At 64.3% G+C, this 110,735-nt stretch carries 116 protein-coding genes, 1 tRNA gene, 1 pseudogene and 1 riboswitch (1 of these 119 running past the window's edge); of the genes and pseudogenes, 71 read left to right on the top strand and 47 right to left on the bottom strand.

Annotated elements, in window-relative coordinates:
• The 3 genes from VGM71_RS03665 to VGM71_RS03655 form a co-directional block, all read right to left on the bottom strand.
• Positions 1 to 934, bottom strand: the 5' portion of a protein-coding gene (locus VGM71_RS03665) for a glycoside hydrolase family 2 protein (RefSeq protein WP_331542457.1). Its footprint begins 905 nt before the window's first position; 934 of the gene's 1,839 nt are visible here — the first part of the coding sequence; it begins with the start codon at positions 932 to 934; its stop codon lies beyond the left edge, outside the window.
• A gap of 3 nt (positions 935 to 937) precedes the next feature.
• Positions 938 to 3,307, bottom strand: a complete 2,370-nt coding sequence (locus VGM71_RS03660; RefSeq protein ID WP_331542456.1) for a GH92 family glycosyl hydrolase — start codon at positions 3,305 to 3,307, stop codon at positions 938 to 940.
• 65 nt (positions 3,308 to 3,372) lie between these two features.
• Positions 3,373 to 6,546, bottom strand: coding sequence for a TonB-dependent receptor (locus VGM71_RS03655; protein WP_331542455.1), 3,174 nt, complete (start codon positions 6,544 to 6,546; stop codon positions 3,373 to 3,375).
• Between the two features lie 598 nt (positions 6,547 to 7,144).
• Between VGM71_RS03655 and VGM71_RS03650 the strand changes: the two genes are divergently transcribed.
• Complete coding sequence (locus VGM71_RS03650) at positions 7,145 to 7,435, top strand: hypothetical protein (RefSeq protein WP_331542454.1); 291 nt, start codon at positions 7,145 to 7,147, stop codon at positions 7,433 to 7,435.
• Between the two features lie 124 nt (positions 7,436 to 7,559).
• On the opposite strand, the gene VGM71_RS03645 is transcribed toward VGM71_RS03650, so the two are convergent.
• Positions 7,560 to 8,585, bottom strand: coding sequence for an isoaspartyl peptidase/L-asparaginase family protein (locus VGM71_RS03645; RefSeq protein WP_414675084.1), 1,026 nt, complete (start codon positions 8,583 to 8,585; stop codon positions 7,560 to 7,562).
• Positions 8,586 to 8,747: 162 nt separating this feature from the next.
• Positions 8,748 to 9,254 (bottom strand): annotated as a pseudogene (locus tag VGM71_RS03640) (cyanophycinase); the annotation flags it as partial.
• Positions 9,255 to 9,680: 426 nt separating this feature from the next.
• Here VGM71_RS03640 and VGM71_RS03635 point away from each other — a divergent pair.
• The 5 genes from VGM71_RS03635 to VGM71_RS03615 all read left to right on the top strand — a co-directional run bounded on the left by VGM71_RS03635 (position 9,681) and on the right by VGM71_RS03615 (position 18,709).
• Complete coding sequence (locus VGM71_RS03635) at positions 9,681 to 10,265, top strand: sigma-70 family RNA polymerase sigma factor (RefSeq protein WP_331542453.1); 585 nt, start codon at positions 9,681 to 9,683, stop codon at positions 10,263 to 10,265.
• Positions 10,243 to 11,277, top strand: a complete 1,035-nt coding sequence (locus tag VGM71_RS03630) for a FecR family protein (RefSeq protein ID WP_331542452.1) — start codon at positions 10,243 to 10,245, stop codon at positions 11,275 to 11,277. Before VGM71_RS03635 ends, VGM71_RS03630 begins: the two co-directional genes overlap by 23 nt.
• Before the next feature lie 89 nt (positions 11,278 to 11,366).
• The gene (locus tag VGM71_RS03625; protein WP_331542451.1) at positions 11,367 to 14,447 is read left to right on the top strand and encodes a TonB-dependent receptor; all 3,081 of its coding nucleotides are present in this window, start codon (positions 11,367 to 11,369) and stop codon (positions 14,445 to 14,447) included.
• On the top strand, positions 14,440 to 16,455 hold the full coding sequence (locus VGM71_RS03620; RefSeq protein WP_331542450.1) for a S9 family peptidase: 2,016 nt from the start codon (positions 14,440 to 14,442) through the stop codon (positions 16,453 to 16,455). The genes VGM71_RS03625 and VGM71_RS03620 overlap by 8 nt, the downstream gene beginning before the upstream one ends.
• A gap of 139 nt (positions 16,456 to 16,594) precedes the next feature.
• Positions 16,595 to 18,709 carry a copper-translocating P-type ATPase gene (locus VGM71_RS03615; RefSeq protein WP_331542530.1) on the top strand — a complete coding sequence of 705 codons (2,115 nt, stop codon included), beginning with the start codon at positions 16,595 to 16,597 and terminating at the stop codon, positions 18,707 to 18,709.
• Here VGM71_RS03615 and VGM71_RS03610 read toward each other — a convergent pair.
• The 4 genes from VGM71_RS03610 to gcvP all read right to left on the bottom strand — a co-directional run bounded on the left by VGM71_RS03610 (position 18,706) and on the right by gcvP (position 25,720).
• Complete coding sequence (locus tag VGM71_RS03610) at positions 18,706 to 21,111, bottom strand: GH92 family glycosyl hydrolase (RefSeq protein ID WP_331542449.1); 2,406 nt, start codon at positions 21,109 to 21,111, stop codon at positions 18,706 to 18,708. The two genes, VGM71_RS03615 and VGM71_RS03610, sit on opposite strands and share 4 nt — an antisense overlap.
• An 86-nt stretch (positions 21,112 to 21,197) precedes the next feature.
• Positions 21,198 to 22,073: a bestrophin family protein gene (locus tag VGM71_RS03605; RefSeq protein ID WP_331542448.1), complete on the bottom strand. Its 876-nt coding sequence runs from the start codon at positions 22,071 to 22,073 to the stop codon at positions 21,198 to 21,200.
• Positions 22,070 to 22,735: a carbonic anhydrase gene (locus VGM71_RS03600; RefSeq protein WP_331542447.1), complete on the bottom strand. Its 666-nt coding sequence runs from the start codon at positions 22,733 to 22,735 to the stop codon at positions 22,070 to 22,072. The genes VGM71_RS03605 and VGM71_RS03600 overlap by 4 nt, the downstream gene beginning before the upstream one ends.
• Before the next feature lie 120 nt (positions 22,736 to 22,855).
• Positions 22,856 to 25,720 carry an aminomethyl-transferring glycine dehydrogenase gene (gene gcvP / locus VGM71_RS03595; protein ID WP_414675083.1) on the bottom strand — a complete coding sequence of 955 codons (2,865 nt, stop codon included), beginning with the start codon at positions 25,718 to 25,720 and terminating at the stop codon, positions 22,856 to 22,858.
• Positions 25,721 to 25,763: 43 nt separating this feature from the next.
• A riboswitch (glycine riboswitch) is annotated at positions 25,764 to 25,858 on the bottom strand.
• Positions 25,859 to 26,238: 380 nt separating this feature from the next.
• Here gcvP and VGM71_RS03590 point away from each other — a divergent pair.
• Positions 26,239 to 28,215 (top strand): RICIN domain-containing protein, encoded by a 1,977-nt coding sequence (locus tag VGM71_RS03590; protein ID WP_331542445.1) that lies wholly within the window; start codon positions 26,239 to 26,241, stop codon positions 28,213 to 28,215.
• A 127-nt stretch (positions 28,216 to 28,342) separates the two neighbouring features.
• A complete protein-coding gene (locus VGM71_RS03585; RefSeq protein ID WP_331542444.1) occupies positions 28,343 to 28,576 on the top strand; it encodes a hypothetical protein in 234 nt (77 codons plus the stop codon).
• A 53-nt stretch (positions 28,577 to 28,629) separates the two neighbouring features.
• Here the strand turns inward: VGM71_RS03585 and VGM71_RS03580 are convergent, their stop codons facing one another.
• Positions 28,630 to 28,989 (bottom strand): hypothetical protein, encoded by a 360-nt coding sequence (locus VGM71_RS03580; protein WP_331542443.1) that lies wholly within the window; start codon positions 28,987 to 28,989, stop codon positions 28,630 to 28,632.
• Positions 28,990 to 29,018: 29 nt separating this feature from the next.
• Positions 29,019 to 30,119 carry an acyltransferase gene (locus VGM71_RS03575; RefSeq protein WP_331542442.1) on the bottom strand — a complete coding sequence of 367 codons (1,101 nt, stop codon included), beginning with the start codon at positions 30,117 to 30,119 and terminating at the stop codon, positions 29,019 to 29,021.
• Positions 30,120 to 30,419: 300 nt separating this feature from the next.
• Here VGM71_RS03575 and VGM71_RS03570 point away from each other — a divergent pair, with 300 nt between their 5' ends.
• Positions 30,420 to 31,382, top strand: a complete 963-nt coding sequence (locus VGM71_RS03570; RefSeq protein WP_331542441.1) for a site-specific integrase — start codon at positions 30,420 to 30,422, stop codon at positions 31,380 to 31,382.
• 170 nt (positions 31,383 to 31,552) lie between these two features.
• Here the strand turns inward: VGM71_RS03570 and VGM71_RS03565 are convergent, their stop codons facing one another.
• From VGM71_RS03565 to VGM71_RS03485, 17 genes are all read right to left on the bottom strand, one after another.
• Positions 31,553 to 31,816, bottom strand: coding sequence for a hypothetical protein (locus tag VGM71_RS03565; RefSeq protein WP_331542440.1), 264 nt, complete (start codon positions 31,814 to 31,816; stop codon positions 31,553 to 31,555).
• Positions 31,816 to 32,442, bottom strand: coding sequence for a hypothetical protein (locus VGM71_RS03560; protein WP_331542439.1), 627 nt, complete (start codon positions 32,440 to 32,442; stop codon positions 31,816 to 31,818). Before VGM71_RS03560 ends, VGM71_RS03565 begins: the two co-directional genes overlap by 1 nt.
• Positions 32,439 to 32,639, bottom strand: a complete 201-nt coding sequence (locus VGM71_RS03555) for a hypothetical protein (RefSeq protein ID WP_331542438.1) — start codon at positions 32,637 to 32,639, stop codon at positions 32,439 to 32,441. Before VGM71_RS03555 ends, VGM71_RS03560 begins: the two co-directional genes overlap by 4 nt.
• A 225-nt stretch (positions 32,640 to 32,864) precedes the next feature.
• The gene (locus VGM71_RS03550; protein WP_331542437.1) at positions 32,865 to 33,866 is read right to left on the bottom strand and encodes a hypothetical protein; all 1,002 of its coding nucleotides are present in this window, start codon (positions 33,864 to 33,866) and stop codon (positions 32,865 to 32,867) included.
• Positions 33,863 to 34,045 (bottom strand): hypothetical protein, encoded by a 183-nt coding sequence (locus VGM71_RS03545; protein ID WP_331542436.1) that lies wholly within the window; start codon positions 34,043 to 34,045, stop codon positions 33,863 to 33,865. Before VGM71_RS03545 ends, VGM71_RS03550 begins: the two co-directional genes overlap by 4 nt.
• A complete protein-coding gene (locus VGM71_RS03540) occupies positions 34,042 to 36,576 on the bottom strand; it encodes a DNA methyltransferase (protein ID WP_331542435.1) in 2,535 nt (844 codons plus the stop codon). Before VGM71_RS03540 ends, VGM71_RS03545 begins: the two co-directional genes overlap by 4 nt.
• Positions 36,573 to 38,411: a DNA cytosine methyltransferase gene (locus VGM71_RS03535; RefSeq protein WP_331542434.1), complete on the bottom strand. Its 1,839-nt coding sequence runs from the start codon at positions 38,409 to 38,411 to the stop codon at positions 36,573 to 36,575. The genes VGM71_RS03540 and VGM71_RS03535 overlap by 4 nt, the downstream gene beginning before the upstream one ends.
• Positions 38,404 to 38,610 carry a hypothetical protein gene (locus VGM71_RS03530; RefSeq protein WP_331542433.1) on the bottom strand — a complete coding sequence of 69 codons (207 nt, stop codon included), beginning with the start codon at positions 38,608 to 38,610 and terminating at the stop codon, positions 38,404 to 38,406. Before VGM71_RS03530 ends, VGM71_RS03535 begins: the two co-directional genes overlap by 8 nt.
• A 7-nt stretch (positions 38,611 to 38,617) precedes the next feature.
• Entirely contained in the window at positions 38,618 to 39,466 is an 849-nt protein-coding gene (locus VGM71_RS03525; RefSeq protein WP_331542432.1) for a hypothetical protein, read from the bottom strand.
• 45 nt (positions 39,467 to 39,511) lie between these two features.
• Complete coding sequence (locus VGM71_RS03520) at positions 39,512 to 41,260, bottom strand: YqaJ viral recombinase family protein (protein ID WP_331542431.1); 1,749 nt, start codon at positions 41,258 to 41,260, stop codon at positions 39,512 to 39,514.
• Positions 41,257 to 42,027 carry a hypothetical protein gene (locus VGM71_RS03515; RefSeq protein WP_331542430.1) on the bottom strand — a complete coding sequence of 257 codons (771 nt, stop codon included), beginning with the start codon at positions 42,025 to 42,027 and terminating at the stop codon, positions 41,257 to 41,259. The genes VGM71_RS03520 and VGM71_RS03515 overlap by 4 nt, the downstream gene beginning before the upstream one ends.
• 184 nt (positions 42,028 to 42,211) lie before the next feature.
• The gene (locus tag VGM71_RS03510; RefSeq protein ID WP_331542429.1) at positions 42,212 to 42,478 is read right to left on the bottom strand and encodes a KTSC domain-containing protein; all 267 of its coding nucleotides are present in this window, start codon (positions 42,476 to 42,478) and stop codon (positions 42,212 to 42,214) included.
• 338 nt (positions 42,479 to 42,816) lie between these two features.
• Positions 42,817 to 42,966: a hypothetical protein gene (locus tag VGM71_RS03505; protein WP_331542428.1), complete on the bottom strand. Its 150-nt coding sequence runs from the start codon at positions 42,964 to 42,966 to the stop codon at positions 42,817 to 42,819.
• Positions 42,963 to 43,184, bottom strand: coding sequence for a hypothetical protein (locus VGM71_RS03500; protein WP_331542427.1), 222 nt, complete (start codon positions 43,182 to 43,184; stop codon positions 42,963 to 42,965). The genes VGM71_RS03505 and VGM71_RS03500 overlap by 4 nt, the downstream gene beginning before the upstream one ends.
• On the bottom strand, positions 43,181 to 43,339 hold the full coding sequence (locus VGM71_RS03495; RefSeq protein WP_331542426.1) for a hypothetical protein: 159 nt from the start codon (positions 43,337 to 43,339) through the stop codon (positions 43,181 to 43,183). The genes VGM71_RS03500 and VGM71_RS03495 overlap by 4 nt, the downstream gene beginning before the upstream one ends.
• Complete coding sequence (locus VGM71_RS03490; RefSeq protein ID WP_331542425.1) at positions 43,336 to 43,644, bottom strand: hypothetical protein; 309 nt, start codon at positions 43,642 to 43,644, stop codon at positions 43,336 to 43,338. Before VGM71_RS03490 ends, VGM71_RS03495 begins: the two co-directional genes overlap by 4 nt.
• Positions 43,645 to 43,711: 67 nt before the next feature.
• Positions 43,712 to 44,026, bottom strand: a complete 315-nt coding sequence (locus VGM71_RS03485) for a hypothetical protein (protein WP_331542424.1) — start codon at positions 44,024 to 44,026, stop codon at positions 43,712 to 43,714.
• Positions 44,027 to 44,196: 170 nt separating this feature from the next.
• On the opposite strand from VGM71_RS03485, the gene VGM71_RS03480 reads away from it, so the two are divergent.
• Complete coding sequence (locus VGM71_RS03480) at positions 44,197 to 44,427, top strand: hypothetical protein (RefSeq protein WP_331542422.1); 231 nt, start codon at positions 44,197 to 44,199, stop codon at positions 44,425 to 44,427.
• A 52-nt stretch (positions 44,428 to 44,479) separates the two neighbouring features.
• On the opposite strand, the gene VGM71_RS03475 is transcribed toward VGM71_RS03480, so the two are convergent.
• Together VGM71_RS03475 and VGM71_RS03470 are read right to left on the bottom strand one after the other, a co-directional pair.
• Entirely contained in the window at positions 44,480 to 45,079 is a 600-nt protein-coding gene (locus tag VGM71_RS03475; protein ID WP_331542421.1) for an OB-fold protein, read from the bottom strand.
• Positions 45,080 to 45,120: 41 nt separating this feature from the next.
• Positions 45,121 to 45,828 (bottom strand): XRE family transcriptional regulator, encoded by a 708-nt coding sequence (locus VGM71_RS03470; RefSeq protein ID WP_331542420.1) that lies wholly within the window; start codon positions 45,826 to 45,828, stop codon positions 45,121 to 45,123.
• Positions 45,829 to 45,866: 38 nt separating this feature from the next.
• Here VGM71_RS03470 and VGM71_RS03465 point away from each other — a divergent pair, with 38 nt between their 5' ends.
• The 45 genes from VGM71_RS03465 to VGM71_RS03245 all read left to right on the top strand — a co-directional run bounded on the left by VGM71_RS03465 (position 45,867) and on the right by VGM71_RS03245 (position 75,173).
• Positions 45,867 to 46,088: a Cro/CI family transcriptional regulator gene (locus VGM71_RS03465; protein ID WP_331542419.1), complete on the top strand. Its 222-nt coding sequence runs from the start codon at positions 45,867 to 45,869 to the stop codon at positions 46,086 to 46,088.
• A 70-nt stretch (positions 46,089 to 46,158) separates the two neighbouring features.
• Entirely contained in the window at positions 46,159 to 46,641 is a 483-nt protein-coding gene (locus VGM71_RS03460; protein WP_331542418.1) for a phage regulatory CII family protein, read from the top strand.
• Position 46,642: 1 nt separating this feature from the next.
• Positions 46,643 to 46,978 carry a winged helix-turn-helix domain-containing protein gene (locus VGM71_RS03455; protein ID WP_331542417.1) on the top strand — a complete coding sequence of 112 codons (336 nt, stop codon included), beginning with the start codon at positions 46,643 to 46,645 and terminating at the stop codon, positions 46,976 to 46,978.
• Entirely contained in the window at positions 46,975 to 47,841 is an 867-nt protein-coding gene (locus tag VGM71_RS03450) for a hypothetical protein (protein WP_331542415.1), read from the top strand. The genes VGM71_RS03455 and VGM71_RS03450 overlap by 4 nt, the downstream gene beginning before the upstream one ends.
• Positions 47,798 to 48,145 (top strand): hypothetical protein, encoded by a 348-nt coding sequence (locus VGM71_RS03445; RefSeq protein WP_331542413.1) that lies wholly within the window; start codon positions 47,798 to 47,800, stop codon positions 48,143 to 48,145. The genes VGM71_RS03450 and VGM71_RS03445 overlap by 44 nt, the downstream gene beginning before the upstream one ends.
• On the top strand, positions 48,145 to 48,495 hold the full coding sequence (locus VGM71_RS03440) for a helix-turn-helix domain-containing protein (protein ID WP_331542412.1): 351 nt from the start codon (positions 48,145 to 48,147) through the stop codon (positions 48,493 to 48,495). Before VGM71_RS03445 ends, VGM71_RS03440 begins: the two co-directional genes overlap by 1 nt.
• Positions 48,492 to 48,938, top strand: a complete 447-nt coding sequence (locus VGM71_RS03435; RefSeq protein WP_331542411.1) for a hypothetical protein — start codon at positions 48,492 to 48,494, stop codon at positions 48,936 to 48,938. Before VGM71_RS03440 ends, VGM71_RS03435 begins: the two co-directional genes overlap by 4 nt.
• A complete protein-coding gene (locus VGM71_RS03430; protein WP_331542410.1) occupies positions 48,935 to 49,414 on the top strand; it encodes a nuclease domain-containing protein in 480 nt (159 codons plus the stop codon). The genes VGM71_RS03435 and VGM71_RS03430 overlap by 4 nt, the downstream gene beginning before the upstream one ends.
• Positions 49,411 to 49,722: a hypothetical protein gene (locus VGM71_RS03425; protein WP_331542409.1), complete on the top strand. Its 312-nt coding sequence runs from the start codon at positions 49,411 to 49,413 to the stop codon at positions 49,720 to 49,722. Before VGM71_RS03430 ends, VGM71_RS03425 begins: the two co-directional genes overlap by 4 nt.
• A 446-nt stretch (positions 49,723 to 50,168) precedes the next feature.
• Entirely contained in the window at positions 50,169 to 50,672 is a 504-nt protein-coding gene (locus VGM71_RS03420) for a hypothetical protein (RefSeq protein ID WP_331542408.1), read from the top strand.
• A complete protein-coding gene (locus VGM71_RS03415; RefSeq protein ID WP_331542407.1) occupies positions 50,669 to 51,193 on the top strand; it encodes a GIY-YIG nuclease family protein in 525 nt (174 codons plus the stop codon). The genes VGM71_RS03420 and VGM71_RS03415 overlap by 4 nt, the downstream gene beginning before the upstream one ends.
• Positions 51,194 to 51,334: 141 nt before the next feature.
• Entirely contained in the window at positions 51,335 to 51,961 is a 627-nt protein-coding gene (locus VGM71_RS03410; RefSeq protein WP_331542406.1) for a glycoside hydrolase family 108 protein, read from the top strand.
• The gene (locus VGM71_RS03405) at positions 51,961 to 52,299 is read left to right on the top strand and encodes a phage holin family protein (protein ID WP_331542405.1); all 339 of its coding nucleotides are present in this window, start codon (positions 51,961 to 51,963) and stop codon (positions 52,297 to 52,299) included. The genes VGM71_RS03410 and VGM71_RS03405 overlap by 1 nt, the downstream gene beginning before the upstream one ends.
• A complete protein-coding gene (locus VGM71_RS03400) occupies positions 52,280 to 52,774 on the top strand; it encodes a hypothetical protein (protein ID WP_331542404.1) in 495 nt (164 codons plus the stop codon). The genes VGM71_RS03405 and VGM71_RS03400 overlap by 20 nt, the downstream gene beginning before the upstream one ends.
• On the top strand, positions 52,692 to 52,961 hold the full coding sequence (locus tag VGM71_RS03395; protein ID WP_331542403.1) for a hypothetical protein: 270 nt from the start codon (positions 52,692 to 52,694) through the stop codon (positions 52,959 to 52,961). Before VGM71_RS03400 ends, VGM71_RS03395 begins: the two co-directional genes overlap by 83 nt.
• A gap of 45 nt (positions 52,962 to 53,006) precedes the next feature.
• Positions 53,007 to 53,195 (top strand): YodC family protein, encoded by a 189-nt coding sequence (locus tag VGM71_RS03390; protein ID WP_331542401.1) that lies wholly within the window; start codon positions 53,007 to 53,009, stop codon positions 53,193 to 53,195.
• Between the two features lie 213 nt (positions 53,196 to 53,408).
• On the top strand, positions 53,409 to 53,885 hold the full coding sequence (locus tag VGM71_RS03385) for a GIY-YIG nuclease family protein (RefSeq protein ID WP_331542400.1): 477 nt from the start codon (positions 53,409 to 53,411) through the stop codon (positions 53,883 to 53,885).
• Entirely contained in the window at positions 53,882 to 54,511 is a 630-nt protein-coding gene (locus VGM71_RS03380) for a hypothetical protein (RefSeq protein ID WP_331542399.1), read from the top strand. Before VGM71_RS03385 ends, VGM71_RS03380 begins: the two co-directional genes overlap by 4 nt.
• The gene (gene terL, locus VGM71_RS03375) at positions 54,462 to 56,042 is read left to right on the top strand and encodes a phage terminase large subunit (RefSeq protein ID WP_331542398.1); all 1,581 of its coding nucleotides are present in this window, start codon (positions 54,462 to 54,464) and stop codon (positions 56,040 to 56,042) included. Before VGM71_RS03380 ends, terL begins: the two co-directional genes overlap by 50 nt.
• On the top strand, positions 56,039 to 57,466 hold the full coding sequence (locus VGM71_RS03370) for an anti-CBASS protein Acb1 family protein (RefSeq protein WP_331542397.1): 1,428 nt from the start codon (positions 56,039 to 56,041) through the stop codon (positions 57,464 to 57,466). The genes terL and VGM71_RS03370 overlap by 4 nt, the downstream gene beginning before the upstream one ends.
• Positions 57,390 to 58,229, top strand: coding sequence for a phage minor head protein (locus VGM71_RS03365; protein WP_331542396.1), 840 nt, complete (start codon positions 57,390 to 57,392; stop codon positions 58,227 to 58,229). Before VGM71_RS03370 ends, VGM71_RS03365 begins: the two co-directional genes overlap by 77 nt.
• Positions 58,226 to 59,419: a DUF2213 domain-containing protein gene (locus VGM71_RS03360; protein ID WP_331542395.1), complete on the top strand. Its 1,194-nt coding sequence runs from the start codon at positions 58,226 to 58,228 to the stop codon at positions 59,417 to 59,419. Before VGM71_RS03365 ends, VGM71_RS03360 begins: the two co-directional genes overlap by 4 nt.
• Positions 59,420 to 59,431: 12 nt before the next feature.
• A complete protein-coding gene (locus tag VGM71_RS03355) occupies positions 59,432 to 59,914 on the top strand; it encodes a structural cement protein Gp24 (RefSeq protein WP_331542394.1) in 483 nt (160 codons plus the stop codon).
• 12 nt (positions 59,915 to 59,926) lie between these two features.
• Positions 59,927 to 60,910 (top strand): DUF2184 domain-containing protein, encoded by a 984-nt coding sequence (locus VGM71_RS03350; RefSeq protein WP_331542393.1) that lies wholly within the window; start codon positions 59,927 to 59,929, stop codon positions 60,908 to 60,910.
• A 63-nt stretch (positions 60,911 to 60,973) separates the two neighbouring features.
• The gene (locus VGM71_RS03345; RefSeq protein WP_331542392.1) at positions 60,974 to 61,216 is read left to right on the top strand and encodes a hypothetical protein; all 243 of its coding nucleotides are present in this window, start codon (positions 60,974 to 60,976) and stop codon (positions 61,214 to 61,216) included.
• Between the two features lie 2 nt (positions 61,217 to 61,218).
• Positions 61,219 to 61,593 carry a DUF4054 domain-containing protein gene (locus VGM71_RS03340; RefSeq protein ID WP_331542391.1) on the top strand — a complete coding sequence of 125 codons (375 nt, stop codon included), beginning with the start codon at positions 61,219 to 61,221 and terminating at the stop codon, positions 61,591 to 61,593.
• A complete protein-coding gene (locus VGM71_RS03335) occupies positions 61,590 to 62,066 on the top strand; it encodes a hypothetical protein (protein ID WP_331542390.1) in 477 nt (158 codons plus the stop codon). The genes VGM71_RS03340 and VGM71_RS03335 overlap by 4 nt, the downstream gene beginning before the upstream one ends.
• Positions 62,059 to 62,427, top strand: coding sequence for a hypothetical protein (locus tag VGM71_RS03330; RefSeq protein ID WP_331542388.1), 369 nt, complete (start codon positions 62,059 to 62,061; stop codon positions 62,425 to 62,427). The genes VGM71_RS03335 and VGM71_RS03330 overlap by 8 nt, the downstream gene beginning before the upstream one ends.
• Entirely contained in the window at positions 62,381 to 62,890 is a 510-nt protein-coding gene (locus tag VGM71_RS03325) for a phage neck terminator protein (protein ID WP_331542387.1), read from the top strand. Before VGM71_RS03330 ends, VGM71_RS03325 begins: the two co-directional genes overlap by 47 nt.
• On the top strand, positions 62,890 to 64,386 hold the full coding sequence (locus VGM71_RS03320) for a DUF3383 domain-containing protein (RefSeq protein WP_331542385.1): 1,497 nt from the start codon (positions 62,890 to 62,892) through the stop codon (positions 64,384 to 64,386). The genes VGM71_RS03325 and VGM71_RS03320 overlap by 1 nt, the downstream gene beginning before the upstream one ends.
• A 10-nt stretch (positions 64,387 to 64,396) precedes the next feature.
• Entirely contained in the window at positions 64,397 to 64,831 is a 435-nt protein-coding gene (locus VGM71_RS03315) for a phage structural protein (RefSeq protein WP_331542384.1), read from the top strand.
• A complete protein-coding gene (locus tag VGM71_RS03310) occupies positions 64,831 to 65,244 on the top strand; it encodes a phage tail assembly chaperone (protein WP_331542383.1) in 414 nt (137 codons plus the stop codon). Before VGM71_RS03315 ends, VGM71_RS03310 begins: the two co-directional genes overlap by 1 nt.
• Positions 65,245 to 65,285: 41 nt before the next feature.
• Entirely contained in the window at positions 65,286 to 65,420 is a 135-nt protein-coding gene (locus tag VGM71_RS03305; protein ID WP_331542382.1) for a hypothetical protein, read from the top strand.
• Entirely contained in the window at positions 65,407 to 67,209 is a 1,803-nt protein-coding gene (locus VGM71_RS03300) for a hypothetical protein (RefSeq protein ID WP_331542381.1), read from the top strand. The genes VGM71_RS03305 and VGM71_RS03300 overlap by 14 nt, the downstream gene beginning before the upstream one ends.
• Before the next feature lies 1 nt (position 67,210).
• Entirely contained in the window at positions 67,211 to 67,981 is a 771-nt protein-coding gene (locus tag VGM71_RS03295) for a phage baseplate protein (protein ID WP_331542380.1), read from the top strand.
• The gene (locus tag VGM71_RS03290; RefSeq protein WP_331542379.1) at positions 67,981 to 68,298 is read left to right on the top strand and encodes a phage baseplate plug family protein; all 318 of its coding nucleotides are present in this window, start codon (positions 67,981 to 67,983) and stop codon (positions 68,296 to 68,298) included. Before VGM71_RS03295 ends, VGM71_RS03290 begins: the two co-directional genes overlap by 1 nt.
• Positions 68,295 to 69,128 (top strand): phage protein, encoded by an 834-nt coding sequence (locus tag VGM71_RS03285; protein WP_414675082.1) that lies wholly within the window; start codon positions 68,295 to 68,297, stop codon positions 69,126 to 69,128. Before VGM71_RS03290 ends, VGM71_RS03285 begins: the two co-directional genes overlap by 4 nt.
• 19 nt (positions 69,129 to 69,147) lie before the next feature.
• Positions 69,148 to 69,762: a Gp138 family membrane-puncturing spike protein gene (locus VGM71_RS03280; RefSeq protein WP_414675081.1), complete on the top strand. Its 615-nt coding sequence runs from the start codon at positions 69,148 to 69,150 to the stop codon at positions 69,760 to 69,762.
• Positions 69,759 to 70,112: a hypothetical protein gene (locus VGM71_RS03275; protein ID WP_331542376.1), complete on the top strand. Its 354-nt coding sequence runs from the start codon at positions 69,759 to 69,761 to the stop codon at positions 70,110 to 70,112. Before VGM71_RS03280 ends, VGM71_RS03275 begins: the two co-directional genes overlap by 4 nt.
• Before the next feature lie 53 nt (positions 70,113 to 70,165).
• A complete protein-coding gene (locus tag VGM71_RS03270) occupies positions 70,166 to 71,260 on the top strand; it encodes a baseplate J/gp47 family protein (RefSeq protein WP_331542375.1) in 1,095 nt (364 codons plus the stop codon).
• A complete protein-coding gene (locus VGM71_RS03265) occupies positions 71,257 to 71,910 on the top strand; it encodes a DUF2612 domain-containing protein (protein WP_331542374.1) in 654 nt (217 codons plus the stop codon). Before VGM71_RS03270 ends, VGM71_RS03265 begins: the two co-directional genes overlap by 4 nt.
• On the top strand, positions 71,907 to 72,926 hold the full coding sequence (locus VGM71_RS03260) for a hypothetical protein (RefSeq protein ID WP_331542373.1): 1,020 nt from the start codon (positions 71,907 to 71,909) through the stop codon (positions 72,924 to 72,926). The genes VGM71_RS03265 and VGM71_RS03260 overlap by 4 nt, the downstream gene beginning before the upstream one ends.
• Positions 72,926 to 73,345, top strand: coding sequence for a tail fiber assembly protein (locus VGM71_RS03255; RefSeq protein ID WP_331542372.1), 420 nt, complete (start codon positions 72,926 to 72,928; stop codon positions 73,343 to 73,345). The genes VGM71_RS03260 and VGM71_RS03255 overlap by 1 nt, the downstream gene beginning before the upstream one ends.
• 57 nt (positions 73,346 to 73,402) lie before the next feature.
• Positions 73,403 to 74,590, top strand: a complete 1,188-nt coding sequence (locus VGM71_RS03250; RefSeq protein ID WP_331542371.1) for an acyltransferase — start codon at positions 73,403 to 73,405, stop codon at positions 74,588 to 74,590.
• Between the two features lie 145 nt (positions 74,591 to 74,735).
• A complete protein-coding gene (locus VGM71_RS03245; RefSeq protein ID WP_331542370.1) occupies positions 74,736 to 75,173 on the top strand; it encodes a hypothetical protein in 438 nt (145 codons plus the stop codon).
• Between the two features lie 315 nt (positions 75,174 to 75,488).
• Here VGM71_RS03245 and VGM71_RS03240 read toward each other — a convergent pair.
• Positions 75,489 to 75,573: transfer RNA gene (locus VGM71_RS03240), tRNA-Leu, on the bottom strand.
• A 123-nt stretch (positions 75,574 to 75,696) separates the two neighbouring features.
• Between VGM71_RS03240 and rnr the strand changes: the two genes are divergently transcribed.
• The 4 genes from rnr to sugE are packed head-to-tail and all read left to right on the top strand — an operon-like array spanning position 75,697 to position 79,673.
• Positions 75,697 to 78,324, top strand: coding sequence for a ribonuclease R (gene rnr, locus VGM71_RS03235; protein WP_414675080.1), 2,628 nt, complete (start codon positions 75,697 to 75,699; stop codon positions 78,322 to 78,324).
• The gene (rlmB, locus tag VGM71_RS03230; RefSeq protein ID WP_331542369.1) at positions 78,321 to 79,067 is read left to right on the top strand and encodes a 23S rRNA (guanosine(2251)-2'-O)-methyltransferase RlmB; all 747 of its coding nucleotides are present in this window, start codon (positions 78,321 to 78,323) and stop codon (positions 79,065 to 79,067) included. The genes rnr and rlmB overlap by 4 nt, the downstream gene beginning before the upstream one ends.
• The gene (locus VGM71_RS03225; RefSeq protein ID WP_331542368.1) at positions 79,064 to 79,339 is read left to right on the top strand and encodes a CBU_0592 family membrane protein; all 276 of its coding nucleotides are present in this window, start codon (positions 79,064 to 79,066) and stop codon (positions 79,337 to 79,339) included. The genes rlmB and VGM71_RS03225 overlap by 4 nt, the downstream gene beginning before the upstream one ends.
• Positions 79,340 to 79,352: 13 nt before the next feature.
• Positions 79,353 to 79,673 carry a quaternary ammonium compound efflux SMR transporter SugE gene (gene sugE, locus VGM71_RS03220; RefSeq protein WP_331542367.1) on the top strand — a complete coding sequence of 107 codons (321 nt, stop codon included), beginning with the start codon at positions 79,353 to 79,355 and terminating at the stop codon, positions 79,671 to 79,673.
• 110 nt (positions 79,674 to 79,783) lie between these two features.
• Here sugE and phoU read toward each other — a convergent pair whose 3' ends face one another.
• From phoU to rnt, 6 genes are all read right to left on the bottom strand, one after another.
• Positions 79,784 to 80,497 carry a phosphate signaling complex protein PhoU gene (gene phoU, locus VGM71_RS03215; protein ID WP_331542365.1) on the bottom strand — a complete coding sequence of 238 codons (714 nt, stop codon included), beginning with the start codon at positions 80,495 to 80,497 and terminating at the stop codon, positions 79,784 to 79,786.
• A 24-nt stretch (positions 80,498 to 80,521) separates the two neighbouring features.
• Complete coding sequence (gene pstB / locus VGM71_RS03210) at positions 80,522 to 81,265, bottom strand: phosphate ABC transporter ATP-binding protein PstB (protein WP_331542528.1); 744 nt, start codon at positions 81,263 to 81,265, stop codon at positions 80,522 to 80,524.
• 82 nt (positions 81,266 to 81,347) lie between these two features.
• Complete coding sequence (pstA, locus tag VGM71_RS03205) at positions 81,348 to 82,214, bottom strand: phosphate ABC transporter permease PstA (RefSeq protein WP_331542364.1); 867 nt, start codon at positions 82,212 to 82,214, stop codon at positions 81,348 to 81,350.
• Entirely contained in the window at positions 82,214 to 83,230 is a 1,017-nt protein-coding gene (gene pstC / locus VGM71_RS03200; RefSeq protein ID WP_331542363.1) for a phosphate ABC transporter permease subunit PstC, read from the bottom strand. Before pstC ends, pstA begins: the two co-directional genes overlap by 1 nt.
• A gap of 120 nt (positions 83,231 to 83,350) precedes the next feature.
• Complete coding sequence (gene pstS / locus VGM71_RS03195; RefSeq protein WP_414675079.1) at positions 83,351 to 84,367, bottom strand: phosphate ABC transporter substrate-binding protein PstS; 1,017 nt, start codon at positions 84,365 to 84,367, stop codon at positions 83,351 to 83,353.
• A 147-nt stretch (positions 84,368 to 84,514) separates the two neighbouring features.
• A complete protein-coding gene (gene rnt, locus VGM71_RS03190) occupies positions 84,515 to 85,174 on the bottom strand; it encodes a ribonuclease T (RefSeq protein WP_331542362.1) in 660 nt (219 codons plus the stop codon).
• Positions 85,175 to 85,383: 209 nt separating this feature from the next.
• On the opposite strand from rnt, the gene VGM71_RS03185 reads away from it, so the two are divergent.
• The 4 genes from VGM71_RS03185 (at position 85,384) to VGM71_RS03170 (ending at position 89,741) form a co-directional block, all read left to right on the top strand.
• On the top strand, positions 85,384 to 86,769 hold the full coding sequence (locus VGM71_RS03185; protein ID WP_331542361.1) for a carbohydrate porin: 1,386 nt from the start codon (positions 85,384 to 85,386) through the stop codon (positions 86,767 to 86,769).
• A 259-nt stretch (positions 86,770 to 87,028) separates the two neighbouring features.
• Entirely contained in the window at positions 87,029 to 87,394 is a 366-nt protein-coding gene (locus tag VGM71_RS03180) for a hypothetical protein (RefSeq protein WP_331542360.1), read from the top strand.
• Positions 87,395 to 87,524: 130 nt separating this feature from the next.
• The gene (locus tag VGM71_RS03175; protein WP_331542359.1) at positions 87,525 to 88,214 is read left to right on the top strand and encodes a carbonic anhydrase; all 690 of its coding nucleotides are present in this window, start codon (positions 87,525 to 87,527) and stop codon (positions 88,212 to 88,214) included.
• Between the two features lie 9 nt (positions 88,215 to 88,223).
• Complete coding sequence (locus VGM71_RS03170; RefSeq protein ID WP_331542358.1) at positions 88,224 to 89,741, top strand: SulP family inorganic anion transporter; 1,518 nt, start codon at positions 88,224 to 88,226, stop codon at positions 89,739 to 89,741.
• Between the two features lie 38 nt (positions 89,742 to 89,779).
• Here VGM71_RS03170 and nth read toward each other — a convergent pair whose 3' ends face one another.
• From nth to VGM71_RS03150, 4 genes are all read right to left on the bottom strand, one after another.
• Positions 89,780 to 90,391 carry an endonuclease III gene (nth, locus tag VGM71_RS03165; protein WP_331542526.1) on the bottom strand — a complete coding sequence of 204 codons (612 nt, stop codon included), beginning with the start codon at positions 90,389 to 90,391 and terminating at the stop codon, positions 89,780 to 89,782.
• A 20-nt stretch (positions 90,392 to 90,411) separates the two neighbouring features.
• Positions 90,412 to 91,020, bottom strand: coding sequence for an RnfABCDGE type electron transport complex subunit B (locus tag VGM71_RS03160; protein ID WP_331542356.1), 609 nt, complete (start codon positions 91,018 to 91,020; stop codon positions 90,412 to 90,414).
• 24 nt (positions 91,021 to 91,044) lie between these two features.
• Complete coding sequence (metG, locus tag VGM71_RS03155) at positions 91,045 to 93,144, bottom strand: methionine--tRNA ligase (RefSeq protein ID WP_331542355.1); 2,100 nt, start codon at positions 93,142 to 93,144, stop codon at positions 91,045 to 91,047.
• 98 nt (positions 93,145 to 93,242) lie between these two features.
• Positions 93,243 to 93,689: a DUF2147 domain-containing protein gene (locus VGM71_RS03150; RefSeq protein WP_331542354.1), complete on the bottom strand. Its 447-nt coding sequence runs from the start codon at positions 93,687 to 93,689 to the stop codon at positions 93,243 to 93,245.
• Between the two features lie 250 nt (positions 93,690 to 93,939).
• Between VGM71_RS03150 and apbC the strand changes: the two genes are divergently transcribed.
• The 3 genes from apbC (at position 93,940) to VGM71_RS03135 (ending at position 96,283) form a co-directional block, all read left to right on the top strand.
• Positions 93,940 to 95,025, top strand: coding sequence for an iron-sulfur cluster carrier protein ApbC (apbC, locus tag VGM71_RS03145; protein WP_331542353.1), 1,086 nt, complete (start codon positions 93,940 to 93,942; stop codon positions 95,023 to 95,025).
• A gap of 69 nt (positions 95,026 to 95,094) precedes the next feature.
• Positions 95,095 to 95,661, top strand: a complete 567-nt coding sequence (dcd, locus tag VGM71_RS03140) for a dCTP deaminase (RefSeq protein ID WP_331542352.1) — start codon at positions 95,095 to 95,097, stop codon at positions 95,659 to 95,661.
• A gap of 130 nt (positions 95,662 to 95,791) precedes the next feature.
• A complete protein-coding gene (locus tag VGM71_RS03135; RefSeq protein WP_331542350.1) occupies positions 95,792 to 96,283 on the top strand; it encodes a hypothetical protein in 492 nt (163 codons plus the stop codon).
• 183 nt (positions 96,284 to 96,466) lie between these two features.
• Here VGM71_RS03135 and VGM71_RS03130 read toward each other — a convergent pair whose 3' ends face one another.
• Entirely contained in the window at positions 96,467 to 96,880 is a 414-nt protein-coding gene (locus VGM71_RS03130; protein WP_331542347.1) for an HIT family protein, read from the bottom strand.
• 1 nt (position 96,881) lies between these two features.
• Positions 96,882 to 97,562, bottom strand: a complete 681-nt coding sequence (locus tag VGM71_RS03125) for a dienelactone hydrolase family protein (RefSeq protein WP_331542346.1) — start codon at positions 97,560 to 97,562, stop codon at positions 96,882 to 96,884.
• A 138-nt stretch (positions 97,563 to 97,700) separates the two neighbouring features.
• Here VGM71_RS03125 and rimO point away from each other — a divergent pair, with 138 nt between their 5' ends.
• A complete protein-coding gene (gene rimO, locus VGM71_RS03120) occupies positions 97,701 to 99,023 on the top strand; it encodes a 30S ribosomal protein S12 methylthiotransferase RimO (protein WP_331542345.1) in 1,323 nt (440 codons plus the stop codon).
• Between the two features lie 4 nt (positions 99,024 to 99,027).
• Entirely contained in the window at positions 99,028 to 99,837 is an 810-nt protein-coding gene (locus VGM71_RS03115) for a DUF3025 domain-containing protein (RefSeq protein WP_331542344.1), read from the top strand.
• Here VGM71_RS03115 and VGM71_RS03110 read toward each other — a convergent pair.
• The gene (locus VGM71_RS03110) at positions 99,810 to 100,445 is read right to left on the bottom strand and encodes a response regulator (protein ID WP_331542343.1); all 636 of its coding nucleotides are present in this window, start codon (positions 100,443 to 100,445) and stop codon (positions 99,810 to 99,812) included. The genes VGM71_RS03115 and VGM71_RS03110 overlap by 28 nt on opposite strands.
• Before the next feature lie 84 nt (positions 100,446 to 100,529).
• Here VGM71_RS03110 and VGM71_RS03105 point away from each other — a divergent pair, with 84 nt between their 5' ends.
• Positions 100,530 to 104,063, top strand: a complete 3,534-nt coding sequence (locus VGM71_RS03105) for an ATP-binding protein (RefSeq protein ID WP_331542342.1) — start codon at positions 100,530 to 100,532, stop codon at positions 104,061 to 104,063.
• A 16-nt stretch (positions 104,064 to 104,079) separates the two neighbouring features.
• On the opposite strand, the gene greB is transcribed toward VGM71_RS03105, so the two are convergent.
• The 3 genes from greB to VGM71_RS03090 are packed head-to-tail and all read right to left on the bottom strand — an operon-like array spanning position 104,080 to position 107,338.
• A complete protein-coding gene (gene greB / locus VGM71_RS03100) occupies positions 104,080 to 104,580 on the bottom strand; it encodes a transcription elongation factor GreB (RefSeq protein ID WP_331542341.1) in 501 nt (166 codons plus the stop codon).
• The gene (locus VGM71_RS03095; protein ID WP_331542340.1) at positions 104,577 to 105,839 is read right to left on the bottom strand and encodes a hypothetical protein; all 1,263 of its coding nucleotides are present in this window, start codon (positions 105,837 to 105,839) and stop codon (positions 104,577 to 104,579) included. The genes greB and VGM71_RS03095 overlap by 4 nt, the downstream gene beginning before the upstream one ends.
• A gap of 2 nt (positions 105,840 to 105,841) precedes the next feature.
• Complete coding sequence (locus VGM71_RS03090) at positions 105,842 to 107,338, bottom strand: helicase HerA-like domain-containing protein (RefSeq protein WP_331542338.1); 1,497 nt, start codon at positions 107,336 to 107,338, stop codon at positions 105,842 to 105,844.
• 149 nt (positions 107,339 to 107,487) lie between these two features.
• Between VGM71_RS03090 and VGM71_RS03085 the strand changes: the two genes are divergently transcribed.
• The gene (locus VGM71_RS03085; protein WP_331542337.1) at positions 107,488 to 109,014 is read left to right on the top strand and encodes a transglycosylase SLT domain-containing protein; all 1,527 of its coding nucleotides are present in this window, start codon (positions 107,488 to 107,490) and stop codon (positions 109,012 to 109,014) included.
• 143 nt (positions 109,015 to 109,157) lie between these two features.
• Positions 109,158 to 110,465 (top strand): hypothetical protein, encoded by a 1,308-nt coding sequence (locus VGM71_RS03080; protein WP_331542336.1) that lies wholly within the window; start codon positions 109,158 to 109,160, stop codon positions 110,463 to 110,465.
• The last annotated feature ends 270 nt before the right edge of the window (positions 110,466 to 110,735 follow it).

Below are 110,735 nucleotides of genomic sequence, written 5' to 3'. Positions count from 1 at the left end.
TGGTGACATCGTCGTGCTGCTCGCCCTGCGTAAGCGTGGCCTTGAAGGTGTAAAGGAAAGGATCTTCCGGACTCCACAGGTGCGGTTGCGCGATGGGCAGGCGCATCGGTTTGCCCGTCGATCCGCTCACTTGGCCTGCTGGCTTGCCGTCGGCATAGGCGGTGACATGCAGCGTGCCGTTCATGCTGTCGCCCTGCAGTTTCGCTGTCACCGTGAAGGCGTCCAGGCTGCGCGCCGGCGTGAAGTCCAGTTGCGCCAGGCTGGCAGCCGGCACCGGCTCCACCCATACCGACTGCCAGATGCCCGAGGCCGCGGTATAGAAGATCCCTTCGGGCTTCAGCCGTTGCTTGCCCACCATCACGTTGGCGCCGTCAACGGGTGCATGCACGGCGACGACGATTTCCTGCGGGCCGCCCGCGCGAAGCGCCGGCGTGATATCCGCACCGAAGGACGTGTAGCCGCCCGTGTGCTTCGCCACCTGCCTGCCGTTTACATACACCGTGGCGTCCTGCGCAACCGCTCCGAAGTTCAGGCGAACGTGCTGCCCATGCGCGGTGAAATCGGCGGGAACATCCACCATCCGGCGGTAAAACATGAAGTCCGAATGCTTCTGCACGCCGGAGAGCACCGATTCGACCGGATACGGCACCAGCACCTTGTCCTTCAGCGTCTTGCCGAAGGGTGGCGTGTGTTGCCCGTCACTCGCTGCGTACTGCCATAGCCCGTTAAGGCTCATCCACTTGGGATGTTCCAGCGAAGGACGGGCGAGTTGCGGCCGCGGGTACTCGGGCAAGGCGTTGCCCGGCGACACCTCGGTGGTCCATGGCGTTGCCAGGGGCGCCGTTTTGCCGTTCCAGAGGGTCGCCTCGTCCGTCGCGGCCATCGCCATGGGGACGAAGGCGATGGCCGCAACCGTGCGGGTCCAGACTTTCATTCGTTACTTACCCTCGGACATGGAAGCGGGCGCGTCGTGCGGATCCGCACCCCAGCTCTTGTTCGGCTCAGGCCCCATCGTGAGCACCAGGGTGGCGCCGTTCGCGATATCGGCATGGCTGAACCATGGCTTCGTCCACGGTTTGCCGTTGAGCGTGGCGGACTGGATGTACATGTTCCGCTCCGAATTGTTCTTCGCGACGATCTCGAAGACCTTGCCGTTGCCCATGCTCAGGCGCACGCGGTCGAAGATCGGGCTGCCGATGATGTAGTCGGGGGTGGAAGGATCGACTGGGTAAAAGCCCATGGCGCTGAGCACGTACCAGGATGAGGTCGAGCCCTGGTCGTCCATGCCGGGGTAACCATAGCCGGTGGCATCGCTGCCATACAGATCGGTAAGGATGCGACGCGTGAGTGCCTGGGTTTTCCAGGGCTGGCCGCCCCATGCATACAGGTACGCCGCCTGCTGGTCCGGCTGGTTGCCCTGCACGTATTGGCCGATCAGGCCCGTGCAGTCGCGACAGACACCCTTAGCCGTATACGGCGTGGAGAAGAAGGTATCGAGCTTGGCGTTGAACGCGTCGCGGCCGCCGAGCAGGGTCATCAGGCCTTGCACGTCATGCGGCACCAGCCACAGCGTGGACCAGCCCGAGCCTTCCTTCATCATGAAGTTGTAATAGGGTTCACCCGGATCGAACGGCGCGATCCATTTGCCGTCGTCGGTGCGGCCGCGGAAGAAGCCCACCGAAGGATCGAACACGTTGCGGTAGTTGGCGGCACGGCGCATGAACATCTCGGCGTCGTCGTTCTTGCCGAGCCGGCGGGCGACGTCGGCGAGCGCATGGTCGTCCCAGGCGTATTCGAGCGTGGTGGCGACGCCTGCCTTGCCGCCTGCATACGGCGGGCTGGGATTGCGGTCGGGCACGATGTCGGAGATCCAGCCCTGCTTGTCGTATTCGGCCAGGTAACCGCGCGGTCCCTTGGGATCAGTGGCGTTCTTGCGCAAGTATTCGTATGCCGCGGCGTAGTCGAAATCGATACCGCGCTGCCAGGCGCCGTCATAGAGGAACACCGCGTGATCGCCGTGGAATGAGGTATTCATGTAGCCGCGCTCGCGCGCGCGATCCAGTTCGGAGCGCATGATGTCCTGCACGACTTTTGGTTCGAGCAGCATCAACAGCGTGATCTGGTTGCGCCCCGTGTCCCAGAAGGGCACCGGTCCGTAATGATCGTAGTCGGCGACCTTGTCGTTACCCGCGGAATCCGTGTAGTGCTCGCCCTTGCGGGCGATCATGCGCGGACTGGCGAAGGAGTGGTACAGCGTCGAGTAGAACAGGGCGCGCTGCTTAGGCGTGCCTCCCGTTACCTCGACGCGGTCGAACAGTTCCGCCCACTTCGCGCGCGCCTTGGCATGTACACGATCCAAGTCCGCGTCGCTGTCCTGCGCGCGAAGCCTCTGGTCGGCTTCCTCGGCGCTATGGCCGTGGGCGACGCGCATCACCACCTGGTCGCCAGCCTTCGTATCGAAGGTGACATAGGCGCCGGCGTAACCGCCCGAAACCTTGCGGCGGCCCGCCTGCACGTCGGTATGTCCCAGTCCTTCGCCTTTGTTGGTCACATCGGCGTTGAAGGTGCCGAAGCTGGCGAAGGGACGCGAGAACTCGGCAACGAAATAGGGGCCGTCGGTATCCCTGTCCCTGCGGCCTGACGTGGCGACGCCGCGAAGGGTATGGTCGTCCACCACCTCCATGTCACCGCCCGCGCGGCGCAGGTTGACCACCACATTGGAGCGGTGGCTTGCCGGGAAGGTAAAGCGCATCAGGCTCGTCCACTGCGTCGCCGTCAGCTCCGCCTTGGTGTGGAAAGTGGCGAGGTCGACCGCGTAGTAACCGGGCGAGGCCTTTTCGGTGGCCTTGTCGTAGTACGAGGTCATGTAGTCCGGCGGCACGGTCCAGTCGCCTACCACGGGCATGACCATGGGCGCGCCGCGGGCGCCATAGGTGGAGCCGCCGGCGGTGAAGCCGATCATGGCCGGACGGCGATAGTCATAGGCCACGGGAACGCCCGTGGCGAAGCCGAGGTCGGCATTGATGTTGACCGGCGCCGCTTCGGTCGCGCTCTGCGGCAGACTGGCGCCCGGCGTGGTCATGCCGGTATAGAGCGCCTCGCCCTGCGGGGGGGAGTTGCCGATCAGGACCTGCCGGTCCAGTGGCGCGGTACCGACCAACGGGTTGGCGAGGTCGAGGCTCGACTTCGCGGCGGTGGCCGGCTTGCCGGTCGCGGCATGGCCTGCGTAAATGGTTCCCATCCCAAGAAGGACGAGAGCCGATATCAGTGAGGCACGGCGGGGAAGGCGTGCGGCGGGGGAGGTCATGAGCTCTTCCTTCTGCATGTGAAACGAAGACGGGGCCGGGCGATGTGCCCGGCCCCGTCGTTTGTTTACTTGTTGCTTTCACCGCCGAACTTGTAGGTTACGCCCACGTAGTACTGGCGGCCCGGATACAGCAGCTGGACCAGTCGTGCGCGCGTATCGCCACCCAGGTAGGTGTGCGGCGTCGCCTTGTTGAAGTTGATGATCGACGCGGTGACCATGAAGTGCTTGTTGAACTCGTAGTCGCCGTTCAGATCGATCTGGTGATACGGCTGCGCGTAGATCGGCAGACCCGCGGCCAGACCTTCCATCGTGCGACCCGTCCAGTTGTCGCTGGCACGCAGCAACAGGCCGTTCTTTTCATAGAACAGCGAGACGTTTGCCGCGTACTTCGCGCTACCGATCAGCTCGGCCTTGCCTACCTGCGTATCGCCCAGGGACACCGCGGTTTCATTGGTGTGGTTGAGCGTGTAGTTGGCTATGTAGCCGAATCCCGAATCCCAGGTGTGCTGCGCATAGATTTCAATGCCCTTCGACGTGCCGGAGCGGCCGTTGGCATTGGTGCTGTACTGCTGGAAGTTCGTCTGGGTACCGCCCACGTTCACGTCGGTGTCGTTGACGGTGACCGGCACGACGAAGTTCTTCACCTTCTTCTGGAACAGATCGATACCGACGACGCCGTGGGCCGCGTAGTACCACTCACCGGCAAGATCGAACTGGGTAGCCGTGAAGGGCTTCAGCTCGGCGTTCGCGCCGGAACCGTACCAACCCGGCAACGGAGCGCCGAACTGCTTGCGATCGTTGTAGTAGTCCTGCGTGTTGTTTGTCAGCTGGCCCAGCTGGGCCAGGTCGGTGTAGTTGGCGCGGGCCATTGCCTGCGAGCCGGCAGCACGCAGGATGAAGTCATCTGCGATCGTCCAGGCGATGTTGAAGCTCGGCAGGAACTTGTTGTAGCGCTTGTTGGTCGTCGAATTGTTGAAGCTTTCGACCACCGCGACGTCGGTTGGCAGGTACTGGAAGTCGCCGGCGGCGCACCTGCCTCCACCGGCATTCACGCCAGAAGCGGGGCAGATCAGGATGTTGCCCGCCGGGTCGTGGTAGTACACCGCGTTGTTGGTGGTGACCTGGTTGGCGACGGTGAGGTCCTGCTTCGTGGTGACGAAGCGCAGGCCGACGTTACCGCGCAGGGTGCCCGTGTCGAAGTTCGCCTGCACATAGGCAGCCGCAACCTTCTCGTCGATCGACGACTTGTTCTGCGGCTTCTTGTAGATCCGCCGGTCGTAGGTCTCGTTCAGATGGTTGTAGTACGCCGGGTAGTTGATCGCAGGGAAGATGCTGTCGCCGTACGCATGGTTCACGCCTTCCAGGTAATTCGGCAGCAGGAAGCCGGGAGGAAGCTGACCTGCGTAAGGATCGCAGGTTTGGAACCGATCGTTGGTGCCATTGCAGTACCAGCGCACTTCGTTGCTTTGCTGCTCCGCGTTCGCATCGGTGTACTTCGCGCCAAACTGCAGCGACTGCATCCATGAGGAATCGAATGCCCAGGTGAAGTCGGCCTGCCCGAAGTTCTGCGAATTACGGGTGTTTACCATGTTCGAGCCCGTTGAACCCAGGTCGACCTGGCCAGCGCCGGCCAGCATGTTCGGCAGGACAGAGGGGGCGGCAGCGATGCCTGGCTTGCCGCTGAGATTCCACGCGGCGCCGGAGCTGCCGTTTACCCACTGTCCATTCACGAAATTACGCGGCTTGGCCGCCATGCCCAGTTCGATCGAGGGGCCGCCCTTCGCCCAGGTCCGGCCGACATTGAACGAGCCGCTCAGGTCGCCGCCGTTATCCCATTCGCCTTCCAGGTTGAGGGTCTGCGAGGTGGCCTTCTCGACGGAGTAGTTGCCATTGAGCCACGGGATTTCCGTGGAGCACACGTCCACCGCCTGGCGGCTCGCGCCCGTGGCGGGGTTTACCGCGGAGTTGCAACCGACACCGGCGGGCGGCAGCACGTAGTTCGCACCCGTGACGATGGTGCCGGACTTGTCGAAGGTAAGACCGTTGGGCGCAAGCAGGCGGCCGTTCTGGTCCGCGTAGTTGGTGTTGTTCGGGAGGCCCCACTCGGGAACTTCGAGCGTGTTGGTGATCTGGGTCTGCTGGCGTTCGAACCGGAAATAGTTACCGGTGAGCAGGAAGTGCTCGCTCGGCTTGAACTGCATCGTTGCCTGGGCGCCCTTGGTCTTCAGCGTCAGGTCGTTGCGGCTCGTGGCGAACTGCTGCGGCATCCAGAAGCCGTTGGAGACGTTCCCGGCCTGGTCGACGACACCATTGCCCCACAGGTCGATATTGTTGTTGACCGCGGAGTTGTACGGGTTGCCGTGGATATTCACCGGAGCCTGGGTGCAGGTCGCGTGGTCCTTGCAGGCGTCCGACCACCAGTGCCAGCTCGAAGCATCCGCCTGGTAGGTGGTCGCCTGGCGCTTCTGGTACGCGCCGGCGACGAGGACGCCGAACGTTTCATCCTTGTTCTTCCACGACCACAGCGCCGCGCCCTGCGGTTCCGTCTTCGCACTGGTATCGGAGCTCGCGGCGGTGCCGGTGATGAAGCCTTCGTTCGCCTCCATCTCGAGCGGACGGCGCGTGCGCAGGTCGACGTTGCCGCCGATGCCGCCTTCGTCCAGACGGGCTTCAAGGCTCTTGTAGAGCTTGATGTCCGAGAACATGTTCGCCGGGAACAGCGTGTAGTTGAACGAACGTGTCAGGCCCGCCGAGGTATCGGCCGAGGCGACGTAGTTGCCATTCAACTCGGTATAGGTCAGTTCGGGCGCGAGGCCACGGATGCTCACCGTCTTGCCTTCGCCCGATTCACGACTGATGACCACGCCTGGAACATGCGCGAGCGCGTCTGCGATGTTCTTCGCGGGGAATTGCGCGATGTTCTGCGCGTTGATGACCTCGACGATGGAGTTGGCGTCGCGCTTGTCCAGCACGTTCTGGTCGATCGACTGGCGGTAGCTGGTGACGACGACGGTATCGAGCTTGGTGGCGCTCTTGGCGGCATTGCCCTGCCGGTCCTTGTCCGCCTTGTTGTCCTGGGACGTCTGGGCTGGCGCAGGCGCGGTCGATGCGGAGGCAGGTGCGGCGTCCTGCGCGAAGGCGGTCGCGGGAATTCCCATGAAGCCGGCGAACGACAGGGTCGCGGAAGCGATGGCCGCGTAGAGCGGCTTGCGCGTGAGCGTGTGCGGCAAATAAGACATTTTTTTGTGTTTCCCTCAGTGATGCGCGCCCCATGTAGTTGGCGCGGTACTCCCCCGTTCACTGCTGCAGATGCGCGATTTATGACGACACGCTGCCTCCTATAACCTTGTCTTGGATCGATCCAAAATTCAGGCCGCCAGCGAGCCCCCCGGCTCGTCGGCGGTGGAGCTTCAACTCTGGGAAGGTGCTGCTTCGAAGGGGTGAGGCGAACGACCCCACGCACGGGTCTCGCGACCCGGGGTGCGAATGCGGTGTGTCAGGTAGTTCTTGGTCATGCGTAGGCTCCCCAACCCCGAATCCAAATCCGTCTGATCTCTTCCAGCCGCGGCACGGCTTTGATCATTCTTGACTTGGATCGATCTAAATCCCCGAGCGCAAGTTAAGACGGCGACGACACGGCTGTCACGCTGCACCGCAAAAACGGCGGATCGCCGCGTTTGACGTCGTGCGGCCATTGTGTGATCCACGTCTCTCGTCCTGTCTTGCGATCGGCTCGACCGGCAGGCAGACTTGGCCACAAGAAGTGGCGGTCCGGCGCAAGCATCTGGGCGCGCGCCATGGAAAGGGGAAGTCGAAAGGGGGTGGTCAAGATGGCGTATGTCGCTATCTCCCGAGGTCTGGCTTGGCTTCGCGTTGACCATCAGGGACTGGGGAGACGTCTGGCGGCGAGAGATGCAAGGCGAGTACGACCCCGATGGGCCGGAATTTGCCAGGGCAGCGGTGCGTTCGCTGACCATCTTGAGCGCGGTCGTCCTGTTTGGCTTCTGCATGGAATTCCTCCGCCGCAGCGGGAATTCGCTCGCCACCACCGTATCGGTAATGACTGGCATCGAAGCAGGCTTCGTTGCCGGCTACCTGGTTGCCACCCGCAACCTTCCAGCTGTCTGAAGCCTGGAGACAAAACAGCCCATGGCAACGCTATCCGGGCCAATTCCACCCTCGTGATCGGAAAGCCAAAAGAGGGTGCTGCGGAGTCTTCCGTCGAGCCGATCAAGCGGCATCGATTGTTACCTTACCGATCAACCACCGGCAACGGCAGGGCGTCGTTCGGGTAGATCGCTACATGAGGCACGCCGTCGGCGCCGATCCAGCCGCGATACATGCCTTCGGTATTGAACGGGAACGCCACTTCGCCATCGCTGCCCAGCACGATGGCGCCACCGTCGCCGCCCATGCCGGGGATTTCATCCTCGATAACCGCCTTGCCCGCTGTCGCGGCCGATTCACCCAGGCGTCCCATGCGCAGGCAGATTTCGCGAGCTGCGGAGACGCGCAGGTAGTACTCGCCCCAACCGGTTCCCGAGACGGCGCAATCGACATCGGCGTAGGTCCCGGCACCGATGACCGGTGAGTCGCCCACGCGCCCGTAGTGCTTGTCGGTCATGCCGCCCGTCGACGTGCCGGCGGCGAGGCGTCCCTCGTCGTCGCGCGCCACGGCGCCTACGGTGCCGAAGTGCTTGATGGCGCGGTCCGGCACGCTCGCCTGCTGGTTCTCTTCCTGCAGCGCATGCTGAAGTTCCTGCCAGCGGCGCTCGGTACGAAAATACGAGGGATCGACCAGGGACACGCCTTGCTCCTTCGCGAACTGCTCGGCGCCGTCGCCTGCCAGCATGACGTGCGGCGAGTGTTCCATGACAGCGCGCGCCAGCAGGATCGGATTCTTTACCGTGTGCACCCCGGCCACCGCACCTGCCGCCAGCGTAGCTCCCTCCATCAGCGAGGCGTCGAGCTCGTTGTGGCCATCGTGGGCGAACACCGCGCCGCGGCCGGCATTGAACAGCGGGTCGTCTTCGAGGACGGTGATGGCTGCAGTCACGGCATCGACGGCCTGATGGCCTTGCTTCAACTGCTCATAGCCGCGCCGCAGGGCCAGCTCCATGGCCGCGCGCGCACCGGCCTCGATCTCCGGCGTCATGCCGGCGCGCTCGACGCCGGCGCCGCCGTGGATGGCAAGCACCACCGGCTGTTCGCCGCGCAGGGTGAAGCGATTGTTCTCCACCGTAGCGACCGCCTGGAAGGCGGGCTTGTCGACCTTCATCATGGCCAGGTCGATGCTGCTCTGCGTTCCGACGCCGGTGACGCGCAGGTCGCGGTAGACCAGCGGCTTTCCCGCCACGGCACGCTGCGGCATGCCACCTGGCTGCATTAGCCAGGCGAAACCGTTGTGCATGGTGAACAGGTGTCCCTTGCCATCGCCGTCGACGCACAGGGCGCTGCGCTCGTCGACGCCGAGGCCGACGGCGCTGCGATCGCCCTCCACACGCTCGCGCGCCAACATGGCGACCAGGCGTCCCTGGCGCTCACGCCGGGAAAAATGCGTATCCGTGAGGACATGCTCGAGGAAGGGCAGGTGCAGGAAATCCTCGACCAGCGTCACCTGCTTGTCGAGTGGATCGGCCATCCCATCCTTCGATGTCAGGCTCCCACCATCCATGGCGCCGTAGACATGCGCGCCCAGCACGGCGAGCCCGGCGCTGGTGCCTCCGATCGGCTTGCCGGCACGCACATGCGCATTGAGCGCCTCCTGCATGGGCGTGCCCTTCCAGTAGTTCACGTACTTCGCCTGGTCACCACCCGCGAGGAAGATGCCATCTGCGTGGCGCACCACTGCCAGCACGTCCGGATCGATCGATGCCTCGCGTGCGCTGAAGACGATGGTTTGCACGGATACCACGCCACCAATGCGGTGGTACCACTCTTCCTGCATGTCCTGGTCGCCGGACGCGCGCAGGACCACGATATGACCGTGGCCGGCCTTCGCGGAAAGCCACTTGAACGCCTTGTCGACCCAGGCACCGCCGCCCATCAGCATGGCGCCGGGTTCCACTTTCGCGGGAGTGGCGGCAGCGACGTCGCCTATGGCGTAGTAGTCGTAGCCCTTGCCCTTGGGCGCGATCGCCGCATGCGCGAGCGGAACACAACCCAGGGCGAACGAAGCGAGCAACCCAACACATACGCGGCGAAAAAGCATGGCAATTCCTGCATCAAGACGATGACACGCCGGCCCCGGCATGCACTGCCGGCCGGCCCCCAATCTTCTTGGAGACGAATGGGTGCGCCGCTTCCCCCATGCCCGGGACCCAAGAATTTTGGCCCATATCCGCGCGAATGAAATGCCGCTATGGTCGGCCGCATGGACGACACCCTGGACGCCTGGTTCATCCGTGAGATCCTCGTGCACGAGGCGGCGCTGATGCGTCTGCTGCAACGCACCTGGCGGCATCGCGACGATGTCCATGACCTGCGCCAGGAGGTCTACGTGCGCGTTTACGAGGCTGCAGGGAAGAGCCGTCCGACCCAGCCCAAGGCCTTCCTGTTCACCACGGCGCGGCACCTCATGACCGACCGGCTGCGCCGCAGCCGCGTGGTGGCGATCGATGCCGTGGGGGATTTGGACGCCTTGAACGTCCTTGTAGATGAACTTTCGCCCGAGCGACGGCTGGACGGGCGGCAGATCCTCAAGCGCCTCGCCGAGGCGTTCGATCGATTGCCTGCGCGCTGTCGCGAAGTGGTGTGGATGCGCAAAGTGCAGGAACTGCCGCAGAAGGCGGTCGCTGCGCAATTGCAGATCACCGAGAAGACTGTGGAAAAACAGGTCGCCAAGGGCATCCGCCTGTTGGCCGACCATTTCTATGGCGAACGATTCGCCACCCGTGTCCCCGCACGGTCCGAACCCACGCTGAGCGTTTCACCCCATGGCCAGCAGCAGACAGATTGAACTTGCCGCCGCGACCTGGCTCGCCCGACGCGACGTCGGGGACTGGAGCGTGGCGGAGCAGGACGCGCTCGACGCGTGGCTGGCCGAATCCACGGCGCACCGCGTGGCTTTCCTGCGCCTGGACTCGGCATGGCGTGAAGCCGGCCGCCTGCAGGCGCTGGGTGCCGGACTGGCTGGCGACGAGGTGCCGGCGCGCGGGCGCTGGACCCAGCCGGCAGCGGCCGAAGACGTCTTTGTCGTCAGCCGGATGCGCCGGCGTGCGGCGCAGGCGTCGATGCCGTGGCGTTGGCTGGGCGCCGCGGTGGCGGCGCTGGTGCTGGCCCTCGTCGGCACGGCGGCCTGGTATCACGCGGGCAATGAGCCCCTCGCCACCTACGCCACGGCAGTGGGACAACTCAGCGAAGTCCCGCTGACGGACGGCTCGCACGCCACGCTGAGCAGCGACAGTCAGGTCCAGGTCGCCTGGTCGCGGGGCGAGCGCCATATCGACCTTATGCATGGTGAGGCGTTCTTCGCCGTCGCCAAGAATCCGGGCAGGCCGTTCGTGGTGCAGGCAGGCGGTCGCCAGGTAGTGGCGGTCGGCACGCGCTTCTCGGTCCGCCGCGATGGCAGCCGTCTGCGCGTGGTGGTGACGGAAGGCGTCGTGCGGCTGGAACCCGCCGACGCCGACGGCGGCGGGTCATCGTCGACCCTGCTGCCCGCGGGCAGCGTGGCGTTGATGGACGGCAGCGGCCTGCTGGTGCGCTCGCTGCCGGTAGCGCAGGCCGAGCACTACCTCGACTGGCGCAGTGGCTACGTGAGCTTCCACAACACGCCACTTGCCACGGCGGTAAGCGAGATGAACCGTTACAACGCACGCAAGATCGTGGTGGCCGACCCGGCGATCGCGGGCATTCCGCTCGGCGGGAATTTCCGCTGGTCGAATACCGACGCCTTCGTGAATCTGCTGGTGGCTGGGTTCCCCGTGCGGGCGGAGCCCCGCGGCGATCAGGTGCTGTTGTACGCCCGCTGACAGAAAAGTTGCAGGGCGAGTGCGGGGTTTTCCCGTTTCGTTCGTCAAGACGGTAGGTACGCCGTCGCCAGAACGTCTCGGGGGAGATCATGACCGCATTACGCACCACGTTGTTCGTGCTTGCCAGCTCGTTGTCGATGCTGGTCCACGCACAGGAAACCACGTCCCACATCGATATACCTGCCGGTAGCCTGGTTGATGGACTGGATACGCTGGCCAGGCAATCTGGCGCCCAGTTCCTTTATCGCGCCGATCAGTTGCAGGGCCTGTCCACCCACGGCGTGCATGGCGATCTGACGCCGCAGGCTGCGCTATCCCGCCTGCTGCAGGGCACGGGATACACGGTGCACCGGGAGGCATCCGGCGCCCTGGTCATCGTCAAGGACGCGTCGGTACCACCGCCACCGCCGCCACCGCGCAAGAGCAAGACGCCGCTGGGCGACGTGCCCGCTACCCAGAACCTGGAAGCCGTGACCGTCACCGGTTCGCGCATTCCTCGCGCGGAAATCGAAGGCCCCGCGCCGATCACCACGATCACCGCGCAGGACATCACCAGGAACGGCTTCGCCAACGTGACCGATCTGATGACCTCGGTCACCCAGAACCTCGGTGCGCTCGACAACAACCAGAGCACGGACGGCTTCTCGCCCGGCGCGCAGGCGGTCGACCTGCGCGGACTCGGTCCCAACCACACGCTGGTGCTGGTCAACGGCCGACGCATTGCCGACTACCCGCAGGCCTACGGCGGCAACAGCAATTTCACCGACATCTCCAACCTGCCGACCTCGCTGATCGAGCGCGTGGAGATCCTGACCGGAAGCGCTTCGGCCATCTACGGCTCCGACGCGATGTCGGGCGTGATCAACTTCATCCTGAAAAAGAAGGTCGACGGCACGACCCTCGATTACCGCGTCGGCGACACCCAGCACGGCGGCGGCAGTTCGCAACGGTTTCAGATAAGCAGCGGTTTCTCGAAGGGCAACTTCGATTCGGTGTTCGGCCTGGAGCTTTACGAGGCCAAGCCGATCTGGGATTACCAGCGAAGCTTCACCGACTCACGCCTGGACAGCCCGGGCGACCCTTCCGACATCGTTCCGGGCCACACCTTCGTTCGCCAGGACATCAACGGAAATTACCTCGATCCGGGCAGGGCGACCTGCGAGGGCGTGTCCCATCTGAACCAGGGCTCGGTCTTCTATGCGTCGCGTTCAGGCTATGCGCCGGACAACAACGGCGGCCCCGGCTACTACTGCGGAACCTACAAGGACGTCGGCTACGGCACGCTGGAGAACGGGCGCAAGTCGGCCAACTTCTTCGGGTCTGCCACCTACCATGTGAACCACCATGTCGACCTGTTCCTGGATGTGCTGGCTGGCGTGTCCCATCAGGACAGTTACAACACGTCCCTGAAATGGACGAACTGCGAAAAGCTCAACGGCGATTGCACGGCCACGCCTTTCTACAATCAGGCCACCGGCCAGGTTGAGCAGTGGGAGCGCAACTACTTCACGCTCGAAGAAAACGGTGGTCTGAAACCGGGCGAAATCCGCAACATCAACAAGACGCTGTCGCTGACTACCGGCGTCAAGGGCAGCTTCGGCGACGACGACCAGTGGAATTATGAAGGCTCGTTCGGTCATTCGGAAAGCAAGCTCAAGAGCAAGTGGCCGGCGCTGATCGCTGCCAACGCGCAGGCCTTGTACCTTGGGCCGTCGCTGGGCATCGACCCCGACTCCGGGTACCAGATCTACAACGCGCCGCTAAGCCGCTTCTATACCCCACTGTCGGTGTCGCAATTCCGCTCCATCACCCAGGACTCGATCGACAGGGACAATAGCCGCGCGGAAGACTGGTCCCTGACCTTCAGCAACACTGAGCTGTTTCACTTGCCGGCCGGCGCGGTCGGTTTCGCGGCCGTGGTCGAGTACGGTAACCAGTACTTCGGCCTGAAACCCGATCCGCTCTCGCTCGACGGCAGCTATTACGGCCTGCATAACGCCGTCGCTGTGGGTTCGCGCGATCATTCCGGCGCCGGTGTCGAGTTCAGCGTGCCGGTCTTTTCGCAGCTCATGGTCACCGCCGCGGGCCGCTACGACAAATACGAGTATGGCTCTAACTCGTCGGGCAAGGGCACCTACTCGTTGGGCTTCGAATACCGCCCTTTCACGTCGCTGTTGCTGCGAGGCTCCGTCGGAACGGGTTTCCGTGCTCCTGATCTGGCCTACCTTTACGCCGGCGACAGCGGCTCCAGCTCGAGCGGTACGGACTACTACCTCTGCCGCCGCGATGAACCGGGCAGCGGTCCGAACTACTTCGACAACTGCACCAACGGCGACGTCGATTTCAATGGACGCAGCCATGGCAGCACCGACCTCAAGGACGAAACCAGCAAATCCTTCACCTACGGCTTCGTGTACTCGCCGACCCCGAGCCTGGATTTCTCCGCCGACTACTACAACATCACCGTAAAGAACGAGGTCGAATACCAGGACAGCGACAAGGTCCTGCGCGAAGAGGCCGATTGCCGTCTCGGCGTGGACGCCAACGGTGCGCCGGTGGACGGCAACTCGTCGCTCTGCCAGCAGGTCGAAAAGCAGGTCGTGCGCAACTCGCCGACGGCCGGTTACAACCCGAACGGCATTACCTCGGTGGTGGTGCTGCCGATCAACGCCGCTTCCGATCGCACCTCGGGCGTCGACTTCGAAACGCACTACAAGCTGTCCACGAACCGCTTCGGCAGGTTCGATTTTCATCTCGGCGCGACCTACGTGATCATGCGCAAGATGAAGCTGTCGCCCGATACACCTGCCGATAACGAAATGACGGACATCTACTACTACCTGATCCCGCGCAGCAAGGCGAACGGCTCGGTGACGTGGACCTATCGCGACTTCACCGCCACGCTCTACGGTTCGCGCCTCAGCGGCATTCCGAACTACGACGGTACGCTTCGTCTCGCTCCGACCTTCAACTACAACGCGACGTTAAGCTATAACCTCACGAAGAGCTTCAACCTGTCGCTGGTCATCGACAACCTGTTCGATGCCAAGCCGCGGCGCGATCCTACCTGGACGAGCTACCCGTACTATTACATTCCCTGGAACAACCCGACCGGCCGCGCCTTTTTCCTGGAGGCACGCATGAAGCTTGGGGGCACGCATAGTGAGTAAGCCGGCACGCCTGGCCTTCTTCTGTATCGCGTATCTGCCTCTTTGCCCCATGGAAAGCGCGGAGGCGCGCTCTTTCCAACTGGACGACCTGCAAAAGATCGTGTCTTTGTCGGATCCGCAGATATCTCCGGACGGGAAGCAGGTCGCGGTGATGGTGTCCACGCCGGACTGGAAATCCGATCAGGCCAGAAAGGAAATCGATCTGGTGAGCGTGGCTGACGGATCGCGCCGGGCACTCGTCGAAATGCGCGAAAGCCTTTCCTCGCCACGATGGTCGCCGGATGGCACGCGGCTGGCGTTCCTCGCAAAAGATCCGCGTAGCAAGAAAGCCCAGGTCTTCGTGATACCGGCGAGCGGTGGCCTTGCGCGGCGCATGACCGGCAGCCGCCAAGGCGTGGACGACTATGCCTGGAGCCCCGACGGGAACAGCATCGCGTTCATCGCACAGGATCCACCGCCCAACGCGGACGCCCTCAAGGCGCACAACAAGGTGTTCCGCGTCACCCATGGCCATTTCCTGCTGGACGGGGAAGTAGCGCCCTGGCAGTTGTGGGTGGTGTCGGCATCGGGCGGGCAGGCCAGGCAGCTGACCCACGGTACCGCGAGTCTCGGCACTGACCACGGAGGGTCGACCACGCCCGTCTGGAGCGGCGATGGCAAGTCCATTGCATTCACGGAATTTCCGGACGTGCACTGGGCGTCGTCGATCCAGACCGTCATTGCCGAGGTGGATATCGCCAGTGGTAACCGGCGCGTTCTGGTTTGTGCCCAGGGCGCGGCGGATGTCGCCTTCGCACCGGTCGGGGGCGCCTATGCGTTCTCGCGCTCGCGCGGCGGCGATCCGAATAACGGCGACGCGGTGTATGCCGTCGTGGACGGCGCGACCCATGACGCGACCGCGGCGCTGGCGCGTCACGTCGGCAGCTATCTCTGGATGCCGGATGGCCGCACGCTGGTGATCGCCGGTGCGTTGGGTACGCATACGGCGATGTGGAAGCAGCCATTGTCGGGGACGGCGACCTTGCTCGATCTCGGCGACGTGGAAGCCAACAACGGTCTGGGCGTCACCACGAGCAGCAACACGACCAGCATGAGTGTGTCCGGCACCGGCAGCATCGCCTTCATTGGCGCCACAGCAAATCATCCGGGCGAGCTCTACGTGCTCGATGCCGCCGACGCCAAGCCACGCCGGCTGACCGACGTCAACGCCTTTATCGACACGCTGGACCTCGGCCGCACGGCGTCCGTCGAATGGGAGGGCCCGGGCGGCTTTCGCGAAGACGGCATCCTGGTCTACCCAGTCGGTTACGAACAAGGCCGCAAGTATCCGCTGGTGCTGCTTATCCACGGCGGCCCGATGATTGCGTCGAATGCGGCCTTCCAGCAGCTGGCGCAGTTGCTGGCAGCTTCCGGCTTCCTGGTGTTCCAGCCGAACTACCGCGGCAGTACCAACCGGGGGGACGCCTTCCAGCACGCGATATACCGGGACACCGGCGATGGTCCGGGCAAGGATGTGATGGCGGGACTCGCCGCGGTGAAGAAGCTCGGCATCGTGGACGAGGGACGCATCGGCGTCAGCGGGTGGTCGTACGGCGGCTTCATGACCGCATGGCTCACCAGCCACTATGACGTGTGGAAAGCCGCCGTCGCCGGCGCACCGCTCACCGACTGGCGGATGGATTACAGCATCTCGTATTACCAGGAGGCCGGCGCTCACTTCCTCGGTGCCTCGCCCTGGACGAGCGAGGGCTGGGACATGTGGCGCGACCAGTCTCCGATCACCTACGTGCGGAACGTCAAGGCGCCAACCCTGTTGCTGGGTAACGTGATGGATTCGAACGTGCCGCTGGTGAATGCCGAGGAGTGGTACCACGGGCTTCGCGACAATGGTGTTCCCGTCGAGTTTTACGCCTATCCGGACTCGGCGCATCTGCCCCACGACATCGTGCAGATCAGCGACGTCTACAGGCGTTGGGTGGGGTGGATGGAGAAGCACCTCGGGTCTTGACTCTGGATCTGGATCAAGGGTCTAGACTTTCCCCCATGACCACACAAACCGCCCTCACCATCGGCCGCGTCGCGCAGAGCGCGGGCGTCGCCATCGCTCGCACGGCGCGGCAGTGACGCCGGACGCGCCCGTGGTGCCGATGCCGGCCGGCACGATCTACACGTGCCCGATGCATCCGGAGGTGCGCCAGGAAGGCCCTGGTTCGTGTCCGAAGTGCGGTATGGCCCTGGAGCCCGCGCTGCCTTCGCTGGATGACGACGACGGCGAAGTCTGCGCGCTTGGCCGACGCCTGGCGCTGCTGTTCGCCCTGACCCTTCCGGTGGTGGCCGTCGCGATGGGGCCTCACCTGTTCGGCTGGATGTGGCCGGAGCCTTGGGCTTCGATCGCCCGCTGGGCAGAGGCGCTCCTGGCGACCGTGGTCGTGCTGTGGGGCGGCGCGCCGTTCTTCGCGCGCGGCTGGCGCTCGCTCGTTCGCTGGTCGCCGAACATGTACACCTTGATTGCGCTCGGCACTGGCGTGGCGTGGTTGTACAGCGCCGTGGCGTTCGCGTGGCCTTCGCTGTTCCCGCCGGCCATGCACGATATGCACGGGCACGTGGCCGTCTATTTCGAATCGGCGGCGGTAATCGTCACGCTGGTGACGCTCGGCGACTTCCTCGAACTGCGCGCGCGCCGGCGCACTGGCGAAGCCCTGCGCGGCCTGCTTGGTCTCGTGCCGAAGACGGCGCGGCGAATCGGGGAGGACGGCGCTGAAGAGGACGTACCCCTGGAAAGCCTGCACGTGGGCGACCACCTTCGCGTGCGGCCGGGTGAGAAAGTGCCGGCGGACGGTAGCGTGCTCGACGGTGAAAGCCATGTGGACGAGTCGATGCTCACCGGCGAAGCCATGCCCGTCGGGAAGGTGCCCGGTGACAAGCTCACCGGTGGCACGCAGAACCAGCATGGCGCCCTGACGATGCGCGTGGGGCATGCGGGTACCGATACGGTGCTGTCTCGCATCGTGGCCATGGTGGCCGAGGCGCAGCGCTCCCGCGCGCCGTTGCAGCGCGTGGCGGACAAGGTCGCGGCCTGGTTCGTGCCCGCCGTCGTTGTCCTGGCGGTGCTCGCTTTCGTCGCGTGGTGGCTGGCCGGCCCTGTACCCACGTTCGCGCATGCGCTGGTCGCCGCGGTGAGCGTGCTGATCGTTGCCTGTCCCTGCGCTCTCGGGCTCGCGACTCCGATGTCGATCATGGTTGCCAGCGGTCGCGGCGCGAGCGAAGGCGTCCTTTTCCGCGACGCGGCGGCGATCGAGCAATTGCGTGACGTCGACACGCTCGTCTTCGACAAGACCGGCACGCTGACCGAGGGGAAGCCGGTACTGGTCGATGTGCGGACGTTCGGCCGCGAGCGTGCCACGGTCCTCGCCTTCGCCGCGGCGGTGGAGCGGCCGAGCGAGCATCCGCTCGGCGCAGCGATCGTCGCCGCGGCGCAGGCGGAAGAGCTCGTCATTCCCCCGGTTACGGGTTTCCAGGCGATCGTGGGTCGCGGTGTGACCGGGAGCGTCGACGGGCATGACGTGGCGCTGGGTAATGCGCGGTTGATGGAATCAGAGCGCGTGGAAGCCGGCGCCGCGAACGATTTCGCCGAGAAGGCGCGCTTCAAAGGCGCCACGGCGATGTACCTCGCGGTCGACGGCAGGCTTGCCGCCGTGTTCTCGCTTGCGGACGCGGTGAAACCATCGACCAGGCCGGCCCTGGGCGCGCTCCACGCAGCGGGCGTGCGGCTGGTCATGGCCACCGGCGACAACGAGGCGACCGCGAAGGCCGTGGCAGCGTCGCTGCCGATCGACGAAGTGCACGCGGGCGTCTCGCCCGAGGACAAGGCCGCGCTCATCGCTGCGTTGAAGGCGAAGGGCGCGACGGTGGCGATGGCAGGCGATGGCGTGAACGACGCACCCGCACTGGCAGCGGCGGACATTGGCATCGGCATGGGCAACGGCAGCGACATCGCCATCCAGAGCGCGTCGGTCACGCTCCTGAAGGGCGACCTCGCGGGCATCGCGCGGGCGAGGTCGCTTTCCGAGGCGACGGTGAAGAACATCCGGCAGAACCTGTTCTTCGCCTTCGTCTACAACGCGGTAGGCGTGCCGTTGGCAGCCGGCGTGTTGTATCCGTTCCTCGGGATCACGCTATCGCCGATGATCGCGGCGCTGGCGATGAGCCTGAGTTCCGTCTCCGTTGTAGGTAATGCGCTGAGGCTTCGAACCCCGTCTTAGCGCTTCACGTCGAACGAGGGCGGGGCGTCGGATTCCTTCGTCGCCCAGTTCTTGTTCGGCTTGTCCGAAAGGTCGAACTCCAGCTTGCCGCCCTTCAACGCGAAGGACTCCGGCAACCACGACCGCGCTGACGCCTTGCCGTCCACTTTCAACGCCGTGACATACGGCTTGCCTGCGCCTGCGTTTGGCGCGTCAATGATGATGTCGCCGCCTTCGCGATGCACCACGGCATGCGTGAAGATCGGGCTGCCGACGACCATCTCGGCGCGGCCGGGGATGGATGGATAAATGCCGAGCGCAGCGAATACGTACCACGACGACATCTCACCGAGGTCGTCGTTGCCCGGAATACCGTTCGGCGCGTTCACCCAAATCGTATCGAGCACGCGGCGGACGAGCTCCTGCGTCTTCCACGGTTGGCCGGCGTAGTTGTAGAGCCAGGGTGTGCCGATGGACGGTTCGTTATCGAGTTCGGCATGCAACGGGCCGGACTTCGTTACCGCGAAACTGCCGTCGGGCTGGTAGAAGAAGGCGTCCAGGCGCTTGCGGGCTTTTTCGCGGCCACCCATGGCATCGAACAGGCCGCCGACATTGAACGGCACCATCCAGACGTACTGCGCCGCGCTGCCTTCGACGAAGCCGTCTTCGGTGGACGGCGTGAAGGCGTGCGGTGCTTCCTTCTCATGGTCCTTTATCAGCGCCCAGCTGTCATCGGCATTGCGGTTGCGGATATAACCGCCTTCCGGCGTGGCCTTGGGATCGAACAGGTTGCGCCAGTACTGCGCCCGTTCGAGGAAGCGGGCCGAAGTCGCCTTGTCGCCCAGCCGATCCGCCAGCGAGCTGATGCCGAATTCGGCTGCGACAGTTTCCAGCGTATCTGCCGCCGGGCCCCAGGCTGGCGCGCCGACCGGAATGTAATGCAGCGTCAGCCACGCATCCAGGCCGGGGCGCTGGCCGACGCATTCCACTTCGCAGCCGTCGTGCGAGATATCCAGTGCCGTGGGGTGGTCGGCGGCGTGAACCACGGAGGCGAGGGCGCCCTTCGCGTCGAAGTCGCGGGCGCCGAAGGCATACACGCCCGCCATCGCTGCGGCGGCCGGATCGCCGTTCATCACATGTGTGCCGCCGTTGTTGTGGGTCCAACGGTCCCACACACCGTTGTTCTGCTGTGCCTGGTTGTACAGGCTTTGCGCGATGTCGCTGGCGGTCTTCGGTTCCAGCCATGCCACCAGGGGCAGCTGCGATCGGTAAACGTCCCAACCCGAGAAGTTCGCGTACTGGGCCTTCTGGCTTCCGCTTACACGATGGACCTTTCCGTCGAAGCCGCGGTATTCGCCGTTGACGTCACTGAAAACGTTGGGGTGCATCAGCGCGTGATAGAGCGCCGTGTAGAACACCGTGCGCTGGTCGGGCGTGCCACCCTCCACGTCGATGTGCGAGAGGCGCGCGTTCCAGGCGGCGACAGCCTTGTCACGCAGCGATTCGAACGTCGTGCCCTTCGGGTTTTCGGCATCCAGGTTGGCCTGCGCGTTCGCCGCGCTCACATAGGAAATGCCGACGCGCACGTTGACGGTCTGCGTGTCTTTCGCAAAGCCCACCCATGCGCCCGAGCCTTTGCCTGCCTCGGCGAAACCCTTGGGGCCGTACCCCGTGCCGCCTTCAGCCTGGGTGCCACCCCTGTTCACGATGGTGTCGTGCCATGAACCCGTGGCCGCAAAGGGCTGGTCGAACTCGGCGACGAAGTAGAGCGTGTAGTAGCTGTGCCGATCGGCCTCGTTGATGTAACCGCAGAAATTACCGCTGGTGACTTCGCCCGATACCCGGCCATGCGCCTTGTCGACGGCGACCTTCGCATTTTCGGAGCCCGCTTCGGAATCCGAGGCGCGAACCAGCACGTTCGCCGGCTTGCCTGCAGGGAAGGCGAAGCGCGCTGCGCCGCTATGCAGGGCGGCGGTGAGGTCCACGGCCACGCCGTTGTCCAGCGCCACACGGTAATGCCCGGCCTTGGCCGATTCGTTCGCGTGCGAGAACTTCGCGGCATACGCGTGGCGGAAGTCGGTGGACGGCGAGGCGGTCACGTCCTCGCTGATGGGCATGATCGGTACGTCGCCCGAGCCACCCGCACAGCCCCAGCCTTCGACGTTCGTGAGGCTGAAGCCGCGGATGGCATCGGCCCGGTATTCGTAGCCGCCCGGAGCAGCGATGGGCGCCTTCTTGCCGGGCAGCGGCGACGCTTCCGGACTGAACTGGAGCATGCCGAACGGCACCACGGCACCGGGGAAGACGTTGCCTCCGTTGGTGGTCCCGATCAGCGGGTTCACGAGGTCGGCGGGGCCCGAGGTGGCCGCTGCGAGCGCGGGGACAAGAGCGGCGGCGAGGACGATCGGATGCAGGGCGCGCAAGGGGTAACCTCCGTGAAGCCGGTATTTATCTCGATTGAAATCACTTATAGCCCGTTTGTCCCATGCCAACGGTCATGGTCGTGGGATTACCAGAGGATGCCGTCGACGGGCTGTGCCGGCTGGAGCCCGTGCGTTTCGCCGAGCGTGTCGCGCAGGTCGATCTCGATGCCTCGGGTGAGGGTGGAGAGCGGCACGTCGTCTTCACGGTTCTCGAAGGGATTCTGCATGTCGTTGCCGATCTGCAGCAGGGCGAGGAACAGGAAGCCCGCCACCGTGGAGCCCAGCGGCGTGTAGAGGCCCAGGGTTTCCACGAGGCCCAGCGGCAGCAGCACGCAGAAGCCGTGCGTAAAGATGGCGGGGTAGGCGGTGTACTGCTGCGGCAGCGGTGTGTTCTTGATCCGCTCCATGCCGCCCTGCGCGTTCGAGATATCGCTCATCGTGCGCGCGAAGGTCGCCAGCAGGATGGGGTCCGGCCGTGCGCCGGAGACAGTCGCCGCCGTGCGTGCGTGGATGGTGTTGGGTACGTTCGTCACGGAACGCAGCCGCTCCAATTCGTCGAACGGAAGGCGGTCGGCCAGTTCTTCCCAGGGCGCCTGGCGCCGCAGGTGCAGGCGCAGGGCATGCACGTAGGCGATCTGGCGATGCGTGACGTCGGTTGCGACGTCACGGTCCGCGAGCAGGGTGAGCGCATCGCGGGCGAGGGTACGCGATGCGTTGACCATCGCGCCCCACAGCGTGCGCGCCTCCCACCAGCGGGCATAGGCGGTGGTGTTGCGAAAGCTCAGGTATACCGCCACGCCGGAGCCCAGCAGCGTGACCGGCAGGGCGGGGAATTCCATCCAGTCGGGATTGACCAGGTACCAGAACACGGTGACCACGACGTCCCACGCCAGAAGCCAGATCAACGGCTTGCCGACGTAATGCAGGATGTGCCCGATGTGGGCCCGCCCCGGAAGGATCACACGCCGTGCTCGCGCTGGATGGCTTCGGACAGCGGGACGAAGCGGTCGCTGGCCTGGTCTAGCACGGAGACCTTGCCGTCGCCGATATCGTAGACCCAGCCTTGCAGGGTGATAGCGTCGTTCGCCCGCGCCGCGGCCACCGCGGGGTGGGTGCGCAGATGGGCGAGCTGGAGGCGCACGTTCTCCTGGATCAGCGCTTCCATGGCGGCGGGGCCTTCGAGCTTGCGTGCGAATACAGCGCTCTTGGCCGCCTGCGCATTGCGCAGCCAGGTCTCCACAGTGGGCAGGTCCCTGGTGGAATCCGGATTGAGCAGGCCCTTCATGGCGCCGCAATCCGTGTGGCCGCAGACCACGACGTGACGGACACGCAGCACCATCACGGCGAATTCGACCACGGCGGAGACACCGCCAAGCATCTCGCCGTAACCCGGCACGATATTGCCGATGTTGCGGCAGACGAACAGTTCGCCGGGCTGGGTCTGCGTGATCATCTCCGGCACCACGCGGGAATCGGCGCAGGTGATGAAAAGGGTATGCGGGCTCTGGCCTTCGGCCAGCTCGCTGAAGAGCTGTTCCCGCTCGGGGAAGACCCTGTGGCTGAAGTCTTCCACGCCCTTGAGCAGGCCGAGGAGACTGTCGTCGCGCGGAGTGTCCTGGGTCATCGTACTTACCTCGGAAGATCGGGCCGCGCGGGCGCGCGGCAACCGGGGAAGTTTATGACAAAGCGGGGTCGGGCGGATTCGCCCGGGTATGGAGGCATACCCGGGCGAGCCGGTAGAGACTTAAGCCTCCACGTCTTCCTTGTAGGCGTCGATCGGGATGCAGGCGCACATCACGTTCTTGTCGCCGTAGACGTTGTCCACGCGGGACACCGGCGGCCAGTACTTCGACAACTTCAACGTCGGCAGCGGGAAGGCGGCGAGTTCACGCGGATAGGCGTGGGTCCACTCGCTGCCCGTGACCATCGTGGCCGTGTGCGGGGCATTGCGCAGCGGGTTGTCCTCGCGGTCCAGGCGGCCGTCTTCCACCGCACGGATCTCGTCGCGGATCTGGATCATGGCGTCGATGAAGCGGTCCAGTTCGTGCAGCGACTCGCTCTCGGTCGGCTCGACCATCAGCGTGCCGGCGACCGGGAAGGACAGCGTGGGGGCGTGGAAGCCGAAGTCGATGAGGCGCTTGGCGACGTCTTCCGCTCCCACGCCCGTGGCGTCCTTGAGCGGGCGCAGGTCCAGGATGCACTCGTGCGCCACCAGGCCGTTACGGCCGGTATAGAGCGTCTTGAAATGCGGGGCGAGGCGACTGGCGATGTAGTTGGCGTTGAGCAGGGCCACCTGGGTCGCTTTGCGCAGGCCTTCCGTGCCCATCAGCGTGATGTACATCCACGAGATCGGCAGGATCGACGCGGAGCCGAAGGTGGCCGCGCTGACCATGCCCACGTCGCCCTCGCTGCCGAAGGCGCGCGGCAGGAACGGAGCGAGGTGCGACTTGACCGCGCACGGACCGACACCCGGGCCGCCACCGCCGTGCGGGATGCAGAAGGTCTTGTGCAGGTTGAGGTGGGAGACGTCCGAACCCCACTTGCCCGGCTTCGCCACGCCGACCAGCGCGTTCATGTTCGCGCCGTCGGTGTACACCTGGCCGCCATGCTTGTGCACGGCTTCGCAGATGGCGACCACGTCTTCCTCGAACACGCCGTGCGTGGAGGGGTAGGTGATCATGATGGCGGCGAGGCGGTCGGAGTACTTCTGTGCCTTCTCGCGGATGTCGTCCACGTCGACGTTACCGTTCGCATCGCAGCGCGTGACGACCACGGTCATGCCGCACATCTGCGCCGAGGCGGGGTTGGTGCCGTGGGCGGATTCCGGGATGAGGCAGATGTCGCGATGGCCTTCGCCGCGCGAGCGGTGGTAGGCGCGGATGGCGAGGAGACCCGCGTATTCGCCCTGCGCGCCCGAGTTCGGCTGCAGGCTCACGGCGTCGTAGCCGGTGCATTCGACGAGCATCGCTTCCAGTTCGTCGATCAGCTGCTTGTAGCCCTGCGCCTGGCCGGCCGGGGCCAGCGGATGGATGTTGGCGAACTCCGGCCACGTCACCGGGATCATTTCGGCAGTGGCATTGAGCTTCATGGTGCACGAGCCGAGCGGGATCATCGTGCGATCCAGTGCCAGGTCCTTGTCGGCAAGGCCGCGCAGATAGCGCAGCAGCTCGTGCTCGCTGTGGTGCGTGTTGAATACCGGGTGCTGGAGGAAGTCCATGCCGCGCAGCAGCTGCTTCGGCAGCGCGTCGTGCACTTCCGCGTCGAGCGCGTCGATGTCGTCGACACTGCCGCCGAAGACGCCGGCGAGTGCGAGCACGTCGACGCGGGTGGTCGTTTCGTCGAGGCTGATGCCGACGCTGGAGTCGTCGATCGCGCGTAGGTTGAGCTGCGCGGCGGCGGCCTTGGCGTGGATCGCCTTCGCGTCGATACCGGTGACGTGCAGCGTGTCGAAGAAATCGCCGCCGACGGCGATGCCGGCCTTGCGTAGCGCGACCATGAGGATCGAAGCGAGGCGGTGCGTGCGGCGCGCGATGCGCACCAGGCCTTCCGGACCGTGGTACACGGCGTACATGCTTGCCATCACGGCCAGAAGCACCTGGGCGGTACAGATGTTCGACGTGGCCTTCTCGCGACGAATGTGCTGCTCGCGGGTCTGCAGGGTGAGGCGGTAAGCCGGCTTGCCCTCGGTATCCACGGAGACGCCGATCAGGCGGCCCGGCATGGAACGCTTATACGCGTCGCGGCAGGCGAGGTAGGCGGCGTGCGGGCCGCCGAAGCCGTAAGGCACGCCGAAGCGCTGCGTGTTGCCCACCACGATGTCGGCGCCCCAGCTGCCCGGCGCGGCGATCAGCGTGAGCGCGAGCAGGTCGGTGGCGACGCATACGATGCCGCCGCGCGCATGCGTGGCATCGGCGAGGCCCTTGTAATCGTTGATGCGGCCGTAAGTGTTCGGGTACTGCAGCAGCACGCCGAAGCTGTCCACGCCGGTGGCTTCGCTATCGTCGCCCACGTGCAGTTCGATACCGATGCCGTCGGCGCGCGTGCGCAGCACTTCCAGCGTCTGCGGGTGCACATCCTTCGAGACGAAGAACACGTTCGACTTCGACTTGGCGGAGCGCTTGGCCAGCGTCATCGCCTCGGCGGCCGCGGTGCCTTCGTCGAGCAGAGACGCGTTGGAGATGTCCATACCGGTGAGGTCGGCGACCATCGTCTGGAAATTGATCAGGGCCTCCATGCGACCCTGCGATATCTCCGCCTGGTACGGCGTATAGGCCGTGTACCAGGCCGGGTTCTCCAGTACGTTGCGCAGGATGACGTTCGGCGTGAGCGTGCCGTGGTAACCCTGGCCGATGAAGCTGCGGAACACGGTATTGCGGTCGGCGATGGCGCGGATCTTCGCCAGTGCTTCCTCTTCGGTCACGGCGCGAGGCAGGGCGAGCGGGGCAGGCGACTTGATCGAGCCAGGGACGATGGCGTCGGTCAGGGCGTCGAGCGAGGCGTGGCCGACCACGCGCAGCATCTCGGCGATCTCGGTGTCGTTCGGGCCGATGTGGCGCTCGATGAAGGCGCCGTGGTTTTCGAGGTCGCGCAGCGAAGTTTTCTGGCTCATGGGCTTTGGAGGCATCCGGAAAAACGTGCCGTGCCGGCACGTGGGGCGCCCCTCTGTCCTTTTGCCTGAGAGTTTGGAGGCGTGGAGCCCCTTGCACCTTCGGCGCCGGATCGAACCGGTCTCTCCAGAGTGATGACCGCGCGGTGGTATGGGGGCCTGAGCGATTACGGGCGTTGCGCCTTCGGCAGCGGGTCTTTCCGCTTCTCCCACCGAGCTTTACCCGGCGGATTATACAGGGGCAAGAGCGAGGATGTCGGGCAAGTACGGGCCAAGCAGGGACATGCCCTGGCCGGTTGTAGGGGTTTACGTGGGTTGTCGTCAGGGCGAAGCCTTCATTCGCAAGTGAAACGGCTGATTTCGGTATAGGGGTGGCGGCATCGTCCGAGATCATGCGGCGAACTGCGCCAAAACGGAGGGAACTTCTGTCAGCGCCTGTCATGTGTGGTGAGAACTATCTCACTTGCGTAGCGGCAGCTGGGACTAGCGTCGAAACCGGACAACACAAGGAGGTCCACCCCATGAGAATCCCCACTCTGGCGTTCCGTACCCTGTCTCTCGCCATTGGCCTCGGCCTGGTTCCATCGGCCTTTTCCCTGACAGTCCCGCCCATGCTCAAGGCTTCGTCCTTCGGGATGAGCGCAGTGACCCTGATCACTTTCGGCGGCCCGTCCACCCCCGGCGTAACTGCCAGGTTGAGCGGGGGCGCCAGCCCGCTCGCCGCGGGAGAATTGCTTTCGGCAGATATCGATCGCTTGGCGTCGGGAGTTCCAGGTAGCGTCCTGGGAATCGTTTCGACCGACGTCCTGCCGCTTGATGATGCCGAGGCCGTCGTCCTGTCCCGGCTATACGAGCGAGGTGTGCCCTTCCTCCTTCGTATGGATAGCCAGGAGCCTGACGACATCAAGCGCGTATCGTCCATCTTCGGCATCACGCCCACGGCAGGCGATGTCATCCTGCGACGCGACCGCGACGGGTTCACACAGGTTTTCTCCGGCGGCGCCAGCGCGGCCACGACAGCCGACCTGCTGTCGGCGGTGGTAAAGCCGATTCCGGCCACCACGAGCCTGGCAGGGAATCGCCTCACCAGCCGGAGCGCCGTAGCCACCCAGGTGTCCGTCCAGCAGAACGACGACAGCAAGCCTTCCTACCCGTCCCGCCGCTTCGGCTTGAACTTCGTGGACGGTGACGGTGAAATCTCCGGCTCGTCTGTCATAGACGTCGTGCGGATACGGACGAACAGTGCCGATGCCAAGGCCGTGATGGTCACGTCGTCCAACGTGACAGTCAAGACCAACAAGAATGGCACCGTCGACGGTACGAAAACACAGAAGAATCTCTGGGGCGCCTACCTGCCGCATCAGTACCGGCTGAGCCACACCCTGAAGGCCGAGAACGGCGTCACGCCGAGTTACCGCAATCACTACCCCTTAAGCGACGACCGCATCGAGTACACCACGACCGAGACCAGGACGGGAGGGTTCACCATCGGCGGGTCCACCGGATCGGAACTGAGCGCTACCGGAAAAGCTGACGACGCGCTGGCGGCAAAAATGCCGCTCAATCTTTCCGCCAGCTATGACTACAACTGGTCGGAGAGCCTGAGCACGACCTTCAAGGATTACTCGATCAACTCGCGTGCAGTCGGGGTGGACTCGGTGGAATGGCAGGCCTTGATCGCGCCCAGGCTAAGGGGGGTGTTGGTCAATCGCGCGGGCGCCGGATTGCCCCAACTCACCGAGGACAAGATGACCTCGACGATGCGCAGCATCACGTTCAACACCCAGTCGGAATGGATCCTGCCGGGTGACTACGAAGACGGGTTGACGGTGTCCGTGTCGGGCGGCTACGACCTCCAGCGATCGGAGTGGTGGTGGGAGCGTACAAACCTCAGGACGCGAAGCGTGCAGGACAAGCGTGACGTGCCGGCATCCTATGTGATCGACATGTCCGATCCGTATCTCACGGCGGATATCACGGTGTTGCTCCGCTCGGCGACTGGCATGGGCGAGTGCCTGCGTGATGACATCAACGTGGTGCTGGTTCCGTGCGACAAGATGGATCGTCGGCAGATGTGGGGCCTCGATCCCTCCAGCCGTTACGTGAACCGCGCGTCCGGTCGTTGCCTGACCGCCGATTCGCAAACACGCGCCGTCGTCACGCAATCCTGCCGGATTTCATTCGAACAGCAGTGGCAATGGCGTGCGGATCGCCTGCATTCATTCATCGACCAGGCGCAATATCGACTCTACGTGGAAGGCGGTCAGGTGCGCTATCACGCCGCCGAAGGACGGTTCCAGGATTATCCCGTCAATCCGCATGGCACTCCGCTCGAACCGTGGACCAACTACCCGAGTTCCCCCCGCGTGGGTATCGACCATCAGCCCGCTCCCTTCGGAGCGACGCCGCGGCCGATCACGCCGGAATGGGCATCGCAGTTCCGTCCGGTGAGCACCGATCAGCGCTGGCACATTGAGGTACTTCGCCAGGGCTTGTAGTTTCGGCAGGGGGCGACGGTTTCCACCGTCGCCCCTTGTCGCGGGTGGTCCGGGAACGACGGTGGCGATCGTTTCAATTGGGACGAGTGTGGGACTAGAATCGGCGAGAAATCAAGGGAGCACTACCGTGGCCGCTAAGCGAACCTACTGGTTTGGCCCGAAACGCGTGGGCTGGGGAATTGGGCCGCGCAGCTGGCAGGGGTGGGCGACTATCGTAATTTACTGCGGCCTTATGATCTCGCTGATAAGGATGTTCGATAGGGTCGCCCATCCGATGCTCGATGCCGCGATAAAAATCATTCTTACCGCCGCCTTTCTGGCCCTCCTGTTCTGGAAGGCCGATCGATCGAAGCAAGAATAACGCCGGTCGAGGGTGCACTCAGGCGAGTTCCTGCAGACCTCCTGTTGTCGGGATCAGCGTGGCATGTCGTTCTTGCCTTGTTCCATCCGGCCCAGCACGAATGATTCCAGCGATACGCGCGGTGGCAAAAGCAGTCCCGCGGCATGGACGAACCCCTGGGCCGCTTGCAGGAACGCCTGTTTTGCCCGCGCGGAGTCCATCCGGGCCGTCGCCTGCCGTTGCCGAAGTTGCACTATGTGGGCCGAAGGCTGGCCAGGGCGTGAGAACTTTGCATAACGCCGGAGCTCATCGGCGGCTGTCGTGGTATCGCGTGCAGCACGATCCATGGCGGCCCGGGACGCCACCGCCTTCGCAAGGAAAGCGGAAGCTTCGGCAGGCAGCCCGGCGGACGAGTGAATCGGATTGCTGGTCATAAGAGTTCAAACCCAATGGCTCATGGCTGTCACGTTAGCGACGGGTCCGCTGCAGAGGCCGACGGATCCGGCTTCCGCGAGACTAACAGTCCTCCGAGCACGCGAAGCGAAGGTTTCTCGATGAAGTGGTAGCTGAGCAACCCGATGCCAAATCCAATGGCGGCCATGATTAGGGTAAGCAGCGTGGACTTGACGACGCCAACCCATCCGAAATGCACGAATAATGCGGCCACACCGTAAAAGACAACAGCGTGCCACAGGTAGAGCGAATACGATGCGTCGCCCAGGTATTGCAAAGCCCTCGGCATGATCCAAGAGCCCCGCACTTCGAGCGCGATCACTCCATAGACGATGAGCGCGCCCGGAAAGCCCCAACAGACCAGGCGTGCCAGATACGACATGGCAGCACCCCCTGCGTAGGGGTCCAGGTGATGGTTGCCGGCGGCGAAGCAGACCACGCCGATGCAAAGCGCTGTGACAGGAAGGCGATGCTCGCCACGGTCGATGAGAAAACCGACACCCACCCCCAGAAGGAATTCGAGAAGGATGGGAGCAAACGTGTAATCCAGTGGGGCAGGCACGCCGGAGATCGTCGAAACCAGGATCACGCCCGCGATAACCGCGAACCAGATGTGCAGGCCGGTGAATATCCGTGACGGAAAGATAAGGATGCTGATCGCCGTCATGGCATAGAAGTAGACCTCGAAGGCCAGTGTCCAGGCAGCGGGAACCCGAAAGTTGGGGATGCTGTCGATCAGGATAAGGAGGTCGAACTGTGGTTGCCTCGGCATCGACACAGGAAGCGGGGCCCATACCATGATGATTGCTGCCGCGGCGAATACGGTCCAGTAGAGGGGGTAGATGCGGATGACCCGCTTCATGGCGAACTCACAGGCTGCCCGGCCTCGCCCCACGATCTCTACTTGCGCGGCCGAGCGCTTCGCCGCGTGGTAAATGATGAAACCGGATATCACGAAGAAGATATCTACTCCGGATCGACCGTAAGCCGTCACGAAGGGTCTCGCCCAATGCGCCCGCATGGGCACGATGTCCCAGAACAGGTGGCTACAGAAGACCATCAGCGCCGCGATGGCACGCAGCCCCTGGACGTTTCGGTAGCGTATGCTCACGGGCTTCATAAGCCCGTGAGTGCCTGTCTGGCGACTTTTGGTTGGGTGCCATCAAGCGCCGATCCATGCGCCCGAACCCCGGAAGCAACGAAGCCCCGCATTGCTGCGAGGCTTCGTTTATAATTGGTGCCCAAGAGATGAATCTCAAGTAAATTCCACGCTATCCCGCGAGTGCCCGCAATGGGTACTTATGCCTCGCCAATCAATGGCTTGAGGCCATCCTTCGGAGATAGCCAATCCCACCGAAACCCACTGTGTCCACGCTGCTATTACGTCATAAATTACGTCAGCATGCCGCCCATGGCATCGATACGACGGCGCGGAAAGACCTGGTTCGCCGAGGTCTACAAGAACGGCGATAGGGACGCGAAGTCCCACCGGACGAAAGCAGAGGCGGCCGCCTGGGCTCTCCAGCGCGAGGCAGAACTCACCGGCAAGAAGCTGCCGGAAAAATCCTTGAAGGAGGCGCTGGAGCGGTATGCCCGCGAGGTCGCGACGACCCGCCCTGGCGAGCGATGGGAAACCCTACGGTGCGCCTCTCTGGCGCGCATGGCGATCGCGAAACGTCGTATCGGGGAGCTCGACGCCTCCCACCTCGCCGAGTGGCGCGACGAGCGCCTCCGATCGGTGTCCGCTGCGACCGTGCGCAGGGAGATTGCCTTCCTCCGCTCGGTCTTCGACGTGGCCAGGCGTGAGTGGCGCTGGATGCGGATCAACCCGCTCGACGACGTACGGCGTCCGCCGGCGCCGCCGAGCCGGAAGCGCCGCGTGCCCGCCGCCGAGGTCGATCGGGTGACTATGGCGCTGGGTTATGACGGCGGCATCCCCGAGAATGCGAGCCAGCGCGTCGCGCTGTCTTTCCTCTTCGCCCTGGAAACCGCCATGCGGTCGGGCGAGATCGTCGGCCTGACATGGTCCAACGTCTCCGCGAAGTCCGTGCGTCTACCGAAGACGAAGAACGGCGATGATCGTGAGGTTCCGCTATCGCGGCGTGCGCGCGAAATCCTCGGATTGCTGCCCAGGGATGGGGAGACAGTATTCGGCCTCAACCATGCCCTCCGAGACGCCCTGTTCCGCAAGGCCCGCGATCGCGCGGAGGTGGAAAACCTGCACTTCCACGACAGCCGTGCCGAGGCGATATGGAGGCTGTCGAAGAAGCTGGACGTCATGGAACTGGCCAGAATGATCGGCCACCGGGATCTACGGTCCCTGATGATCTACTACCAGACTACCGCCGACGAACTCGCGGACCAGCTCGATTAGCGTCGCGCCACTCGAGTATCTCGCGGGCGATCCATGAGGCCGGGCGAATCGATAGCCGGGCGGGGAATCCCGGCTTGCACGCAATGCGCTCCAGCACCTGCCGGCCGCTGCACCCCAGTAGAACGCCGACTTCATCGGCATTGATAGCCCGTTCCTCGAACGGGATGTTTTCAGCTGCGCCCATGCGGCACCTCCTTCAGTGTTTCCATGCACGTCCGACGGTCGGGCGGCGCACCGTGTTTCTTCCGGCATCGCCGGCATGTTTCGTAGGTCCCGATGCCGTAGAGCAGCGACACGTAGGCATCCATGCCGCACGAGGCCAGGGCCACGTCGCCGGCGCCGATGCGGCGGAAATAGTGGCCCTTGCCGAAGTTGCCCAGCACGATCGCCCATCCGGTCCGGAACGAACGCAGCTGGCCGCCAGATATGGCCATCAGCGCACCGCCACGCGTCGAAATTCCACGCACCAGACCCATGGGTTGTCGGCCCAGCGCGTGCCGGGCTTGGCGAGGCTGTCCCAGATGGCCGTGAAGCCGGGGATCGTGCTCAACTCGACAAAGTGGCTAAGCGATCCCTCTGCGCGCGCCTGCTCCTCGCTGATGTCCTGCAGTCGCTCCACGCGCACGCCGGTCACCTCGAGCCAGATGCGGGCGCGGTCCTTCGGCATGTGGATGGAGGGCGTCCAACGTTCGCCGTCGGACATGATCAGCGACGCCGTGCGCGACTCCATGTCCGCCCGATAGAGGACCTGTCCGGCGACATCGCATGCTGCCTGCCAGGTGCGCGGAAGGTCGTTCGGCGTAAGGCCGACATCTGAAGGGTGGGGCATGCGGAAAGATGTCTCGCGCACGTACAGCCGGTCGCCGGGCTTGCCACAGGGGCAGCGGATAACCTTGCCGAGACGACCGAGACGCATGTCGTCAGGGGTTGTGCGGGCGGCGATGCCGTCGACCACGAAGTCGGGTTGCGGATTCACCACCCGCCGCGTCACGGTCTTGCGGCCTTCGAGGATGGCGCGAACCATCGGCGCCGAGAAGAGAATCGGAAGTTCGCGGATCATGCTGGCTTGACTCCCACGTTTACGCGCTGCAATCCCATTTCCTGGCGCTCATCTAGGCACCACACTCGCCGCGTGATTTGCCAGTAGCGCTCGCCTGCCAGTCGAATTTCGTCGCCGACGGCTGGAACGCCCCCGACGCGACACTTCGAGATGACCTGGTCGGTTTCTTCGCTGATGAAGTGGATGTAGAAATTCACGCCCCCACCTCCCCGTTACCCGCATCGCGGGTGTGTGGCGGCGTGGAAGCGGCGGCTGGCAGGCCCAGGTAGCAGGCGTCGCAGAATCCGACAGAACACCGATTCTTCCCCGCCGCGCAATGTCGCCGGCCGTGCTTTTTGCAGACCCTAGATTGAGTGCCTGCGCATCCGCAGCAGTAAAACGGCACGTAGGTACGTGCCACCGGTTCCGGCTTCCCGAAGAGGTCACCCACGGGGCACCTCCGGCGCGGCATCGTGCATGCGCTCCCACACGAGGCGAGCGCCGTATCCCTGGATAACGGTATCGCACGCCTTGAACATTTCCGGTGTCGGCTCGCGCGGCACGAGCTTCCACCCCTCCGGCACCACCGCCCCGGCGCTAGGTGAGACGAGGGCGTCAGAAAGGCGTTCGCGCAGGCATGAATCGAAGCTTTGGCGCACGTCTTCGTCGTCGAGGTCTTCTCCGCCGTGATCCGACATCACTCCATCCACCACGTTCATGACCGCCTTAATTGTCACATCGGCAGGCGCGGCGACAGCCGGCGGTGGGGTGGTCAAGTTCAGACGCTCGCATATCCAGTCGAACACCTCGGTACGCATACCAGGGGCAGCGCACACGCCGGCTTCCCAGTCTTCGCGAGCAATGCGAAACGTACCGCAGCAAAGGAATCCCTTCCCGTGGTGCCAGTGGCCGGCAAGCGGCGACTCGTCCGCCCCATCCCCCACCGCCTGCTCACTTGTGGGGGCTGCGTATCTCGTGTCCTTCAGCGCCTTGGCGTAACCGGCTTCCTCGGCGCGCTGCAGCGCGAGCTTGTGTTCGTTCGCCATGCGGTACATCTGACGGTGGATATACGCATCCTCGTCAAAGTAGTGGGCTTCCTTTGCTTCCATGGCTCGATACGTGGTGACGTCAATGGTGCAGGTCGGGTTCTGCGATTCATGCGTACCGAAATGCAGCGCGGCGTTGGCGCGGTCGGTGAACGTCTCGTCGCAGTGGAAGCATCGCCATGCAGCCGGGTCACCCGCCTGCTCGGGTTGCGGCTGGGTGGCGGGCGAAGTTCGCGATATCCACACACGCTGGCCCACGAAGAAGCCCATGTCGGCCTGAACCTCAACGTGGAAGCCCGCGGCACCGTTGGAGCGAGTGTTCACGATGGCCCCCTCGATCACTGCACGAGAGCCTTGGGCTTCGAACACCGCCCGATACTTGCTGGAGTCGTCGTTCATGCCTTCGGGCTCCTCTTTATGAAGTGGGTGATAGGCGCAGGCGTCGCCGGCGGCAGGGGCGGAACAGGACGAAGCGCCGCTTCGGGAATCGGATTCTTGGCTCGGTACTCGCGCAGGTCGTTGGCGATCGCGCGCAAGCCTTCGCGGAAGTGGGGTGGGAAGGGGAGGACGAGCTTCATGCCGCCTGGTCCATGTCCGGAAGGGTGTCGAACAAGGAAGGCATTGACAGTTCCGCCTCGGCCGCCTGCAGGTGCTTCACGCCGTCGAAGAAGTAGGGCATGCTCAGTTCGCTAGCGCGGCCGCGGCGGCGTTGGCGAATCGCACGCAGCGGCACCGTGAACAGCCCGCCGAACGGGTCGAACACCAGGTCGCCCTCGTTGCTGAAGCGGCGGATCAGACGGTCCACGATGTCGAACTGAAGCGGGCAGATGTGGTTTTCCAGACCGCGGCGAGTCTGCTCCCCGTTGAGGGTGAGCATGCGGTTGACGTCGTGCCAGACGTCCGGATGATGGCTTCCAGGCGCGAGGGACATGAAGCTGGAGGGCAAGGCGCCGCGCGACTCCAGGGCCTCCCCAATGCGCACATGCGATTCGTAGTCGTACAGCGAGGCCAGGCTGTAGGCGGTGAACAGCTTCGCGAGCTTGTCCGGGCCAAGGCTGGCCAGCTCGTCGACGGTGGGCAGGCGCTGGCCGCTGGAACGCCAGAAGGCATGCGCGTCGATCTGCCAACGGGCGCGGGTGTAGGCGACTTTCTCCTTCCGCACAGGTGTGTCCGCGTAACCCTTCGAGCGGTCCGTCTGTGGCTTGTGCAGGAGCAGGATGTACTCCGGCGAGCCCGCCCCCATCTTCGTGCCGTCCTTGCACTGCTCGGTCCAACTTAGGCGGTAGGTCTGATTGTTTTCGCGCACCACGTCGGTCACGACGGTGATGAGGCCGAGGTAGTCGAACCCGTGACCCGGCAGGCCCAGCGCGCGCATGCCGGAATAGTGGGCGATGGCCTCGGCGTGGAACGGGCTGACGGTTGGGACGCCGGCGCCGGTGACGTTGCCGAACTCGATGCGGTCCTTCACGTGGATCGCGGCAATCCGCCCAGGCTTCAGGATCCGAAACAGCTCCTTGGTGAGGAAGTCCATCTGCGCCCAGAAGTGCTCGTTGTTATCGGTGTGTCCGAAGTCGTTGTAGTTGGGGCTGTACTCGTAGTGGTTCGCGAACGGGATCGACGTCACGATCAGGTCGACCGAGTTTTCGTCCATGGTCCGCGTTTCCGCTACGCAGTCGTTGTTCGCTACCAGCCAGTCCCGGCCGCTGACCTCGATGCGCTCCACACCGATGGAACGCGATAGCACGTCGGCCATCGCCGCGTGGCTTAGGCCGTATTCCCGAATGATCTCGCTCATCTTCCCCACCATCTCGTTATGCCGCGTCCACTTCGCCTGCAGCGTCGCCAGCACCTCGCGCTCGCTCTCGGCGTACACGATCCACACCTCGACCGGGTGCGCCTGCTGGAACCGCTGGATGCGGTGAATGGACTGAATGAAGTCGTTGAACTTGAAGCCGATGCCGGCGTAGATCGCCTTGTGGCAATGCCGCTGGAAGTTGCAGCCGCTGCCCATGAGCACGGGCTTGCCGGACAGGCGCGCGATCCTTCCCTCGCTGAAGGCGATGACAGCTTCCTCGCGCTCGTCTAGATCCTGCTCGCCGTACACGCTGACCACGCCAGGCACGGCCGCGGCGATCGCGTGACGCTCGGCTTCGAGGTCGTGCCAGATGAGGAAGTGGTCGCCCGGATTGTCCTCGAGGATCCGTGCGGTGGCGGACACGCGGGCGGGAAGCGTGTCCCGCTTCTCCCGCGCTGCGTCGCGTAGCCCGAGCGCCGCATCCCGGAACAGGTTGCCCTGGCCATCCCGATCCGCCTCGGCGCTGCCGTGGTCGACCGGCACCTCGACGTAATGGACCGTAAGGGGCGGGAGGTCGTAGCCCTCGTCGCTATACCCGAGGTCCGACGGCCGTTGCAGGAACAGCGCCCACGAGGCGACCCAGAGCCAGAACTCGCGCTCCTTGTGCGGGTAGAGGGTCAGGTTGTTGGCCTGCGTACTATCCCGCTTGAACCAGCGGGTAAGGGCCTGGCCGGTGTCCATGACGCCGAGGAACCCGGCGTAGTGGATCAGCTCCTTGTAGCGGTTCGGCGATGGCGTGGCCGTGGCGACGAACCGGAAGCGGACGTGCTCGAACAGCGTCAGGAAAGTCTGGTACGTCTTCGAGCCGAAGCTGCGCAGCACGGACGCCTCGTCCAGGCTGACGGCCGCGAACACGTTCGGGTCCAGCTTGCCGTCGCGCACGCTCTCGTAGTTCGTCAGGTGGATGCCGCTGAACTCCGGGTCCACCTCTGCGCTGGTACGGATGAACCGCGTCTCCATGCCCAGCATCGCGGCGTCACGACGGAATTCCTGACGCACGCCCAGCGGAACCACGATCAGGCCCGGGCCGCCGGCATGCGCCATGGCCAGCCGGATCACCTCCAACTGCTGCACGCTCTTGCCGAGGCCGAAGGCTTCGAACAGGGCGCGACGACCGCCGGCGCATGCCCAGCACACGGCATCGCGCTGGTGCGGCAGCAGGATCGGGTTGATGTCCGCGTCGGCGACTTCAAAGCCCGCGGACGGTGCCATGCGGACCTTGCGTTCGAGGAACTGGCGGTAGGCGTCGGTCATGCGGCCATCGCCAGTTCTTCGTGGACGGAATCGAGGTTCGCCTCGGCGATCGCGCGCAGCGGCGGCGGGCTCACGCTGTTGCCGCACATCCCTATGGCCTGGTGGACTTTCAGGCGATGGCCGTCGGCCGTCCTGTCAATGATGTAACCCTTCGGGAAGCCCTGGGCGGAGAACAGCTCCGGCGCGTCGAGCATTCGGTAGAGGATGTCGATGCGGTACTCGGTCACCACCGGAACAGCGACGGCAAAATCCCCACCCTTGGCCGTGGTCACCGTGGGCAGCGAATCCGACGCAACGCGGCCGCGGTCCGACCCGTTCGAATTGCACGTCGATACGATCACCGGTTCCGCAACACTGAACCGGGACTTGGTCGTCGCCGCCGGCATCGGCATCGACACGGGCGTTCCGGTTGTACCGCTACCGCTCCCGTAATACGGCGCGATGATCGGCTGGAAGAGCTGGGGACGCGCGCAACCAGGATGATCCTTGTTGGTCGCCCCGCCAGTGGTGAAGGTGCCGGCGGACTCGTCGACCGGCTTCGCCGCGGCGGAGCCCTGCGTGCCCAAGAGAAGAGGCATGAGGGCCGGCCGGAACAGATGCGGCGCCGCGCCGTTCCCGCCCTTCGTGAAGGTTGGGCCGGGGTCCTTGGCTCCGTGTGCGACACCACCGCCTCCGACCGCCATCACCATGGCGTCGAGGTCAGGCACCCTGGAGAGAATGTCGCGTGCCTCAGCGTCGTTGAGCAGGAGTCGCGGCTCGCGGCCATCCAGCAGTGCCTGCATGGCATCGAGATATGGCTGCGGCCACTGGCCCCGCTTTGCTCCGTCCAGTACGCGCAAGATGGTCTTGCGCACGAGGGGTCGCTTGCGGCCGAAGATTGTCCGACCGAGGTTGTTCCAGTTGATGTGCGGGACCATGCCCACGTAGGGATTCGCACGACCAGGTCCATGCGTGGGCACTGGCCACCGGATCGGTGCGCCGTCAAACCGGGCGACCATGAACAGGCGCTCGCGCGTGGTGCCTGCGCCGTAGTCGCGCGCTCTGACGACGCGCCATTCCACTTCACCGCCTAGCCCACGTAACGCCTCTACGAAATGGTTCCACGTGCTACCGGTAGCGCAGACCGGCTTCATTTTCGAAGCCTGAGCCATCGCCGTGTGTCGGCGGTGCCGACGTCGAGGGACGCGATGACCCATGTCCTTGCTCGGCACCAGGAACTGGTTCCGTCGAGGCACCTGCTCGCCCTTTTCTGCCACCCGGTGCACCATTACAGGCTTGCCGCGACGCATGACGATCTCGCCAGTGTGGGCGTCCACCTTCGGGACCATATCAAGCGTTACAACTCGACCCGTAGCCCTGTCGCGCTTTGCGACCAGCGGACCCCATTTCAGGATCTGCTTGACGTTTTCCAGACTGACGATGCGCGGTGCGCGGACGACGCGCGCTAGCTTTCCGACGACCTTCAGAATCACCCACGAAAGCGAGCGGACGGCCTTACTGCGCGGCTGGCCGCCCTTGGCCTGGCTGAAATCGGTGCAGTCTGGAGATGCGTGAAACCATCCCACGGACCGCCCGGCGACCTCACCGAGAACGTCGACAGTCCACACGTCGGCAGGAAGATGCCGCGTAAACGGGTGGTTCGCTGCATGCATGCCGATGGCGAACGGGTCGTGGTTGACCGCGACGTCCGGATCGCGGCCCAGTGCCTGGCGGAGCGCCTCGCTGGCGCCGCCGCCACCGGCGAAGAAATCCACCACGATCTCGCCCGGCAGGAGGCGCGACGCGATCTGGCGCTTCGGAAAATTGAACCCGGATTGCGAACTACCATCAGCCATGTGCGCGAAGCTCCTGTTGAGCGTTGGAGGGAAGGTCGGGATAGGTGCCGAATGGAGCCCGCATCACGGCGTGACGCGCATGCGGGCAGATGGCGTAGCGATGGGCGTAGCGGCCGCGGACACCGTTGTCCCAGTACTCACGGCACCTGGTGGCCTGGTTGTCGTACCAGCCGGTGAAGAGGTCGGGTGTGGGCGGCATGAGGGACTTACGCCGCCTGGCTACCAGCGCGATCGAGCGCTGCAAACAGCGCATCGCGCTCGGCTTTCCACGCCGCCGACCGCGCCGCCGACTCCGCCGACCGCGCCGCCGACTCCGCTGACTCCGCCGCCGACTCCGCCGCCGACCGCGCCGCCGACCACGCCGCCGACCGCGCCGCCGACTCCGCCGACCGCGCCGCCGACCACGCCGCCGACCGCGCCGCCGACTCCGCCGCCTCCGCCGCCGACTCCGCTGACTCCGCTGACTCCGCCGCCGACCACGCCGCCTCCGCCGCCGACTCCGCTGACTCCGCCGCCGACTCCGCCGCCGACAATTCGCACACGTTCCCGCCTGCGGCCGCTTCATGGGCGCGCCGGCCGACGGCAAGAGCCGCAACAACCTGCTCGATCGCCTCGTGCACGCCATGACCGTGCTTCGCCTCCAGCGCGGGCTTGAGGCCTTCCACCATACGGTCGATGCGCGCCATGGCGATCCAGTGCTGCACCGGCTCGAGGTCCGCGCCGACGGGAATGCGCTTCGCCAGGTCGACGTGGAACGTCGCACGGTCTTCGTGCGGCAGACCCTCGAACATCGAGTCCTGCAGGCAGATGAGCCACACCGGCAAGCCGCGGGCCTCGGCGACCACCTCATGCCAGTTCGTGTCCGTGGTCGGATCGATGTCGTGAGCGAAGCAGCCGACCGAGCAGCCGCGGAAGTGGGCTCCACGGCCTTCGCCATACGTGCCGGCGGCCAGCATGTCCGCCTCGGCGTGGTGCTCGGCCTGGGTGACGTGGACGGCCTTGAGCGCGGCATCGCCACGGAAGGAGAGAACGGTGGTGCTGTCGATATCGGTCATGGGTCGAGATTCCTTTGCCGGCGAGGCCGGCGCTGTTGAAGGGGGTCAGGCCGCTTTCTTCAGTTCGTTGGCGGCGTTCTGGATCACGCCGTAGAGGCCGCGATAGATGGCGATCAGGTCGCTTTCGGCGTAGAGCTTCGCCGCGCGCTCGGTGCCCACCGGATGGAAGCCAAGGGATGCCAGGCCGTCAGCGGTGATCGACAGCGGCCCGATGCGGGCGTTGATGTCGCCGAGCTTGATGGTCTTGGCTGGACCAGCACTGGGCAGGGGCGACTCAACGGTGCGCGCGGCAGAGCGGTAGACCACGGCGGGGACCGGCACGGGCGACTCGACCGGAAGTTCCGAATGCGCGACAGGCTCGGGATCGCGCGCAGCCAGCCGCTCGGCTTCAGCATCGGCCTCGGCCTGGGCAGCCACAGCGGCGGCCGCTTCCTGCTCAAGCCGGAGCTTGTCGGCCTCTTCCTGGCGGATGCGCTGCCGCTCGGCTTCGAGGCGAGCTTCCTCCGCCCGCTTGTGGGCATCGATGCGCGCGGTGATCGCCAGCTTGAAGTCGTCCAGAGGCTTCACGGACAGCTGCTGCAGGTCGGCGAGCAGAGCGCGGTACTCCGAAGCATTGGCCTCCACCCATGCCAGCTTGGTGCGCAGTTCGTTCGCCTGACGATCGACGGCGATCTTTCCATTCGCCAGCGCCGTGTCGAGCTTGTCGTCGATGCTGCTGAGCGTCTTTAGGCCCTTGATGGCGCCGGCGAAGTCGGGCATCGCCACGTCGAGCCGGAGGCCGGTCAGGGTGGACTGCAGGTCGGTCACGTGAGCCGTGTAGGCCTTGCGAGCCGCCTCGATGCGCTCCTGGCGGCGGCGGGTCTTCTCGCTCTCCAGCAGCTTTTCGGCCATGAGGCGGTTGTCGCGGACCAGCTTGGCGAGCATGTCCTTCTGGCGCTTCGCCTGGTCGATACTCTCGACCTGGGCGAGCATCATCGCCTCGGCAGCGTTGAGCGTGTCCTCGGCCTTCTTCATCGCCTTGATCTGCTGATCGAGGTCAACGAAGTCCTGATCGGTCTGCGGTTCCCGGATCAGCTTGTTGGCGAGGAAGTCGCGCAGGGCCACCTCGAACGCGTTGAAGTTCTCCCTGACGGATATCTGACCGATGACCTGCACGGCGACGGCGGGCAGTGCCTGCACGGATTCAGCCACCAGCATCGGCTTCTGCTCGGGCAGTGTGTAGTCGGTCAGGTCGCGGTCAAACTGAGCCCAGCCGTCGACGATGCGCTCGAACCACGCGGGATCAGGCCGCACCTCGGTCGAGACGAAGTTATCCGGCGTGCCGTCCGACACGGTGAAGATCACACGATCAGCGCCGGTAATCATCATGATCTGCTGGCACTGCGGCATGTGATCGTCGGGCACGGTGCCGGCGGCGACGGCGGCGGCCAGTTCGGCGTTCCACTGCTTGTGCTCGAAGGCGGTGTCGCCCGCTATGGTGAGGCCGTCGCACGAAGCCGACAGGTGGCCGCCGACGTCTTCGTCGGAGCAGGTCACGGGGTAAAGTTCATCGCCGATAAGTTCTTCGACGAGCGGCCGCCCCATGGCTTCCACCGCGTGTCCGTAGTCGAGGATGTTCTCTTGCACCCAGTCGCTGAATTCCTTGGGCGTGCCGGTGTGCTTCATGCGCAGCAGTTCCGAGCGGGTGGTCCGCTTCGAAAGGCCGAGCATGGCGGCGGCTTCGCTCGCGCCGTGGTGATTCAGGCGGAACGCCGCCCACTCGTCGGTGCCTTGGATCAAGTTATGGATTTTCATTGTTCGGACCCCGTGTCATCAGCGGGCTTGTTCGCGCCGCGTATGAGCTTCTTCTGTTCTTCGGTGAGACTGCCCTTGGTTTCAGCCATGGCAATGAGGTCGTCGGCGGTTCGACGGCCATCAGCGATGGCCTTGAGCCATACGGGCAGGTTTCGCTCGAAGTCCTCCGCCGGATAGGCGGCCGGTTCGGCGCGCACGGTGACCGCGCGCTGTCCATCGCCTTGCTGGATGTCCATGATTTCTTCGGCGATGGGAATGCCTCGCAGGACGTCGGGGAACACGTCGCGGAGCGCGAACGCGCGGGCACGCATCTGCCGCATGCGCTTCGGGTATTGCGTCCACGTGCCGGACTTGCCGAGAAGCCCGGCGGTCTTCGCGTCCTCGACGCTAAACGTGCGGACCTCCTCATCCTCGCCACGGCGCTTCACGCGGCACACGGCCGTGCTGCCGTCCTCCGATTCTCGAACGTACTCGCACAGCGGAGAGCTGCGAACGAGGGCGATGACGGCGTCACCCCACAGCGCGGGACGGCCATTGATGATCGCGATGTTCTGGATTGCCTGGAGCGGTTTCAGACCAAGCTCCGCGCCCCACTGGATCGCGATCAGGCAGTTGGCCGGCTTGCCTTTGAAGTCTTTGGGTACGAGGTCACTGTCGGCGAGGTAGTCGCAGAACTGGATCGCCTGGTCGAAGGTCTGCGGGCTGAGGTCGAGCTGTTGCCGGGGCTGCGTTGCGACCGCGACCTGCTGTGTAGCGGAGGCGTTCATCTGGATTCCTTGGCCGGCGGCGCCGGCGTGCTGTGAGAGAGGTGGAGCGGGCAGGGGCGTTTCCTGCTGTCGGCAGGCGCGCTATGTCGCCTGTTGTTCCTGGCTGGCCGGGTTACTAGCCCGGTGCCTGACACTCGGGGATCAGTCCGATGCGGTGCCTTCCGCGTTCCGCTCCGTAAAAGCTTTAGCCTTCGAACTGCACAACCTTGCGGAAGGGGTGCTTCTCGGTCGCAGGCTTGATGTGCTGGCCGAAGTGCTTCCCGATGGACTCGGCGTCGCGGAACGCGGCGAAGTCGTCGGTGGTGAAGTTGTCGTAGTGGTAGAGGCTCGTGGCCTCGCCCCGGTAGTTCTTGAAGCGGATGGCCAGGGTGTTCGTTTCGGCGTCGTGGCCGATGCTGTGAATCTGAGAGGACTCCACGGGCGTCAGCGGGATATCGGTGCTCTTCGTCATGTCAAATTCCTTGCCGACGTGAGTCGGCGTGCTGTGAGGTGGACAAGGAAGAGCCCGGCCCGAAGCGTCTTATCGGGAGCCTGTCGGGGCTGTTGGGCCGACACCCATGTATCCAGGCTCTTCCTTGTGCCCCGTGCTACTCGACGGGGCGGCGAGGTGAAGGCCTACGTGGTTGGAAAACTCCGCATTGCCGCTTCCGACTTCGCTCTCGCATTACCCACCCGGCCTTCCGGGTTTAGAGTCAGGTCGCAGACCCGCAGGTAGAGGAACCCCTGCGTAGCAATCACTGCCGGTGTTACTGATTGCGCCACCGCCGGCTGGGCGCTCCGCTCAGTGTTTCAATGCGGCGAGAAAGCGACGAGCAAGAGAAGGAAGACGAGAGGGACGCCGATGCCAGCGCCCAGTGCTTGCCATTCGGCGGTGGTCATCGGGCGGCGCTTCTGCGCAGCGATGGCGACTTCGGTGAGGTAGCGGTCGAAAGCGCTCATTCCGTTTCATCCAACGGCGCGCCGCAGAACGGGCAGTGCGACATGACCACCAGCGGCGGCTTCTTGCTACGCACGCTGGCGTCGAGTTTCTCGGTCTGCACGTAGTACGTGAGGCGGAGACGCGACAAGCCTTCCGATATGGCGAAGCCGTGCGTGATCTGCGCGTTGTGTGGCTTCAGCCGTGCGTTCATCTCGTCGAAACATTTGCAGGTACTCATGCCGCCATACCCCCGCTCGGCCCGACAACGCGGCGCGCGAACATCGACCATCCCTTCGGGATACCGTCGTACGGGCCGACGTAGGTGATCACCTGCTGCGCGCCGTCGATGAAGCGGACGAGGCGGCAGCGGAACATCTTCGGATTGCGCTTCACGCGGCATCCTCCATCTGGGTGCGGTAGTCGAGGTACTCGTCCACGCGGCTGGCGCGCTTTGCGCTCTTGCCTTCGTGGGCGAACTTGGTGAAAGCGGCCTTCAGGGCGTCGATCTGCTCGTTGTATTTGTCGAGCAAGCGGCCGTCGCGGGCGGTGCCGTCGCGGAAGGGGAGGCCACGGCTCAGGAGGAGGCGGACCACTTCTTCCGTCCCGGCGCCGTCGAAGATGAAGTCCGCGATGTAACGCGGCATGTCCATCATTTCCTCGATGGCGTCGGTGTACTGGGCGTCGGAGTAGCGGCTCATACGAGGCCCACCGCGCGGCCGAGGGCGCCCAGGACGCCGCAAACGAAGGCGAGGCAGAGAAGCCGACTCATGGGGTCACCTGTGCGGCGAGGGCCATGGCTTCGCAGTGTTCGCGGGTGTTGGGCAGAGACTCGGCGCGGGCGACGGCGGCGCGCAGCTGGGCCAGCAGCCCGAAGTCGCCGGACACACCCTGGTCGAGCAGCGCCTTGGTGAGGGTGACCACCGCGATCATCGCCTCGACCCGCGCACCGGCGGCGATAAGGGCCTCGGCAATCGGGGTGGCGCCTTCATCGTTCTCTTTCGCTTCGTGGTAGCCGATGTACTCGGCCGACTCGGCGATGACAGAGGTGATGGTGGCGATCTGGAGCGGGGCGGTGCCCATGGCTTCCTCCAAGCCGGGGTGGTCCGGCGTTGGAGGAACTATAAGCACACTTACATTTCCATGCAAGCATGCTTAGTAAGTGGACTTATATTCGTTCAGGATTTATTTATCTTAGTCTCAGCCCATGGCGGCTCGACCAGGCACTATCCACATTCACTCAGGAGGCGGGCATGGAGACGATCTACGTGGTTCAGGGCTTCAAGGCGGGGAAGCGAGGCAGGCCAGAAGCCATGCCCGCGTTGTCATTCAAAACGGAGGACGAAGCTCGGCGCCGGGCGGCCAGGCTGGGAGAGACATGCATTGGTGTGATCGCGTTCGTCCAGTCAGCCAACGCGGATACCGGGGACTACGCTGATCCCATCATGCTTGAGCGATACGGGACCGTGCCGGATTTCGGATAAAGAGAAGCCCCACCCTGGAGGGCGGGGCTTGATCCGTAACTTCGCATCCTGTCTATTGTACGAAACTACATTTCCGGCCGGACGGACTACCTACGAGTCGCGTCATGCGTTCGCATTCAATCTCGACCGCCTGGCCCTTGTTGAGGCCAGCGGCGGCTGACTTCTCAGCTTTCACCATTTCCATGCGTGCAGGCATGAATTCGTTAGGGGTCGCAAGGTTGACGATGACGTCATCCATGAAATCCTTATCGATGGACTGTATACGCCCAGACACACGAATCACCTTTCCCTTCATGGCCTCATCCGCAGCGACCTCATTGCGATCGTAGTCGGTGAAAAGCTTCGATGCTGTGATCTTAAACACTGGCTTGGACGCGGGCGCGGGTGCAGGGTCAGGCTGTGCTGCGGGCGCATTCGCGGCGCCAAGGTCGCGAGACTTTTTCGCATCGTCACCGCTGGCCACCCATATCACCAGTGCAATGATGGCGACGAGCACGAAAGGCGCCCATCGGTGCTTCTTAACTTGCTTAGGCGGCGGCGCGACGCTCGTCGTTGTAGGGGCAGGAACGACGATCGGGCGCCCACATTTTGGGCATGCCGGGGCCGCATCACTGACCTGCGAAGCGCAGTCGGGGCATTGAATAAGAGCCATATAACTTCCTCTGTTGTTGTGATGCCGCGTTGTGCAGCGGGTCAAAATTCCTTGAGCGTCCAGGCGGCTAGGGCCAAGCCACCAATTTCCAGCTCGCCCTTATCCACATCGAGCGGATCGTAGGCAGGATTAGCGCTGAGTATGCGCAGCTTGCCCCCGCGCCATTGCAGGCGCTTCACCTGGACCCTCCCACCGAAGCGAAAGACGTAGGCTGCATCGTCCACGAACTCCTTGACCCGTGAGTCGATGAAGATCAGGTCGCCGTCGTCGTACATGCCGCGCATGCTCTGGCCCCGCCCGGTTATCACTCGGATTGCTTCGTGCGGCACGTTGCGCAGTTTCGTAGCCACCCACTCGCGAGTTACCTCGACGAACTCGACTATCTCCGGATAGTCCCCTACGTAATCCCCTCGGCCCATGCCCGCGAATCCCTCCAACAGTGGGAATCGAACATAACCATCCCGAGTCTCAAATCTCGCTACAGCTTGAGAATCGGATAGCTTCTTGGGCGCCTTTCCCGTGGCGAGCCAGCGGGGCGTCACTTTTAGGACATCGGCTAGCTCGACCAGCGTCGTGTCCTTGAGGCTCTTTGTAGCCCCGGATTCCCACTGGTAAGCCGCCGCGGCCTTCACGCCGACCAGTCGCGCCAGTTCTGCCGGCTCGCTGATACCCGCGTCGGTGCGCGCTTCGATGATTCTTTCGGCCAAGGTCGACATGGCCGGCAGCATATAAGCAGGCTTCATAAGCATGCTTGCATACATCATGTAAGTGCGCTTATTCTACGCGCATGACCGACGAAGCCAGCCTGATGACCAAAGACGAGGCCCTTGCCGCCTATGGCGGCAGTGTCTCCGCGCTCGCCGATGCCCTGGGTATCTCGACCAGCGCCATCTACCAGTGGGAGGACGGCAAGCCGATCCCCGCGGATAAAGCCCTTCGCATCCGGTTCGTTCTTAAGCCCGAACTCTTCGTCGGCCATGCGAGCAAGCCCGCGTCGAAGGCCGCCTAGCTTTTTGTTTCCACCCTCCGCGCTGATCTCCATGGCGCGAACTGTACCGACGGCCTCGCGCCGAATCTCCATGAACACGGAATCGACCCTCATGCACATCCTCGACGCCGCCCTCCAGACCGTTTCCGACTATCCCGGCGGCGCTGCGTCGCTCGCGCCGAGGGTGGGGCTTTCGGCTGGCATCCTCAGCAACAAGGTAAATCCCAACTGCACCACGAATCATCTGAGTCTCGTGGAAGCGAACCGGATCATGTCGGTGACGGGCGACCACGCCATCCTCCAGGCCCTGGCCGCGGAACACGGCTACGCGCTGGTGAAGATCGGTGATCCCGATGGCAGCGCTGGCGTGCTGCACGGCATGCTCGACCTCGGCGTCGCGGAAGGGGAGTTCAACCGCGAACTGCATGATGCAATGGCTGACGGCCGCATCACACCGAACGAGATGAGTGCGCTCGGGAAGGCCTCGCTCTCGTACCAGGGCGCTCTGATCGGACTCCTTCGTCGCCTGCACGACGAGCACGCCCGCCACGCCAGGCCCGCGGCAGGGGCCTGATATGGTCGATGTAATTCGCCAGGATTCGTTCTGGGATCGACCGCCCCGCGTGGTCGAGACACCAGCAGCGCGCGCCACTGATCCGGTGACGTCTCACATCGCTGCAGCGGAGCACACAGCGAGCGGCAAGCGCGGCACGAACGTCGCCGTCGTGATCGACCTCGTGCGTGCGCATCCCGGCCACACGAGTGCCGAACTTGCGCGGTACACCGAACTGACTCGGCACGAAGTTGCTCGACGCCTTCCCGAAGCCGAGACAGCCAGCGCGGTGAAGAAGGGCGAGAAGCGTCGCTGTGCGGCCAATGGGACGCTGGCCATGACGTGGTGGCCGGCGTGAGTCGCGCCCGCAACATCAAGCCAGGGTTCTTCAAGAACGATGTGCTGGCCGAGTGCGATCCGCTCGCGCGCATCCTGTTCGCTGGCCTGTGGTGTGAGTCCGATAGAGCCGGACGCCTAGAGGACCGCCCCAAGAAGATCAAGGCTGAGTGCCTCCCCTACGACGAGTGCGACATCGAGGCGTTGCTCGGGCAACTCGTCTCGCACGGCTTCATCCTTCGTTATGAGGCCAGTGGTGTTAGATACATCCAAGTCATTGAATTTTCTAAGCACCAGAACCCTCATAAGAATGAGGCGATAAGCACCATACCTGCACCGTGCTTGCACGGTACAAGCACCGTGCAAGTTCCGTCGCCTGACGGAAGCGCTCCGGCTGATTCCTCTATCCCTGATTCCCCTTCCCTGATTCCGGATTCCCTAACGGGAGAGATAGATGCGCGCGAACCACCAACTTCGGCCGGGGAGGCTGCGGTCGCGATGCGCAAGGCCGGCTGCATCTCGATCAACCAAAGCCACCCCGATTTCCTCGCCGCGCTGGATGAGAGGGTCACGGCCAAGGAATTCGGCGATGCCGTGACGGCCTCGGCGGGTGCCGGCATCAAGGGTGCCGGCCTGTTCACCTACGCCGTGAAGGTCGCCAGAACCACCCATTCCAAGACCGCGACCGTGGTCAGCCTGCCATCGGCACGAGCTGGGCCGGGCGGCGCACAGGCTCCATCCAAGACCCGCCAATCGATCCAGAATTTGCAGGACACCGCCAATGCGCTCATCCAACAATCCACCGCCGCCCTGGGTCATCAGGGAACTGAACACTGGGCTGATGAAGCTGCTAACGCTCAGCTTGGATGGTCACCCGCCGCATGACGTGTTTGGCGGCACGCTGGCGGCATGGACGGAAGCGATCTGTACCGACCGCGTATGGGACGAGCAGCGGGACGTTCATCGTTTCCGTAAGGCATTCCGCACGCTGATGACGACGTGCGATCGCTGGCCCACGCCGAAGCGCTTCTTGGACGCCCTGCCGAGCAGCGTGGTCCCGTTTCGCGCCAAGGCGAAGCTGGAGCACGAAGGCAGTCGAGAGGCCCGCGTGCGGTCGTTTGCCGATATCCGCAAGACGCTCGGCATCCGCACGCCGGACGATGATCCCGAACCCCCGAGGGCCGCCTGATGAACGACCTGCATGCCCATATCGTAAGGCAATTTCATGCAGGGGATTCGGTGAATGTCATTGCTCGGCGTCTCGGTTTCGCGCGCAACAGCGTCTACCGCATCCTGCGCAGGAACAACGCGCCTGCCGCCGCAGCCGCCGCGAAGCGTTACAAGTTCCAGAGCCGGCCAGATGGTGAATACGCCGAATGCCGTGGATGCGTGCGACGCGGGTACGGCGAGGATGCCTGGCACCCGGCCACCACAGAATTCTGGCGCCCGATGGAAGGTCGCCTCTATTTCAACCAGTGCCGTGCGTGCCTCTCCGAAGTCTCGGAGCGGAAGAGCGGCTTCGTGAGCATTGCAGCATGAGCCAAAAATACACGCTCAACGCGGACGGCCCTGAGCGCTCCACCGTGCTCGCGAACGTTCACGCCTTCGTCGACCGCCTCCCGGCGAACAAGTCGTGGAAGATCGAGATCAAGGAAGCGCGCAAGGAGCGGACCTGTCCGCAGAACGCAGCGCTGTGGGGCGTGGCCTATCCGAAGTTGACCGACGCCTGCGGCTACACGGCCGAAGAGTTGCATCACGAGTTCTGCGGCCGGTACTTCGGTTGGCAGATCGTTGATGTCTTCGGAGAGCAGCGCCGGCGTCCTCGGCGCACGACCACCACGAACGAGCAGGGCGAGCGTGACGTTCTCGGCACGCTCGATTTCGCGCGGTTCTACGAGATGGTGCAGCAGATTGGCGCCGAGGCGGGCATCGACGTGCCGAGTCCGGATCCGTTCCACGGGGAACAGCGGTGGGCGGCATGAAGACGACGAAGGGACTTCAGCGCCACACGCCGCTTCGCCGCCAGGCGCTCGGCCGCGTGCCTAACATGAAACGCGAGGACGGCGCCGCCGAGGCTGTGAGCGTCCTGGCGCTACCGAAGCGGAAGAAGGCACTCAGCAAGTCGCGGCCGAAGATGACGCCCCTGCGGAAGTCGGCGAAGGACGAAGGCTGCACGATCCAGAAGGCCGGCGTGTGCCTGTACGACCCGAAGACGGTCGTGCTGGTGCACCTGCGCTGGCTGGGTGACTGTGGCGGCTCGCTGAAGCCGACGGATCTGCAGGCTGTCTACGGCTGCGCTCAGTGCAACCGGTGGACCGACTCTCCGACTTCTGCCGAAACTCGCGACCGCGCCGCGTACGAGGCGGAGCGCAACTTCTACTGCCTGCGGGCACTCATCCGCACGCAGCTGCGCATGATCGCCAAGGGGCTCATTATCGTGAAGGGAATAGCCGCATGAGGTACGCCGCCCGCGTCGACGACAATCACCCCGAGATTGTGCGTGCGCTCCAGCGAATCGGCGCCTACGTGATCGACTGCTCCCACGTCGGCGCCGGCTTCCCGGACCTGCTGGTTGCGTTCCGCGGCCGCTGGACGCTCCTCGAAGTGAAGGATGGTGCGAAGTCGCCGTCACGCCGAAAGCTGACACCCGCACAGACCATTTTTCACGGGGAGGCCCGGGCTAAGGGCTGCAAGGTCCACGTCGTCGAGTCGGTCGATGACGCGATTCGTATCGTGGGTTCCATCGGTACTGCGAGGGCGGCATGACCCGCTTGTTTCTCTTTGGCTGTGCGATCTACTGCCACTTCTGTGGCGACGGAGCCATGGACGAGGTCGCTGCCGCGGTGTTCTTAACCGGATTTCTCGTCATCAACGCGCTACGAGGTCGCCATGCATGACCGTGTACCGCCACCTCTCCCATGCGCTGCGGATCCTGCGCACGCAGCCGGACCGGACTCAGTGGGGCCCTCTGATCGACCTGTTGACGCCGGAGGAGCAGGCGGAGGTCCGTCCGTGGCTTCGGGAGCGCTATCGGATTGCCGAGGCACGCGCCCTCGCTCGGGATTCGAAGGGATCCCAACCACGATCCTCGCCCGTCAGCTCAACGAAGCCAGGCACACGCTCAAGACCGCGCAAAGCCGCGCAGACATGATCCGCCGCGAACTGAAGCGGCGTAAGAAGCACACCACCCGCTGACCGAGAGAAGGGGAACCATGAACAACGCAATCCAGAAAGACCGTGCCGGGTTCCTCGAGCGCCTCGGGCAGCTGGCCGGGACAACGGCCTGGCGTGAGCCCGGCAAGGTCGGTGGAGGCGTGCCGTACGCGGCGCGCGGCATGGCGACGGAGAACGCGCTCGTCCTGGCGCTGGCCATGGCGCGCCGAAACCCGAAGGACAAGGGCCCCGACATCGCCTACAGCCTTGCCACGCAGCAGCCGTATAAGGGCGCCGAGGTCGTGGCGTGGCTGTCGGATAAGCTCGCGGCGGGCACCGGAAGGATCGGGCACCGGAACGCCGGCCGCATGACCACCGTCGCGACGCAGGCGTACGAGTGGATCGTCGGTACGCGCGTGCATCCCGATGCCAGCGAGGTCGCCGAGCGGTTTCACGACGATTTCTGCACGCTCTACGACATCGCCCAGGGCTGGCTCTGGATGTCGATGGAAGCCGCAGTCGAGCGAGCCGAGCGCGCGATGTATTCGAAGCGGGCAGCATGAACAAGCTGGAATACTTCATCTATGCGATCTTCGTTGCGTCGCCCGGCCGCACGTTGGTGAAGCTCGGCCGCGCCGGCAGCGTTCGGCAGCGGTTGAGCGAAATACAGACGGGCTGCCCATATCCCGTCAGCCAGGTGTATTCCTGCGACGTGGGCGACAAGCTGACCGCATCCCAGCGTGAGGCGATGATGCACGAGGCATATGCGCATGCGCGGCTGCGTGGAGAGTGGTTCGACCCGTGGGGTAGGGTGGCGACCGAGGCGGAGATCCGTGGCCTGGAGGCTGACGTTTACGACATCGCTGCGCACCAGATGTCGCATCCGCCGCGACATGCGCGGCACACGCCGCATCCGTTCGCCGGCGGACGCATCAGCTTTCGAGAACAATTGCTCGATGGAGCGGGGAAGCTGTCGATACTGGACGCCGATGGCGTGCCTGTCGGTGCGTGCTATACGACGCCGGCACCTTCGCATGGCGTGACCATCACCACGAAGCGAAAGCGGCTGTTCGCGAGGTGTTGACTTTCCGGACGCTTTCTCGCATGATTTCATCATGCGGAATTCCATGTGAATTGACCGCCACAAAACCCGGCCATGTGCCGGGTTTCTTCGTTTAAGGGGCCGGCAGTGCTTCGGCGCGGGCCCATTTCGTACGTGATGCCGATGACCGCCTCGAACTTCCCGACCAGCCTGAAACTCACGCTGGCCTACGAGGGCGGCTATTCGAATCACCCGCTCGACCCTGGCGCGGCTACGCTGAACGGCGTGACCCAGGCGGTTTACGACGAGGACCGGCGCGATCGGCGACTGCCGACCCGCGACGTCCGGAAGATGACCACCGCCGAGCGCGACGCGATCTACCGTAGGCGCTACTGGGACTTGGTTGGGGGTGACGAGTTGCCCGCCGGCGTGGACTACGCCGTTTTCGACTTCGCGGTGAACTCGGGTGTTCGCACCGCTTCCCGCGCGCTCCAGCGAATCGTGGCGGTGGACCCTGACGGGGCCATCGGCCCGGAAACGCTGCGCGCAGTAAGCGCCTTCGCGGCATCGCTCGGTCTGGTCATGCTGTGCGATGCCATCTGCGAGGCACGCATGGCATACCTGCGCAGCCTGGGCACCTGGCCGACCTTCGGTAAGGGCTGGCAGGCGCGCGTCATGGGCTCACGGGATGGCCGCCAGTTCGACGACACGGGCGTCATCGACCGCGCCGCGGCGATGGCAAAGGGCGGGGCGGTCATCGCTCCCGTCGCGGCGTACACGCCGAAGACCTACAGCGCGGTGGTGGCGTGATGGGCCCGGAAGATCCGAACCAAGGATGGATACAGGGCGTGGCCTTCGCCGCGTTCGCGACACTCGCCGGCATCCTCGGCCGGGTTGTCCGGACGCTAGATTCCCATCAACCCGTTCAATTCTGGCCGACGTGCGTGCAGGGGCTCGCGTCTGGCTTCGTGGGGCTGCTGGTGATGTGGCTATGCCAGATCGCCGGACTCAGCCTTCAGTGGACCGCTGTCACGGTCGGCGTAAGCGGATGGCTCGGCGCGGAAGCGTCGATTCAGGTTATCCAGCGCCTGGTCTGGAAGCAGCTGGGCCTAAACCGGAGTCGGGACAATGACAAGCCTGCTGAGTAGTGGCTGGGCCTTCGTGACCTCGAAGGCGCGACTGGTGTTGGAGTACGGCCTGATTATCGCAGTGGTCGCGCTGGGAAGCTGGTCGGTCGCCACCTGGTGGCAGAACCGGGAAACGGTGAGGGGCCTGACCGACAACGTCACGGACCTGTCCGGCCGCCTGGGTGGTGTCAGCGCCGACCTCAAGGCAGCCGTCGCCGCCAACAAGGATCAGGACACCGCGATCGCGGAACTGAAACGGCTTCAAGGCATCGACAGCAAGGCCCTCAACGATCTTCAGGGAGAGCTGTCCAAGGCCGACACCAAGGCCGCCACCGTACGCCAGAAGATCGCCGAGCTGGAGAAGAGCAATGCAGATGCGAAAGCCCTACTGGACACTGCCGTGCCTCCTGCTCTTGGCTGCGTGCTCGACGGCACCCCGTGCTCCGGACCCCCAGGTGGTCACCCGAACGGTGGTGGACCCGGTCAAGCCCGATGACGGCCTGCTGAAGCTTTGCGAAGCCCCGGTGTTCAAGCCCACGCTGGTCGTGGGGGACATCCAAGAGAACAAGACCCGTGCCGAGGTCGCCTTCGACAAGTGCGCGGCGCGCCTGCGCTGCCTGGTCTGGTGGATCACCACGGCCAGCCAGGACACCCCGCCAGCGGAATGCCAGTCGACCCCGTGACCTCGTATCCTTAGCTGGCCGAATGGACGGCATAAGGAGCGGGTCATGGCAGATTTCAAAAAAGGTGATGTGGTTCAGCTGAAGAGTGGCGGGCCCGTCATGACGGTGTACGACATTCTCGGAAGCGGCCGCGTCGGGTGCGAGTGGTTCGATAGCAAAGAGCAGCACCAAGATAAGTCGTTCAATTCCGAGACGTTGGAACATTGGAAGCCAGCATCGATCAGCCTCGCGTAGTCATGGAGCCGCCTTCGGGCGGCTTCTTCGTTATGGAGCCCGCGATGGCGACGATGCGCCTAAATGTTTCCGTGCGCCTCCGGTGGTGGGTGCTCCCCTACATGGCGGTCCTTTCAGGCCTCAGCCGCCTCACTGGCATGAAGCCCTGCATGGCGAAGATAGAGAAGGTTCTGCGCTCCGGCGTGGTCGTAGAGATTGGCGAGGCGAAGGCACATGGCGCAGCAAGACAAGAAGGCGCCTGACTGGGAGCGCATCGAGGCGGACTACAGGGCTGGGCTCCTATCCGTCCGTGAGATCGCCGCTGCCCAGGGCGTCTCCCACGTCGCTATCGGGAAGCGTGCCAAGCGAGACGGATGGGAGCGGTCCTTGAAGCCATCCCGCAATGTGATACTCGCGCCTGAGATCGACGAACTGGACCGATCCGGCTTTCTGTACGTGATCTACGTGGAGGTCGACGACGCGGCTTACTACAAGGTCGGGATCGCCACCCATTTCGATAGCAGGCTGAAGACCCACCAGTGTTCCAGTCCGTTCGAGGTCAAGGTGGCGATCTGCTACTTCGTCGGCAATATGCGGGCCGAAGAGCGGGCACTACATAAGATGTTCGAATGCAAGCGCGTGCGCGGTGAGTGGTTCGCCCTCGATGCGGACGACCTGCGCCTCGTCGCCCGGCGGGCAGTACTGCAATGAAGCGAGCAAAGATCGACTGGGATGCATTGGAGTCCCACTACCGGGCGGGTATTCGGTCGCTGAAGGACATGGGCGAGCAGTTCGGCGTCTCCGATGCCGCGATCGTCAAGCATGCCCGGAAGCACGGATGGACCCGAAACCTTGCTGCAAAGGTCAAGGCGAGGGCCGATGCCAAGGTTAGCGACGCCCTGGTTAGTGCTGAGGTTAGTGCGGCCACCAAGGTTAACGAGGCCACCCGTGTCGAGGTGGAGGCCGAGGTCCAGGCACGCATCCGCCTGGGCCACCGGAAGGACATTGGCGCGGCTCGTTCGCTAGCCATGAGCCTGCTGACGGAACTGCAGGTCCAGACGGGGAGCGTTCCCGAACTGGAGAAGCTCGGCGAGATGCTCGGCGAGGACTTTGTGCCGGACAAGGCGCTGGCGATGTTCAACGCCGTGGTCAGCCTGCCGGGCCGGGTGAAGACGATGAAGGACTTGGGCGACACGCTGCACAAGCTGATCGGCTTGGAGCGCGACGCCTACAACATAGGTTCCGGTGGTGATGCGCCGCCGGGAAGCGGGCAGGTGGTAGCAGTCGATGCGCAGCAAGTCGCTACCGCTCTCGCCAAGCTCCGAAGCGAGTTCTGACGACCCGGTATACCGGGAGGTGCTCAAGCAGGAGTGCGAGCGCGACCACCTGATGTTCACCCGGGTGTTCTTCAAGCACCGGCAGGGGATGAAGTTCCGGGTCAACTGGCACCACGTGCTGCTGGCCGAGGAGATCGAGCGGGTCATCTCGGGCGAGACACAGAACCTTGTCGTCAACGTGCCCCCGGGCTCGTCTAAGACCGAAATGGTCGTCATTAACCTGATCGCACGGGGCTTGGCTAAGAACCCGCGAGCACGTTTCCTACACATCGCAGGCGGCGACGACCTGGCGCTTCTGAACTCGCAGACCGCGAAGGAGATGGTGCAGTCGGACGAGTTCCAAGCCTCGTGGGCGCTGCCCGTGGCCGACGACGCCAAGGCTAAGAAGCGCTGGAACGTGGTGGTCGACGGCAAGAAGGCCGGTGGCGTGTATGCGGTCAGCCTCGGCGGCCAGATCACGGGCTTCCGCGCCGGCCACATGGATGACGGATGGCAGGGCGCCATCATCATCGATGACCCGCTGAAGCCCGAGGACGCCTACAGCAAGCCGAAGCGCACGGCGGCCAATCGCCGCCTTCTGTCCACGGTGAAGAGCCGAAAGGCCAATCCGCGCACACCGATCATCGTGATCATGCAGCGCCTCGCCGAGCAGGACGTCTCCGGCTTCATCGCCGCGGGCAACCTGCCGGGCGAATGGCGCCACGTGGTGATCCCCGCGCTGATCGACGATGCCTATGTGGCGAACCTGCCCGAGCACATCCGGGAAATGGTCGACAGCGGCGAGCGCGACGAGAAGGGCCGCTTCAGCTATTGGCCTTACAAGGAGCCGCTGGCGGACCTCCTGGCCATGGAGAAGGGCGCCGGTGCCGATCAGGACGGCGCGAAGGTGTCGCGCTACGTCTTCAATGCGCAGTACCAGCAGCGGCCCACCGCCCTGGGCGGCGACATCATCAAGACGGACGGCTTCGGCCGATGGAAGGCCTTGCCGCGCCTGAAGGTGCGCAAGATCTACGTCGACACGGCTCAGAAGACCAAGGAGCGCAACGACTTCAGCGTGTTCTTGCTCGCCGGTCTTGGCGACGACGGGAAGCTGTACCTGCTGGACCTGCTGCGCGGGAAGTGGGAAGCACCGAAGCTGAGGCGGAATGCCTTCGACTTCTGGGCGAAGCACAAAACGTACGACCACAAGGTCGGCGCGCCTCTCCGGAAGATGATGATCGAGGACAAGGCCAGCGGCACCGGCCTGATTCAGGACATCGCCTCCGGAGAGGCAGGCAAAGGACGTATCCCGGTGGAGGGCGTCCAGCGTTCCATCGACAAGCTGACCCGCGTCATGGACGTGGTGTCTTACATCGACTCGGGATACGTGCTGCTGCCCGAGGAAGCAGATTGGGTAAGCGCCTTCCTCGCCGAGTGTGAGGCATTCACCGCCGATGACACGCACGAACACGATGACCAGGTCGACGCCCTGGCCGATGCGATCAATGACTTGCTGGCGAATGCCAGTAGCAACTGGGGCGACTGGGTATGAGCCGACGCAACCGCCGCGGCGGACAAAGGAGTGCGCCGCCGACGGCGACCAACAAGCGTCGGACGTCAGCCTCCGACACCCTGCAGAACCTCGTCGCGGGCCTCGGTGACCCACGGGACAAGGCGAGCTATGGCCGCTACGTCATAGGCCGGGTCATCGACCAGAACGAGCTTGAAGTTCTCTATCGCACGAACTGGCTTGCCGGGAAGGTCGTGGACATCCCTGCGTCGGACATGACGCGGGCGTGGGTGACGCGTAAGACCGCGTTCACTGACGAACAGATGAAGCCGTTCTATGCGCTGGAGAAGCGCCTGAAGCTGAAGGCGAAGGTCAAGGATGCCGTCGCCTGGGGTCGCCTCTACGGCGGCTCAGCGATCTTCGTGCATGTGAAGGGGCAAGACCCGAAAGCACCGCTGGACCCGGCAACCATCCAGCAGGGGGCGCATATCTCGCTCCACGTGCTGGACCGATATCGTGCCAGCCGAGGGGCGGGCGCGGCCGTACTGGACCCGATCAGTTCGATGTTCGGCCAGCCGGAGACGTTCCGGATCGCCGGCACGTCGCTCGAGGTGCACCACAGCCGGATGATCCAGTTCCAGGGTGCAGAGTTGCCCTGGCAGCAGTACATCACCAACGGCTACTGGCACGATTCGGTGTTGCAGCGGCTGTACGACTCGCTGACGCGTTACGACACCGTCACGCAGGGCACCGCCTCGATGTTCTTCGAGGCCGTTGTCGACGTTCTGAAGGTGGCTGGCCTCGGCGATATGCTCTCGACCGACGAGGGAACGGAGCTGGTCAAGAAGCGCTTTGCCCTTGCGGCGATGATGAAGTCGTTCAACCGCATGCTCCTGATCGACGGCGCCGACGACCATAGCCAGAAGACGAACAGCTTCGCCGGCGTCAAGGACGTCATGCAGCAGTTCATGAGCGATATCGCCGGCGGCGCGGACATCCCCGCAACCCGCCTTTTCGGCAAGTCGCCGGACGGCATGAATGCCAGTGGGGACAGCGACACGCGCAACTACTACGACCGGATCAGTTCCGATCAGGAAGACGACCTGCGGCCACCGCTGGAGCTTCTGGACGAGGTGCTGATGCGGGCCAGCCTCGGCGTGTACCCCGACGACCTCGAGATGACCTTCAACCCGCTCTGGCAGATGTCGGACACGGAGAAGGCGACGCTGGAGAAGACTCGCGCGGACCGTGATCAGGTGTACCTGGCCATCGGCGTGGTGACAGAGGGCGTTGTCGCCGCCGAGCTGCTGGAGAACGGCACGTACTCGAAGATGACCGCCAAGGACGTGGAACTGGCACAGCAACTCGCCGGACCGATGGAAGACCCTGATGTTGACCCTGCCGCAAATCCTGAAGCGCCAGGGCCGAAGGATCCGGCAGCGGAAGCTGCGGCCAACGCGGCCTAACCGCTCCGCCGAAGCTTCCTATCGGGCCGACCTGCTTGGACTCGTCGCACAGATGCGCGCGGCAGTGGAGGCGGAGGTTCTGCCGCTGCTGCGCGCGGAACCGGCGCTCACTCGCGATGCCCCGGCTGATGGTGGCGGGTCGTTTGGGCTGAGCTTCGTGGAGGCAGTGGAGCGATCGATCTCCGCAGCCTCGCGTCGCTTCGGTGGTATCGACCAGTGGGCCGCACGGATCGCCGCGCAGGCGGCGGGTCGTGTCGACAAGCAGGCAACCAGCACCATTGTGTCGTCCGTGCGTGGCGCCTTCGGGCCCGACATCGGACCGATGATGGCCATGGCCGACGTGCGATCGACCATCGCGCTGGCTAAGGCCGCCAATGTCCAGCTGATCAAGTCGGTGCACAGCACCTACTTCGACAAGATCGGCAACGTGGTGCTGTCGGGTGTGACGCAGGGTCGACGGGCGTCGGACCTCGCGGACGACATCCAGAAGATTACCGATGTCACCGAATCGCGGGCGAAGTTCATCGCCCGCGACCAGACCGCGAAGATGAACAGCGCGATCACCAAGGCGCGGCATCTCGAACTGGGCATAGAGGAATACACCTGGCAGACGTCGGGCGACGAGCGCGTGCGCGACAGCCACGCGGCTCATGACGGCAAGGTCTATCGGTGGGACGACCCGCCGACGGACACCGGGAATCCGGGCGAGGACTACAACTGCCGGTGCGTGGCGCTCCCTCACGTGAAGATCGACGACGAATGAAGCTGACCCTCGATTTGCTCAGCGCTCGCCGCATGACGGCCGAGGGCTACCTTGTCGTGCCCGCGCGCATCGCGCGAATCGGCACGCAGGAGTACATGGCCGAGGAGATCGGCCTGGACGGCGATCCCGAACGGATCATTCAGGTCTATCGGCCGGAGTCCGAGGTCTTCGATCCGGAGGCGATGGCCTCGTTCGACGGCCTGCCCATCACGGACGATCACCCTGGCGTGTCGGTCAACGCCGACAACTGGGCGCAGTACGCGGTCGGCTTCACACGGAACCCGCGACGCGATGGCGATTACCTCGTCGTCGACCTCTACATCACACGCCGCAGCGCGATCGACAAGATCAAGGCGGGCAAGGTCGAGCTATCGGCCGGCTACGGCGCGGAATACATCGATGAGCCAGGCACCACGGCGGACGGGCAACCGTACGACGCGATGCAGGCTCGCATCCGAGGCAACCACGTCGCCATCGTGGACGCCGGCCGCTGCGGCCCTGCTTGCCGGGTGTCGGACAGCAAATCAACCACCCGAACGGGAGAACCACCCATGGCAAAGCGCCGCATCAACGTTGGCGATGGCATCACGCTCGAACTGGAAGAGAACGAAGCCAGCGTCGTCGAGAGCATCGCGAACAAGCTCCAGGCCGCCAATTCGCAGGTGGGCCAGCTGGAATCCGACCTCGAAACGGCCACCGCGCCGACCGATGTCGAAGGCACCCAGATGACCCCGCAGCAGATGGCCGCCGAGATCACCCGCCTGAAGGCGGAACTGGCCAAGGCCACGGCATCGGCGGACGAAGTGCCCGAGGCTCGTGACGCCGCCATCGCGGTGGCCACCAAGGTCATCGGCGACGCCAAGCGCCTGGTGCCGGCCATCGTGACCGACGGCAAGCCGCTGGCGGCCATCCGTCGCGAAGTCGTCGTGACCGCCTACGAAAAGCAGAAGGCGATGCTCGATGCGCTTCTCGGTGGCAAGGCTCCGGCCGATGCCGATCAGCCGACCATCGATACCGCCTTCAACGTGCTGGCCGCCTCGGCGCCTGCCGCTGCCGCTTCGCATACCAACGATGGCGCCGACGACGCGGTCGCCCGCGCCCTGGCCAGCCAGCGCCACAACACGGCCGACGCAGACGACCCGCGCGCGGCGTACGCCAACCGCCTGACCACCGCCTACAAGGGCAAGTAAGGAGCAACGACCATGTCCCGTCCCGATCTCAGCACCTACGGCGGTCGCCTCCTCGATGAGGGCTACGCCGGCCAGGTCATCGACCTGAACACCCACAGCATCTTCAACTACCGCAACGAGGGCGCCGTCGGCATCGACTTCGGCCTCTTCGTTGTGCGTGGTGCCGCTGCCGACACCTGCAAGCTGCCCGGCGCTGCCGACGACGAGATTGTCGGCATCAGCGTCCGCCACTCGGTGGGCGTCGCCGACATCAGCGGCAACGTTCTCTATCTCCAGAACGCCATGGTCCCGGCGCTGGAGATCGGCCGTATCCGCGTCGTCTGCGAGAACGGTTGCAGCCCTGGCGACCCGGTCTTCGTCCGTTACGACGGTGTCGGCGTGAAGGGCGCCGCACGTTCGGCCACCGTCGCCGACGAAACTGCCGCATTCAGCTCCGCCGTGTGGGACAGCACCACCGCGGCCGGTGGCCTCGGCGTCATCCGCATCCTCAAGTAAGGAAACCTGCCCATGGACTTCAAAGATATTCGCCGTCGGCATGTGTCCGACGCCGTCGCCCGCGCGCTCGCCGGTTCCGACGTCATGCTCACGAACGACGCGCCGGAGGCCATGGCCTTCGTCGTGTCACAGCTTGCCCACGTCGAGGCCACCGTCTACAAGCGCGAACACCAGGCGCTGCAATACAAGGACTTGGTCCCGGTCGACACCTCGGCAGGTGACTACGCGACATCGGTCGTGTACCAGATGTACGACTACGCCGGTCGCGGTAAGCGCCACAGCGGTCGCGGAAAGGACATCCCGAAGGTCGACGTCGCCTACGCGCAGAAGACCCTACCCATCGTCCTGGGCGTGATCGGCTACGACTACAGCACCGAGGAGTTGCGCCAGTCGGCGTTCCTGCGTAAGCCGCTGGATACCTCCCGAGCCGAAGCGGCGATGGACGCCTACGAGCGCCACATCAACGACGTGGCCCTCTTCGGCGAGGACGAACTCACCGGCCTGTTCAATAACGCCTTCGTCCCGGTGGTCGCCCCGTCGGTGACCGATTGGATCACGAAGACGCCGGCCCAGGTCCTCGCCGCGTTCAATGCTCTGATCGTGCAGGGGTGGACGAACACGAACTACATCGAGATGTTCAACACCATCCTGCTGCCGGGCACGGTGCTGGCGTGGCTGGCGTCTACGCCGCGCAGCGACAACAGCGATATGACCATCCTCGAGTACATCAAGGAAAACAACATCGCGAAGACCGAGCGCAACATCACGCTCGACATCCGCACGGGCTACGGCCTGGATACCGCAGGCGCCGGCGTCACGAAGCGCGCGATGCTCTACAACAAGGATCCGGGCAAGGTGAAGATGCACGTCCCGATGCCGATCAAGTTCCTCCCGCCGCAGGCCAACGGCCTGCTGTTCGAGGTGCCGGGCGAATACAAGTACGGCGGCGTCGAGTTCATCTATCCGAAGTCGGCCCTGTACGCCGACGGCCTGTAAACCCACCACCACGATGCGACGAAAGGCGGCTATGGCCGCCTTCGTCGTTTCAGGAGCATCGAAATGGCGAAAGTCACTCTGAAGAACAACCGCGTCGGCGATCTCATCGTCGGCGACATCACCATCCCGCGCGACGGCGGCACTGCCGACATCGAGAGCGATGCGCTCAAGGAAGCGAAGGCAAACAAGGTGGTAAAGACCTGGTTCGATAGCGGCTGGCTGGTCGAGGTGAAGGCTGAGAAGCCCGAGAAGGCGGACAAGGCATCCGCGCCCCCGGCCAATCCGCAGACCCCGTCGGCGACCTAACCATGACGACGCTGACCGTGGATGGGTTCCGGACGCGCTATCCCGAGTTCACCGCCGCAGTAGCGTCCGATGGACAGGTGCAGGTCAACATCGACGATGCCGTGCCGTGGTTGTCCGAAGAGCGGTGGGGCCGGTTCTACCTGCAGGGCCTTGCCGCGCTCACCGCTCACTTTCTGAAAGGCGCCCTCGCATCGGGCAGGGGCCAGTCCGGCGCGGCGGGCGCGGTGACGTCGAAGAAGGCAGGCGACATCCAGCTGACCTATGCGGCGCCGGTCGCCGGCACGGCCGATGACGTCTGGCTGGCGTCCAGCCTGTACGGCCAGCGCTTCCTTGCGCTGCGCCGCCTTGCCGGCATGGGCGCAGCGGTGGCGCCATGAAGCCGGTGACCATCGTCAGGGACATCGATCCGAAGAAGTTCGAGGCCCTGACGCGCCGGTTCGCTGATCTGGCTGGTCACTCGGTGATGGTCGGGATTCCGGAAGGGGAGAACGGACGCACTGACGAAGACGAGATCGGTTCCGCCGGCATCCTCGCCGTGCACGAGTTCGGCGCACCGGAGCAGGGCATCCCCGAGCGATCGGTGGTGCGTCGCGCGATCCGGGACAACCTGGGCAAGTACCGCAAACTCAACGAGCAGAACCTGCGCAAGGTTGTTCGCGGAGACATGAGCGTGGCCCAGGCCCTCGGCCTGCTGGGTGCTGTCGCCTCCGGCGACGTGCAACTGACGATCCGCATGGCGGACCTTGCACCACTGAAGCCGGAGACGATCCGGCGGAAGGGCTCAAGCCGGCCGCTGGTCGACACCGGCCAGATGATCCAGTCCATCACGTTCGAGGTTCGCGATGATTGATGTCAGCGAGATCTTCGACGACCCGGAGTTCGCACAGGTCGTCCCGGTGCAGCGCGGGCAGGGCGAGTACCAGCCCGATGGCACGTGGACGCAGGGATACATCGCAGGCACCGCCGTCGCGATCGTGCACCCGGTGAAGCCCGACGACCTGCAGCTGCTGCCCGAGGGCGAGAGGCACCTGCCGTGCAAGAAGGTGATGAGCCGCGACCCGGTCGGGATCGGCGACCTCGTCGAATACCAGGGCCACACGTGGCGCCTGTCTCAGCTTTCGGACTGGTCGGAATATGGCTACTACAACGGTATCGCGGTTCGACATGACGGAACTGCGCAACCTGGTGCGCCGTCTTTTGTCGTTACCTGACGGAACGGTTCGGCCGGCCAACCAGCCGGCACCGACGGGACGCGAGCCATTCGTCGCCGTCCAGCGTCTTCACACGGATCCTGTCGGCGCCGAGACGATCACCTTCGACGGGGAAGGAGAGAAGGAGACGATCCATAGCTCCTACCTCTCCACCGTCAGTATCAACGCCTTCGGCACGGAGGCCTACGAACTGCTGCTGAAGATGCGTTCGGCGCTTGCCTCTTCGGCGGGCATCGCCGGCATGAAAGCCATCGGCGGCGGCATCGTCTCTACCGGCCAGGTTATCGACCTCACCGGCATCGTCGGCGCGGGCTACGAAGAGCGTGCCCGCGTCGAACTACAGATTTCCCACACGCACGCCGTGGTCACCGACCAGCTTCGCACCGACGAGATCACGGTATCGGCCAACACCGACATCGGGATCAGCCGATCGGTGGACATCATCCCCATGGAGAGCACGTAATGTCGCTGCCCCTTTCTCAGATCGTCAATGTGCAGTTGAACGTGCCGCCGGTGTCCGCCGCGCGGCGCGATTTCGGGCTGCTGGCCTTGTTCACCCCGGAGGCTGGCACGCCGTTCGCAGGTGCTACCGGCCGTTACGTCTTCGCCGCCAGCCAAGCCGAGGTCGAGAGCCAGTTCGGCACGAACTCGCAGACGGCGCAGGCCTCGCGCCGCTTCTGGTCCCAAACCCCGAAGCCGAAGCAACTCATGATCGCCCGCTGGAACAAGGCGGAGACGAACTTCCCGGCGACCGCATCCGTCCTGCGCGGCGGTGTCGTCAGCGACCTGCTGGCCGACTTCAAGGACGTCGAGGACGGCCGCTTCCGCATCACGGTGGGTGCGGCTACGGTGAACGCCGTGGCCATCGACTTCTCCGGCGCGGCGGACATGCCCGCGGTAGCGGCACTGATCTCGGCCAAGATCGCAGGCACGACCGTCACGTGGGACGCCGTGGGTAAGCGCTTCGTTGTGACGGCCACTGTCACCGGCTCGGCCAGCAACATCGGTTTCGTGACCGACCAGGGCGGTGCCGGCACGTATATCGGCGACATGGTCATGCTGCAGGACGGCCAGGCGCAGGCCACGGCCGGTAGCAACGCGGTGACCGTGCCGGAGGAGACGCTGCCCGAGGCCTTCGCGGCGCTGCAGGACGTCAACCCGGCATGGTACGCGGCGGCCGTCGCCGATCCCGGCCTGACCGATGACGAGATCGAAGCGGCATCGGACTGGATTCAGGCCGCGCCCGGAAAGGTGCTTGGCCTCACCACCACGAACCCCGACCACATCGAGGATGTACCGGAGAACGTCTACCGGCAGCTCGTCGACAAGCTGAACGACCGAACGGTCGTGATCTACGACAAGACCGACTCGTACGGGATGCTTTCGTACCTGGCGCGTGCGCTGTCGGTGAACTTCGCGGCCAACAACTCCACGATCACCATGAAGTTCAAGCAGCTGCCCGGCGTGGCCGCTGACGAACTCACGCTGACCGAGGCGAACAAATGCCGCGCGCTGGGCATCAACTTCTATGCCTACTTCGACGAATCGCCGATGGTGGCCGAGGGTACGGTGCTCGGAGGTCGGTTCTTCGACGAAGTGCACATCCTCGACTGGTTCGTCGATGCGGCGCAGAAGGAGGTGTTCTCGGCGCTCTACAGCAGCCCGACGAAGGTGCCACTGACGGACGCAGGCACGCACAAGCTGATCGCGCGCGTCCAGAAGGTGTGCCGCGAGGGCGTCAACAACGGCGCGTTCGCAGCCGGCGTCTGGAACGGCGATGGCTTCGGTGCGCTGGAAACCGGCGACCGCCTGGAAGATGGCTACTACGTCTGGGCCGACTCCGTGGACAACCTCCCCACGTCGGATCGCGAGGCCCGCAAGGCGCCTCCCATCCAGACCGCCCTGAAACTGGCCAGCGCCATCCACTCGGTGGACGTGCTGGTGAACTTCGACCGCTAAGGAGCACCGCATGTCTCGTTTCGACCCCAAGCAGGTCTCGGTGCTGATCAACGGCGTGTTGATCGACGATTGGGCCGATGGCTCCGACGTCATCGACGCCAAGAATGCGACCGATGCCGGCGCGCTCACCGTGGGCGCCAATGGCACCGGCGTCTTCGTCGCGAACCCGGACAAGTCCGGCACGGCGGCGCTGAAGATCAAGCAGCACTCGTCCAACAACAAGTACCTGGCTGGCCTGATGGCCCAGCAGCGTAATTCGCTGAAGGCCTTCACGCCCCTGACGCTCGAGATCCGCGACCTGCTCAATGAGGACGTGGTCACGGGCGCCGAGGGCTACTTCACCACGCCGCCCGGCTACACCCGTGGCAATGGCCACAACCCGGAAGTCTGGACGATGGTTTTTGTCCAGCTCGACATCAAGCTCGAAAGGGGGCTCGGTAACTGATGGAAAAGGAACTGAAATTCAGCATCGACGGCGTGCAGTACGTGATGACGCCGGTGAATGCCAGCGACTCGTGGAAGGCGCTCAAGCGCGCCTCCGCGTTGTTCAAGGGAGTGGATATCGAAAAGGTCAAGGGCGCGGCCGGTAATGGCGAGAAGACGTCCGTCGCCATCGGCACTCTGCTTTCCAACCTCGGTGACCCCGCAGTGGAAGAGATCGAAGACCTTGTCTTCGCCAGCACTGTGGCCAAGGTTGGGGGGAAGGTCTACCGGATATCGGACGACTTCGACGCCCACTTCAACCAATACCGAAGTCACCTTCTGCGCGTGCTTATGGAGGGGGTGAAGTACCAGTACAGCGATTTTTTCGCTGGCGTCGTGGCGATGCTCAAGGGTCTGCTGCCGACCAAACCCTGACGCTCGATCACGACACCGACTGGTTCATCTGGGCGCCCGTGATGCGGCGCCTCTGCACGCCGCACGAGCTGCGCACCGTCTACAGCCTTTCCGACCTCTGCGACTTCCACACGGCGATGGCCGAGTGGGACGACATGCAGCGCCTAGCCGCCGAGAAACCGCATGATCATCGATGAGTTCCTCGTTCGCCTGGGTGCCCTTGTGGACGACTCCGGCATCGCCAAGTTCGCCGGTGGGCTCGCCGGGCTTGGCGGTGTTGCTACGGCCGCCAGTGTGGTCATTGGCGGCGCGCTGACGAAGATCAACGACTTCGTGGGTGAAGCCCTCGGTGCGCTGGATGACATGAACGACCTGGCCGACCGCACGGGCCAGAGCCTGGAGTTCGTGCAGGAGTTCGGCTACGCCGCGCAGCTGAATGGCTCGTCGGTGGAGAAGGCCTCAGCCTCCATCGAGGGACTGTCGCAGGTCATCGGTGAAGCTGCGAACGGCTTGGGACGCGGTGCGATGACGTTCGAGAAGCTGAACCTGTCGGCGAAGAACGCCGACGGCTCGGTGAAGAGTGTGAGCCATGTCATCGGCGAGGTGCAGGACAAGATCAAAGGCCTGTCGGCGCAACAGCAGCAGTCGATTCTCGCCAAGCTGGGCATCGACGCGTCGATGATCCAGACCTTGCGCCTCAGCCGGGACGAACTGGCGAAGTTCTATCAGGAAGCCCACGACCTCGGGGTGATCACCGCGGATGGCGCCGACGCCGCCGGCGACTACAACGACGCAATGGACCGGCTTCGCATGGTCCAGACGGCACTGCGCACGAACATCGCCGTGGGTCTGGCGCCGACGTTCATCCATCTGATCGACACGTTCAAGTCGTTCCTGATCGCCAACAAGGAGGTGATCCGGGACGGTGTCGGGAAGCTGGTATCGATCCTCGTCTCAGCCGGCGGCGCGCTGTGGAACTTCTTCCGAGCGATCGACAAGATCATCACGAAGACCATCGGCTGGAAGGCGACCCTGATCGCGCTGGGCGCTACGCTGGCGCTGATCTTCGCGACAAATCCATTCGTGCTGCTGGCAGCGGCACTGGTGGGCATCGTCGCGCTGGTCGACGACTTCATGACGTACCTCGACGGCGGGGAATCGCAGTTCGGGCCGTTCTGGCAAAAGCTGATCGATTACGCCAAGCAGGCGCAGGAATTCATACAAGGCAACTCCGAAGCCTTCATCGCGCTCGGTATTGTGCTCGCCGGCTTGAAGTTGGGGCAGGTGGTCGCCGGATATCAGGCCATCATCCTGAATGTGGCGAAGCTCATCGGCCTGTTCACCGGACCGCTGATCGCAGCCGTCCGGACGGCTGCGGCCGTTTTCCGCGCTGCGTTCCTGTCGAACCCCATCGGCCTGATCATCGCGCTGGTCGCTTTGCTCGCCTACGTCATCTACGAGAACTTCGACAAGATCAAGGAGTGGATAGGCGAGGCCTGGGACTGGGTGTCGCAGCGAACGGAAGAGGCGGTTGCGGCGATGTTCGCGGTGTTCGCGCCGGTTACCGACTACTTCCAGACGCTGTTCGGCGTGGTCGGCGACATCCTCACTGGAAACTTCTCCGGTGCCTTCGACAAAATCCAGGCGTTCTGGGACCGCACCGTCGGTCGAATCATGGCCGGCGTGGAGAAGGTGAAGGGGTTCTTTCGTTCGATAGGGCAAACGCTCGGCCTGGTGGATGACGACGTGGCCAGCGTCACGACGTCGGTGAACGACAAGGTGTCGGCCGCGGCCAGTGCCGGGGCGACATCGGCGTCCAATGGAGCCGTCCCGGCCGGCGGAAACACATCGGTCACCATCCAGCAGGACGTGAAGATGGACGTTCAGACGTCGGACCCGACGCTCGCCGGCAAGACCGCGGCGAGCGACCTGAAGCGTGAGGCGCAGCTGGCTTCCCGGAACGCGCGCGGCGCGGTGGCGTACTGATATGGCGACGACGACCCTAAGCAGCCGACGGATCGGCACCATCACCCTGGACGCGGTGACGGAGGAGACGCACCAGTCGGACCTGGCGGTAACGGAGAACCCGGTGGAATCCGGGGCTCTTGTCGCCGACCACGCGGTCATCGATCCGCAGCAGGTTACGGTGGCGGGCATCATCGTGGACTACGAGCCGCCGATCCTGTCGGCAATCCCTGCGGACGATTCCCTGATCGGTCAGGCGGACGCCTTGATCGACAGGGCAGACCTTCCGGGGCCAGTGGCCGCGTTCACGCCGCAAACGCTGGTGCGGGCGCAGCGGGAACTCAGTTCCTACGTCGACCAAGCGCGGATCCTTCAGTACAAGGCCCAGAGCGCGGCGCGCGCCATTGCCGACTGGCTTCCCGGTGGCGACACCGGCGGATCGGACGTGTCGCCCAGCGATGACCGACTTGCGCGCGTGTACGGCCAGCTGAAGGCCCTGCAGAAGAGCGGGGGCACCATCGAGGTGCAGACGGGCCTGCAGCTTTACAGCGACATGCTGATCATCTCGCTCGCTGCGCGCCAAACGGTCGATGGATCGGCCGAGTTGGTCGTGACGCTGCGCGAACTGTTCATCGTGCAGACAAAGACCGTGAAGGGCGTTTCGCTGCCGGCGAAGAAGAAGGGCAGGACATCCGCCCAGGGCGAGGCCAAATCCCAGAAGGGAAAGACCTCGCCGGAGGATGCTGGGGAAAAACGGCAGTCACTGCTCAAGAAGGTGGGAGGGCTGTTCTGATGTGGCTTATCCCAACCGACCTAACCGCGCTTCAGGAGCAGACCTTCGACGTCGGCGACGAGACGTTGCGCCTCACGCTGCGCTGGAACTCCGTGGCCCAGCACTGGGGCATGGATATCTACAGCGTCACGAAGGACGGATGGGTCGTGCAGGGTGTCGCGCTCGTGGTCGGCGTGCCGATCCTGTGGCGCTCGCCGGTGCCGTATTTCTTCTGGCTCACGGACGAGAGCGGAGTGGAGCTGGACCCGATGGTGCAAACCGACCTCGGCACGCGTTGCCTCCTGTACGTTGCACTGAAGGATGAGGTGCCGGCATGAAGCAGTTCGGCAGGCAATTCCGGCTGGAGCTTGGTTCCAGCACGGACGGCATCGCCATCGATAGCCTCCGCGTGGCCTGGAACATCAAGAAGACGAGCGACCCGAAGCCGAACCCGGGGAAGATTCGCATCTGGAACCTCTCGCGGCAGCACCTCAACCTGCTGGTCAGCAAGCAGTACAACCGGGCCAGGCTCTTCGCGGGCTACAGCGAGCTGCGGCAGATATTCGTGGGCGACATCATTCGTGCATCGGCGGTCCGCGACAACCTAGACATCATCGCGGAACTGGAATGCGGCGACGGCGACACCGCGTACCGAGGCGCGAACGTGTCGATGTCGATCGCAGCGGGCGCCACGGATCAACAGGTCTTCGGTGAACTGGCCAAGACGATGCCGGGTGTGGCCACCGGGTCATCGGGCTTTGCGACAAAGCGGGCTCTTCCGCGCGGGAAAATCCTATCCGGCAACACGCGAGATCACCTCACGGCGCTCGCCGCCAACCACCAGGCTGACTGGTCCATTCAAGACGGCCAATTGGTGATGCTGCCGGCGAAACAGGTGCTTGCCGACGAGGCGGTCCTGCTCTCGGAAAGTACCGGGATGATCGGCTCCCCCGAGGCTACCGATGACGGCCTCGAGGTGACCTCCCTGATCAACCCCGACCTCCGTATCGGCGGCTTGGTCAAGGTTGACTCCATCGTCACCGCCTACAACGGCGTGTTCAAGGTGACGACCATCGAATACAGCGGCGACCTGATGGGAAGCGACTGGTTCAGCAAGGTGACCTGCGTGGGCGGGGCCTTCCAGGAGGTGAAGCGCGATGGCGAATAACGAGTGGGACAACGCGAGCATGGGTGCCGCCGCGGGTGCGTTCGCCGACGAGGCCTCGAAGCGGCTGCGTGTGGCGCTTCCCGGCGTCATCGTCAGCTTCAACCCCGAGGCGCAGACGGCGACCGTGCAACCGCTGATTAGGCAGGTGATGATCGACGGGACGACGCAGAACCTGCCGGTGCTTCAGGACGTCCCCGTGGCGTTTCCCCGTGGCGGTGGCTTCGTGCTCACCTTTCCCGTCAGCGAGGGGGACGAGTGCCAGCTGGTGTTCAACGATCGCTGCATTGACGGATGGTGGTTTTCAGGCAACCCCTCGGAGCCATTGGACTACCGCATTCATGATCTTTCCGACGCTACCGCGCAGGTTGGAATCTCGTCACAGCCGAAGGTGATCCCCGGGTTCGAGATGGGGGCCGTCGCCCTGCGCAAGCTCGACGGATCGGCCTACCTGAAGATCGACGCTGCCGGCGTCGTCCGGATCGGCGGAACGAAGCTGGTTGTCGATTGCCCCATCGAGTACGCCGGCGGAATCACTGGCACCGGTGACGTGGTTGCCGATGGCGTGAGCCTGGAACACCACCTGACGACCGGCGTTCAGGCCGGCTCGTCGCTGTCCGGAGAGCCGGAACAATGAGGGTCCGACGCATCGATGAAAACGGAGACTGGACCTTCGGGGCAGGGCGCGCGAGTTACGCCGATCGCACGGAGTCGGTCGCCCAGCGCGTGCTGACGCGGCTCCGCTCCCTGGAAGGTGACTGGTTCCTCGACCTGACCCACGGTCTTCCGTGGTTCGACCTCATGGAGCGGCCCACAGACCTGGCGCGTGTGGAGCGCGCGGTGAAGGCGCAAATCCTTCAAACCGACGGCGTCAGCAAGATCACCGCGTTCGCTATGGCCGCCGACTCGGCCACGCGGCGCCTGACCATCACCACCACGATCATCGATATCTACGGCGTCGAGTCGACGATCAGCACCGGAGCCTGACCATGGGACAAGTAACGGCGGCCGGCTACGTCGCCGAACGGTTGGACGCCATCGTGGCGAAGCTCAACAGCGGCCTGCAAGGTATCTACGGCGCCGACATCAACCTCGATCCGGATAGCCCCGACGGCCAGATGGTGGGCCTCATCGGCCAGATTCGGACCGACCTCGAGGAACTGGGCGAAGACATTTACAACTCGCTGGACCCGGATTACGCGAAGGGGGTTTGGCTCGAGCAGCGCGCGGCGTACGCTGGTCTTCAGAGACGGCTGGCCAGCTACAGCTACTTGCGGGATGTGATCCTCAGTGGCCGTCCAGGCGCCATTATTCCGGCGGGCGCAGTCGTCGCAGACGCGAACAGCATCCGCTGGCGTTCCGTGTCGTCGGCAACGTTGAACGGCGACGGCTCGGCACGAGTGGACTTGCGTAGCGAAGATCTCGGCGCCTTCGACGTTCCTGCCGACACCGTGCTGGTAATCCAGACGGTCGTGCTGGGATGGCAGGCTGCAACAACCCTCGGCCCCGCCGAGGTTGGCGCGGAGGAAGAGACGGACCCTCGGCTCCGCGCTCGCTTCTTCCGGAGCCGGTCCCGCCCGGCGACTGCCAGCGAAGAAGCCATTGAGGCTAAGGTGGCTGAGCTGCCGGACGTTCGCCAGGTGGTTTGCCTGGAAAACTACACCGACGAGGTCGATGCCGATGGCGTTCCCGCGCACGGCATAAACGTGGTGGTGGATGGTGGCGACGACATGGCCATTGCGACCGTGATCCGGCAGAACAAGCCCGCAGGCACGAACATGCGCGGCGAGGTGGTGGTCAACGTCCCGGTGCGGGCAGGAACTCGACCGATCCGCTTCGACCGCCCCGCGATAGTCTCCGGCGCCGCCAGGGTTACGGTGAAGCGCGTGGCGAATTTCACCGCCATTGATGTCGATGGTATCCAGGCGGCGCTCGCAGCGTTGCAGTTCCAGATTGGCGAGGACGTGCTGCTGACCCGCCTCTACACACCGATCAACACGGTGCCCGGCTTTTGGGTGCAGGAGTTGTTGATCGGTGTCGTTGGCGGTGACCTGGGCATCGACAACATCGATGTGGACGCCCGTAGTCTCGCGCGCTTCGCTGCCGAGGATATCGAGGTGGTGATCGCGCCATGAGCTACCGGGACCTTCTCATCTGGCAGTACCGGGGGAAGCCGCGGGCGTCCGCCACGGCCAACCTTATGGCGTCCAGTTTCGCGGATGCCTGGACAGGGCTGGCGGCGCTGCGAAGTGTGCTCGATATCGACACGGCCGTCGGCGTCAACCTCGACCTCGTCGGCAAGCACGTCGGCCAGTCCCGCGTGCTCCCCGAGATCACCCCTCGCGGCCTTTTTGGCTTCGAGGGGGCTGAGGGAGCCAAGGGTTTCAGCCTGAGCGGCGATGGTGGCGGCAAGTGGTATCGGTTGGGCGACCCCATCGCTGATTCCGTCGTGCTGAACGATGACGACTACCGTTTCCTGATCCGCTGCCGGGTCACGCGCAACTACATGACCGGCACGATGCCGAACATCGAGGACGCGCTCGATTTCATCTTCGAGGGCACCGCCGACGCTTATGACCAGTACGACATGAGCTTCACGGTGGTCGTTCGGGAAGAAGGCCTTACCGATTTCAAGCGCTACGCCATCACGAAGCTCGACATCCTCCCCCGTCCCGCGGGTGTTCGTGTTCGGTTCGTTCTCGTCGCGAACGTTGCGCCCTTTGGTTTCTACGGCGTGCCAGGTGCACGCGGCTTCAACAGCGGAAAATTTGCGAGGTTCCTATGACGATTTATGACCGCCCCGACGAACTGGTCACGGCGGAAAGCGCCCTCGCGGGCGAGGTGCTGGATTTCCCTGACATCCTTCGCGGCTGGGGCATCGCGTTCGACCAGACGGGCGGGCTTCCGCCGATGGAGTGGATGAACGGTCTGTTTCGCCGCATCGATCGGGCCACGCGCTACTTCCTGCAGCGCGGTTTGCCCGAGTGGTCGGCGACCGAAGACTACCCCCAGGGCGCGTACGTGCAGTGCGCCTTCGAAACGTACTACTCGAAGCGCCCGAATACGAACAAGCAGCCTGGCGCTGCCGGCAGTTCGAACGACTGGGGATTGTGGTCCGTTACGCGCGATGAGTTCGATGAGGCGACGACCGGGCGCCTTCTTGGACCCCCTCAGATATTCGACGTTGCGGGTACATACACCTACAACAAGAGACCTGGAACCAGGTTCATCATCGCTAAGATAGTGGGCGGTGCTGGTGCTGGCGGGGGTTCGGCCGGTGTCAATTCCACGAGTGTTTCCTTCGGTGCAGGCGGCGGCGGCGGCGGGTATTCGGAAGGCTTGTTCGATGAGGATTTCGATGGCGCGATCATCGTGATCGGTGCAGGTGGCGTCGGGTCGGTGAATGCTGCTGGCAGCAACGGCGGTGCGTCATCCTTTGGGAGCCTCATGTCCGCGCCGGGCGGCGGCGGCGGTCTCTCGAACATAGTATTCGGCACATTCCCAGGTCTTGCCGGATACGGTGCTGGCGGGGCCGCTGGTACTGGCGGCAACATTAATGTGGCTAATGGTTCCAATGGGGGCTATGGCTTCACAGGAAGTAGCGGCACGGGCATTTCGGGTCCCGGAGGCGCGTCGGCGTTAGGACCTGGAGCGAATCCGATCGTCGGAATCACATCAGCGGGTAATCCCGGCATCACCGCAGGGTCTGGCGGATCTGGCGCACTCTCGTTATCCGGCGGTACGGGGCGCGCTGGAGGCAACGGGAAAGCCGGCAAACTCGGCGTATGGGAGTTCACATAATGAAATTTGCTCGCATCCAGGACGGGTTGATATTCGAGTTATTCACGGCTGATGATGGGCACTACATCACCTATTACTTCGGTGATTTTGGGGTTTGGGCTGCTGTCGACCCATCCCTTGACCCCCAGCCGGAGCAAAATTGGACCGCTGTCCAAGGTGACGATGGTGGCTGGACCTTCGCGGCGGCCTTGCCGCCGCAGCCGACTGAGGCAGACGTTCGGCGGAAGCGTTTCACCCTTCTCGACGAGTCAGATTGGGTGATGCTGAGGCATCGCGATCAGGTCGCTGTTGGCGGACCGACCTTCCTATCGGAAGGCGCATATCGGTCATGGCTCGACTACCGACAGGCTCTCCGTGACGTGCCAAAGCAGCCCGGATTCCCTGTGAATGTTGAATGGCCTGCGGCGCCAAGTGAATAATTGCTACCACGAGGCGTCCAATCATCCGGTAGGATAGGGGACTAGATAGGAGGAAGCATGAGCAAGGACATCTCTGCCGAGGGACTACGGGGGCTTGCGGCTTTCAACGTTTTTCTTGCGCATTTCTTCCTGACCTTTTACCCGCTCGGCTTCACGCACTTGTTCCCATGGGTGGCCGGTGAGGGTGCGACTGGTGGGCTAGCTGAGGGGATTCTTTCGCTGCCCATCTTATCGGTCCTTTGGAGCGGGAGTTTCCCGGTAAGCATCTTCTTCGTCCTAAGTGGATATGTTTTGACGAAGAAGTATCGGAAGACAGGCGATTCTTCGATCATATGGGCTCAGGCAGCCCGAAGGTATTTCCGCCTTGGCATACCTGTTTTCGCCACAGTAATGCTGGTTTTCGGCCTCGGAAAGTTAGGTCTTTACGCTATCGGCGATACCGCGAGGGTAACTCACTCTGTGTGGGCAGCGGGCCGAGCATTTCCGGATGTTAATTTCGCCGATGCTTTGCGCGACGCGACCTATGGCTCGGTGCTTCTTGGAAGCAGCCTTTTCAATACTGTGCTCTGGACAATGAAGGTTGAGTTTTTCGGGTCGATGCTGATCTTTGCATACAGCCTCTTCGCACTTCGCCATGCTTGGTGGCCCATCGCGGCCGCTGGATATGTTGCGCTAACGGTGTGGCTGTCTCCCGACTTCTGGCCCTACTACGTGGGGTTCCTACTTGGCGCCCATGTTGATTCTCTTCCGAGGGCACGTCTTCGTGCCACCCGTTGGATGCTTATCTTGGCGGGCATCTATCTTGCGACTTATGATGGCTCGACGATGTTCTACCCCTTGAAATTCGTCCCGTTACCGGATCGATCTCGGGCCGAGTTATTCAGCGTTATAGCCGGCGCCATGGTTTTTTATGCAATCAGGTCAGGATCACTGGTATATGCCCTTGAGTCTCGGGTCGCCCAGTTTCTTGGCCGGATATCGTTCTCGTTTTACTTAGTTCACGTGCCCGTGATCGCGGTAGTCGGCTGTTACATATTCAATTCTCTGATAGCCCACGGGTCCGTCAGGAGCGTTGCTGTATCCGCGGCCTTGACAGCTACGATCCCAGTTTCATTGTTCCTTGCGACCATATTCAACACGATTGTGGATCAATCTGCGATCGGCTTCGGAAGATGGATAACTCAGCCTTTAAGCCGCCACCGGGAGCCAATTTGCAAGGTTCAGGTATCTCGGCGGCTCAGCTGACGCTATCGCAGTATCCATCGGCCATCCGTCACTCAGACCTGACCAGGTCAAACCCTGGGGCCACCAGCCGCTTGCCGCGCAAACCTCCCCTCTCACCCCCGTACCGTCCATATTTCTGAGACTGCGCCCGCGTAAGGTCGGTCGCATGTCTCGCGCCGACACCGCCCTCGTCTTCTGGAAGCACTACGCCTACGGCTACGAGGCGAGGCTGACGCCGTACGGCAAGGCCTTCGCTCGGGCGCGCATGGTCCAGGGCGTGCCCGGCGTCCACTACGAGCTGATCTGGATCTACGGGCCGAGCCAGTGGCGCCCCATGCGGGTCTTCAACGTCATGACGATCGAGCGCATGGTGGAGCGCTGGGTGGCCTGCCACCGGGATAGCCTGGTGCGGAAGATGCCGCCGGACCCGATGAAGCCGCCGGCGAACCTCCCCATTGTTGATCCGTCACCAACTCCAGACCCGTACGCTGTTCGGGGATGCCCGGACTGTGGGCGGAACTGGGGCTACTGCGCCCGGACGCTTCCGCGAGCGGAGCGAAAGAGCGGGGCGCGCGGCTGGCCGTGCACGAGGCGGGCGGCTTAACGGCGAAAGCAGGGATGGCAGTGCGGACACCCGTTCGCTGTCACCTGTCCGTTCCGGAGCACGTTGAGGCGGTACTCGACGCCGTGCTGTCGGCAATGACCGCGCAGGGCGAGGGCGCGCTTGCGGAGAGCGACAGGGTCGATGAAGGGAACGGGTCGGGCGCGGACGCCGCGATGGTTTAGAGTAGCCATGGACGCATGTTGGCCAATGTCTGTCGCACCGATCGCGACAGGGCCAACAAAAAGGCCGCACATTGGCGGCCTCTCCGGTAGAATCACGTCAGATGCTCTGGAAGCCAACCGCCGCAACATGTATTGGTGCCCAAGAGAGGACTCGAACCTCCACGGTTTTACCCGCTAGTACCTGAAACTAGTGCGTCTACCAATTCCGCCACCTGGGCAGGTGTCTCGAAGCAGCGACGCCGCCCCGTGAGCCGCGTAGATTAGGTAGGTCGAGGAAACTTGTCAACGATTTTGCACCCCGGATGTGAAACTATTTCACGTCCCCATCCAAAGGTTCTTAAGTGACGAAGAAAAACAAAGGTTCGGGCGCGGATCGCGGCCCCCGCAAGGCCAAGGCCACCCAACCGGGCAAGGCGCTTGCCAAGTACCGTGATCGCCTTTCCCCGCCGGCCGTGGTCGACCCCCATGCCGGCCGCGAGGCCGAGCGCTACGAGCAGCCGATTCCCAGCCGCGAGGCCATCCTCGCGTTGCTCGAGGAGCGTGGCGAACTGCTGATGGCCGAGGATATCGCCCGTTCCCTGCGCCTGTTCACCGATTACGAGATCAATGCGCTGGGCAAGCGCCTGGGCGCGATGATCCGCGACGGCCAGCTGCTGCGGAACCGCCGCGGAGGCTATGCGCCGGCGCAGAAACTAAGTCTCATCCCGGGGCGTGTCATCGCCAATGCGGACGGCTACGGCTTCCTGCGCCCGGACGAAGGCGGGGATGACCTCTACCTGTCGCCCTCGCAGATGCGCAGCGTGCTCCATGGCGACCGGGTGCTGGCCAGCGTGGTCGGCATCGACCGCCGCGGCCGCCGCCAGGGCGCCATCGTGGAGGTGCTGGAACGGCGCTCGCCGCGCCTGGTGGGCCGCGTGGTGGTCGAGAACGGCGTGACGCTGGTCGAACCGGACGACCGCCGCCTGCACCAGAACATCATGATTCCCGCTGGCCGCGACGCCGGCGCGCGCTCGGGCGAGATCGTCGTGGCCGAGATCACCGACCCGCCGACGCCGCACCGTGGCCCGCTGGGAACCATTCGCGCGGTGCTGGGCGAACGCCTGCAACCGTCGCTGGTGGTGGAGATGGCGATCGCCAGCCACGACCTGCCGCACGAATGGCCACCCCAGGTCATCCGCCAGGCCGAGGAAGTGGAACCCAAGGTCACGGCCGACGAGCGCAAGGGCAGGGTGGACATCCGCAAGCTGCCGCTGGTCACGATCGACGGCGAGGACGCACGCGACTTCGACGATGCCGTCTATGCCGAGGCGCTGAAGGGAGGCGGCTTCCGGCTCATCGTCGCCATCGCGGACGTCTCTTATTACGTGCCGGTCGGCACGCCGCTCGACGTCGAAGCCTACGATCGCAGCACGTCCACCTATTTCCCCGGCTTCGTCGTGCCGATGCTGCCGGAAACCTTGTCCAACGGCATCTGCTCGCTGAATCCCAAGGTCGACCGCCTGTGCATGGTCTGCGACATGGAGATCGACGAAGACGGCGAAGTCGTCCATTCGAAGTTCTACGAGGCGGTGATGTATTCGCATGCGCGCCTCACCTATAACAAGGTGTGGCAGGCAGTGGGCGAGCGTAACGCCGACGTGCGTGAGCAGATCGCCGATGTGCTGCCGCAGGTGGAAACCCTGCATCGCCTGTACAAGGCGATGGCGAAGGCGCGCAAGCGTCGCGGCGCCATCGACTTCGAAACCCCGGAAGTGAAGTTCCGCCTCGCGCCGTCGGGCGATGTCGTGTCGATGGGTGCCACCGATCGCAACGACGCGCACAAGCTGATCGAGGAATGCATGATCGCCGCGAACGTGCAGGCGGCGAAGTTCCTGTCGAAGCGGAAGATTCCCGCGCTTTACCGCGTGCACGCGACGCCGCCGGCCGAGAAGTACGAAGACCTGCTGCAGTTCCTGCGCGAGTTCAAGCTGAAGATGCCGCCGGTCGATGAGGTTACCCCTGCCGACTTCTCCGCGTTGCTGAAAAAGGTGCACGACCGCCCCGAGGCCGAGTTGATCCAGTCGGTGCTGCTGCGCGCGCAGAGCATGGCGATCTACCACCCGGAGAACCAGGGGCACTTCGGCCTGGCGCTGGATGCCTATGCGCATTTCACATCGCCGATCCGCCGCTATCCGGACCTGCTGGTCCACCGCGCCATCCGTTATGCCATCACCAAGGGCAAGGCAGCCGACTACACCTATAGCGAATCGCAGATGGCATCGATGGCGGTGCATTGCTCGCAGCGGGAACGTCGTGCCGAGGAAGCGGAGCGCGACGTCGACGAGCGCTTCAAGTGCGCCTGGATGGAAAAGCACGTGGGCGAGGAGTTCGCGGGTACGATCACCGGCGTCACTTCGTTCGGTCTGTTCGTGGAGCTGGCCGCGTCACGCGTATCGGGTCTTGTCCATGTGTCGCAGTTGCCGAACGACTATTACAAGTTCGATCCGGTGCGCCACCTGCTTTCGGGCGAACGCACGGGGGCGAGCTATCGCCTTGGCGACTACGTGAGCGTGCAGGTGCTTCGCGCAAGCCTGGAAGATCGCAAGATCGATTTCCGTCTCGTCGCGCGCCTGGCCGCGCTGCCCAAGGCCCTTCCGCAGGTGGCTTCAGCACCGGCGCCTGCACCGAGGAAAGGGATGGCAGCCGCCGGCAAGGCTATCGGCAGGGCTGCCAAGAAGGCCGTCGGCCGCATGTTTGGTAGCAAGAAGAAAGCGCCGGTTGCCGTCGAACCGGCTGTCGAGCATCATCCGCGGCCCCCGAAGCGGGCAGCAGCCCCTGTTCCCCCGGTTAAGAAGACCGCGGTGAAGAAGGCGGCGCCGAAGCCGGCATCGAGGCCGGCACCGGCTCCGCAGCCGGCAAAGCGAGCCACCGCGAAGAAAGCCGCGGCGAAGCAGGCGCCGCGTAGACCCAGGAGCAAGCCGCAGGCATGAGCGAGACGTGGATAGTCGGTATCAATCCGGTCGAAGGCGCCCTGGCCAACGACCCGGATCGTATCCGTGAAGTAGTGATCGAGCAGAACTCGAAGAATGCGCGCGTGGTCGAGATCGCCGCGCAGGCGCGCAAACTTGGCCTTCTGGTGAAGTCGGTGGGTAAGGAACAGCTGGAGAAACTCGGTGGCGAAGCTCGCCACCAGGGCGTGATCGCGCGTTACGAAACGCCGCCGCTGCGTGGCGAAAACGATCTTCCCGCGCTGCTCGATGCGGCAGGTTCCGATGCACTGGTCCTGGTGCTGGATGGCGTGACCGATCCGCACAACCTCGGCGCCTGCCTGCGCAGTGCGGCGGCGGCGAAGGTTACCGCCGTGGTCGTACCGAAGGATCGCGCGGTGGGTATCACGCCCACCGTGCGCCGTGCCTCCGCAGGCGGCGCCGACCTCGTGCCCGTGATCGCCGCGACCAACCTTGCCCGGGCGTTGCGCCTCCTTAAGGACGCCGGCGTCTGGATCACCGGGCTCGATGGCGACACCGACCAGTCGATCTACGACATCGACCTTAAAGGGCCGATCGCGCTGGTGATGGGCAGTGAAGGCGATGGCATGCGCCGCCTCACGCGCGACACCTGCGACTTCGTGGCGAAGATCCCGATGCCGGGAAGCATGGAGAGCCTTAACGTCTCCGTGGCCACGGGCGTCGTCCTGTTCGAGGCATTGCGACAGCGAGGAGCCAGGCGATGAGCGAGATGTTCTGGCACGACTGGGCGGGCCTCTTCGGCGTGACCCTGGTCCTGGTGGCTTTCTTCCTGCTCCAGGCGCACAAGCTTTCGGGGCAGGGTTATGCCTACCAGGTGATGAACCTGCTGGGGGCCTTCGGCATCCTGTTGTCGCTGATCTTCGGCACCTTCAACCTTTCGGCGTTCATCCAGGAACTCGCATGGTTCCTGATCAGCGTATACGGCATCGCCCGCGGTGTGCGGATGCGCAAGGCGACCATAACCACGCCCCCGTAGGAGCCGCTGTCCCATGTACTGGATCGTTCTCGTGCTTGCCGGTCTCTTCGAGATCGCTTGGGCCGTCGGCCTGAAATACACCGAAGGATTCACGAAGCTCGTGCCGAGCGTGCTGACCGCCCTCGCCATGGTGGTCAGCATCGTACTGCTTGCCATCGCCACGAGGAAGCTGCCGCTCGGTACGGCCTACGCGGTGTGGACCGGCATCGGTGCGGTAGGGGCCGTGACGCTCGGCATCGTGCTATTTGGTGAATCGGCGCAGCCGTTGCGGCTGCTGTGCGTCGGGCTGATCGTGGCCGGGATCATTGGCCTGAAGCTGACTTCAACGGTTTGACTCTTTGTAGGAGCGCGCCTTGCGCGCGACAGCTTTTTGGAGACTGAGTAACAGGACCTGTTGCTCATCGCGAAAAGCTCTCGCGCGCAGGGCGCGCTCCTACAGGTCACTTATTTCTCGAAATCCGGGTTTGCCGTGTTGTCGCGCTTGATGCGCGGCGCCACCAGCGGTTCACCGTGGACGACGAACCAGACGTTCTCGGCGATGTTGGTCGCGTGGTCGCCGATGCGTTCGATGTTCTTGGCCATGAACAGCAGGTGCGTGCACGGGGTGATGTTGCGCGGGTCTTCCATCATGTAGGTGAGGAGGGCGCGGAACACCACGGTATACGCTTCGTCGAGGTCCGCATCCGACTTCCACACCTCGTACGCCGCTTCGGCGTCCTGGTCGTGGTACGCCTTGAGCACGTTGCGCAGCTGGTCGGCGGCGAGTTCGGCGAGGTTCGCCAGGCCGCCGGCGGCGGTGATCGGGGCCACACGGCTCAGCGGAATGGAGCGCTTGGCCACGTTGGCGGCGTAGTCACCCACGCGTTCGATGTCGGCGGCGATGCGCAGGGCGGCGAAGACGTTGCGCAGGTCGCCGGCGATCGGCGCGCGCAGCGCAAGCAGGCGCACCACGTCCTGGCTGATTTCCTGTTCGAGCGCGTCGATCGCGTCGTCGTTGTCGACCACGCGCTGCGCGGCGCGCTCGTCGCGGCGTTCCACCACGTCGATGGCGGCTTCGAGCTGGGCGACGGCGAGTTCGCCCATCTTGACGATTTCGCCGGTGAGGCGCTTCAGTTCGTCGTCGTAGCTCTTGATGATGTGCTGGTGCGTGGTGTTCATCGCTAACCTCGGAAAGGCGTGGGCTTAGCCGAAACGGCCGGTGATGTAGTCTTCGGTCTGCTTCTTTTCCGGCTTGGTGAAGATCTTTTCCGTCCGGTCGAACTCGATCAGCTCGCCCATGTACATGAAGGCGGTCATGTCCGAGCAGCGCGCCGCCTGCTGCATGTTGTGCGTCACGATGACGATCGTGAAGTCCCTCTTCAACTCTTCCACCAGTTGTTCGATGCGACTCGTGGCGATCGGGTCGAGCGCCGAGGTCGGTTCGTCCAGCAGCAGCACTTCGGGCTTCAGCGCGATGCCGCGGGCGATGCACAGGCGCTGCTGCTGGCCGCCGGAGAGGCCGAGCGCACTCTGCTTCAGCTTGTCTTTCACCTCGTCCCAGAGCGCCGCGCTGCGGAGGGCCTGCTCCACGCGGCTTTCCATTTCCGAGCGCGAAAGCTTCTCATGGTGGCGGATACCGTAAGCCACGTTCTCGAAGATGGTCATCGGAAACGGCACGGGTTTCTGGAACACCATGCCCACTTTGCTGCGCAGGCGGTTCAGCGAATACTTCGGATCGAGGATGTTCTCGCCATCCAGGATGATCTCGCCGCTGGCGCGCAGGTTCGGATAAATCGCGTAGATGCGGTTGAAGATACGCAGGAGGGTGGACTTGCCGCAGCCTGACGGGCCGATGATGGCCGTCACCTGCTTTTCGGGTACGTCCATCGCGATGTGCTTCAGGGCGTGGAAGTCGCCGTAGTGGAAGTTCACGTCGCGTGCGGTCATCTTCGCCGGTACCTGGCCAAGGTCCACGCCCGAGGCATGGGGCGATGTGCCGAACCCGGGCTGGGAGGCGACTTCGTTCATGTTAGTCATGGGACACCTTGGAGCGGAAGGTGAAGCGGGCGATCAGGCTGAGCGCCAGCACGAACATCGTGAGGACGAAGGCGCCGGCCCAGGCGAGGGTGTTGATATCGGGGCTCGGGTCCTTGGTGTACTCGTAGATGATCTGCGGCAGGCTCGGCATCTTGTCGAGCGGGTTGAACGTCATGAAGTTGTTGCCGAAGGCCGTGAACAGCAGCGGGGCGGTTTCGCCGCTGATGCGGGCCAGCGCTAGCAGCACGCCGGTGACGATGCCCGAGCGCGCGGCGCGGATCAGGATCTGCGTGGTGAGCTTCCACTGTGGCACGCCGAGCGACAGAGCGGCCTCGCGCAGCGTCCCCGGCACCAGGCGAAGCATCTCGTCGGTGGTACGGACGATGACGGGCAGGGCGATAAGGGCCAGGGCGACACCGCCGGCAAGGCCGGAGAAGGTGACATTGCCGTTCGAGAGATACTTCGACGGCAGCACCACGATCGTGTAGACGAACAGGCCCAGCACGATCGACGGTGCCGAGAGCAGGATGTCGTTGAGGAAGCGGATGGTCGGGCCCAGGTGCGAGCGGCGCGAATACTCCGCCAGCCAGGTGCCGGCCGCGACGCCGATCGGCGTGGCGATGGCGATGCCCAGGATGTTGAGGATCAGGCTGCCGACCATCGCGTTGGCAAGGCCGCCTTCCTCGCGGTAGGCGGTGATCTTGGTGAACAGCTGCGGCTTCAGCGCGGAAGCGCCCTGGCTCAGGGTTTCCCAGAGGATCCAGGCGAGGAAGAACAGGCCGACGCCGGTGGCGGCGACGCTGAGCACCATGGCGACGATGTTCGTGACGCGGCGCTGGGTATAGAGCGAGGCGGACATCAGTTGCCCTCCTTCGTGGCCAGTCGGCGGAGCATGAGGCGCGCGATCAGCAGCACGATGAAGGTCACCACGAACAGGAGGAAGGCGATGGCCATCAGCGAGGAGCGCTGCAGGCCCTCGGCCTCGCCGAACTGGTTGGCGATGGTCGAAGCGATGGAGCTGCCGGTCTCGAGGAACGACAGGGAGAACTTGAAGGTGTTGCCGAGCACGAAGGCCACGGCCATGGTTTCACCCAGGGCGCGGCCCAGGCCGAGGAACACGCCGCCGATCACGGCCGTGCGGGTGTATGGCACCACGATGTCCCAGACCACTTCCCAGGTGCTCGAGCCCAGCGCATAGGCGGATTCCTTGAGGCGGGTGGGCACCGTCTGGAAGACCTCACGCATCACCGAGGAGATGAACGGGATGATCATCACCGCCAGCACGAGGCCCGCGGTCAGCACGCCGGCGCCGAAGAAGGCGTAGTCGCTGGTGAAGAACCTTGCCAAGCCCGTCGCCGGCTGCCCTGGTTCGAGCACATCGGTACCAAATGCATGCATCAGCCACGGTTTGATGTGCGTGGCGACGAACGGGGCGAAGATGAAGAGGCCCCACATGCCGTAGATGATCGAGGGAATGCCGGCCAGCAGTTCGATGGCCGAGGCGACCGGACCGCGCAGCCACTGCGGGGCGATCTCGGTGAGGAAGAGGGCGATGCCGAAGCTGATCGGCACGGCGACCAGGAGGGCGATGAAGGCGGTACCCACGGTACCCATGATGGGCACGAGCGCGCCGTACTGGTCGTTGCTGGGATCCCAGGCGGCACTGGTCAGGAAGCCCCAGCCGAAGGTGCGGAACGCGTCCTGGCCAAGCCAGAGCGTCGAGCCCGCCGCGCCGATGAGGGAGAGCAGCACGAGCAGGGCACAAGCCTTGAGCACCCATCCGAAGATGCGATCGTTGCGCGCGTCCTTCGTGGTGCGGCCGGCTTCGGCGGGCCGCTCGAGGGTTGTCACGGCGTTGCTGGCGGTGGCATGCATGGCGAATGCTGTTTCCCGGACCTTGGCAAACTATGGGTCGCCGCCCCTTGCGGGACGGCGACCCCCTTGGACGATACTCTGGACCGGACGTGTTTCACCGGTCGGTCGGATCGCTATGGCTTACTTGAAGTCCGAGCCCCAGTAGGCCTGGATCTTCTGGGTCAGCGTGGTCGGCAGCGCGACGTAGTCGAGCGACGCCGCGTCGGCCTGGCCCTTGTCGAAGGCGTACTTGAAGAAATCGAACGCCACCTTGGTGTGCGACGGGTTCTTCGACTTCTTGTACATGATGATCCAGGTGGTCGCCGTGATCGGCCAGGCCTGGTCGCCGGCGGCATTCGTCATGATCAGATTGAAATCCTTCGCGGAAGCCCAGTCGGCCGTAGCCGCGGCCGCACCGAAGGTCTCGGCGGTCGGCTGCACCCACTTGCCGGCAGCATTCTGCATCTGTGCGAAGGTGATCTTGTTCTTCTTGGCGTAGGCGAATTCGACGTAGCCGATCGAGCCCGGGATCTGGCGGACATACTGCGAGACGCCCTCGTTACCCTTGCCGCCCACGCCCGTCGGCCATTCGACGGCCGTACCGAACTTCACCTTCGACGCCCACTCCGGGCTGACCTTCGACAGGTAGTTGGTGAAGTTGAACGAGGTACCCGAACCGTCCGAACGATGCACGACGGTGATCTTGACGTCAGGAATCTTCACGCCCGGGTTCAGGGCGGCGATGGCCGGATCGCTCCAGCGGGAAACCTTGCCCAGGAAGATGTCGGCGAGTACGGGGCCGGTCAGCTTCAGCTGGCCAGCTTCGACGCCCTGCAGGTTCACGACCGGCACGATACCGCCCACGACGCTTGGGAACTGGCCCAGGCCGAACTTGGTCAGGTCTTCGCTGCTCATCGGGGCGTCGGAGGCGCCAAAGTCGATGGTGCCTTCCTTGATCTGGGCGATGCCGGCGCCCGATCCGACGGACTGGTAGTTGATCTTGTTACCGGTCGATTCGGCGTACTTCGCCGACCACTTGGAGAGGACGGGATAAACGAAGCTGGAGCCGGCACCGGTAATGTCGGTGGCCTGCACGGCGGACATGCCGAAGAGCGAAGCGGCGACCAGCGCGGCAATGCAAAGTTTGCGTGTGAACACGGAGAAATCCCCTCGATGGAAAGAGTGTCGGGCGAAGCCCGCCCGGGGCCGTATTCCAGCCCTGCCGTGTTGCAATGAGACGTACTGAATGTTGCAGACTGATGACATCAGCCATTTCGATGTCATATTAGGAACTTACGGAAAGCCTCAAGCGATCAGCGGAGCCACCTGTTCGCGCTCTGCCAGTTCCAGCCGGCGCCAGCGGTTCACTATTTCGCAGAACAACTCGGCTGTGCGCTGGGCGTCGTAAATGGCCGAATGGGCTTCTCGGGTATCGAACGTGAGGCCGGCCGCCAGCACCGCCTTGCTCAACACCGTCTGGCCGTAGGCCAGGCCGCCCAGGGTGGCGGTATCGAAGCAGCTGAAGGGATGGAACGGATTCCGCTTGTGACCCACGCGGCGCACCGCCGCATTAAGGAAGGCGAGGTCGAAAGCCGCGTTGTGGCCCACGAGCACCGCGCGTTGGCATCCGGCGACCCGCACCGCCTCCCGTACCGCCGTGAATACATGGTCGAGCGCCTGCCGCTCGGGAAGGGCCCCCCGAAACGGATGGTCGGGGTCGATGCCTGTCACCTCCAGGGAGCGCGGATCGATGTTCGCCCCCGGAAAGGGTTCGACATTCGCGGCGACCACCGGCTGGGGCACCACGAACCCGGAGGGCTCCATGGCGATGGGCACGACGGCGATCTCGAGCAGGGCGTCCCGTTCGGCCTCGAAACCGCCGGTTTCGACGTCGACGATGACGGGAAGGAATCCCCTGAACCGCCCGGCCATGGTCGAAGCGGTGCTGTTGCTCGTCGTATCCATCCGCAAAGGATATCAGCCCGCAGGGGCGCTCGTTAAGCGAATGTGCGCGTGTCGTCGATCTGTAACAAAAAAGGCATCGAACGGTAAAGCCGGCGGCTCATCCTTCGCGCCGTTGGCCCCTTTGAGGATTTTCGGACAGAAAAATCTCAGGCGGACCTAGGGGTTCACTTACGCCAACAGCCATTCCTTTCCTTCAGCGGAGACATCTCATGCGTTCCAAGTTGCTCACGGTGGCCATCGCCGCCGGTCTGGGCGTGACCAGCTTCTCGGCCCTCGCCGCGACGCCGAAGTCGCAGCAGCCGGCCCGGGTCACGGTCGACGCCGCCACCCTCCAGCAGCTGCAGGCGCAGCTCGCCGCCCTCCAGGCCAAGGTGTCGGAACTCGAGAACAAGCAGGAGGCCCAGGCCGACGCGCAGATCGAGACGGCCAAGGCCGTGAACGACGTGCAGGTCGCCGCCGCCAAGCCGACCGACGACCTGACCAAGAAAGTCGAGAAGCTCGCCAAGATCGTGGACAACACCCACATCGGCGGCACGATGTTCTTCGACGTGACCAACCAGGATCACAATGAGAAGGTCGGTAGCGGCCCGAACAAGAGCAGGGACGGCCATGGTTCCACGAACGGTACCGGCTTCGACGTCAAGCGCTTCTACCTGACCGTCGATCACACCTTCGACGATGTCTGGTCGGCCAACCTGACCACCGACTTCAGCTACCAGTCGTCGCTGTCGTCCACCAGCCTGTTCGTGAAGAAGGCCTACGTGCAGGGCAAGTTCGATCCGCTCTTCACTGTCCGCCTCGGCGCGGCCGACATGCCCTGGATTCCGTTCGTCGAGAAGTGGTATGGCTACCGCTACGTCGAGAACACCATCACCGACCGCTCGTTCGAAGGTGGTCGTAGCGGCGGCACGGCGGACGCCGGCGGCGTGGGTGCCTTCGGCAATTCGTCCGACTGGGGCCTGCATGCCATGGGCGCCACCACGGGCGACAACTCGGTCAACTACCAGCTGTCGGTCGTCAACGGGCGCGGCTACCGCAACCTGAGCCGCTCGAAGAGCGTCGACACGGAAGCCCGCTTCGGCTACTCGCCGATCGAGCAGATGGTGATCGCCGTCGGTGGGTACTCCGGCAAGCGCGGTAACGACGCCGAGGGCGGTGCTCCGACCCGTACTGCGTCTCGCGGCGACGCCCTCGTGGCGTGGCGCGACAAGACCTTCGGTGTCGGCGTGGAGTACTTCCACTCCGAGAACTGGGACGACATCCTGAAGTACCAGGGCACGGGCCCGGGTGTCGGCGCCGCCAAGAACACCCTGAAGGACAAGGCCGACGGTTACTCGCTGTGGGCCGACTGGCACTTCGATCCGCAGTGGGCTGTGTTCGCTCGTTACGATCGTCTCGACTACAAGTACACGGACCTCGTGAACACCGAGAACAAGCTCAAGGACAAGTACTACAACGCGGGCGTCTCGTACGACGTGCTGAAGAACCTGAAGCTCGCCGTGGTCTACAAGCACAACAAGCTGGACGGCCCGTTCGCTACCCCGTACCACTACAAGACCGACGAAGTCGGCTTCTGGGGCCAGCTCAGCTTCTGACCGGTATCGGAACGGAGTTCCACTCAAGGACGAAACGAACGGCGGGCGCAAGCCCGCCGTTTTTTTGTTTTGCGAATCGTCTCAGTGACGCGGTTCGCCTCATCGCGACGCCGTGCTGAATGAATTAGCTGGGATTCCGAAGTCATTTTCCGCGTAATGCCGTGGTTTCTCGTGCTTTATGCCTCCCGATCGTCGTCAGCCTGAATACGGCACGACATCTCGCTTGCATCTGCCACATTCGCTGCGTACGGTCCGTCGAATGAACCGTTTTCCGGCCAACCTCCTGCGACGCATCGCGAGCACGCTCTTCGTGTTCCTCGCGCTTTTCGTCGTGTGCGCCGGTGTTCAAGCCATGCCCTGCAGCGTCGTCGGCGCGATGCAGGACGCGCTGCATGCACCGCTGTCGGTGGATACCCACGACACTGATGACGGTCTGGTCGCCCTGGACGATGAAGACTTCGTCTCCTCGCTCGAAGACCACAATGGCGGCCTCGACGATACGTTCGACCTCCCGCCCGAGTACGCGGTAACCATGCTGCGGCTTTACGCCGGCCGGCCTCCGGGCCTCGTGCCTCCCCCGCACGCGCACGCGCGCAGTTCCGAGCTGCGCCCTCCGATCGCCTGATCCCGGCGCGCGCCGGCGCGTCCGCTTCCCTGAGACCCTTTCCCCAATGCGCCACCGGCATATCTGCCCGGCGCCGGCGAGTACCTGTGCGCTCGCCTCCCCAACATTAAAAGTAGAGAAGGAATACGTCATGGAACGCCTTATCGAAGGTTTCGATCATTTCCGCCGCCATATGACGACCGAGCAGCGCGAGCTCTTCGCGCGCCTCGCGTCGGGACAGACCCCGCATACCATGTTCATTACCTGCGCCGACTCGCGCGTGATGCCCGAGATGATCTTCGAGGCGCAGCCGGGCGACCTGTTCGTCTATCGCAACGTCGGCAATATCGTCCCGCCTTATGCGCAGCATGTGAGCGGCGTGGTCGCCGCGATCGAATACGCCGTCACGGCGCTCAAGGTGCAACACATCGTCATCTGCGGCCATTCCGACTGCGGGGCGATGAAGGCCCTGCAGAATCCGGCCTCGCTCAAGGGCAAGCCCTCGGTGGAGCAGTGGCTCAAGCACGCTGACGTAGCGCGCTACGTCGTAGCCGAAAACAGCCCCACGATCCATGGCGAGGAAGGCTTGCGCTACCTCACGGAGGAGAACGTCGTCGGCCAGATCGAGCACCTGCGCACCTTGCCTGCGGTCGCCGCCGCGATGGCCAACGGCAGCCTGCGCATCCACGGCTGGATCTATGACATCGCCAAGACGGAGATCACCGCCTTCGACCCGGCCGAAGGCCGCTTCCGTCCGCTGGTGGCCGGTGACGCGAACCTGCCCGATGCCACGCCGCACGCCCGCTTCTCCATGCCGGCACCGGTAGCCACCGCCGCTTAAGGACCTGTCATGCGCGCTTATTTTTCCCAAGGCCTCTTTGGCCGCGACCTGCTGGGATCGGTGGTCGTCTTTCTTGTCGCACTGCCGCTGTGCATGGGTATCGCCATCGCGTCAGGCATGCCGCCCAGCGCCGGCCTGATCACCGGCATCGTAGGGGGCCTCGTCGTAGGTGCCATCGCCGGCTCGCCGCTGCAGGTGAGCGGCCCCGCGGCGGGCCTTGCCGTCCTGGTGTTCGAACTGGTGCGTGAGCACGGCGTGGCAGCCCTCGGTCCTGTCGTGCTGATGGCCGGGCTGATCCAGGTCATAGCCGGTCTCTGCCGGGTGGGTGTGTGGTTTCGCATGACCTCGCCGGCCGTCGTGGCCGGCATGTTGTCCGGCATCGGCATCCTCATCGTCGCCTCGCAGTCGCATGTGCTGCTCGACGCCATTCCGAAAGCGCGGGGTCTGGAAAACTTCGCCGCGTTACCTGCGGCGGCTTGGGAATCGGTCACCGGAGCGGGTGAAGGGCAGATGCCCGGCGCGCTCATGATCGGCCTCGGCACCATCGCCATCATGCTCGGCTGGGAGAAATTGCGGCCGGCGAAACTCCGCTTCATCCCAAGCGCGCTCCTGGCCGTCGTGGCGATGACGGCCGTGGCGCAGTTCGGTGCGTTCGACGTGAAGCGGGTGGACGTGCCGTCGAACCTGTTCTCGGCGGTGAGCCTCCCGACCTTCGGCAGCCTATTCGGCGTGCTCGATGCCACCTTGCTGGTCGCTGCGGCCACCTTCGCATTCATCGCCAGCGCCGAGACGCTGCTCTCGGCGGCGGCGGTGGACCGCATGCACGATGGCGCCCGCACCAACTTCGATCGCGAGCTCACGGCGCAGGGCGTGGGCAACCTGATCTGCGGCTTCCTCGGTGCGCTTCCGATGACCGGCGTGATCGTGCGCAGCGCGGCTAACGTGCAGGCAGGTTCGGCCACGCGTATGGCCGCCATCCTGCACGGTGGCTGGATACTCGGCTTCGTCATGCTGCTGCCATGGCTGATGCGGATGACGCCGGTGTCATGCCTGGCCGGCATCCTCGTCTATACCGGCGTGAAGATGGTCAACCCGAAGCAGATCAAGGACCTCGCCGTGTACGGCAAGGGCACCGCCGCGGTCTATGTGGTCACCACGATCGCTATCGTCGCCACCGACCTGCTCACCGGCGTGATCATCGGCTTCGGCATGTCGCTATTGCGCCTGGCCCTGCTGTCGTCCAGGTTGAAGATGGACGTGACGCACCACGAGGAGCCGGGTTCCGCGACCCTTCGCCTCGAAGGTTCGGCCACCTTCCTCAAGGTGCCGACGATGGCGCGTACGCTGGAGCGCATTCCGCCGAATACGCGCGTCTCGGTGATGCTGGACCGGCTGCACCATATCGACCAGGCGTCGCTGGAACTGCTACGCGAGTGGGGGCGTAATGCCTCGAAGCGCGGCTGCGAGCTGGTGGTGGACTGGCAGGAGTTGGGACGGCGCGTGGAGGGGTCCGGGCGCGCGGCCTAGCGGGTAAGGGTTCGCCGGTCGTGCAACCGCCCGGCGAATCAAGGTTTGGTCTTGTGCTTGTAGGCGCACAGATCGACGATCGCGCAGCCCGGGCATTCCGGTTTGCGCGCCTTGCACACATAGCGCCCGTGAAGGATCAGCCAGTGGTGCGCGTCCTGGATGAATTCCTTTGGGATCATTTTTTCCAGCTTGTCCTCGACCTTGCGTACATCCGGTCCCGGCGCCAGTCCCGTGCGATTCGCCACGCGGAAGATATGCGTATCCACGGCGATGGCCGGTTGTCCGAAGGCAGTGTTGAGCACCACGTTCGCCGTCTTGCGGCCCACGCCCGGCAATTCCTCCAGCGCTTCTCGTGTCGTCGGCACTTCGCCGGCGTAGCGATCGACGAGGATCTGGCTCATGGCGATGAGGTTCTTCGCCTTGTTGTTGTAGAGGCCGATGGTGCTGATGTAGCCCCTCAGCTTCTCCAGCCCCAGATCGAGGATCTTCTGCGGCGTGTTCGCCACGGCAAAGAGTTTGCGCGTGGCCTTGTTCACGCCCACGTCGGTGGCCTGGGCCGACAGGGCCACCGCGGTCAGCAGTTCGAAGGGCGTGGTGTATTCGAGTTCGGTCTTCGGATGCGGGTTCAGTTCGCGCAGGCGGCTGAACATCTCGACCACGTCGGCCTTCTTCACGGGCTGTCCTTTTTCCTGGCTTTCGCGCGCGCAAGTGCTTCGAGCACGGCGTTCTTCGCCGCGGGAGCCGCGACGTCGACCTTGCTGGCGGCTAGCTGGCGTTCGCGCGTCTCGCGCTCGCGACCGAGGCGGCGTTCGCGTCGCTGGAAACGCCAACGGGCGGCGTCGGCGTGCACGCGGTCGTCCGCCTGCGCCAGCGGCATGGGATCGAGGACGATGCAGTCGACGGGACACGCAGGCACGCAAAGTTCGCAGCCAGTGCACAGGTCGGCTACCACCGTATGCAGCTGCTTCGACGAACCGACGATGGCATCCACCGGACATACCTGGATGCACTTCGTGCAACCGATGCAATCTGGTTCCACGATGCGTGCCAACGTGCGTGGTTTCTCGATGCCGCGGGACGTATCCAGCGGCAACATCGGGCGATCGAGCAGGGCGGCCAGTCGGGCGATGCCCGCGGTACCGCCGGGCGGGCAACGATCGATCGTTGCTTCACCTGCGGCGATCGCTTCCGCATAAGGGCGGCAGCCATGGAATCCGCACTGCTCGCATTGGGTCTGCGGCAGCAGGTCGTCGATGCGGTCGGCGAGCGTTGACGTCATGGCTGGCGCGGCCGAATGGCGGGATCAGCGCACGGTGGCGCCCGGCGCCGCACCCTGGTCGGCATCGAGCAGGTGCAGATCCGCACCGCCGTCGCCGGCCGAGAGAATCATGCCCTCGGACAGACCGAAGCGCATCTTGCGCGGCGCGAGGTTGGCGATGAAGACGACGTTGCGTCCCACCAGCTTTTCCGGCTCGCTGTAAGCAGCGCGGATGCCCGAGAAAATCTGGCGCTTGCCGAGCGGACCGGCGTCGAGCGCGAAACGCAGCAGCTTGTCCGAGCCATCGACGAACTCGCAGGCCTCGACCTTGCCGATGCGGAGGTCCAGCTTGGCGAAGTCGTCGATGGAAATGGTGGGGGTTTCGGTCGTGGCGTCGGTCATGGCTTTCGGTTGTTCTTTGGTTTTCTTGGCGGGCTTGGCTTCCGCGGCGATGGCCTTGGCCTGTTCCGCGGGGGAGAGGGATTCCTTCGACGCGTCGACCATGGCTTCGATCTTTTTCGGATCGAGGCGGCCGAACAGGGGCGAGAACCCGTTGACGGTGTGCCCGAACAGCTCGCGGCGCGCATCGGCGAAATGATCCACCGGCGCGCCGAGGAAGTCCTCGGCCATCGCCGCGGTTTTCGGCAGGATCGGCTTGACCAGGCTGGTGAGCAGGCGGAACACGTGTATCGCAAGCGTGCAGATCTGGTGCAGTTCGCTACGGCGGCTTTCGTCCTTCGCGAGCTTCCATGGCGCCACAGAGGCGATGTAGCCGTTGGCATCGTCGGCAAGGGCGACGAAGCGGCGGCACACTTCGGCCAGGTCGCCGCTATCGTAGAGGGCTACGGTATCGTCGTAGGCCTTGACGAAGTTGGGCCACCACGCCGACATCGGCTCGTCGAAACGATCGGCCAGCTTGCCGTCGAAGTGGGAATGCAGGAAGCCGGCGGTTCGGCTGGCGATGTTCACCCACTTGCCGACGAGGTGCGAATTGACGCGTTCCTCGAACGATTTCAGGTCGAGGTCCACGTCGACCGGATTCTCGGTGAGCATCGTGGCGAAGTAGTAACGCAGCGCTTCCGGATCGAGCCCGCTGTCGAGGTAGGTGCGCGCCTGGATGAAGGTGCCGCGCGACTTTGACATCTTCGCGCCGTTGACGGTGAGGTACCCGTTGACGTGCAGCGCGGTGGGCGTGCGCATCTGCGCGCCGTGCAGCATCGCCGGCCAGAACAGGCCATGGAAGTTGATGATGTCCTTGCCGATGAAATGGTGCATCTCGGCGCTGCTGCCGGGGCCGAGGAAATCATCGAAATGCAGCCCGGTGCGCTCGCACAGCGCCCTGAACGATGCCAGGTAGCCCACGGGCGCGTCGAGCCACACGTAGAAGAACTTGCCTGGCGCGTCGGGAATCGGGAAGCCGAAGTAGGGCGCGTCGCGCGAGATGTCCCAGTCGCGCAGGCCGCCGTCCAGCCATTCGGCCAGCTTGGCCGCCACGCCGGCGTTCGCCACCGGCCTGCCGTCGGTGAACTTGCCGGCGAACCAGTCGCGCAGCAGGGTTTCGAACTTGCCCAGCTCGAAGAAATAATGCTCCGAATCGCGCAGGATGGGCGTGGCTCCCGACATCACCGAATACGGGTTGAGCAGATCCGTGGGCGCATAAGTCGCGCCGCAGTTCTCGCAGTTGTCCCCGTACTGGTCGGGTGTGCCGCAGTTCGGGCAGGTGCCCTTGATGTAGCGGTCGGGGAGGAACATGTCGCGCTCGGGATCGTACAGCTGCTGGATGTCGCGACGGGCGATGTAGCCGCCGTCGCGCAGGCGCGTGTAGATCGTGGTCGCGAGTTCCCGGTTCTCCGGCGAATGCGTCGTATGGTACTGGTCGTAGCTGAAATGGAAGTCCGTGAAGTCGGCTTCGTGACCGGCGCGGATACCCGCGATGTAGTCCTCGGGCGACTTCCCGGCCTTTTCGGCGGCGAGCATGATGGGCGTGCCGTGCGCATCCTCGCCGGCCACGTACCACACCTCATTGCCTTGCATCCGTTGCGCCCTCGCCCAGATGTCGGCCTGGATGTAGCCGAGCATGTGGCCCAGATGCAACGGGCCGTTGGCGTAGGGGAGGGCGTTGGTGACGAGGATGCGGCGGGCCATGATTCGCACGGTCGGCTGTGGGACCGGGGATTATGGCACGCGGCCTCGCCGCTTCATCGCTTCGTTGGTTTCTAGCCGCTATAGCAGCCCGTACGGGGTCATTCCCGACGGACCCACTCCTGGCTGCGGCCCATCAGCGAAAAGCCGATGTAGCCGTGCACGTCCAGCTTCTTCCCGCCATCAACCAGTTTAAGCGTGACCTTATAGATCTTGCCCTTGGCCGGGTCGAGGATCTGGCCGCCGGACCACTCGTCGCCGTCCTTCTTCAATCCCCACATGATGGTCATGCCTTCGATGGGCTTGTTCTTCCGCTCGCCGTCGCACCTCACGCAGACCGGGTGTGGACCGTGCTCCGAATTCAGCACCTGCAGCACCTTGCCTTCGAGCAGGCCGCCGTTCTCCGTGATCTCCACGACGGACTTCACCTGATGGGTCTTGTCGTCGATGGTGTTCCACTTGCCCACCGGGGTGTCGCTGGCGGCCAGGGCGGGGAGGGCGCTCGCGGTCAGGGCGAGGGCGAAGGCGGTGTGGATCAAGGGTTTCATAGGCTTCCATACGTCCCATACGGTCAGGTATGGCCGAGCCTGACGAGGCCCGAGGCGGGCGTCAAGCTGCATCGCGCCAGATCCGGCGGGAGAGCGCCCTGCGCGTTTTATGCCCGCGTCGGGTACGACATGTTTTGAGGCCATAGCCTGGGAGCGGGCGTGCAGAGACGGGTATTGGGGCCAAAAAGCTGTCGCGCGCAGGGCGCGCTCCTACATAATGGGAATCTCCGAATTTCCCCGCCTCCTCCTCATGACCCAGGTCAGCGAAACCCTAGTCCGCGGCATCCTCGACCGCGTTATCGACCCTCATTCGGGCCAGTCCCTGGATGCATCCGTGCGCGCCGTGGGCGTGGATGGCGACCGGGTATCCGTCGACATCCTGCTGGGATACCCGGCGGCCGGTTACGTCGAACAAGCCACCGCGGAGGCGAAGGCCGCCCTGGAGGCCGATCCGGCGATTGCCGCGGCGGCCGTGTCGGTGGCATGGCGCGTCCACGCCCATAAGGTGCAGGGCCAGCTGGCCCCGCTGCCGGGGGTGAAGAACATCGTGGCGGTCGCCTCGGGCAAGGGCGGGGTAGGCAAGTCCACGGTGTCGGTGAACCTGGCGTTGGCGCTGGCCGCCGAGGGCGCCACCGTCGGCATCCTCGACGCCGATATCTATGGACCGAGCCAGCCGCGCATGCTGGGCCTTACCGGCAAGCCCGTCTCGCCGGACGGCAAGAGCATCGAGCCCATGCGCGCGCACGGCCTGCAGGCCATGTCGATCGGCGTTCTCATCGAGGAAGACACGCCTATGATCTGGCGCGGTCCGATGGTCACCCAGGCACTGATGCAACTGCTGACCGACACGCGCTGGGAAGAGCTGGACTACCTCATCATCGACCTGCCGCCGGGCACCGGCGACATCCAACTCACCCTGTCGCAGAAGGTGCCCGTGTCCGGCGCGGTGATCGTGACCACGCCGCAGGACATCGCCCTGCTCGACGCGCGCAAGGCACTGGGCATGTTCCGCAAGGTGGAAGTGCCCGTCCTGGGCGTGGTGGAGAACATGGCCACCCACATCTGCACGAACTGCGGACACGAAGAACACATCTTCGGCCAGGGTGGCGGCGCGCGGATGGCGGCCGATGCCGGCATCCCGTACCTCGGTGACCTCCCATTGGACATTCGTATCCGCGAACAGGCGGACGGGGGACGACCCACCGTCGCCGCCATCCCCGAATCGGACCTGACCATGCGCTACCGCTCCATCGCGCGCGCCACCGCCGCCCGGCTTTCGCTGCAGGCGCGCAACAAGGCCATCAGCTTCCCGAAGATCGTCATCCAGAACACCTGAAGACGGGCCCTGGTAGCGCGTTCGACGACGTTCCTATACCTTTCCGGCTCCAGCGAGGGAGAGAAAGCATTGAGTATCAAGTCCGACAAGTGGATCCGCCGCATGGCCGCGGAGCACGGCATGATCGAGCCGTTCGCCCCGGGCCAGGTCAAGGAGCGGGAGGGCCACCGTCTGGTCTCGTATGGCACGTCGAGCTACGGCTACGACGTCCGTTGCGCGGATGAATTCAAGGTGTTCACCAACATCAATTCCACGATCGTGGACCCGAAGGCGTTCGACGAGCGCAGCTTCGTCGACATCAAGTCGGACGTCTGCATCATCCCGCCGAATTCCTTCGCGCTGGCGCGCACCGTCGAGTACTTCCGCATTCCGCGCAAGGTGCTCACCATCTGCCTCGGCAAGAGCACCTACGCGCGCTGCGGCATCATCGTGAACGTGACCCCGCTCGAGCCCGAGTGGGAAGGCCATGTGACGCTGGAGTTCTCCAACACCACGCCGCTGCCCGCGAAAATCTACGCCAACGAAGGCGTGGCGCAGATGCTGTTCCTCGAATCCGACGAGGAATGCGAAGTGTCGTACGCCGACCGCGGCGGCAAGTACCAGGGCCAGCGCGGCGTGACCCTGCCGAGCACCTGAACGCACTTTTTTTCTCCAACATAAAGCCAGTCTCGCTAACGCTGAGCCCCTGGCGTTCCAGTTTGTCCCGGTACACCGCTTGCGCGGTAAACTTTCACCTCAAGCCACACCCGATGCACGGAGACACCACATGATCCGAGTTCCCACCCTGATGGCCCGCGCCGCCGCGGCGATCTTCCTCGCCAGCATGCTGGTGCTGGCCGGCTGCCATCGTGGCGCCTCGAAGTCCGACCACGTCACGGCGGAGCAGGGCCAGTTCGACTACACCATCAAGGCGTACAAGAGCGGCCAGTTCCTCGTCGACGGCGCCGTGCTCTCCGCTGCCGATACGGGCAGCCACTTCGCTTACCTGAAGGACCAGGGCAAGCTGCCGAAGACGGTGCTGGTGCTACCCAGTGACGATTCCAAGATCCGCGACAACCATCTGGGCTTCATGGCCCGCATGCAGCTGGATTACGGCTTCACCGTGTACTACGACAAGAAGGGCGAACTGGTCCGCCTGAACGCCGTGGAAGAGAAGGCCCGCCAACTCGAAGACACCCCGCACAAGGCCGCCCTGCCGGATCGCATGCAGGGCAAGGAAGCGTCCAGCGGCGCTTACGACCCGCAGACGCAGCAATAAACCGAAGGTTTATTGCGCATTGGGACAAGGGCGCGCTCCGCGCGCCGGCCACCGGTAGGAGCGAGCCTTGCTCGCGACATCTTTTCGCGGAGCGCCACAGGCTCTCGCCAGGATGTCGCGGCGAGACCTGCCTTTTCAGGTCCTTGCGATCGGCCCCAAAAGCGTCGCGCACAAGGTGCGCTCCTACAGGCATAGCTGGGCCTTTAAGGCTTCCACCAGTCGGGGCGCTTCGCCCTCGCCATACGCCTCGGCGGGGCTATGCCCCCACACCGGCCCCGGCCACGCAGCATCGCCTTCGACCCTCGGCAGCACGTGCACGTGCAGCTGGCGCACGATGTTCCCGAGCGCGCCGATGTTGAGCTTGTCGCACGGCGCGACCGATCGTAGCGCGGCCCCCGCGCGATCCACCTCGCGCCACAGCTCGGCGCGGTCTTCAGCAGTCAGGTCGGCGACTTCCACCATGCCTGGTCGCCTCGGAACGAGCACGAGCCAGGCATAACGGCGGTCCCGCATCAGCAGTACCCGGCACAGGGGCAGGTCGCCGACGGGAAAGGTGTCGGCGGTGAGCCTCGCATCCAGTTCGAAACCGGCGCCCATCTCAACCTTGCGACGACAGTTCGCGGCCGAAGAATGCCAGTGTGCGTTCCATGGCGAGCTTCGCGCTCGGTTCGTCGTAGCTGCCGCCCACGTCGCGATTGAAACCGTGGTCGGCCGGGTAGACCCACGTGTCCATCTCGGGCTTCAGTTCGCGGTGCTTTTCCACCATGTCCGGCGGGATCGAATGGTCCCGCTCGCCGAAGTGGAAGATCACGTTGGCTTTCGCCGGCTCGGTGAGGAACGGCGCGTTGCGCGCGCCGTAATAGCTGGCCGAAGGCAAACCGAGCCGCAGCGCGGCAAGCATCGCGACGGTGCCGCCCCAGCAGTAGCCCACCGTGCCGACCTTCACCTGGTAACGTTCCGCGATGAGGGCGGCCGCGATACCCACGTCCTGGGTCGGGCGCAGCAGGCCGAGTTCGGCAATCAGCTTCACGCCCTTTTGCATGCCGTCCTGGTCGTAACCCAGTTCAACGCCCTTTTCGACCGGATCGAACAGCGCCGGCGCAATGGCCACGTAGCCCTCCTGGGCGAAACGGTCAGCCACGCTGCGCATGTGTGTATTGACGCCGAAAATCTCCTGGATGACCACGATCCCGCCTTTGGGCGTACCGGAGGGCTCCGCCAGGTAGGCATCCATGCTTTCGTGCGGTCGGGAAGTATCGAGGATCAGGGTGTGGCCCATGGCGTGGATCTCCGTCGGACAGGGTGGGGAAGCGGATCGCCCATCTTAGCCGGGCGCCCGTGGCGGGGGCTTGACCAGAAACGGCGTCCGGCGCGAACGGCTATAATGCGCGGTTTCCTCCCCCCGGTACCCACGGTAATGTCCCAGGCCGCCCAGACCCAGAAGATCGGTTTCGTCAGCCTCGGCTGTCCGAAGGCGCTCGTCGATTCCGAACGCATCCTCACCCAGCTCAAGGTCGAGGGCTACGAGATCGTTCCCACTTACGATGCCGCCGACGCCGTGGTGGTGAATACCTGCGGGTTCATCGATTCCGCCGTCCAGGAGTCGCTGGATGCCATCGGCGAGGCCCTGCACGAGAACGGCAAGGTCATCGTCACCGGTTGCCTCGGCAAGCGAGAGGAGCTGATCCGCGAAAGTTATCCCGACGTGCTGGCCATTACCGGTCCGCAGGACTATGCCTCGGTGATGAAAGCAGTGCACCAGGCACTGCCGCCCACCCGCAACAAGTTCCTCGATCTGGTGCCCGACACGGGCGTGAAGCTCACGCCGAAGCACTACGCATACCTGAAGATCTCGGAAGGCTGCAACCACCGTTGCAGCTTCTGCATCATCCCGTCGATGCGCGGCGACCTCGTCAGCCGTCCGGTGGACCAGGTACTAGTTGAAGCCGAGAAGCTGGTGAGGGGCGGGGTGAAGGAACTCCTCGTCATCTCGCAGGACACCAGCGCCTACGGCGTGGACGTCCGTTATTCCGAGCGCGAATGGCGCGGCAAATCGTATCGCACGCGCATGACGGAACTCTGCGAAGGCCTGTCCGAACTGGGTGTGTGGACGCGCCTGCACTACGTCTATCCCTACCCGCACGTGGACGAGGTCATGCCGTTGATGGCGGAGGGCAGGATCCTTCCCTACCTCGACATTCCGTTCCAGCACGCCAGCCCGCGCATCCTCAAGCTGATGAAGCGCCCCGGCAATGTCGACAAGACGCTGGAGCGCATCCAGAACTGGCGCCGCCAGGTGCCGGACCTCACCATCCGCAGCACCTTCATCGTCGGCTTCCCGGGCGAGACCAACGCCGAATTCCAGGAACTGCTCGACTTCCTGCGCGAGGCCGAACTCGATCGCGTCGGTGCGTTCGCTTACTCGCCGGTGGATGGTGCGAAGGCCAACGAACTACCCGGGTTGATCGACGAGGAACTGAAGGAAGACCGGCTCGAACAATTCATGGCCGTGCAGGCCGGGATTTCCGCGGCGAAGCTGCAGCGGAAGGTCGGCAAGACCATCAAGGTGCTGATCGACGAGATCGACGCCGAAGGCGCCTGGGGCCGCTCCAGCGCCGACGCCCCGGAAATCGACGGTGCCGTGCGCATCGATGACGGTCAACTGCTGAAGCCGGGCCAATTCGTCGACGTGATCGTGGAAGAAGCGGACGCCCACGATCTCTACGGCCGCCTGGCCTGAGTCCATGCGCTACGTGGCGCCGACGCGGGAGGCGCTCGACCGGGGCGTGCTGGCGTCGCAGCCCCTGTCGGAGTGGTCTTCGTTCGCGTCGTTCCTGCGCGAGGAGGAATGGCCCGGCGTCGAGGGGCTCAACGCTCTTTGGCCTGAGGGATCGCGTCATCGCTTCGTCGAGCAGGACAAGGCCCTGCTCGACGACGGCCTGCATTACGAGGAGCGCATCGCACGTCACGGTGCCATCGCGACGCGTCCGGGGAACTGGCACGACCTCTTCAATGCCTTCGTATGGCTGCGCTATGGCCCACTCAAGCGCGCGCTGAATGCACGACAGATGGCGGAGATTGCCATCATGGGGCCACGCGAACGCTCGCGCCCGCAGTACGCGCTTACCCACTTCGACGAAGCCGGCCTGATCGTGACGCTGCAAGACAGCGCGATGCTCGATGCGTGGAACGCGCATGACTGGCATCGCCTGTTCTGGATACATCGCGATGCGTGGCGGCGTGGCGAGGCGCGGGTTGAGGTTTTCGGACACGCGCTGCTCGAACACGCGTTGACCCCCGGAAAGCTGCTGGTCGGGAAGGCGTTGGTCGCGATGGGACGAGACGATGCCGCCGCGAGTTGCGCGGAAGCGATCGCCGCCGGCGCCGTGCTCAACGACCCGCTAGAGTTGCGGCCACTACCGGTATCCGGTGTGCCGGGGTGGCACCCGGATACGTCGAGCGAGTCCTTTTATGCGACGGCACCGTGCTTCCAGCCGTTGCGGGAGGGCAGAGCCTATCCGGCTCCCTACACCAATCCGTGGTCGCGCACGTAGTCGAGCAACAGCCCGTCGTGGTCCACGCCTAGCTTGCGCATGGCGTCGCGCTTCTGTCGGCTGATGGTCTTCACCGATTTGCCTTCGCGATCCGCGATCTGCTGCAGCGACATGCCCGCGACGAACATCCGGATGACTTCCGTTTCGCGGGGCGACAGCGCGGCTCCCGGCATCGCCACCGATGCCTCGTCGGTTTCATGGAGGATGTCGAGCAGCGTTTCGCTCAGGTAGGTTTCGCCGTGTGCGACCGCGCGTACGGCGATGGGCAGCTCGTCCATCGGCGCACGCTTGTCGACGATGCCGCGTACGCCGCGGTGAAGCATCGACATCAGGGCGGCAGGGCGATTGATCATGGTGAGGACCACCACCGAAAGACGCGGATATTCCTTCACGATCGTCTCGATGAGGTTGAATCCGTCGTCCTGCCGATCGCTCGGCATGAGAAAATCCGTAATGACGACGTCGCAGGGGCGGTCCGCCAGCAGGGCCAGAAGCTCGTCTGTGGCACTGGCTTCGCCCACCACGTCGATGTGCGCGGTCCTCAGCGCCAGCGCGCTACCAACGAGGACCAGGGGGTGGTCGTCTGCCAGAATGGCCTTGAGTGGCATGTCTCGTGTTCTCCTTCCTGCATTGCGGTACGGCGGACTTCCCATCGATTATGCCCATGAAGTCTCTTCCGACGAAGCTCACCCGTGATCCGACGCCTGTTCCTGTTAATCCTTCTTGTGCTGGCGGCCCCGGCCGTGGCGTCGCAGAAGACGCCCTTGTCGCCGGAGGACGCGGACTGGCTGCGCCACCACCCCATCATTACCGTAGGTGCCTACCAGGAAGGCTATCCGCCCTTCGAAGAACTGCGCGACGGGGCGCTGGAGGGCCTGGGGCCGGACTACCTTCGCGAGATCGCCCGTGAACTGGGGGTCACCGTGCAGACGCGAACGTACGCCACCTGGCCGGAATTGCTTATCGCACTGGCTCGCGGCGAGATCGACGTCGCCACGTCGGTCACGCCGCTGGAAAAGGGGATGCCGGGCATCCGTATCGGAGCCACCTATTTCGAGTCCCTTCCGGCGCTGGTGGAGCGCACCGAGGCACCGCTGATCCACCATCCGGGCGATCTGCGCGGCAAGCGGCTTGCGGTGCACACGGGTTATTTCGATATCGCCGCGCTGCGTCGCGAGCTTCCCGAGACGACCCTGGTCGAGGCGCGCTCGACGGCGGAGGCGTTGGCGCTCGTGCGCTCCGGCGACGTCACGGCGTATATCGACAACCCGTATTCGGCAAGAGAGTTCGTCTCGCGGCTGGGTCTCGAAGGCGAGTTGCGGGTAGGCGCGCCGCTGGCATTGCCGATAAGCGCGCTCGCTTTCGCCGTTCCCGCGGACCGTGTGCCCCTCGGTCGGGCCATCGACGAAGCGCTGGGCGAGCTGACGGCAGCCGACCATGGCCGGCTACGCGCCCGCTGGATAGGTCGCGACATCGCGCCGCGGCCGCGGCAGGCCGGCATTCCGCTCAGCGAGAAGGAAAAGGCCTGGCTGAAAGCCCTGCCGCCGCTCCGCCTTGGGGTGGACCCGAGCTACGCGCCCTTCAGCCTGCTGTCGGGAAACGGCGAGGCAGAGGGACTGGCGCTCGATTACGTGCGCGAGATCGCCGCCGAGTTGGGCATTCGAATCACACAGGTGCCCAGCGAGAATTGGGCCGGCACGGTAGAAAAGGTGCGGCACGACGAGGTAGACCTCGTCGCCGCCATCAATCCGCAGAGCGCGACGTTCCCGCAACTCGAGCCCAGCGTCCCGTACCTCGATTTCCCGATCATGATCGTGACCCGCGAGGGCGCGCCCACCATCGCCGGCGCGGACGACCTGGCGGGCAAGCGCGTACTCGGAAACGCCACGCGCGAGCCCATCCGCCGCCTGCTTGCGCGCATTCCCAACGTGCAGGCGATGCCCGTCGACACCGAGCGCGAAGGCATGCGCCGCCTCGCCGCGGGCGAAGGCGACGCCTTCGTCGGCAACCTCGCCTCGGTGGACTATTACATCCGCGATGCGTTCCTCGGCCAGTTGAAGGTCGCCGCGCCTACCGGCGACGACGAAGCGATCGCGATCGGCGTGAGCCGGGAACTCACGCCGCTCCTTCCGCTGGTCAACCGCGTGCTCGTGAACCTTCCGACGCACCGGCAGCAGGAGATCCGCAATACCTGGTTCGCTTCGCATTACATCGTCGGTCCCACCTGGCGCGAGATCACCAGCCGCGTACTGCCGTTCGCGGCAGTGCTGCTCGTGTCCCTGGTGGCGATCAGCTACGCCTACCTCAACCTGCGCAGGGAAACCCGCCGGCGCGAACGCACGGAGCGGCGTCTCGCTGAAGTCACGGCGCATGTGCCTGCGGTGGTTTACGAGGCCGTGCGCGGCACCGACGGTACCTACGCCATGATCTATGTCGGCGGCGATCCGCAGAGCATCCTCGGCATGGAGCCGGCGGAACTGCTGGCGGGCGAGGCCACGATGCTGGCCCCCGTGCCCGACGAAGATCGCGAGAAGCTGCGCGCAGCCTTCGAGCGTTCGGCACGCGAACTCATACCGTTGCATGTCACCGTCCGTGCCCAGATCGACGGCCGCGTGCGTTACCTGAGTTCGGATGCGGTGCCGCTGGCAGTCGCTGACGGCACGGTGCGCTGGAATGGTTACTGGGTGGACGTAACCGCGCAGGAACTGGCGTCGCGCGGCGTCGCGCGGGCGCGCGACGAGGCGGAGGCGGCCACGCGCGCCAAGAGCGACTTCCTCGCCACGATCAGCCATGAGATCCGCACGCCCATGAACGGCGTCATCGGGCTGCTCGATGTGCTCGAGCGCACGCCGCTCGACGAGTCGCAACGCGGCATGGTGTCGACGATCGAGCACTCGGCCGAGGCGCTCCTGCATATCCTCGACGACGTGCTCGATTTCTCCAAGATCGAGGCGGGACACCTGGAACTTGACGCGCAACCGGCGAACGTTCGTGCGATCGTCGAAGGCGCGGTCGCGATCCTGGCGGCGCAGGCCGAAGCCAAGGGGTTGGCGTTACGCGTGGGCATCGACGAAACACTGTCGCCGTACCTCATGGTCGACGATGGGCGGCTTCGCCAGATCCTGCTGAACCTGCTCGGTAACGCGATCAAGTTCACGAGAGACGGCGAGGTCCGCGTCCACGTCCGCGCAGCCGAGCGGCATGGCGCGCGGCAGCGCCTGCGCTTCGTGGTAACGGATACCGGCATCGGCATTCATGCGGCGAAGCTTCGCCACGTGTTCGCTCCCTTCAGCCAGGCCGACTCCTCCACGAACCGCCGCTTTGGGGGCACCGGCCTGGGCCTGAGCATCTCGCGGCGGCTCATCGAACACATGGGCGGACATATCGCCATCGAGAGCGAGCCCGGGCGGGGCACCACCGTGACCGTCATGCTGGAACTATCGGTGGCAGAGGCACCGCGGCCGCCTGCGCACATACCGAAAGCCGCAACGCCGTCCATTTCCCCCCGCCAGTGCGACGCACGCATCCTCCTCGCCGAGGATCATCCCGTGAACCAGGAACTGGTGCGCGCGCAACTGGGTTTGCGCGGTTACGCCTGCGACGTGGTGGACGACGGTGTGGCCGCGTTGGCGGCGCTCGAGACGGCGCCGTACGACCTGCTGCTGGTCGATTGCCATATGCCGCGCATGGACGGCTACGAGGTGGCTCGCGAAGTTCGCCGCCGCGAGGCAGGAACGGGGCGGCGGCTGCCCATCGTGGCGATGACGGCGGATGCGCGCTCCGACCAGCGTGAACGATGCCTTGCCGCGGGAATGGACGACCTGCTGCGCAAGCCGATCCGGCTTGAAGCGTTCCATGCCGCGATCGAGCGCTGGCTTTCGCACGCAGGCGAAGAACGTCCACTGCTCGACATGGATCGCATGCGTCGCGCGTTCGGGTCCGACGAAAAGGTCGCCACCGTCATCCGCGCCGGCGTGGGTACCACGCGCGATGCGCTGCGCAGGCTTCCATCGTTGCTAGAGCGTGCCGACGCGGACGAGCTGGCAGGGTGGATCCACCACGTGCTCGGCGGCGTGAACGTGTTCGGAACCTTCGCCGTGGGCGAGGAGGGCGAGCGGATCGAACTGGCGTTGCGCGAAGGCGGCAAGGTCGACCTGGTGGCACTCGATGCATTCGCCGCGGATGTGGCGCGCTTTGCCGATGACCTGGAGCGCCTGGCCACGTAGAGTTGTAGATAGGACGTCAGTCGTACGCCACCGATACAACCGCAAATCGCGTGCGCCCGCCCGGCAACTCGGCCTCGAACTCGTCGTCCACGCGCTTCCTGAGCACGGCACGCGCCAGCGGCGAATCTACGCTGATCCAGCCTTTGCGCGCATCTGTCTCGTCGGGTCCGACGATCCGATAGCGCAGCGCCTCGCCGGTCTCCACGTTCTCGAGTTCCATCGTGGCGCCGAAGAACACGGCATCGCGTTGCGTGGGCGCGGCTTCCACCACCTTGAGCACGGGAATGCGCTTGCTCAGGTAGCGTGCGCGCCGGTCGATTTCGCCGAGCTGCTTCTTGCGATAGGTGTATTCCGCATTCTCCGAACGGTCGCCTTCAGCCGCGGCCGCGGCCAGCGCTTTGACGACTTCGGGCCGCACGATATGCCACAGGTGGTCGAGTTCGGCCTTCAGCCGCTCGAAGCCCTCGCGCGTGATGATCGCGGTGGACGAGGGAGAAGGGGGGCGCCAGCGGCTCATGGAGACGCCTTGCGCGGGGTGGCGAGGGTCGCCAGCAAGGGCCCGATGTCCGCGGCGAGTGGATGTTCGGGGTAGTCGGCCAGCAACCGGCGGCCCAAGGCAGCGGCTTCCGCGATCTGGCCCAGGCGCTCGTGCATGCGCAGGGCGAGCAGGCCGTAATGCGCCGCGCCCATGTCGCGAGGCCACGTACGCAGGTACCCCAGCGCCAGGTGCAGAGCGAGGCGCGTCATGCCGCCGTGCGCCGCCGTATCGGCCAGGGGGCCACAAGTGAGCGTGTCGTCCGGCAGGAATGCCGGATCCACGCCGAGGCAATCCTGCACCACGCCCAGCGCCCGGCGCGTTTCCTTCGCGACCACCAGCGCGGCGATCCAGATCTGTCCATGCACGAGCAGTTCCGGCAGGCGACCCTGTGCGCGCAACAGTTCGCGATAGCGGGAGTGCAGCGCGGGCGGCGCGAGACCTTCTCGTAGCCGTTCGGTGAGGATGTCCGTCGCCGCCGGCACGTCGTCCCGTGCAATCAGGTTCACATGGGAAAGCAGTGCCATGTCGTCGTCGGGTTCCGCGGCCTCGGCGATCGCCATCGATGCCGGGTGGTAGCCGAGCGCTTCGTGGCGGTGATGGATGAGCGCGCCCATCAGGTGGAAGTTGTAAACGGTGAGATAGTTGGCGACGAGGTAATAACCCAGCGTGCCGAAGAAAGTGGGGCCGTGGTCCTTCATGGCGTACTGTGCAGCCGCCTGGAGCAGGCTGCTGACCAGCATGACCGCGAACAGCAGCAGGTAGGGGCTGCCGAAACGGCGTATCGCCGCCACCCAGGTGGCCGGGTTCAATGCCGCGCCCACGCCGTCGAACGTGAGCGACATCGTGATCACCGGCAGCACGAAGGCGAACACCAGCGAGACCAGCAATCCCGGTACTCCGAAGAAGACCGGCGCCAGCACGCCGATGGCTGTGCCGGTGAGCTGGATCAGGATCAGCGCGACGCTGGTCTTGTCCTCGCTGTTGATCGCCATTTCCGGCGGGTCCGCATAACCGTCCGCGCTGTGCCGAAGGCACTCGAAGGCATAGGTATAGATGGCGACCCAGCCCAACGCGATCACGAGCAGCTTCAATCCGGTGATGGGAAGGAAGGCGACCGATTCAAACAACGTGATCGCACCGATGGTCATCGGGGCCGCGCCACGCAGGGGGTAACGCCAGCCGATGCGCGCACGCTCGCCGAACGGCATGCCGGCGTCGGCGAGTGCGTGACGCGGCATCCTCAGCGCCTTCCGCCGAAGATGCTGCCCAGGATGCCGCGCATGATCTGCTGCCCGGCGCGGGAACCGGCGGTGCGCACCATCGACTTCGCCATGCTTTCCAGCATGCCCTGGCGCCGCTTCGTCCCGAACACCGCGTCGCGTACGGCGCCGCCCCAGTCGGTACCCTCATCGTCTTTCTCGTCGCCCTTCACGGGCGGCGCATCGGGCGAGTTCTTCTCGCTGGCACGGACAGCGAGCCGTTCCTCCGCGGATTCCCGGTTCACCAGGATGTCGTACTTGCCGCCCACCGGCGAGCGCGCACGCACGGCGCTGCGCTCGTCCGCGGTGATGGCGCCGATGCGGCATTCCGGCGTGGATACCAGCACTTTCTGCACGGGCGAAGGCACGCCGCCGTCGCCGAGCGTGGAGGCCAATGCCTCACCGGTACCGAGCGTGGAGATCGTCTCCACGACGTCCAGTTTAGGATTGCGCGCGAACGTTTCCGCGGCGGCTTTCACAGCCTTCTGGTCGCGTGGCGTGAACGCACGCAGCGCGTGCTGCATGCGGTTGCCGAGCTGGCCGAGGATTTCTCCCGGCACGTCGTCGGGATTCTGCGAGCAGAAGTACACGCCCACACCCTTCGAGCGAATAAGACGCACCACCTGTTCCACGCGCTGGCGCAGCGCGGGCGGTGCATCGTCGAAGAGCAGGTGCGCCTCGTCGAAGAAGAACACCATCTTCGGCTGGTCGAGGTCACCCACTTCCGGCAACTGCTCGAACAACTCCGACAGCAGCCAGAGCAGGAAGGTTGAATACAGGCGTGGCTTCAGGATGAGCGTATCGGCGGCAAGCACGCTGATGACGCCGCGGCCGCTCATGTCCTGGCGCATGAGGTCGGCGAGTTCCAGCGCCGGTTCGCCAAAGAACGCGTCCGCGCCATCCTGCTCCAGCCTCAACAGGGCGCGCTGGATCGCGGCGACGCTCTGCGCACTGATCAGGCCATAACGCGCCGAGATGTCCTTCGCATGCTCCGCGGCGAAACCGAGCATCGCGCGCAGGTCGGCGAGGTCCAGCAGCAACATGCCCTCGTCGTCGGCGACACGGAAGATCACTTCCATCACGCCTTCCTGGGTGTCGTTCAGCTCGAGGATGCGAGAAAGCAGCGTGGGACCCATTTCCGACACCGTGGCGCGCACGGGATGTCCGGCCTTGCCGTAGATGTCCCAGAACACGACGGGATTGGCCTCGGGCTTCCAGTCCGCGAGGCCCAGCTTTCCAAGTCGTGCGGTAAGCTTCTCCGACGGCACGCCGGCCGCCAGGGCGAGACCGGAAAGATCGCCCTTGGCATCGGCAAGGAAGCAGGGCACGCCCATCCGGGAAAAGCCCTCGGCCAGGAGCATGAGGCTTACCGATTTGCCGGTGCCGGTGGCCCCGGCGATCATGCCGTGGCGGTTGCCATAACGGGAGTCGAGCGCGACGGTGGCCTCGTCGCCCCGGCCGATGAGGATGGTGGGCATGATTTCTTCCTTAGGGATGGCCTGAAGAATAACCTGAACAAGTCTACGCAACGGCGCGCTATTACGGAGGATTTTCCTCGTGAAGGTGCTTGAGTCCGGAGGCTCGCAGGGGTAACGTTGCCAGCGATGTCTTACCCCCGAGTCCGTGCATGTCTGTCCGTATCCCGCGACCCTTCCTGATTCTGCCGCTTGCGATCCTGGCCGGCTGCGCGTCGGGCGGCGCCCCCCGTTCCGGCAAGGCGACCCCCGAGGTCAATGCCTTGTACGACCGGATGAACCAGGCGAGCAAGGAGTATGAAGCGTCGATCGACCAGGCGCGTCGCGGCGATACCCCCGCAGCGGAGCTTACGCGTAAGCAGGCACTCGACCAGTTGAAGGATGCCTCGGCGCGCTGCGCGCTGACGGCAGGCTGCGACCAGCAGCGCTTCGCCGATGTGTTCGACCGCCTGCTTCGCCTGAAGGACGGCAGCTTCATCGAGGGCGAGGATGCCGACGACACGGAGCAGGAAGCCGAAGCAGGCGCCCAGCCCGGCGATGTGTCCGGTTCCGTCGCCGTCGGCGCGCTCCCGCAGGCACAGCGCAGCGTCACCATGCTCAAGGGGCAGCAGTTTTCCGACCTCATGGTGATGAACGGGCCGGTAAAGGCCGCGCTGGAAATGTGGCTGACCCAATTGCGCCCGAACCTCATGGACGCCTACGTCAACTACCAGATGCTTCGCTACAAGATGTGGCCGGCGTATAAGAAGGCCGACCTGCCGGAAGCATTGCTGTTCGGCATCATGGCCAAGGAATCGGGCGGCAAGGTGCACGCCGTGTCGCGTTCGGGAGCCTCCGGCCCGCTACAGTTCATGTATGCGACGGGCCTTCGCTTCGGTCTCTCGAATGCCGATGGTTTCGACCAGCGTTTCGATCCGACCATGGCCGCGCAGGCCAATGCGGAATACATCGACGAGCAGCTGGGCGCTTTCAATAACAACCTTGAGCTGACGCTAGCCGCCTATAACGGCGGCGAAGGGCGCATGCGCCGCATCGCCGCGGCGAATCCGGGCGCCGGCTTCTACGATCCGCAGATCTATGGACAGATGTCCGCGGAAACGCGCGACTACGTGCCGATGGTGCTGGCGGCCGCATGGCTGTTCCTGCACCCTGACAGCTACCACCTGACCTGGCCGAAGATCGATGGCGAATCCGGGCAGATCGTGCTGAAGCGTCCAGCGTCGATCTCCGAACTCACGGTGTGCCTGGGTTCGGCTCAGGGCATGCCGGACGGCTGGTTCCGCACGTTGCGCAACCTCAACCCACGCCTGGATCCACAGATGAACCAGCCGATGGGCGCGCGACTGGACGTGCCGAAGCAACTCGAAAAGGCGTATGCGACCAGTTGCACCGACGGCCCCTGGCCCATCCTTGCCAGCGACCTGCACAATGCGGTGAAGATCGTGGCGCCCGCACCGCCGGCGTCCACATCGGCCGCGCTGGCGAACGCGTCGACATCCGCCGCATCGAAACCTTCGTCGGGCTCGTCGAAGCGCTACACGGTGCGTCGCGGCGATACGCTGGTGGGGATCGCGCGCAAGAGCAGCTGCGCGGATGTCGAGGACCTGGCCCGCATGAACGGACTGAAGGGGCATGCGTTGAAGGTGGGACAGGCGATTCGCGTGCCCGTGTGCCGTTGAAGTAAAAGGCCAGGGGTACGGCGTCCGAGTTGCACCCGCAAGGCCGCGCTTCAAATCCGACCGATTTTTCAGAATTTTCCCGTCGTTTTTGGCGGCGCCGTCCTCTATGGTCATGCCCTCATTGTCGTTCGAGGGAAAAACTCATGCATCACGGCTACCTGTCGCTATCACGGGTCGTCGGGCTCACGCTCGCCGTCCATGTTGCCCTGTTCGCCACCGGCGCTCGTGCAGAGGCTGTCGAACAGCGGATTCATAGGAGTGACATCGCCCGTCCGGGTGAGCTTGACCAGGCCTTTGGTGAAAACGGCCGTGTGACGGTGCCTTCCAGGGGCTTTGCCCTCCCGTCCGCCGACGGGAAGCATTGGGTCGTGGCCAAGCGGGAATCGCCGGCTGGAAGGATAGAGATTCGAAGGCTTCTGGAGGACGGTACGCGTGATCCCACCTTCCCACTCAGTGGAACGATCGTGGATATCTACCCGGGTGCCTCGGATTTCGAATTGATCGCGATCCGGCTTCAGTCGAGCGGAAAAATCATAGTAGGCGGCCGCCTTTTTTCCGCTGATGGCGCATCCATTCCCCTATTTGCGCGTCTCGGCACGGATGGCCTGCTGGACCCTTCCTTCGGCGAGAACGGAATCAAGCTCATCGATTTCGACGATAAAACGTCAACCCGATATTTCTACGGCATCGACATCCAACCTGACGACAAGATCGTCGCATCGACGCTCTCTGCGATCGACGGAAAAATTTTCCCCCGGCTCGTCAGGCTGAATGCCGACGGCAGGCAAGACGCTGAATTTGGGCGCGATGGAATAGTCTACGACGACCACCAGGGAATGATCTTCCTGAGTACGGCCGTGCTCCGCGACGGCAAATTGCTGTTTGGCGGGCTGTCGGAACCAGACAACCATGCCGTATTGATGCGCCTCGATACAAACGGAAGCCTGGATAGAAGCTTCGGTGAGTCCGGATTCGTTTTTCTGGATCATCCCGAGTACCCCGGCATGCGGGTAACCAGCATCGCCTTGTCTCATCGGGATGATGCTGTGGTGGTCGGCGGAGTCAGCGCGACCCCAACCGTATCCGGGTGGCTGGCAAGAACACTTGCGGATGGCAATCTGGATAGGAGCTTCAATAACGGAGCGGCGCTTTTTATTGACGACTTGTCGATCTACACCCTGGCGACGCAGGACGATGAAAAAATCGTTCTTCATGGAGCAAGTCGCACATCGACATCGAGTTCCATGGCCGTTGGCCGGGTCAACCAGGAAGGATCACTCGATTCAACGTTCGGTCTTGACGGTATCGCAGTAACGCCGTCTCCTGCCGAACCGGCCTTTTCCAACGCATATTCCTATTCGGAAATTCAAGGGAAAAGGTTGTTTGTCAGCGACACGTTGCAATTTGACGATACTTATCAAATTCAACTCCTTCGCTACACCCTTTTCTAAAGTTCTTCACGCATTATTGGGGATCAGCACCGCCTTAGATGACGACCCTGCCGCTGGTTCGATCAGGCTCGCCGTGGCGTTCGCGCGCCCCGGTATCGCCACGGCGCGTTTACACCTGAGCGTCTCGCGGGAGACCTTGGTGCCCACCCTCGCTGCTCAGACAGGTCCTCCGCGTTCGGCAAGGAGGGCCGCTTGCGCGGCCTATGTCCTTACATGGCCTCCGGCCGCTCTCTTGTGCGGAACTCGCCTCGAGGGTGGGCACCAAGGTCT

This window comes from Luteibacter sp. (genome assembly GCF_036499525.1).
Classification (GTDB): domain Bacteria; phylum Pseudomonadota; class Gammaproteobacteria; order Xanthomonadales; family Rhodanobacteraceae; genus Luteibacter.
The sequence above is the reverse complement of the archived record's forward strand: the minus strand, read 5'-3'. Positions and strand labels throughout refer to the sequence as shown.

Excerpts from the sequence above, each read along its gene's own strand:
- VGM71_RS03660 (WP_331542456.1), bottom strand. The coding sequence starts at position 3,307 with ATGACCTCCCCCGCCGCACGCCTTCCCCGCCGTGCCTCACTGATATCG.
- VGM71_RS03655 (WP_331542455.1), bottom strand. The coding sequence starts at position 6,546 with ATGTCTTATTTGCCGCACACGCTCACGCGCAAGCCGCTCTACGCGGCC.
- VGM71_RS03650 (WP_331542454.1), top strand. The coding sequence starts at position 7,145 with ATGTCGCTATCTCCCGAGGTCTGGCTTGGCTTCGCGTTGACCATCAGG.
- VGM71_RS03645 (WP_414675084.1), bottom strand. The coding sequence starts at position 8,585 with ATGAAGGTCGACAAGCCCGCCTTCCAGGCGGTCGCTACGGTGGAGAAC.
- VGM71_RS03635 (WP_331542453.1), top strand. The coding sequence starts at position 9,681 with ATGGACGACACCCTGGACGCCTGGTTCATCCGTGAGATCCTCGTGCAC.
- VGM71_RS03630 (WP_331542452.1), top strand. The coding sequence starts at position 10,243 with ATGGCCAGCAGCAGACAGATTGAACTTGCCGCCGCGACCTGGCTCGCC.
- VGM71_RS03625 (WP_331542451.1), top strand. The coding sequence starts at position 11,367 with ATGACCGCATTACGCACCACGTTGTTCGTGCTTGCCAGCTCGTTGTCG.
- VGM71_RS03615 (WP_331542530.1), top strand. The coding sequence starts at position 16,595 with ATGCCGGCCGGCACGATCTACACGTGCCCGATGCATCCGGAGGTGCGC.
- VGM71_RS03600 (WP_331542447.1), bottom strand. The coding sequence starts at position 22,735 with ATGACCCAGGACACTCCGCGCGACGACAGTCTCCTCGGCCTGCTCAAG.
- gcvP (WP_414675083.1), bottom strand. The coding sequence starts at position 25,720 with ATGAGCCAGAAAACTTCGCTGCGCGACCTCGAAAACCACGGCGCCTTC.
- VGM71_RS03590 (WP_331542445.1), top strand. The coding sequence starts at position 26,239 with ATGAGAATCCCCACTCTGGCGTTCCGTACCCTGTCTCTCGCCATTGGC.
- VGM71_RS03580 (WP_331542443.1), bottom strand. The coding sequence starts at position 28,989 with ATGACCAGCAATCCGATTCACTCGTCCGCCGGGCTGCCTGCCGAAGCT.
- VGM71_RS03570 (WP_331542441.1), top strand. The coding sequence starts at position 30,420 with ATGGCATCGATACGACGGCGCGGAAAGACCTGGTTCGCCGAGGTCTAC.
- VGM71_RS03565 (WP_331542440.1), bottom strand. The coding sequence starts at position 31,816 with ATGGCCATATCTGGCGGCCAGCTGCGTTCGTTCCGGACCGGATGGGCG.
- VGM71_RS03560 (WP_331542439.1), bottom strand. The coding sequence starts at position 32,442 with ATGATCCGCGAACTTCCGATTCTCTTCTCGGCGCCGATGGTTCGCGCC.
- VGM71_RS03550 (WP_331542437.1), bottom strand. The coding sequence starts at position 33,866 with ATGAACGACGACTCCAGCAAGTATCGGGCGGTGTTCGAAGCCCAAGGC.
- VGM71_RS03545 (WP_331542436.1), bottom strand. The coding sequence starts at position 34,045 with ATGAAGCTCGTCCTCCCCTTCCCACCCCACTTCCGCGAAGGCTTGCGC.
- VGM71_RS03540 (WP_331542435.1), bottom strand. The coding sequence starts at position 36,576 with ATGACCGACGCCTACCGCCAGTTCCTCGAACGCAAGGTCCGCATGGCA.
- VGM71_RS03535 (WP_331542434.1), bottom strand. The coding sequence starts at position 38,411 with ATGGCTGATGGTAGTTCGCAATCCGGGTTCAATTTTCCGAAGCGCCAG.
- VGM71_RS03530 (WP_331542433.1), bottom strand. The coding sequence starts at position 38,610 with ATGCCGCCCACACCCGACCTCTTCACCGGCTGGTACGACAACCAGGCC.
- VGM71_RS03525 (WP_331542432.1), bottom strand. The coding sequence starts at position 39,466 with ATGACCGATATCGACAGCACCACCGTTCTCTCCTTCCGTGGCGATGCC.
- VGM71_RS03520 (WP_331542431.1), bottom strand. The coding sequence starts at position 41,260 with ATGAAAATCCATAACTTGATCCAAGGCACCGACGAGTGGGCGGCGTTC.
- VGM71_RS03515 (WP_331542430.1), bottom strand. The coding sequence starts at position 42,027 with ATGAACGCCTCCGCTACACAGCAGGTCGCGGTCGCAACGCAGCCCCGG.
- VGM71_RS03510 (WP_331542429.1), bottom strand. The coding sequence starts at position 42,478 with ATGACGAAGAGCACCGATATCCCGCTGACGCCCGTGGAGTCCTCTCAG.
- VGM71_RS03505 (WP_331542428.1), bottom strand. The coding sequence starts at position 42,966 with ATGAGCGCTTTCGACCGCTACCTCACCGAAGTCGCCATCGCTGCGCAG.
- VGM71_RS03500 (WP_331542427.1), bottom strand. The coding sequence starts at position 43,184 with ATGAGTACCTGCAAATGTTTCGACGAGATGAACGCACGGCTGAAGCCA.
- VGM71_RS03490 (WP_331542425.1), bottom strand. The coding sequence starts at position 43,644 with ATGAGCCGCTACTCCGACGCCCAGTACACCGACGCCATCGAGGAAATG.
- VGM71_RS03485 (WP_331542424.1), bottom strand. The coding sequence starts at position 44,026 with ATGGGCACCGCCCCGCTCCAGATCGCCACCATCACCTCTGTCATCGCC.
- VGM71_RS03480 (WP_331542422.1), top strand. The coding sequence starts at position 44,197 with ATGGAGACGATCTACGTGGTTCAGGGCTTCAAGGCGGGGAAGCGAGGC.
- VGM71_RS03475 (WP_331542421.1), bottom strand. The coding sequence starts at position 45,079 with ATGGCTCTTATTCAATGCCCCGACTGCGCTTCGCAGGTCAGTGATGCG.
- VGM71_RS03470 (WP_331542420.1), bottom strand. The coding sequence starts at position 45,828 with ATGCTTATGAAGCCTGCTTATATGCTGCCGGCCATGTCGACCTTGGCC.
- VGM71_RS03465 (WP_331542419.1), top strand. The coding sequence starts at position 45,867 with ATGACCGACGAAGCCAGCCTGATGACCAAAGACGAGGCCCTTGCCGCC.
- VGM71_RS03460 (WP_331542418.1), top strand. The coding sequence starts at position 46,159 with ATGAACACGGAATCGACCCTCATGCACATCCTCGACGCCGCCCTCCAG.
- VGM71_RS03455 (WP_331542417.1), top strand. The coding sequence starts at position 46,643 with ATGGTCGATGTAATTCGCCAGGATTCGTTCTGGGATCGACCGCCCCGC.
- VGM71_RS03445 (WP_331542413.1), top strand. The coding sequence starts at position 47,798 with ATGAAGCTGCTAACGCTCAGCTTGGATGGTCACCCGCCGCATGACGTG.
- VGM71_RS03440 (WP_331542412.1), top strand. The coding sequence starts at position 48,145 with ATGAACGACCTGCATGCCCATATCGTAAGGCAATTTCATGCAGGGGAT.
- VGM71_RS03435 (WP_331542411.1), top strand. The coding sequence starts at position 48,492 with ATGAGCCAAAAATACACGCTCAACGCGGACGGCCCTGAGCGCTCCACC.
- VGM71_RS03430 (WP_331542410.1), top strand. The coding sequence starts at position 48,935 with ATGAAGACGACGAAGGGACTTCAGCGCCACACGCCGCTTCGCCGCCAG.
- VGM71_RS03425 (WP_331542409.1), top strand. The coding sequence starts at position 49,411 with ATGAGGTACGCCGCCCGCGTCGACGACAATCACCCCGAGATTGTGCGT.
- VGM71_RS03420 (WP_331542408.1), top strand. The coding sequence starts at position 50,169 with ATGAACAACGCAATCCAGAAAGACCGTGCCGGGTTCCTCGAGCGCCTC.
- VGM71_RS03415 (WP_331542407.1), top strand. The coding sequence starts at position 50,669 with ATGAACAAGCTGGAATACTTCATCTATGCGATCTTCGTTGCGTCGCCC.
- VGM71_RS03410 (WP_331542406.1), top strand. The coding sequence starts at position 51,335 with ATGACCGCCTCGAACTTCCCGACCAGCCTGAAACTCACGCTGGCCTAC.
- VGM71_RS03405 (WP_331542405.1), top strand. The coding sequence starts at position 51,961 with ATGGGCCCGGAAGATCCGAACCAAGGATGGATACAGGGCGTGGCCTTC.
- VGM71_RS03400 (WP_331542404.1), top strand. The coding sequence starts at position 52,280 with ATGACAAGCCTGCTGAGTAGTGGCTGGGCCTTCGTGACCTCGAAGGCG.
- VGM71_RS03390 (WP_331542401.1), top strand. The coding sequence starts at position 53,007 with ATGGCAGATTTCAAAAAAGGTGATGTGGTTCAGCTGAAGAGTGGCGGG.
- VGM71_RS03385 (WP_331542400.1), top strand. The coding sequence starts at position 53,409 with ATGGCGCAGCAAGACAAGAAGGCGCCTGACTGGGAGCGCATCGAGGCG.
- VGM71_RS03380 (WP_331542399.1), top strand. The coding sequence starts at position 53,882 with ATGAAGCGAGCAAAGATCGACTGGGATGCATTGGAGTCCCACTACCGG.
- terL (WP_331542398.1), top strand. The coding sequence starts at position 54,462 with ATGCGCAGCAAGTCGCTACCGCTCTCGCCAAGCTCCGAAGCGAGTTCT.
- VGM71_RS03370 (WP_331542397.1), top strand. The coding sequence starts at position 56,039 with ATGAGCCGACGCAACCGCCGCGGCGGACAAAGGAGTGCGCCGCCGACG.
- VGM71_RS03365 (WP_331542396.1), top strand. The coding sequence starts at position 57,390 with ATGTTGACCCTGCCGCAAATCCTGAAGCGCCAGGGCCGAAGGATCCGG.
- VGM71_RS03360 (WP_331542395.1), top strand. The coding sequence starts at position 58,226 with ATGAAGCTGACCCTCGATTTGCTCAGCGCTCGCCGCATGACGGCCGAG.
- VGM71_RS03355 (WP_331542394.1), top strand. The coding sequence starts at position 59,432 with ATGTCCCGTCCCGATCTCAGCACCTACGGCGGTCGCCTCCTCGATGAG.
- VGM71_RS03350 (WP_331542393.1), top strand. The coding sequence starts at position 59,927 with ATGGACTTCAAAGATATTCGCCGTCGGCATGTGTCCGACGCCGTCGCC.
- VGM71_RS03345 (WP_331542392.1), top strand. The coding sequence starts at position 60,974 with ATGGCGAAAGTCACTCTGAAGAACAACCGCGTCGGCGATCTCATCGTC.
- VGM71_RS03340 (WP_331542391.1), top strand. The coding sequence starts at position 61,219 with ATGACGACGCTGACCGTGGATGGGTTCCGGACGCGCTATCCCGAGTTC.
- VGM71_RS03335 (WP_331542390.1), top strand. The coding sequence starts at position 61,590 with ATGAAGCCGGTGACCATCGTCAGGGACATCGATCCGAAGAAGTTCGAG.
- VGM71_RS03330 (WP_331542388.1), top strand. The coding sequence starts at position 62,059 with ATGATTGATGTCAGCGAGATCTTCGACGACCCGGAGTTCGCACAGGTC.
- VGM71_RS03325 (WP_331542387.1), top strand. The coding sequence starts at position 62,381 with ATGACGGAACTGCGCAACCTGGTGCGCCGTCTTTTGTCGTTACCTGAC.
- VGM71_RS03320 (WP_331542385.1), top strand. The coding sequence starts at position 62,890 with ATGTCGCTGCCCCTTTCTCAGATCGTCAATGTGCAGTTGAACGTGCCG.
- VGM71_RS03315 (WP_331542384.1), top strand. The coding sequence starts at position 64,397 with ATGTCTCGTTTCGACCCCAAGCAGGTCTCGGTGCTGATCAACGGCGTG.
- VGM71_RS03310 (WP_331542383.1), top strand. The coding sequence starts at position 64,831 with ATGGAAAAGGAACTGAAATTCAGCATCGACGGCGTGCAGTACGTGATG.
- VGM71_RS03305 (WP_331542382.1), top strand. The coding sequence starts at position 65,286 with ATGCGGCGCCTCTGCACGCCGCACGAGCTGCGCACCGTCTACAGCCTT.
- VGM71_RS03300 (WP_331542381.1), top strand. The coding sequence starts at position 65,407 with ATGATCATCGATGAGTTCCTCGTTCGCCTGGGTGCCCTTGTGGACGAC.
- VGM71_RS03295 (WP_331542380.1), top strand. The coding sequence starts at position 67,211 with ATGGCGACGACGACCCTAAGCAGCCGACGGATCGGCACCATCACCCTG.
- VGM71_RS03290 (WP_331542379.1), top strand. The coding sequence starts at position 67,981 with ATGTGGCTTATCCCAACCGACCTAACCGCGCTTCAGGAGCAGACCTTC.
- VGM71_RS03285 (WP_414675082.1), top strand. The coding sequence starts at position 68,295 with ATGAAGCAGTTCGGCAGGCAATTCCGGCTGGAGCTTGGTTCCAGCACG.
- VGM71_RS03280 (WP_414675081.1), top strand. The coding sequence starts at position 69,148 with ATGGGTGCCGCCGCGGGTGCGTTCGCCGACGAGGCCTCGAAGCGGCTG.
- VGM71_RS03275 (WP_331542376.1), top strand. The coding sequence starts at position 69,759 with ATGAGGGTCCGACGCATCGATGAAAACGGAGACTGGACCTTCGGGGCA.
- VGM71_RS03265 (WP_331542374.1), top strand. The coding sequence starts at position 71,257 with ATGAGCTACCGGGACCTTCTCATCTGGCAGTACCGGGGGAAGCCGCGG.
- VGM71_RS03260 (WP_331542373.1), top strand. The coding sequence starts at position 71,907 with ATGACGATTTATGACCGCCCCGACGAACTGGTCACGGCGGAAAGCGCC.
- VGM71_RS03255 (WP_331542372.1), top strand. The coding sequence starts at position 72,926 with ATGAAATTTGCTCGCATCCAGGACGGGTTGATATTCGAGTTATTCACG.
- VGM71_RS03250 (WP_331542371.1), top strand. The coding sequence starts at position 73,403 with ATGAGCAAGGACATCTCTGCCGAGGGACTACGGGGGCTTGCGGCTTTC.
- VGM71_RS03245 (WP_331542370.1), top strand. The coding sequence starts at position 74,736 with ATGTCTCGCGCCGACACCGCCCTCGTCTTCTGGAAGCACTACGCCTAC.
- rlmB (WP_331542369.1), top strand. The coding sequence starts at position 78,321 with ATGAGCGAGACGTGGATAGTCGGTATCAATCCGGTCGAAGGCGCCCTG.
- VGM71_RS03225 (WP_331542368.1), top strand. The coding sequence starts at position 79,064 with ATGAGCGAGATGTTCTGGCACGACTGGGCGGGCCTCTTCGGCGTGACC.
- sugE (WP_331542367.1), top strand. The coding sequence starts at position 79,353 with ATGTACTGGATCGTTCTCGTGCTTGCCGGTCTCTTCGAGATCGCTTGG.
- phoU (WP_331542365.1), bottom strand. The coding sequence starts at position 80,497 with ATGAACACCACGCACCAGCACATCATCAAGAGCTACGACGACGAACTG.
- pstB (WP_331542528.1), bottom strand. The coding sequence starts at position 81,265 with ATGACCGCACGCGACGTGAACTTCCACTACGGCGACTTCCACGCCCTG.
- pstA (WP_331542364.1), bottom strand. The coding sequence starts at position 82,214 with ATGTCCGCCTCGCTCTATACCCAGCGCCGCGTCACGAACATCGTCGCC.
- pstC (WP_331542363.1), bottom strand. The coding sequence starts at position 83,230 with ATGCATGCCACCGCCAGCAACGCCGTGACAACCCTCGAGCGGCCCGCC.
- rnt (WP_331542362.1), bottom strand. The coding sequence starts at position 85,174 with ATGGATACGACGAGCAACAGCACCGCTTCGACCATGGCCGGGCGGTTC.
- VGM71_RS03185 (WP_331542361.1), top strand. The coding sequence starts at position 85,384 with ATGCGTTCCAAGTTGCTCACGGTGGCCATCGCCGCCGGTCTGGGCGTG.
- VGM71_RS03180 (WP_331542360.1), top strand. The coding sequence starts at position 87,029 with ATGAACCGTTTTCCGGCCAACCTCCTGCGACGCATCGCGAGCACGCTC.
- VGM71_RS03175 (WP_331542359.1), top strand. The coding sequence starts at position 87,525 with ATGGAACGCCTTATCGAAGGTTTCGATCATTTCCGCCGCCATATGACG.
- VGM71_RS03170 (WP_331542358.1), top strand. The coding sequence starts at position 88,224 with ATGCGCGCTTATTTTTCCCAAGGCCTCTTTGGCCGCGACCTGCTGGGA.
- nth (WP_331542526.1), bottom strand. The coding sequence starts at position 90,391 with ATGTTCAGCCGCCTGCGCGAACTGAACCCGCATCCGAAGACCGAACTC.
- VGM71_RS03160 (WP_331542356.1), bottom strand. The coding sequence starts at position 91,020 with ATGACGTCAACGCTCGCCGACCGCATCGACGACCTGCTGCCGCAGACC.
- metG (WP_331542355.1), bottom strand. The coding sequence starts at position 93,144 with ATGGCCCGCCGCATCCTCGTCACCAACGCCCTCCCCTACGCCAACGGC.
- VGM71_RS03150 (WP_331542354.1), bottom strand. The coding sequence starts at position 93,689 with ATGAAACCCTTGATCCACACCGCCTTCGCCCTCGCCCTGACCGCGAGC.
- apbC (WP_331542353.1), top strand. The coding sequence starts at position 93,940 with ATGACCCAGGTCAGCGAAACCCTAGTCCGCGGCATCCTCGACCGCGTT.
- VGM71_RS03135 (WP_331542350.1), top strand. The coding sequence starts at position 95,792 with ATGATCCGAGTTCCCACCCTGATGGCCCGCGCCGCCGCGGCGATCTTC.
- VGM71_RS03130 (WP_331542347.1), bottom strand. The coding sequence starts at position 96,880 with ATGGGCGCCGGTTTCGAACTGGATGCGAGGCTCACCGCCGACACCTTT.
- VGM71_RS03125 (WP_331542346.1), bottom strand. The coding sequence starts at position 97,562 with ATGGGCCACACCCTGATCCTCGATACTTCCCGACCGCACGAAAGCATG.
- rimO (WP_331542345.1), top strand. The coding sequence starts at position 97,701 with ATGTCCCAGGCCGCCCAGACCCAGAAGATCGGTTTCGTCAGCCTCGGC.
- VGM71_RS03115 (WP_331542344.1), top strand. The coding sequence starts at position 99,028 with ATGCGCTACGTGGCGCCGACGCGGGAGGCGCTCGACCGGGGCGTGCTG.
- VGM71_RS03110 (WP_331542343.1), bottom strand. The coding sequence starts at position 100,445 with ATGCCACTCAAGGCCATTCTGGCAGACGACCACCCCCTGGTCCTCGTT.
- greB (WP_331542341.1), bottom strand. The coding sequence starts at position 104,580 with ATGAGCCGCTGGCGCCCCCCTTCTCCCTCGTCCACCGCGATCATCACG.
- VGM71_RS03095 (WP_331542340.1), bottom strand. The coding sequence starts at position 105,839 with ATGCCGCGTCACGCACTCGCCGACGCCGGCATGCCGTTCGGCGAGCGT.
- VGM71_RS03090 (WP_331542338.1), bottom strand. The coding sequence starts at position 107,338 with ATGCCCACCATCCTCATCGGCCGGGGCGACGAGGCCACCGTCGCGCTC.
- VGM71_RS03085 (WP_331542337.1), top strand. The coding sequence starts at position 107,488 with ATGTCTGTCCGTATCCCGCGACCCTTCCTGATTCTGCCGCTTGCGATC.
- VGM71_RS03080 (WP_331542336.1), top strand. The coding sequence starts at position 109,158 with ATGCATCACGGCTACCTGTCGCTATCACGGGTCGTCGGGCTCACGCTC.